Source organism: Nostoc sp. (assembly GCF_036916985.1).
GTDB lineage: Bacteria > Cyanobacteriota > Cyanobacteriia > Cyanobacteriales > Nostocaceae > Nostoc.
In genome coordinates this window covers 1-115343 of the sequence record NZ_JBALFD010000035.1, presented here as the reverse complement: position 1 = coordinate 115343, position 115343 = coordinate 1, and the positions used below count along the sequence as shown (strand labels likewise).

At 41.9% G+C, this 115343-nt stretch carries 90 protein-coding genes and 1 pseudogene (1 of these 91 running past the window's edge); 31 read left to right on the top strand and 60 right to left on the bottom strand.

Annotated elements, in window-relative coordinates; genetic code table 11:
* On the bottom strand, positions 1 to 251 hold the 5' portion of the coding sequence (locus tag V7L07_RS13230; RefSeq protein WP_335058437.1) for a YidH family protein. It extends 229 nt beyond the left edge of the window; the window shows 251 of its 480 coding nt (coding positions 1-251); the start codon lies at positions 249 to 251; its stop codon lies off the left edge, out of view.
* A gap of 181 nt (positions 252 to 432) precedes the next feature.
* Here V7L07_RS13230 and msrA point away from each other — a divergent pair, with 181 nt between their 5' ends.
* A complete protein-coding gene (gene msrA / locus V7L07_RS13225) occupies positions 433 to 1101 on the top strand; it encodes a peptide-methionine (S)-S-oxide reductase MsrA (protein WP_335058434.1) in 669 nt (222 codons plus the stop codon).
* A gap of 382 nt (positions 1102 to 1483) precedes the next feature.
* Here msrA and V7L07_RS13220 read toward each other — a convergent pair whose 3' ends face one another.
* From V7L07_RS13220 to V7L07_RS13195, 6 genes are all read right to left on the bottom strand, one after another.
* On the bottom strand, positions 1484 to 2110 hold the full coding sequence (locus V7L07_RS13220; RefSeq protein WP_335058433.1) for a type I restriction enzyme HsdR N-terminal domain-containing protein: 627 nt from the start codon (positions 2108 to 2110) through the stop codon (positions 1484 to 1486).
* A 63-nt stretch (positions 2111 to 2173) separates the two neighbouring features.
* Positions 2174 to 3367 (bottom strand): serine/threonine protein kinase, encoded by a 1194-nt coding sequence (locus V7L07_RS13215; RefSeq protein WP_335058431.1) that lies wholly within the window; start codon positions 3365 to 3367, stop codon positions 2174 to 2176.
* Positions 3368 to 3672: 305 nt separating this feature from the next.
* Positions 3673 to 4734: a dTDP-glucose 4,6-dehydratase gene (gene rfbB, locus V7L07_RS13210; protein ID WP_335058429.1), complete on the bottom strand. Its 1062-nt coding sequence runs from the start codon at positions 4732 to 4734 to the stop codon at positions 3673 to 3675.
* 49 nt (positions 4735 to 4783) lie between these two features.
* Positions 4784 to 5782, bottom strand: coding sequence for a glycosyltransferase (locus V7L07_RS13205; protein ID WP_335058427.1), 999 nt, complete (start codon positions 5780 to 5782; stop codon positions 4784 to 4786).
* A gap of 98 nt (positions 5783 to 5880) precedes the next feature.
* Positions 5881 to 6582, bottom strand: coding sequence for a DUF6391 domain-containing protein (locus V7L07_RS13200; protein ID WP_335058424.1), 702 nt, complete (start codon positions 6580 to 6582; stop codon positions 5881 to 5883).
* Between the two features lie 424 nt (positions 6583 to 7006).
* Positions 7007 to 7270 carry a helix-turn-helix domain-containing protein gene (locus V7L07_RS13195; RefSeq protein ID WP_069073632.1) on the bottom strand — a complete coding sequence of 88 codons (264 nt, stop codon included), beginning with the start codon at positions 7268 to 7270 and terminating at the stop codon, positions 7007 to 7009.
* Between the two features lie 361 nt (positions 7271 to 7631).
* Here V7L07_RS13195 and V7L07_RS13190 point away from each other — a divergent pair, with 361 nt between their 5' ends.
* On the top strand, positions 7632 to 8609 hold the full coding sequence (locus V7L07_RS13190) for a carbohydrate kinase family protein (RefSeq protein WP_335058422.1): 978 nt from the start codon (positions 7632 to 7634) through the stop codon (positions 8607 to 8609).
* 306 nt (positions 8610 to 8915) lie between these two features.
* Complete coding sequence (locus tag V7L07_RS13185; RefSeq protein WP_335058420.1) at positions 8916 to 9347, top strand: DUF6006 family protein; 432 nt, start codon at positions 8916 to 8918, stop codon at positions 9345 to 9347.
* 220 nt (positions 9348 to 9567) lie between these two features.
* Here V7L07_RS13185 and V7L07_RS13180 read toward each other — a convergent pair whose 3' ends face one another.
* Positions 9568 to 10248: a polysaccharide deacetylase family protein gene (locus V7L07_RS13180; RefSeq protein WP_335058510.1), complete on the bottom strand. Its 681-nt coding sequence runs from the start codon at positions 10246 to 10248 to the stop codon at positions 9568 to 9570.
* A gap of 95 nt (positions 10249 to 10343) precedes the next feature.
* Positions 10344 to 10805, bottom strand: a complete 462-nt coding sequence (locus V7L07_RS13175) for a hypothetical protein (protein ID WP_335058418.1) — start codon at positions 10803 to 10805, stop codon at positions 10344 to 10346.
* Between the two features lie 163 nt (positions 10806 to 10968).
* Between V7L07_RS13175 and V7L07_RS13170 the strand changes: the two genes are divergently transcribed.
* Together V7L07_RS13170 and V7L07_RS13165 are read left to right on the top strand one after the other, a co-directional pair.
* Complete coding sequence (locus V7L07_RS13170; protein ID WP_335058416.1) at positions 10969 to 11796, top strand: RnfABCDGE type electron transport complex subunit D; 828 nt, start codon at positions 10969 to 10971, stop codon at positions 11794 to 11796.
* Between the two features lie 64 nt (positions 11797 to 11860).
* Positions 11861 to 13243, top strand: a complete 1383-nt coding sequence (locus V7L07_RS13165) for a DUF2330 domain-containing protein (protein ID WP_335058414.1) — start codon at positions 11861 to 11863, stop codon at positions 13241 to 13243.
* A 194-nt stretch (positions 13244 to 13437) separates the two neighbouring features.
* On the opposite strand, the gene V7L07_RS13160 is transcribed toward V7L07_RS13165, so the two are convergent.
* Complete coding sequence (locus tag V7L07_RS13160; protein ID WP_335058412.1) at positions 13438 to 13989, bottom strand: Uma2 family endonuclease; 552 nt, start codon at positions 13987 to 13989, stop codon at positions 13438 to 13440.
* A 171-nt stretch (positions 13990 to 14160) separates the two neighbouring features.
* On the opposite strand from V7L07_RS13160, the gene V7L07_RS13155 reads away from it, so the two are divergent.
* Positions 14161 to 14727, top strand: a complete 567-nt coding sequence (locus V7L07_RS13155; RefSeq protein ID WP_335058411.1) for a hypothetical protein — start codon at positions 14161 to 14163, stop codon at positions 14725 to 14727.
* Between the two features lie 16 nt (positions 14728 to 14743).
* On the opposite strand, the gene V7L07_RS13150 is transcribed toward V7L07_RS13155, so the two are convergent.
* From V7L07_RS13150 to rimI, 8 genes and pseudogenes are all read right to left on the bottom strand, one after another.
* Complete coding sequence (locus tag V7L07_RS13150; RefSeq protein ID WP_335058508.1) at positions 14744 to 15661, bottom strand: 3'-5' exonuclease; 918 nt, start codon at positions 15659 to 15661, stop codon at positions 14744 to 14746.
* An 87-nt stretch (positions 15662 to 15748) separates the two neighbouring features.
* A pseudogene (locus V7L07_RS13145) lies at positions 15749 to 16948 on the bottom strand (UvrD-helicase domain-containing protein); the annotation flags it as partial.
* Between the two features lie 27 nt (positions 16949 to 16975).
* A complete protein-coding gene (locus V7L07_RS13140; protein ID WP_335058410.1) occupies positions 16976 to 17701 on the bottom strand; it encodes a hypothetical protein in 726 nt (241 codons plus the stop codon).
* A 250-nt stretch (positions 17702 to 17951) separates the two neighbouring features.
* Positions 17952 to 18158 (bottom strand): hypothetical protein, encoded by a 207-nt coding sequence (locus V7L07_RS13135; protein WP_335058409.1) that lies wholly within the window; start codon positions 18156 to 18158, stop codon positions 17952 to 17954.
* Between the two features lie 203 nt (positions 18159 to 18361).
* The gene (locus V7L07_RS13130; RefSeq protein ID WP_335058407.1) at positions 18362 to 18583 is read right to left on the bottom strand and encodes a type II toxin-antitoxin system RelE/ParE family toxin; all 222 of its coding nucleotides are present in this window, start codon (positions 18581 to 18583) and stop codon (positions 18362 to 18364) included.
* Positions 18584 to 18586: 3 nt separating this feature from the next.
* Positions 18587 to 18820 (bottom strand): type II toxin-antitoxin system ParD family antitoxin, encoded by a 234-nt coding sequence (locus V7L07_RS13125; protein ID WP_229549494.1) that lies wholly within the window; start codon positions 18818 to 18820, stop codon positions 18587 to 18589.
* A 208-nt stretch (positions 18821 to 19028) separates the two neighbouring features.
* Positions 19029 to 21497 (bottom strand): ATP-dependent Clp protease ATP-binding subunit, encoded by a 2469-nt coding sequence (locus V7L07_RS13120; protein ID WP_196511734.1) that lies wholly within the window; start codon positions 21495 to 21497, stop codon positions 19029 to 19031.
* A 422-nt stretch (positions 21498 to 21919) separates the two neighbouring features.
* Positions 21920 to 22471, bottom strand: coding sequence for a ribosomal protein S18-alanine N-acetyltransferase (gene rimI, locus V7L07_RS13115; RefSeq protein WP_335058405.1), 552 nt, complete (start codon positions 22469 to 22471; stop codon positions 21920 to 21922).
* 92 nt (positions 22472 to 22563) lie between these two features.
* On the opposite strand from rimI, the gene lysA reads away from it, so the two are divergent.
* From lysA to V7L07_RS13100, 3 genes are all read left to right on the top strand, one after another.
* Entirely contained in the window at positions 22564 to 24033 is a 1470-nt protein-coding gene (lysA, locus tag V7L07_RS13110) for a diaminopimelate decarboxylase (RefSeq protein ID WP_335058403.1), read from the top strand.
* A 146-nt stretch (positions 24034 to 24179) separates the two neighbouring features.
* Positions 24180 to 25103 (top strand): diadenylate cyclase CdaA, encoded by a 924-nt coding sequence (gene cdaA / locus V7L07_RS13105; protein WP_335058401.1) that lies wholly within the window; start codon positions 24180 to 24182, stop codon positions 25101 to 25103.
* Positions 25100 to 25849, top strand: coding sequence for an isoprenyl transferase (locus tag V7L07_RS13100; RefSeq protein ID WP_335058399.1), 750 nt, complete (start codon positions 25100 to 25102; stop codon positions 25847 to 25849). The genes cdaA and V7L07_RS13100 overlap by 4 nt, the downstream gene beginning before the upstream one ends.
* A gap of 262 nt (positions 25850 to 26111) precedes the next feature.
* Here the strand turns inward: V7L07_RS13100 and V7L07_RS13095 are convergent, their stop codons facing one another.
* The 4 genes from V7L07_RS13095 to V7L07_RS13080 all read right to left on the bottom strand — a co-directional run bounded on the left by V7L07_RS13095 (position 26112) and on the right by V7L07_RS13080 (position 31195).
* A complete protein-coding gene (locus V7L07_RS13095; protein ID WP_335058397.1) occupies positions 26112 to 26564 on the bottom strand; it encodes a hypothetical protein in 453 nt (150 codons plus the stop codon).
* A gap of 5 nt (positions 26565 to 26569) precedes the next feature.
* The gene (locus tag V7L07_RS13090; protein WP_335058395.1) at positions 26570 to 30232 is read right to left on the bottom strand and encodes a hypothetical protein; all 3663 of its coding nucleotides are present in this window, start codon (positions 30230 to 30232) and stop codon (positions 26570 to 26572) included.
* A 139-nt stretch (positions 30233 to 30371) separates the two neighbouring features.
* A complete protein-coding gene (locus V7L07_RS13085; RefSeq protein ID WP_179063775.1) occupies positions 30372 to 30644 on the bottom strand; it encodes a DUF3143 domain-containing protein in 273 nt (90 codons plus the stop codon).
* 35 nt (positions 30645 to 30679) lie between these two features.
* Positions 30680 to 31195 carry a J domain-containing protein gene (locus V7L07_RS13080; protein ID WP_335058506.1) on the bottom strand — a complete coding sequence of 172 codons (516 nt, stop codon included), beginning with the start codon at positions 31193 to 31195 and terminating at the stop codon, positions 30680 to 30682.
* A 139-nt stretch (positions 31196 to 31334) separates the two neighbouring features.
* On the opposite strand from V7L07_RS13080, the gene V7L07_RS13075 reads away from it, so the two are divergent.
* Positions 31335 to 31589 carry a type II toxin-antitoxin system prevent-host-death family antitoxin gene (locus V7L07_RS13075; RefSeq protein WP_335058393.1) on the top strand — a complete coding sequence of 85 codons (255 nt, stop codon included), beginning with the start codon at positions 31335 to 31337 and terminating at the stop codon, positions 31587 to 31589.
* On the opposite strand, the gene V7L07_RS13070 is transcribed toward V7L07_RS13075, so the two are convergent.
* From V7L07_RS13070 to dnaK, 4 genes are all read right to left on the bottom strand, one after another.
* A complete protein-coding gene (locus V7L07_RS13070) occupies positions 31556 to 32554 on the bottom strand; it encodes a response regulator (RefSeq protein WP_335058391.1) in 999 nt (332 codons plus the stop codon). The genes V7L07_RS13075 and V7L07_RS13070 overlap by 34 nt on opposite strands.
* Positions 32547 to 38546: a PAS domain S-box protein gene (locus tag V7L07_RS13065; RefSeq protein ID WP_335058389.1), complete on the bottom strand. Its 6000-nt coding sequence runs from the start codon at positions 38544 to 38546 to the stop codon at positions 32547 to 32549. The genes V7L07_RS13070 and V7L07_RS13065 overlap by 8 nt, the downstream gene beginning before the upstream one ends.
* Positions 38547 to 39106: 560 nt before the next feature.
* On the bottom strand, positions 39107 to 40102 hold the full coding sequence (locus V7L07_RS13060) for a J domain-containing protein (RefSeq protein WP_335058387.1): 996 nt from the start codon (positions 40100 to 40102) through the stop codon (positions 39107 to 39109).
* Positions 40103 to 40216: 114 nt separating this feature from the next.
* Entirely contained in the window at positions 40217 to 42298 is a 2082-nt protein-coding gene (gene dnaK / locus V7L07_RS13055; RefSeq protein WP_335058385.1) for a molecular chaperone DnaK, read from the bottom strand.
* A 319-nt stretch (positions 42299 to 42617) separates the two neighbouring features.
* On the opposite strand from dnaK, the gene V7L07_RS13050 reads away from it, so the two are divergent.
* A complete protein-coding gene (locus V7L07_RS13050) occupies positions 42618 to 43466 on the top strand; it encodes a M28 family peptidase (RefSeq protein WP_335058383.1) in 849 nt (282 codons plus the stop codon).
* A gap of 67 nt (positions 43467 to 43533) precedes the next feature.
* Here V7L07_RS13050 and V7L07_RS13045 read toward each other — a convergent pair whose 3' ends face one another.
* Positions 43534 to 44460: a bestrophin family protein gene (locus tag V7L07_RS13045; RefSeq protein WP_335058381.1), complete on the bottom strand. Its 927-nt coding sequence runs from the start codon at positions 44458 to 44460 to the stop codon at positions 43534 to 43536.
* A gap of 478 nt (positions 44461 to 44938) precedes the next feature.
* A complete protein-coding gene (locus V7L07_RS13040) occupies positions 44939 to 45337 on the bottom strand; it encodes a VOC family protein (protein WP_335058379.1) in 399 nt (132 codons plus the stop codon).
* Positions 45338 to 46245: 908 nt separating this feature from the next.
* Between V7L07_RS13040 and V7L07_RS13035 the strand changes: the two genes are divergently transcribed.
* Complete coding sequence (locus V7L07_RS13035) at positions 46246 to 46566, top strand: helix-turn-helix domain-containing protein (protein WP_335058377.1); 321 nt, start codon at positions 46246 to 46248, stop codon at positions 46564 to 46566.
* A gap of 4 nt (positions 46567 to 46570) precedes the next feature.
* Positions 46571 to 50284 (top strand): PAS domain S-box protein, encoded by a 3714-nt coding sequence (locus V7L07_RS13030; RefSeq protein ID WP_335058376.1) that lies wholly within the window; start codon positions 46571 to 46573, stop codon positions 50282 to 50284.
* Between the two features lie 54 nt (positions 50285 to 50338).
* On the opposite strand, the gene arsC is transcribed toward V7L07_RS13030, so the two are convergent.
* From arsC to arsB, 3 genes are read right to left on the bottom strand one after another with little or no spacing between them, the layout of a single operon-like run.
* Positions 50339 to 50734, bottom strand: a complete 396-nt coding sequence (arsC, locus tag V7L07_RS13025) for an arsenate reductase, glutathione/glutaredoxin type (protein WP_335058374.1) — start codon at positions 50732 to 50734, stop codon at positions 50339 to 50341.
* Between the two features lie 56 nt (positions 50735 to 50790).
* Positions 50791 to 51225 carry an ArsI/CadI family heavy metal resistance metalloenzyme gene (locus V7L07_RS13020; protein WP_335058372.1) on the bottom strand — a complete coding sequence of 145 codons (435 nt, stop codon included), beginning with the start codon at positions 51223 to 51225 and terminating at the stop codon, positions 50791 to 50793.
* A gap of 31 nt (positions 51226 to 51256) precedes the next feature.
* Entirely contained in the window at positions 51257 to 52321 is a 1065-nt protein-coding gene (gene arsB / locus V7L07_RS13015; RefSeq protein ID WP_335058370.1) for an ACR3 family arsenite efflux transporter, read from the bottom strand.
* Between the two features lie 363 nt (positions 52322 to 52684).
* Between arsB and V7L07_RS13010 the strand changes: the two genes are divergently transcribed.
* Complete coding sequence (locus V7L07_RS13010; RefSeq protein ID WP_335058368.1) at positions 52685 to 52828, top strand: hypothetical protein; 144 nt, start codon at positions 52685 to 52687, stop codon at positions 52826 to 52828.
* A gap of 26 nt (positions 52829 to 52854) precedes the next feature.
* Here V7L07_RS13010 and V7L07_RS13005 read toward each other — a convergent pair whose 3' ends face one another.
* The 4 genes from V7L07_RS13005 to V7L07_RS12990 all read right to left on the bottom strand — a co-directional run bounded on the left by V7L07_RS13005 (position 52855) and on the right by V7L07_RS12990 (position 57505).
* Positions 52855 to 52992: a hypothetical protein gene (locus V7L07_RS13005; RefSeq protein WP_335058366.1), complete on the bottom strand. Its 138-nt coding sequence runs from the start codon at positions 52990 to 52992 to the stop codon at positions 52855 to 52857.
* A gap of 40 nt (positions 52993 to 53032) precedes the next feature.
* The gene (locus V7L07_RS13000) at positions 53033 to 53359 is read right to left on the bottom strand and encodes an ArsR/SmtB family transcription factor (RefSeq protein ID WP_335058364.1); all 327 of its coding nucleotides are present in this window, start codon (positions 53357 to 53359) and stop codon (positions 53033 to 53035) included.
* Positions 53360 to 53758: 399 nt separating this feature from the next.
* Complete coding sequence (locus V7L07_RS12995) at positions 53759 to 55558, bottom strand: ABC transporter ATP-binding protein (protein ID WP_335058362.1); 1800 nt, start codon at positions 55556 to 55558, stop codon at positions 53759 to 53761.
* A gap of 168 nt (positions 55559 to 55726) precedes the next feature.
* Positions 55727 to 57505: an ABC transporter ATP-binding protein gene (locus V7L07_RS12990; protein WP_335058360.1), complete on the bottom strand. Its 1779-nt coding sequence runs from the start codon at positions 57503 to 57505 to the stop codon at positions 55727 to 55729.
* 550 nt (positions 57506 to 58055) lie between these two features.
* Here V7L07_RS12990 and V7L07_RS12985 point away from each other — a divergent pair.
* Positions 58056 to 59117, top strand: coding sequence for an L-histidine N(alpha)-methyltransferase (locus V7L07_RS12985; protein ID WP_335058358.1), 1062 nt, complete (start codon positions 58056 to 58058; stop codon positions 59115 to 59117).
* 254 nt (positions 59118 to 59371) lie between these two features.
* On the opposite strand, the gene V7L07_RS12980 is transcribed toward V7L07_RS12985, so the two are convergent.
* Together V7L07_RS12980 and V7L07_RS12975 are read right to left on the bottom strand one after the other, a co-directional pair.
* Positions 59372 to 59584 (bottom strand): type II toxin-antitoxin system HicB family antitoxin, encoded by a 213-nt coding sequence (locus tag V7L07_RS12980; RefSeq protein WP_335058356.1) that lies wholly within the window; start codon positions 59582 to 59584, stop codon positions 59372 to 59374.
* Positions 59584 to 59835, bottom strand: coding sequence for a type II toxin-antitoxin system HicA family toxin (locus V7L07_RS12975; RefSeq protein WP_335058354.1), 252 nt, complete (start codon positions 59833 to 59835; stop codon positions 59584 to 59586). The genes V7L07_RS12980 and V7L07_RS12975 overlap by 1 nt, the downstream gene beginning before the upstream one ends.
* A 471-nt stretch (positions 59836 to 60306) precedes the next feature.
* On the opposite strand from V7L07_RS12975, the gene V7L07_RS12970 reads away from it, so the two are divergent.
* Positions 60307 to 62835: a mannose-1-phosphate guanyltransferase gene (locus tag V7L07_RS12970; protein WP_335058353.1), complete on the top strand. Its 2529-nt coding sequence runs from the start codon at positions 60307 to 60309 to the stop codon at positions 62833 to 62835.
* 214 nt (positions 62836 to 63049) lie between these two features.
* Here the strand turns inward: V7L07_RS12970 and V7L07_RS12965 are convergent, their stop codons facing one another.
* The 3 genes from V7L07_RS12965 to V7L07_RS12955 all read right to left on the bottom strand — a co-directional run bounded on the left by V7L07_RS12965 (position 63050) and on the right by V7L07_RS12955 (position 68206).
* Positions 63050 to 63997: an NAD-dependent epimerase/dehydratase family protein gene (locus V7L07_RS12965; protein ID WP_335058351.1), complete on the bottom strand. Its 948-nt coding sequence runs from the start codon at positions 63995 to 63997 to the stop codon at positions 63050 to 63052.
* A gap of 432 nt (positions 63998 to 64429) precedes the next feature.
* The gene (locus V7L07_RS12960; RefSeq protein ID WP_335058349.1) at positions 64430 to 67183 is read right to left on the bottom strand and encodes a GAF domain-containing sensor histidine kinase; all 2754 of its coding nucleotides are present in this window, start codon (positions 67181 to 67183) and stop codon (positions 64430 to 64432) included.
* 552 nt (positions 67184 to 67735) lie between these two features.
* Positions 67736 to 68206 carry an NADAR family protein gene (locus V7L07_RS12955; protein WP_179065750.1) on the bottom strand — a complete coding sequence of 157 codons (471 nt, stop codon included), beginning with the start codon at positions 68204 to 68206 and terminating at the stop codon, positions 67736 to 67738.
* Positions 68207 to 68434: 228 nt separating this feature from the next.
* Between V7L07_RS12955 and V7L07_RS12950 the strand changes: the two genes are divergently transcribed.
* Positions 68435 to 70732, top strand: a complete 2298-nt coding sequence (locus V7L07_RS12950; protein WP_335058346.1) for a response regulator — start codon at positions 68435 to 68437, stop codon at positions 70730 to 70732.
* A gap of 223 nt (positions 70733 to 70955) precedes the next feature.
* Here the strand turns inward: V7L07_RS12950 and V7L07_RS12945 are convergent, their stop codons facing one another.
* The 5 genes from V7L07_RS12945 to V7L07_RS12925 form a co-directional block, all read right to left on the bottom strand.
* Positions 70956 to 72158, bottom strand: coding sequence for an AAA family ATPase (locus tag V7L07_RS12945; RefSeq protein ID WP_335058344.1), 1203 nt, complete (start codon positions 72156 to 72158; stop codon positions 70956 to 70958).
* A gap of 863 nt (positions 72159 to 73021) precedes the next feature.
* Complete coding sequence (argJ, locus tag V7L07_RS12940; protein ID WP_335058342.1) at positions 73022 to 74185, bottom strand: bifunctional glutamate N-acetyltransferase/amino-acid acetyltransferase ArgJ; 1164 nt, start codon at positions 74183 to 74185, stop codon at positions 73022 to 73024.
* 75 nt (positions 74186 to 74260) lie between these two features.
* Positions 74261 to 75775: a hybrid sensor histidine kinase/response regulator gene (locus V7L07_RS12935; protein WP_335058341.1), complete on the bottom strand. Its 1515-nt coding sequence runs from the start codon at positions 75773 to 75775 to the stop codon at positions 74261 to 74263.
* A gap of 18 nt (positions 75776 to 75793) precedes the next feature.
* On the bottom strand, positions 75794 to 77749 hold the full coding sequence (locus V7L07_RS12930) for a PAS domain-containing sensor histidine kinase (protein WP_335058339.1): 1956 nt from the start codon (positions 77747 to 77749) through the stop codon (positions 75794 to 75796).
* 280 nt (positions 77750 to 78029) lie between these two features.
* Positions 78030 to 78179: a hypothetical protein gene (locus V7L07_RS12925; protein WP_335058337.1), complete on the bottom strand. Its 150-nt coding sequence runs from the start codon at positions 78177 to 78179 to the stop codon at positions 78030 to 78032.
* A gap of 143 nt (positions 78180 to 78322) precedes the next feature.
* Between V7L07_RS12925 and V7L07_RS12920 the strand changes: the two genes are divergently transcribed.
* Positions 78323 to 78679 carry a hypothetical protein gene (locus V7L07_RS12920; protein WP_335058335.1) on the top strand — a complete coding sequence of 119 codons (357 nt, stop codon included), beginning with the start codon at positions 78323 to 78325 and terminating at the stop codon, positions 78677 to 78679.
* 157 nt (positions 78680 to 78836) lie between these two features.
* On the opposite strand, the gene V7L07_RS12915 is transcribed toward V7L07_RS12920, so the two are convergent.
* The 3 genes from V7L07_RS12915 to V7L07_RS12905 all read right to left on the bottom strand — a co-directional run bounded on the left by V7L07_RS12915 (position 78837) and on the right by V7L07_RS12905 (position 82593).
* On the bottom strand, positions 78837 to 79184 hold the full coding sequence (locus tag V7L07_RS12915; RefSeq protein ID WP_335058333.1) for a cupin domain-containing protein: 348 nt from the start codon (positions 79182 to 79184) through the stop codon (positions 78837 to 78839).
* Positions 79181 to 82063, bottom strand: coding sequence for a glycerol-3-phosphate acyltransferase (locus V7L07_RS12910; RefSeq protein ID WP_335058330.1), 2883 nt, complete (start codon positions 82061 to 82063; stop codon positions 79181 to 79183). The genes V7L07_RS12915 and V7L07_RS12910 overlap by 4 nt, the downstream gene beginning before the upstream one ends.
* 353 nt (positions 82064 to 82416) lie before the next feature.
* Positions 82417 to 82593, bottom strand: a complete 177-nt coding sequence (locus tag V7L07_RS12905; protein ID WP_179063510.1) for a hypothetical protein — start codon at positions 82591 to 82593, stop codon at positions 82417 to 82419.
* Positions 82594 to 82658: 65 nt separating this feature from the next.
* Here V7L07_RS12905 and V7L07_RS12900 point away from each other — a divergent pair, with 65 nt between their 5' ends.
* Positions 82659 to 83030 (top strand): hypothetical protein, encoded by a 372-nt coding sequence (locus V7L07_RS12900; RefSeq protein ID WP_335058328.1) that lies wholly within the window; start codon positions 82659 to 82661, stop codon positions 83028 to 83030.
* Complete coding sequence (locus V7L07_RS12895; RefSeq protein ID WP_335058326.1) at positions 83031 to 83990, top strand: SGNH/GDSL hydrolase family protein; 960 nt, start codon at positions 83031 to 83033, stop codon at positions 83988 to 83990.
* A gap of 238 nt (positions 83991 to 84228) precedes the next feature.
* Here V7L07_RS12895 and V7L07_RS12890 read toward each other — a convergent pair whose 3' ends face one another.
* The gene (locus V7L07_RS12890; RefSeq protein ID WP_335058324.1) at positions 84229 to 84807 is read right to left on the bottom strand and encodes a PEP-CTERM sorting domain-containing protein; all 579 of its coding nucleotides are present in this window, start codon (positions 84805 to 84807) and stop codon (positions 84229 to 84231) included.
* Positions 84808 to 85090: 283 nt separating this feature from the next.
* On the opposite strand from V7L07_RS12890, the gene glyS reads away from it, so the two are divergent.
* Together glyS and murD are read left to right on the top strand one after the other, a co-directional pair.
* The gene (gene glyS / locus V7L07_RS12885; RefSeq protein WP_335058322.1) at positions 85091 to 87244 is read left to right on the top strand and encodes a glycine--tRNA ligase subunit beta; all 2154 of its coding nucleotides are present in this window, start codon (positions 85091 to 85093) and stop codon (positions 87242 to 87244) included.
* A gap of 84 nt (positions 87245 to 87328) precedes the next feature.
* Entirely contained in the window at positions 87329 to 88834 is a 1506-nt protein-coding gene (gene murD, locus V7L07_RS12880; RefSeq protein ID WP_335058320.1) for a UDP-N-acetylmuramoyl-L-alanine--D-glutamate ligase, read from the top strand.
* 140 nt (positions 88835 to 88974) lie between these two features.
* Here the strand turns inward: murD and V7L07_RS12875 are convergent, their stop codons facing one another.
* From V7L07_RS12875 to V7L07_RS12860, 4 genes are all read right to left on the bottom strand, one after another.
* Complete coding sequence (locus tag V7L07_RS12875; protein WP_335055362.1) at positions 88975 to 89199, bottom strand: type II toxin-antitoxin system HicB family antitoxin; 225 nt, start codon at positions 89197 to 89199, stop codon at positions 88975 to 88977.
* On the bottom strand, positions 89199 to 89390 hold the full coding sequence (locus tag V7L07_RS12870) for a type II toxin-antitoxin system HicA family toxin (RefSeq protein ID WP_335058318.1): 192 nt from the start codon (positions 89388 to 89390) through the stop codon (positions 89199 to 89201). Before V7L07_RS12870 ends, V7L07_RS12875 begins: the two co-directional genes overlap by 1 nt.
* A gap of 125 nt (positions 89391 to 89515) precedes the next feature.
* Positions 89516 to 90124: a hypothetical protein gene (locus tag V7L07_RS12865; protein WP_335058316.1), complete on the bottom strand. Its 609-nt coding sequence runs from the start codon at positions 90122 to 90124 to the stop codon at positions 89516 to 89518.
* A gap of 170 nt (positions 90125 to 90294) precedes the next feature.
* Entirely contained in the window at positions 90295 to 90882 is a 588-nt protein-coding gene (locus tag V7L07_RS12860) for a thylakoid membrane photosystem I accumulation factor (protein ID WP_335058314.1), read from the bottom strand.
* Between the two features lie 410 nt (positions 90883 to 91292).
* On the opposite strand from V7L07_RS12860, the gene V7L07_RS12855 reads away from it, so the two are divergent.
* The 8 genes from V7L07_RS12855 (at position 91293) to V7L07_RS12820 (ending at position 101005) form a co-directional block, all read left to right on the top strand.
* Positions 91293 to 92630, top strand: coding sequence for a Mur ligase family protein (locus V7L07_RS12855; protein ID WP_335058312.1), 1338 nt, complete (start codon positions 91293 to 91295; stop codon positions 92628 to 92630).
* Between the two features lie 104 nt (positions 92631 to 92734).
* Positions 92735 to 93553, top strand: a complete 819-nt coding sequence (locus tag V7L07_RS12850; RefSeq protein WP_335058310.1) for a type 1 glutamine amidotransferase — start codon at positions 92735 to 92737, stop codon at positions 93551 to 93553.
* A 59-nt stretch (positions 93554 to 93612) separates the two neighbouring features.
* A complete protein-coding gene (locus V7L07_RS12845; protein ID WP_335058308.1) occupies positions 93613 to 94533 on the top strand; it encodes a histone deacetylase family protein in 921 nt (306 codons plus the stop codon).
* 798 nt (positions 94534 to 95331) lie between these two features.
* Complete coding sequence (locus V7L07_RS12840; RefSeq protein ID WP_335058306.1) at positions 95332 to 96270, top strand: formylglycine-generating enzyme family protein; 939 nt, start codon at positions 95332 to 95334, stop codon at positions 96268 to 96270.
* 191 nt (positions 96271 to 96461) lie between these two features.
* Entirely contained in the window at positions 96462 to 98867 is a 2406-nt protein-coding gene (locus tag V7L07_RS12835) for a sulfatase-like hydrolase/transferase (protein WP_335058304.1), read from the top strand.
* A 95-nt stretch (positions 98868 to 98962) separates the two neighbouring features.
* The gene (locus V7L07_RS12830; RefSeq protein ID WP_335058302.1) at positions 98963 to 99856 is read left to right on the top strand and encodes a bile acid:sodium symporter family protein; all 894 of its coding nucleotides are present in this window, start codon (positions 98963 to 98965) and stop codon (positions 99854 to 99856) included.
* A gap of 385 nt (positions 99857 to 100241) precedes the next feature.
* A complete protein-coding gene (locus tag V7L07_RS12825; protein WP_179064901.1) occupies positions 100242 to 100379 on the top strand; it encodes a hypothetical protein in 138 nt (45 codons plus the stop codon).
* A 179-nt stretch (positions 100380 to 100558) separates the two neighbouring features.
* The gene (locus V7L07_RS12820) at positions 100559 to 101005 is read left to right on the top strand and encodes a tellurite resistance TerB family protein (RefSeq protein WP_335058299.1); all 447 of its coding nucleotides are present in this window, start codon (positions 100559 to 100561) and stop codon (positions 101003 to 101005) included.
* 465 nt (positions 101006 to 101470) lie between these two features.
* On the opposite strand, the gene V7L07_RS12815 is transcribed toward V7L07_RS12820, so the two are convergent.
* The 3 genes from V7L07_RS12815 to V7L07_RS12805 form a co-directional block, all read right to left on the bottom strand.
* Positions 101471 to 103690, bottom strand: a complete 2220-nt coding sequence (locus V7L07_RS12815; RefSeq protein WP_335058297.1) for an O-linked N-acetylglucosamine transferase, SPINDLY family protein — start codon at positions 103688 to 103690, stop codon at positions 101471 to 101473.
* Between the two features lie 186 nt (positions 103691 to 103876).
* On the bottom strand, positions 103877 to 104425 hold the full coding sequence (locus V7L07_RS12810) for a type IV pilin-like G/H family protein (protein WP_335058294.1): 549 nt from the start codon (positions 104423 to 104425) through the stop codon (positions 103877 to 103879).
* A gap of 563 nt (positions 104426 to 104988) precedes the next feature.
* Positions 104989 to 107085 (bottom strand): TonB-dependent receptor plug domain-containing protein, encoded by a 2097-nt coding sequence (locus tag V7L07_RS12805; protein ID WP_335058292.1) that lies wholly within the window; start codon positions 107083 to 107085, stop codon positions 104989 to 104991.
* A 183-nt stretch (positions 107086 to 107268) separates the two neighbouring features.
* Here V7L07_RS12805 and hisC point away from each other — a divergent pair, with 183 nt between their 5' ends.
* Positions 107269 to 108330: a histidinol-phosphate transaminase gene (gene hisC / locus V7L07_RS12800; RefSeq protein ID WP_335058290.1), complete on the top strand. Its 1062-nt coding sequence runs from the start codon at positions 107269 to 107271 to the stop codon at positions 108328 to 108330.
* A 154-nt stretch (positions 108331 to 108484) separates the two neighbouring features.
* On the opposite strand, the gene V7L07_RS12795 is transcribed toward hisC, so the two are convergent.
* From V7L07_RS12795 to V7L07_RS12780, 4 genes are all read right to left on the bottom strand, one after another.
* Positions 108485 to 109048 carry a GNAT family N-acetyltransferase gene (locus tag V7L07_RS12795; protein ID WP_335058288.1) on the bottom strand — a complete coding sequence of 188 codons (564 nt, stop codon included), beginning with the start codon at positions 109046 to 109048 and terminating at the stop codon, positions 108485 to 108487.
* A gap of 85 nt (positions 109049 to 109133) precedes the next feature.
* On the bottom strand, positions 109134 to 109709 hold the full coding sequence (locus tag V7L07_RS12790; protein ID WP_334694805.1) for a TIGR04376 family protein: 576 nt from the start codon (positions 109707 to 109709) through the stop codon (positions 109134 to 109136).
* A 220-nt stretch (positions 109710 to 109929) separates the two neighbouring features.
* The gene (locus tag V7L07_RS12785; protein ID WP_335058286.1) at positions 109930 to 111999 is read right to left on the bottom strand and encodes a prolyl oligopeptidase family serine peptidase; all 2070 of its coding nucleotides are present in this window, start codon (positions 111997 to 111999) and stop codon (positions 109930 to 109932) included.
* Between the two features lie 375 nt (positions 112000 to 112374).
* The coding region (locus tag V7L07_RS12780; RefSeq protein WP_335058284.1) for a hybrid sensor histidine kinase/response regulator at positions 112375 to 115343 on the bottom strand (2969 nt) is incomplete at its 5' end.

The window sequence follows — 115343 nt, the reverse complement described above, 5'->3', positions numbered from 1 at the left end:
CACGCAGCTAAGGCAATAGTCGAAATTCCAAAAATTACCAAAGCAACACCCAAATTTTCTGAGTTGGATAATGGATTTACCGGAGGTTCTTGTTGAGTAATTGCAACATTCAACTGGCGCAAAAATATACCAAATCTGGCAATAGCAAAACCAAAGCCAATCAATGCAATAGAAGTGCGTAGCCAAGCCAGAAAAGTACGTTCATTCGCTTGATGCTCCCTTTGACGGTCAATTTTCGGTATTTTATCCATGAGTAGCTTCTGATGCCAAGTCCCCCTTTGATGAATAGCATTAACCAGTGAAAGAGGAAACACCCAGACACATCTGTAATGATTAACACAGTCTAATGATGACTCTGAGAAGACCCCAAGCGATCGCCAGAATCTTTACAATAGTAAATAAGGTAAAGATATATATTCAGAGTCAAAATCAATGGCACTATTCGGATTTGGCAAAAAGTCAGTTATGCCCACACCTGAAGAAGCTTTGTCAGGAAGGGCACAATCTATGTCAGTACCCGCAGCTCATTATGTCAACAAGAATCCCTTAAAACCTCCTTATCCCGATGGGTTAGAGAAAGCAATTTTTGGCTTGGGCTGTTTTTGGGGTGCAGAACGCAAATTTTGGCAACTTAAAGGAGTTTACACCACCGCAGTTGGTTACGCTGCTGGGTTAACACCCAACCCCACTTATGAAGAGGTATGTAGTGGGCGAACCGGTCACAATGAAGTGGTGTTGGTTGTGTTTGATCCCAAAGTGATTAGTTATGCCGAACTGCTCAAAGTCTTTTGGGAAAGCCACAATCCTACCCAAGGGATGCGTCAAGGTAATGATACTGGCACTCAATACCGTTCAGGAATTTATGTATATTCCGAAAATCAAAAACAGCTAGCAGAAGCATCGCGGGAAGCTTATCAGGAAGCTCTCAACGGTGCAGGTTATGGCAAGATTACCACAGAAATCTTGGATGCTCCTGAGTTCTATTATGCCGAAGCTTACCACCAGCAATACCTGGCTAAAAATCCTAACGGGTATTGTGGTTTAGGAGGGACAAATGTATCTTGTCCTGTGGGTGTAGTTGAATCGCAAGTTAGTAGTTAGAAATGGAGTTGGTGGGGTAGTCAACTTAAGGTGAGTTCGACAAACCTCTGCCTGCCTTGAACTCAAGTTCAAGCCTTTCCCTCTCCGAGTCGGAGAGGGACAGGTTTTGTGTAGTTAAGAATATTTGTAGGTTGGGTGGAGCAGAGCGCAACCCAACATATATCAATACGGTTCAGTTAAGGCTTTACTCTTTGTCAAAGTGATTTTTTTTAACGTAGACGCGGAGCGGCTTGCCGGAGACTACCGCAAAGTACGCAAAGAAAGAGAAGGAAGACAAGCTTAACTGAACTGTATTGCAACATATATGATGTTGGGTTGCGCTCCGCTCCACCCAACCTACAATTTTTTTGCAATATTTTAGCCTTGACACGCCACTACAAAATTACGAATTACGAATTAAATGAGCTACGCGTTTTAAAACTTTGACAACAGTATGTAAGTCATCCCCACGATTCAGTGACAGCGTGTACGATAATGCATATCTCGGTGTACCCTGCTTCGTCAACTTAATAAATCTAAATTCATTACCATTGGTGATAAAGCCAAAAACAGGTTTAGCTGAAGTTGCATCTGCCAACATATAAGCCAATGCTTGGGGAATTGCTGGCACTAATGAATATTCTGCTCGTTTTGCCTCAATAACGAGAACCCAAAATGGAGGATGCAACACCAATATGTCAATACGTCCTCTGATAATCGTGCCTTCGTCTTCAGAAGAGATTTTTACCTCTTGTTCTGAGGCAATGTAGAAAGGCGGTTGATAAAAACCTGCTAGACGCAATAGTGGAGATAGCACTACCATTTTGACTACAGGTTCCAAAATAGGATATTTCGATAGATGTAAATATTCTGTCTTGACTTCGTTGAGAGATTGCTTTTCTAAGTCACTCAACTCAGGTAAATCATGCCGCCATTCTGAAAAAAAATCTTCGTCGTCTGCAAGTTGTAGACCAAATTCATCAATCAGTTGGGCTAGGGTGATATCTTTTCCTTGAAGAATTTGAACCATTTGTTGAACCCTTAATTTATCTGCCTAAAAAATCCTCACTTGAAATTTATCCAAAAGACTGCCTTAAAATACAGATTTCAGCAAAGCGATCGCTCTAACCCACAACATAATACTAATCGGCGCTCCAAGTACAATGCCAGCGATCGCCCAGCCTCTCTGATGCGCTTTGAATTGCTCAATACTGCGCCACCGTCTACTTTTCCAAGCCCATTCATTGCCTTTTGCCCCAAGGGCGATCGGCATTACCAAACCAATGTAGGGTACAAAACAGAACACCCCATACCCCACTTTATTCGGCCACATCCACAACCAAGGCATCAGAAACGCGCCCCAATTCCAACCGAGAATTTCCTCTGGGACTGTTTCTATAGTATTAAATACACCGCATCCAGAATTGTTGATTATTTCTTTTAGCGGCAAAAGCTGATTCTTGTTTGCAGATTTGACAGTCAAGCCAGATTTTAGTGCATTTATCGCTTGGTTAGCACTAGTAAATCTTTGCTCGGGAGCCGGTTCTATCAACTTTTGTAGCCAACTGACAAAACTGGGACTGAGGTTAACTCGGTCTGTAAATTGCAGTCGCAAATCCTGTTGGGGTAAATCAGAAGGAGAAGTTCCAGTTAACAAATGAATCAAAGTTGCTCCCAGTGCATAGAGGTCTGAAGCTGGAACCGCTCGACCACCAAATTGTTCCATTGGGGCATAACCATAAGTACCCACAACGGTGAAAGTAACGCCCTCTCTTGCCGCTTTATCTTGAACTGCGCCAAAATCAACTAAATAAATCCGATTATCTTCGCCCCAGATTAAATTACTTGGTTTAATATCTCTATGCAACACTCCCGGATTCAATTCATGTAGATAGGTGAGAATATTTAAAACCTCAACAGCAATTTTTCTCGCTCGCTTTTCACTAAACCTTTTGCCAACAGCAAGTTTATCCTTGAGCGACTCACCAGGGATATATTCTTGGATTAAGGTAAACCAGAGAGTGCGATCGTCGATACAAAAATAATCTATATATCGAGGAATGCAGGGATGATTTAGCTGTTTAAGAATTTGTGCTTCCCTCTCAAAAAGTTTCAAGTCATCCCACTGCACAGTACCGCCAAAGGCCAAAAGTTTGACCACAACGATAGAATTTTCGCCATCAGAGGCTTGTAAATCCAATGCTTGCCAAGTTTGGCGAATTCCATTGTTACCGAGTTGGCGTTGAATTTGATAACGTTCTTGTAATATCTGTTCTGGTTGCAGCATCTTACACCTGCTGGCAGTTTACGCTGATTTCATTCCCTTATATTCAAGGATAGTCATTATCTAGAGAAACTGTCGGAGCCAGATAATTTATTGAAAAAGGAGTATCTCAGCCGTGAGAAAATTTAGAACAGTTGATGAATTTGAAGAAGAGTACTTCCGCAAGCACCCGGAAGAAATTGACGATTATTTGACCGAGATATTTCAGGAATATTCACAATACAAAGATTCCGGCGCGTTGTTGGCATCCTTGCGCGTCGTTGCTGCTGTGCGGGAAATTAGTGAGACTATTGGGTGCAGAATGTGGGTTATAGATAATTTTTGCGATAGTAAGCTTGATATTCCGCAGACAGCAGAGGTTCCCACCAATCACGATGATTGAGATACCATTCAACAGTTAAACGTAAACCCTCAGCAATTGTTACTGAAGGTGTCCAACCAAGCTGAGTTTTAATTTTGTTCGCATTAATTGCATATCTCCTGTCGTGTCCCTGTCTATCTTTGACAAAAGTAATCAACTGCTTTGCTGGACGCACTGGTAAATCAGGTGCTAATTCATCCATCATTTGACACAAAAGTTGCACGAGGTTGATATTTTCCACCTCATTATTGCCACCAATATTATATGTTTCTCCTGGTTTACCCTGATTAATTACCACATCTAAAGCATGGCAATGATCGCCCACATAAAGCCAATCGCGGACATTTTTACCATCGCCATAGACAGGTAATGGTTTCCCGATCAAAGTGTTGATACACATCAGGGGAATTAGCTTTTCGGGAAACTGATAAGGGCCGTAATTATTAGAGCAATTTGTGATAATGGTTGGCAGTTGATAAGTATGATAATAAGCACGCACTAAATGATCGCTACCCGCTTTTGAAGCTGAATAGGGACTATTGGGAGCGTAGGGTGTAGTTTCAGAAAAAGCCGCATCATCTGCGCCCAGACTACCGTAGACTTCATCAGTAGAAACGTGTAGGAAACGATAATCAGATGCCTGTGCCTTTGCCTGCCAATATTGCCGAAAAGCTTCTAGTAGGGTAAAAGTTCCTACCACATTAGTTTGTACAAAAGCCGCGGGCCCAAGAATCGAACGATCAACATGAGATTCAGCGGCAAAATGGGCGATGGTATCAATATTTTCCGTTGATAATAGGTTGTCTATGATGGTGCGATCGCAAATATCCCCCCGCACAAACCGGAAATTCTCTCTTCCCTCAACCAGCGCCAAATTCAGGCGATTCCCCGCGTAGGTAAGAGCATCTAACACCACCACGCGATCATCAGGATAAACCTGACACCAGTGATGTACAAAATTTGCCCCAATAAACCCTGCACCCCCGGTAACTAATAACCGCCGACTCATTCAATTTCCTCTCTTCTCTCTGTGATCTGTGCGCCTCTGCGGTTTGTTTCTATAACTTAAAATATTTCTTCCTCAGCTTCCCATATATCCTCTGAGCGAGTAATTTCGCCATCCGTATTTTCGTGAAATTCTTAATATTAGATGGCTGCTGGATCTTGTGATCAAAAAACTCATTTAACTCATCCAGAATAACTTGGAAACGCTGAATAATATTTTCAGTCCGATGTTCAACCAAAAATTCTTCAGATAAACTAATTGCTCCCGAAGATTCAATTACCTTCAGAATACGTTGCACATCATATTCTTGAGAATATCCAGCAATTTTATAGCAATTAAATCCCGGATCTAAGTAATCAGCCAATCCACCGTTAACACTAGAAAATACTTGACAGCCACAGGCAAGAGCTTCCATTGGTTGCAAACCAAATCCTTCACTAACGCGCTGTTGTGCCCAGTACTCAGCAGAATCATAAAGGTAAACCTTAGCTCGGTTGAATAGTCCAGGCAAATCCTCTATGTATGAATCCACAACCAATACTTTACAACGTTTTTGCAACGCTGGAATCAATTCTTTAATTAAATACTCAGAAGACTTCCGAGCTTGAACTAAAACATCAATATCTCGTTCCAGACCTAAATTTTGAAACTCATCAGAAATTTGATTGGGCAAATAATAAATCAGAGAATTGGGTGATTTTTCTCCCCAATATCCCATCGTATAGCGGCTAACGGTCATGATCGGAATACTTGCAGGTAGTCTAAATGGATAACCTGCGCTATGTGCGTGGTAAACGACATTGTATTGCTTAAGTTTAGCCACAAGTTGAGCTATATCAAATCCCCAACTGATGACAAAAATTACATCATTTAAATTTTTCTCTTCTAGCAAATCATCGAGAAAAAGCTGATCTTTTTCTCGTTGACGGTAAGTTACAACATCAGCACTACAAATATGCTGAACTAGATTAAGTGCTTTTAGTTCTGCCCAAAGACCACCACAGGCAAATTTGCCATCTGTACCGGGGAGTAAGAAGTAAAGTTTTCTCATAATTTCTTTAAGGGAGTAGGAAATGGGGAGTAGAGAATTGGGAGTAGGGGGAGATGAGGGAGTAATATTTTCTTTAATCCCCCTCATCCCCCTCATCCCTACTCTTGCCAGCCCACTTTAACAAAATGTGCCTCACGTCCCCAAACGTCCCGTGTACGGGTAATATTTTCAATTGCTAGGTTAAAAGGAATGGCAGTTGTTAGGTAACGCTGTGCCATAGAACCTAAATTAGGCGCGAGTTCTGCGGCTGTCGTTGCTGCTAACCCCAAACCTATAAGTTGCTCGATTGGTCGAAATGGTAGCAACAGATGCACACCCACAGCTAGGCCAGCTGTTAAGAGCATTGCTACTGATAAATTTGTGCCACAACGGGGATGTACAGCCAAATCCCATTCTCCGCTGGTGATGCGATGTCGAGCAAGTGTGACTGCACGCCGCAAATCACTAATATTTACCTCACCATAGAGGTAGAATCCATGCTCAGTAGACAAACCACCTAATAGCTCATTATCTAGTTGAACATTAGTGGATTCTCCTCTAGCTGGATAGGCACTTTTTGATTCGCTAAGAACCCAAATAGTAGCGTGTTCTAGGGCATGAACCTGCCGCAACATCAAAATTTCTTTCAACCCTGGAATAAACGATAGCTGTCTGAGTAAGTCGGCGTCTTGTGTGGGTTGCGGAAACTCTAAAAATTGGTCTTCAAGACTCGGAACTTTCTCAGATACAGGTGTCGTAAAATCAAAGTTAAAAAATTCAAAGGGAGACGAGCTACCCTGAAAAGAAGCGGAAGTATTCATTGGAACACTACTCCCAAAGCCGATGGGGCAACATAGATTTCTTTCAAATGTAACGCTTGCACCACTGAATTGTTGCTAATTTTTGTAGATGATTTTTAGTTAGGGAATGGGGCATTGAAAAGAGGCAGAGGGGCGGGGTGCGGGGGGGAAAACTCTTCTCTCTTGCTCCCTGCTCCCTGCCCCCTTGCTTCTTCCCCAGTCCCACATCTGTTTTACTGAGTAAGAAATTCTGATCTTTATAGTTTCCGAGTCCGAGGGTCAGCTGGCTCCACTAACATAAACTCCGGCTGAGTGAAGGACTCGGAACTTTTGGTAGAGTGTTCACACTGAAAACTTAGGCGTGAAGATGGGAAAATCAGTAAAACTAAAAATTGGCTTGTAACTATACCAGACCAAAGCAATTACGTTGCTACTAGTAAATTGCTTATTCGATCTGGTTAGGCAAAGTACAGCAATTGACATCGTTCAAACAGACTTTGCCCCACTGTAAAGCCCAGCGGACAAGGGCTACTCGATTTTCTGTCTCGGTCTTGGTGAGAATATTACTGATATGGTTATCAACTGTACGCTTGCTAATCTCCAGTTTTCCTGCAATCTCTTGGTTAGTTAAGCCAGCGGCTACTAAGTCGATAATTTGCAGTTCTCTGTCTGACAGACTAACGGGGGTCTCAGACTTGCCACCAGCCATGACTATTTCTATCCTCCCTTGGTATATGTACTCAATCGCTCTTTCTAATTCTAGAAGATTCTTTTCTTGGTAGGGGTTTCGAGTGTTAGCAGTAATAAGATTGTCAATATTTTCTTTGGATTTCAAGTTGGTATAAATGTAACATACGCGGTAATCAAAGTAATAAATATAGCTCATTATGGCGAATGTATTGTCTAAGCACTGAGATAAAAAATGAGCATTAGAAGCATATATATAGTAGATGAGTAATAAAAATTGCTATTTAATTCTATGAAGGACTGGCGACAGATTAGCAAAAATTATTGTAGATTTTATACTGTAAATTCCTAATCCCAAATCTAAATCTAAAATTTAAAATGAGATGAGCAATCCCCGTGTTTTGTGCCTTGGTGAAATTTTGTTTGATTGTTTAGCCGATCAATTGGGGCTAAAGCTGGAAGAAGTGAAATCTTGGACTCCCTATCCAGGAGGGGCACCTGCTAATGTCGCCTGTGCTTTAGTCAAGTTGGGGACATCAGCGGGATTTATTGGAGCTGTTGGCGAAGATGAACCAGGGAATGCATTGGTCAAGCTATTACAAGATGTAGGTGTAGAAACGACGGGGGTACAACGCCATCCCACAGCGCCAACGCGGCAAGTTTATGTTACACGGGATCTGGCTGGCGATCGCACCTTTGCCGGATTTGGTCAGTATGATACTTCTGAATTTGCCGATACTCGCCTGCAAGCTAAACAATTGCCAAATTCACTGTTTCAAGAGGCAGATTTTCTGGTTTTGGGTACTTTGGAATTAGCCTATCCTGAAAGTGAAGAGGCAATTCACCGCGCTTTAGAGTTAGCAGAACATTATGACTTGAAAATTGTGCTGGATGTCAACTGGCGTCCTGTATTTTGGGATGAACCAAACATCGCTCATCAAAAAATTCCAGAATTATTTAAGCGAGTTGATTTCCTGAAACTCTCTAAAGAAGAAGCTGAATGGCTATTTGAAACCGCAGATCCCGGAGCCATCACTTACCGTCTAGCTTCAATTGAGGGGGTACTGGTGACAGATGGGGAAAACGGTTGCACCTATTGTCTGGGTGAGAACGAAGGCAAATTACCCTCGTTTTCCATTCCTGTAGTTGATACAACTGGTGCTGGAGATAGCTTTTTGGCAGGATTTATCCATCAGTTGAGTCAGTATGGTATCCACAGCTTGCGGGATGCAGAAATCGCAAAACGCATTGTCACTTATGCCAGTGCTGTTGGAGCGCTGACTACCATTAAAGCAGGTGCGATCGCTTCTCAACCAACAAGCGCTGAAGTCGAAGCTTTTCTAGCTACCCATCAACTTTAGAAATTAGCACAAGCCACTGGAGTATCAGCCACCAAAGGCTGATATTCTCAATAGTCTGTCAATAAATAATTGATAGATAAATTCACTGTAGAGACGGCGATTTATCGCGTCTCTTATTTATCGCTTCTCTCTAACCGTCAAAATGAATTTAACAGACTAGTAGTTGGACTCTACAAAACGCATCAAAAGTCTTGAACATGAAAAAAATATTAAATCTTAATGCTTTAATTATCTGCATAAACAGCAATCCTGATACATATAAGTGAATAGAAAGTAAAAATTAGCTTAAGGTATTGGGAAAGCATTATGAAAAACATTACAAAATGGCTTCTGGGTTTGGCGATTGTTCCTGCAAGTTTAGTATTAGTATCTAGTCATGCTAAAGCCAGTCAGATAGCTGGTGAGTGGTTCTTTGGTCTCTGGGATTGTAATATTGACGGTAGACCAGCCAAAATGCAGTGGAAAGTAGTAGATGACCCACAAACTACTTGTAGTGGTGATGTTTGCTCTACGACTTCTGGTGTCCGTCTCGTCGGACGGTTCAGTGATAATGGTAGTGCCTGGGTTCCTCTAGGAAAACGTTTTTCCAGCACAAAAAGACAGGATTTAGGTATTCGTTATTTAGGTGCAGAACAAGATAACTGGTATCTCAAATACAACACTCGTACTAAAATCGCAGATGGTTGGACGACATGGCGGGGTAAGCGTTACCCACTGCAATGTCGTAATCGCAGATAAACTTTAATGTCGAACACGCTAAGAGGTTGTTTGAAAAGTATTTAGTTGTGATTTGGGGCACTTGTTGATCCCCCCTAACCCCCCTTAAGAAGGGGGGAACCGGAGTCAAAGTCCCCCTTTTTAAGGGGGATTTAGGGGGATCTGAACGTTTTGCTACTGGGAAGTAGACTTTTCAAACAACCTCTAACACCACATTTTGATTTAACTTGACAGGCTAATACTAAAGTATGGTCTTAACTTGCTGCCACAGATTATCAATGCTCACAAACTCATAACCTTGTTGTAGTAGTTGCGGAATGAGAATTTGAATTGTGGCAGCAACATCTTGTCCACCGCAAGCACCATCATGCAAAACAATTATTGAACCATTTTTAACCTGCTGCATAATTCGCTCGATCACAGTGGTTACACCTGGACGTACCCAGTCTTCGGGTACAACGCTCCACATCACTGGGCGGTAATTCCACTGAAAGAACAATTTTAAAGTAGCAGGTGTAAATAAACCATTGGGAGGGCGGACATCTCGCACTTGTTCGGGTTGCAGATTGCAGGCGTTGTAGATAGCAGCTTGGGTTTTTTCTAAAGTTTCCTTTAAGTCATTTGGGGAAAGTAGGGGAAAAGAGCGATGATCGTAGCCATGTAATCCGATCCAGTGTCCGCGATCGCTAACGGCTTTTGCAATGGCTGGTGAACGGTTGACACAAACACCCAACCAAAAAAAACTCGCTGTAATCTTGTAACGATCTAATACAGCCAAGACTTCAGGTGTGTATTGAGGATGTGGTCCATCATCGAATGTGAGTGCGATCGCTTTAGTCTGAGAATTTCCACGCCAAAGACAGTTGGGAAAACTCGGCTGGAGAATGCGGTAGAAAATTGGGAAGAGGGGAGCTAGTTGCATTTTGCGTTTATCTGCTGCTGACAACTTTTTGTAGGTGTTGCTTACGAAACTGCGTAGGCGTAGCCCGTCGTAGACATCGCACCGCATACAATGCCTCAATATTCTAGCCAAATTGGATGCCTTGGTAAGCGATTGCCACAGGAGGGGCAAGGAAGCACAGGATATCTTTCAGCAGTTTTCATAAGAGTGAAATGATCTTGATTGATCCCATCTCCAAAATATGGATCGATAAGCATAGGATTAGCTGTTTTTCCCCGCCAATTACAAGAATTACAGGTTAATGTTTCCAAGTGGACTCTTTGGAAGTTTGCTTCTATTTCCACAAAAATATATGGCATCCATATCTTCTCTCTCATCGATAATTTTCCAAGTCCCAAGTGAAGCTCAGGGTATTTTTGAGTAAACTCAAGCCCTGACCAAAGCAAATCTAAAACAGCCAGTGGCATCTCATCAATCAAGGGGTTTAATCGCAAAGTTTCCCAGTCTTCTTGGCTGGGGAATAAGATTTCTTGACCGTCAATACAAGTGTGTTTGATGCTGGGTTGATTTGAGTTCATGAGCTTGATGACATACTTTTATACTAAACCTCTCTCCCTTTTACCAAGAAGATGGGGAGAGTGGGGATGCTTTGTAACAAAATCTGTAACAGCAATACTATTTAAGCTAGCACTCGTCTAAATTGATGAGAAATCTACGGGTAATCCCGGAATTTACAGATTAATGTTGCTCAAAGATATACGAGATTATCAAATTCTATTTCTCGGCTTGTTCCTAGTCTTGGGAATCGGGACACGAGATTGGACGCTGCGGCCAGAATTGATTGGGGTAGTGATCGCCACTTGTCTAGCAACCCAATGGATCTTGTCATGGTTCGCAGGGAAAGAACAAGTAACGAATCTTCGCAGTGCTTTAATCACCTCACTGGGACTCAGTTTACTGTTGCGAGCTGATCATTGGACGACAATGGCGATCGCGGCAGCAATGGCGATCACCAGCAAATTTATTTTCCAAGTCGGCGATAAGCATTTCTTCAATCCCGCCAATTTTGGCATCATATCTGCCTTGATTCTCACCCCCGATGCTTGGGTTTCGCCGGGACAATGGGGTGAAGAGTGGTGGTATGGGCTATTATTTTTCGGCACTGGTGGCATGATTTTGCAGCGCGTTGGTCGTTGGGACACCACAGCAGCTTTTTTAGGTTCCTACTCTTTGCTAGAAGCCATTCGCAACCTCTGGCTGGGTTGGACTTGGGATGTTTACTGGCATCGATTGATGAGCGGATCTTTGCTGCTGTTCGCCCTATTTATGATTACAGATCCGCGATCGATCCCTAATTCTCGAATTGGGCGTGTCGTTTGGGCAATCTGCATCGCCGGATTAACCTTTATCCTGCGAAATTATTTCTTTGTTTCCACAGCAGTTTTCTGGGCGCTGTTTGCCCTTGCACCGTTGAGCATCTTGCTAGATGTTCTCTGGTTAGCGCCGAGGTTTGCTTGGCAAGAAAAAGATGAAGAAGTAGGGGAAAAACTGCTTACTCAGCACTCCTAACTCTTGTACAGAGGCGATTCATCGCGTCTCTAGTCTCTGGCATTAAAAATTAGAGGTATAAAAAATGAAGTTTTTTCGACTTTTAACACCATTATTGTTAGCAATTGTAGCTGTTTTGTGCTTTGCACCAGCAGCTTGGGCATTTTGTGGATTTTATGTAGCCAAAGCTGATACAAAACTGTATAACAAAGCTTCTCAGGTAGTGATAGCGCGAGATGGCGATCGCACTATCCTAACAATGGCAAACGACTTTCAAGGCGAAGTCAAAGATTTTGCAATAGTAATACCAGTGCCAACGGTGCTGCAAAAAGAACAAGTTCACGTCACTGAACCCAAGATTATCGAGCGCCTAGATGCTTTTAGTGCGCCGCGATTAGTAGAATATTTCGACTCAGATCCCTGTGCCCCAATAGGTAATTACGATCGGATGGATGCAGTACCAGCGCCAGCTGCCGCCAGAAGTGAGGCTGGGAATGCAAGGGGCGATGCTAGTTTAGGCGTAACAGTCGAAGCTCGTTTCAATGTTGGCGAATATGACATTGTGATCCTCAGTGCAAAAGAATCTGGCGGACTCGAAACTTGGCTCAAACGCAATGGCTACAAAATTCCCAGAGGTGCGAAACAGTTACTTCAGCCTTATATTCGCTCCTCAATGAAATTCTTTGTTGCCAAAGTTAACTTAGATAAATTTGAGCAGTCTGGCTACCAGTTCCTCCGTCCGCTACAAATTTCCTACCAATCGCCTAAATTCATGCTGCCAATTCGTTTAGGTATGATCAATGCCACAAAAGAGCAGGATTTGATTGTCTACATTCTCTCACCTCAAGGACAGGCAGAAATCACCAACTACCGGACTGTGAAAATTCCCTCCAACGAGAATATTCCCTTGTTTGTCAAAGAAGAATTTGGAGAATTCTACAAATCCATGTTTCAAACTGCCTACACCAAAGAAGATAGGAAAGTTGGTTTTTTAGAATACGCTTGGGATATGAGTAGTTGCGATCCTTGTTCTGCTGAACCCCTAACCCCAGAGGAACTCAAGCAAGCAGGCGTGTTTTGGCTAGATGATAATTCTGCAAGCGATGTGCCAGTCAGCCCCGGTTTTCGTCGTCCCTTTCCCAGAAGCAATAATGTCTTCATTTCTCGACTGCATGTCCGCTACACCCGCGACAAATTCCCTGAAGACTTGATATTTCAACAAACTGCCAACAGAGAATCTTTCCAAGGGCGTTATGTTTTGCAACATCCGTTCCAAGGGGAACTAAAATGTCAGGCGGGTAGAGAATATAAACGGTCTTTGCCCAAGCGTTTTGAGCAAGAAGCGCAAACTTTAGCTAAACTAACCAACTGGAAAATCCAAGACATTCGTAACAAAATGAACCTAAGTGTCGGTAATTTGAGATATTCTTGGTGGGAAAATTTATTATCTTGGGTAGGATTGTATTAAAAACAATGGCTACGGTATAGGGACAAGTCCTAAATAATCCTTGCTTGGTAAGATACAAACCTTAGTAGGCAAGGATTTAGATTGAGTAAAATTATCAACAAATATGAACCCCATACCACAATACAGTTCAGAATGAGCAACAAAATACTTGTAGAGACGGCGATTTATCGCGTCTCGAAAGGCTGTAAATTCTCTTAGCTGTTAATAATTTGTTCCACAGCAACAAAAACATTTGGGAATACAAGCGGTTGAATTGTTCCCCCAGCTAATGTCAGTTTTGTTGCGTATTCTCCATCTAAGATTTCTCGAAACACTATCAGATGTAACTTTTTTAGATTAACAACCCAATATTCTAAAATACCGGCTTCTGCATATATTTTGCTTTTTGTCTCTAAATCTTTTTCTAAACTAGAGTTAGAATACTCAATCAACCAGAAAATGTTTTCTGGATATGGATGATGCTGTCGATACTCGCGGCCTAAAGGTTGAACAATGGCAATATCTGGTTCTGGTTCCGAGTCGTTGGGTAGTGTAATTGGTTTAGCATGACGAATTTTAGCTCGTCCAGCCAATAACTTTGCTAGATAGTCACCAGCTTCACCACTACTATAAGCGTGAGGTTCTCCTTCCGGCGACATTTCGACAATTTCTCCTTTAAGTAGTTCAACTTTGCGATCGCTCAAAATGCCAGCGTCAATCATGCGGTGATATTCGTCAATCGTCCACTTAGCAACTATCACACTCATGACGATTGATTCCTCCCAATGATTCTTGATACTCTTTTATTTTAAAGGCACTTCAGGTCTGATTCAGAATCAGTCAATTGAAGCTAAAGACATACCAGAAAGCATGTGATAAAACTGATACACAGACTGAGATGAGAGCTTAGTAACTATAAAATAGTCGAGTATGCAATTATGTTAAGAGAAACTTCGTTAGCGTTAGTGCAGATCGCCATAGGCATCGCTACTTTTGTTATTCCCTTGACTAGCTACACCCATAGTCAAGTAAACGCTACCACCACTAACTATCAAATTTCTCAGAATACGAATAATCAATCAACAGGAATAACTATTGAACGTCTAGGAATAGGTGGAGTGAAACTTTCTATGTCCGAGACGCAAGTCAGAAAAATTTTAGGTAAACCTGTAAAAATAGAAAATGGCTTTATAGCTGCTATTGGTAAAGTTCGTACTCTGAAATATGCAGGCATTACAGTTGATTTAGATGAAGGTGCTAAACCAGGTAACTTTACTGTTTATCAAATCAAAGCAACTAGTTCTAAATATTCCACAATAGATGGAGTAAAAGTAGGTGACAGACAATCAAAAGTAATTAGAACCTATGGAAAAACTGAAATATCCCAAGATGGTAAAGTTACCAATTTAAATTACATAGTTGAACAACCCAGCCCTGGAGGTTTAAATTTTTCTTTTGAAAAAGGTAAAATAACAGAAATTTTCTGTTTTTATCTGATGAATTAAGCTAAAATTTTATTTCTCAATTGGCTTCAGGAATGTTGTTAATGATGGGAGTACATTCCCCTTGCTCAACAATATACTTTGCCAGCATATTCTCTAAATCATCATAAAACCGCACCTCGATTCCAGAAGCGTGAGAAATCCACTGAGCGTTATCGAAATATTGTTCTATTGAAAAATCCTGTGCAGGATAGGTACAACACCAAGCTGACCATTCAATTGTCCTCCAGGTATAGCCTTCAGCGTTAAGTAAATGTTTGATTGCGTAAGTGCCATTTCTACCTTTTCTAGCCTGATTACCAACTTTAACAGTAATGCACTGTATGCTTCCAACAAAAGGCGGATAATCTAACCAATCAAGTAAGTTAATTCTTTTCCTACTTTTTAATTCTTCAAGGAAAGGAGAAAAATTTTTAGTTTCTGTAATAATAAATAAATGCTCTACTGCACGAGTTAAAGCAACATAAAAAAGGCGACGCTCCTCGTCAACTACTTGCTCAATGCTATCACCGAAAACACGGCTAAACATCAAATCAGGGTGTATTAATGGGTAACAACGAGGGACAGCATCAAGTATTATAACTACATCATTCTGAAGACCTTTATACTTGTGAGCGGTTGATATGCTTACAGCTTTCCTTGAGTCTTCAGGAAGATAGGAGCGTACCAAGTTTAAGAACTTGTCGAGTACGCCATCTTTTGATTTACCTTTACCATAATTCACATACCAAGGTAAACTATTCTTGCGGCTGAGTAAAACTACATTTTTTCTATCCTTGATAGCTTTGTCTACTAAGCGCAATATAGCAGGCGTTATACTGTCCCCTGGATGTTCCTCTTGCTCTTTGGGAGTTGGATTAAATTGTCCTATATCAGCAATTTCAACTGTTCCAAATATGGTTTTGTGGGCGCGTGCAGGAGTACCCAATCCATGCATCAATGTATTACCTATATCGACAATTGAAGTAGCAGAACGGTAATTAGTAGCTATATTTAATTTTTGCGAAGGCTGAAAAAACTGTGCGAAATTCTGGTAAAAGCGAAGATCAGAACCAGCAAAACCATTAATTGCTTGCCAGTCATCACCAACACAGAAAAATTGTGCTTGAAGATTTTGTTGTCGAATTGCTTCTATTAAATGGTGGAAAAGTTCTGAGAAATCTTGATATTCATCAATGAGAATGTATCGAAGACACTTTAAATTGCCAATACCAGATTTGCGACGAAATACGGTTTGTCCTGATGCAACAGTTGTCGCAGCTTTTTGCATTAGTCCATCAAAATCATCCTCGCCTGTTGTCTGAAGCTGTTCTAAATAGGACTGATAAAACTTTTGTGCAAGCTCCAAAAAACGCTGCTCGACATCACTAGCACACTTATGATTATCAACGAGAGAGGCTAATTTTTCTGAAGTGAGGGAGAGTTTGCGACAACGCTGGATAAATCCTTCTACTACTTTGGTAAAACGGTCTATAACTCTAAGTCTAATTTTTGTCCAAATCTCGTCTTCAGTCAAGCGATCGCACCTAACACCATAACTTTCAAGACATCGCTTAAGTAAAGCACAAAAATCTTCTACTCCTTCAAATCTGAGGGTTGTCGGGGATAATTCCACAAAATCCCAGTTAGGATGATTTCGCCAATATTCTCGCTTTTGTTCTGATAAAATATCGTAATCTGGATCGCCTTCTAGTCCAAAATATTCAATAACTATCCCTTGATTTTCTCCAATCGTAAAGTCAGGACGATAATTAATGCCATCCCACCAAAAGTTACGCTCGTATTTATATGTAATGTTGTGTTCTAATAAAAAATTAGCAATTACTTTCTCACCAAAAGACTTGTAGTAGTGTCCATCAAGCCCTTCTCTTGGCAATGAGCGACGGTAACGCAACATTTCTTCAGGACTTTTATCATAACCATCCCAAGCCATGCGCTCCCAGTCTTCACGAAACTTCGCCATCATCAAAACGCGAATTTTTTCATAAACATCTGGCTTGCGGTGATACTCATAAATTACAGTCTGTAAAGCTTGGGCTTTGTTCTGTTGTCCATCTGGTTCATTGAAAAGAATGCTTTTTTCTGGATGAACTAAAGCATAAGCTAATGCATGAAAAGTCATTACATGAGGAATAGAGCTTTGTAATTGTAGAGTAAGGCGCTCTCGTATTTCTTCCGCAGCCTTGCGATTGAAAGCTAAAAGTAATATTTCATGAGGTGCAACACCGCAATGTTTTTGTAAAAATAAAGCTCAATTTACCAAAGTTGAAGTTTTGCCACTTCCAGCCCGTGCTACTACTTGTATATGACCTTCCACAGCACCAATTGCTGCTGCTTGCTCAAGGTCAGGTGAGGTATTTAAGTTAGCTTTTACCCAAAATTGCACATAATTTAACTTTTCAGCTTGGTACTCTTGAAATGATATGTATTCCCTACATTGGGCTTGATAAAATTTGTCAGTGTTGAGAAAATTTTCCTCAAATTGATTTTTTAAGCTATGAAGTAAAGCCTCTTTTTCTGCCTTTCTTTTTTCTGCCTCTTGCTTTCGTCTTTCTATCTCTCGTATTTCTGCTTCTCGTCTTTCTATTTCTCGTCGTTGCGCCTCTTGCCTTTCTAAGTCTAATCTCCTCTCTTCTTGCTTTCTTTGTGCTAATTCAATAATTTCCTCACGATAAAGAGGTGGAATAATCTTATTAAATTGTTTAACAAATGCTTCTCTTTTATATCTAACTTTAAATCTATTACCATAATCTATTCTAATTAATACTTCTGATGTTTTTTGATTCAGAATTGTATCAACTTTTCCTTGTGTAAAATATTTTATTCCTTCTATTTGTTTTTTTAAGTTTTTATACTTAACTTTTTCTTGAATGCGGCTAACTTTTCGTCCAATAAGGAGCCTCCAGAGATTATCATCATTATCCCCTATTATTTCTACAAAACTTTGAATATTGTCAATCTGTGAACTGTTATCCATCTCTGCTTTACTCTTACTCAACTGCTTGTAGCGACTTAAACGCCTATTCTTAGTTTTCCCACAGACAGAGCATAATTAACAGCGAAGCAGAAATTATAGAAGGTATTAAGGTTAGATTCATCTGCTGTTTGTGTTTTTGTGATATTGGTAGACAACAAAAAAACGGCAGATAAGTTTTGTCTTCTACCGTTTTTTGAATATTGATTTTTATCTACTCATTTAAATGAAGAACTGAAACTTACTTTTAACATTACTCTTCTATAAGTTGTCTCAGTTCATCCATATTCGAGGAAAATTTTAGTTCACTATTTTGCTGTTCTACTTGCGCCGCCTGAAAATTTTGATAAATCCCTTCATGCCTTTCTTCTCGTAGATATTGCTGCAATAACAGTTGAATTTCTAACTTTTCTTCGCTGGAAAGACTTTTAATTGCTTCAACTACATCACTGAAGGTCATAACTTGGAATACCTTTTAGTGTTTATTCGCTCAATCTAATATGCCAACGATAAAGCTAAAATTTTAAATACTATTCAACCCCTTGGGGTAATAATTCTCATGTTAAGGAATAGGTTGTCTTTGGGTTAGTCTTCGTTGAAATAAGACTCCACATCCATACGATCATGCAAAATACGAATAATATCGATAGTTTTATTGGTTTCCTAATAAAAGATCAAATGTCGTCCGATGTGGTACTTGCGATATCCTGAGCGAATATCATCACAAGTACGTCCCCTGTGTGGCTCTCGTGCCAAGAGATGAAAGCAATCGTCCAAGATAGCAAGATAACGGTTTCTCTGCTCAGTTCCCCACGTTTTTTGGGTGTAGCGACCGATTGATAGCAAGTCTTGAGTGGCTAATTCAGTAAGGCGAAATGCTGACATGCGCTATTCACGATCAAGCTCTGCAAGCAATCCTGAGAGAGAATAGTCAGCAAATCCGCTGTTCTCCCCGTCTGTCAATGCTCGTTGCAAAGCGGCAAGTTTTATTTCTCGCTCTTCTAAAAGGCGCAGTCCCGCTCGAATCGCTTCACTGGCGCTGGCAAAACGACCGCTGTCAACTTGATTGGCGATAAACGCTTCAAAATGCTCACCCAAGGTAACACTTGTATTTTTTTGCATACAATTTCCTCCTATATAATACCAATATATAATATTTGTTGGTATTACTCCACATGAAAGCTGAAAACAGCTAGATTCCAAAATTACGAGCAAAATCAAAACATAGCGATCGCAAACCCAGATATTTTCCCACAAAAAAACGGTAGAGCAATAAATACTCTACCGTTTTCTAATTTTTTATTTGAGATTTAATCCCAAATCCTAAATCTTACTCAACACCTTGGGGTAACAATTCCCGACGCTGTTGAGAACTAACTTGGACAACGCCATTTTCATCCACATCAACAAGGGCTGTATCGCCATCTTTGATACGACCAGACAGAATTTCTTCTGCTAGGCTATCTTCTAACAGGCGCATAATTGCCCGACGTAATGGCCTTGCGCCGTAGCTGGGACTGTAACCCTCTTGGATCAATCGATCCTTGAAGCGGTCTGTGACTTCTAAGGTGATACCCTTTTCAGTTAGACGACCAAATACTTCCTTGAGCATAATTTCGGCGATTTGGGTCACTTCCGGCTTGTTCAACTGACGGAAGACGATGATTTCATCGAGTCGGTTGAGGAACTCTGGACGGAAGTACTGTTTGAGTTCTTCGTTGACCAAAGAGCGAATCCGGTTGTAAGTTGACTCGCTGGCATCTTCGGAGAATTCAAAGCCGATACCGCTACCGCCTTTTTCAATTACCTTAGAACCAATATTGGAAGTTAAAATCAGCAAGGTGTTCTTGAAGTCTACCGTGCGACCTTTAGCATCAGTTAACCGTCCGTCTTCCAAAATTTGCAGCAGCATATTGAAAACATCGGGGTGGGCTTTTTCGATTTCATCGAACAACACCACGGTGTAAGGACGCCGCCGCACGGCTTCGGTTAGCTGACCACCTTCGTTATAGCCAACATAACCTGGAGGGGAACCAATCAGCTTGCTGACGGTGTGACGCTCCATGTATTCGGACATATCTAAGCGAATCATCGCTTCTTCGGAACCGAAGAAGTAAGCAGCTAAGGATTTCGCCAACTCGGTTTTACCTACACCAGTAGGCCCAGAGAAGACAAAGCTAGCTATGGGTCGGTTGGGATTTTTCAAACCGACACGAGCGCGACGAATTGCCCGTGAAACTGCTTTCACAGCTTCATCTTGACCAATTAAACGCTGATGCAAGGTATCTTCCATGTGCAGCAGCTTTTCAGATTCAGATTCGGTGAGTTTGTTCACCGGTACCCCAGTCCAGGAAGCGACAATATGGGCAATGTCTTCTTCTGTAACTACAGGTTCTTCACCTTCTGTGCCTGTTGCATTGGTCTTGCTTTGAGCGATCGCGCGGATTTCGGCTTTGATTTCCATTTCGCGATCGCGCAATTCTCCAGCTTTGTCAAAGTCTTGGGAGCGCACTGCGTCATCTTTTTCTTTTAATATCTGACGCAGTTCTTTGTCTAACTCTTTGGCTGCGGGTGGCAGTTGGGAGTTAATCAAGCGCACTCTAGAACCAGCTTCATCAACTAAGTCGATGGCTTTATCTGGGAGGAAGCGATCGCTAATGTAACGATCTGATAACTTCGCCGCCGCTACTAATGCTTCGTCGGAGATTTTCAGTTTATGGTGTTGCTCGTAGCGTTCGCGCAGACCATATAAAATTTCAATTGTTTCATCAACTGTCGGTTCGCCAACCATCACTGGCTGGAAACGCCGCTCCAGGGCTGCATCTCGCTCGATGTGCTTCCGGTATTCATCTAGGGTTGTAGCACCGATGCACTGCAACTCACCCCTGGCCAAAGCTGGCTTGAGGATATTCGCTGCGTCAATAGCACCTTCGGCTGCACCCGCACCAATTAAGGTGTGTACCTCATCAATCACGAGAATGACATTACCCGCCGAGCGGATTTCATCCATGATTTTTTTCAAGCGTTCTTCAAATTCACCCCGGTACTTGGTTCCTGCTACGAGCAAACCAATATCCAAGGTGACGACGCGTTTATCTTCCAGGATGTCAGGGACATCTTTGGTGGCAATGCGTGAAGCTAAACCTTCAGCGATCGCCGTTTTACCAACCCCTGGTTCCCCAATTAGCACTGGGTTATTTTTAGTCCGGCGACCCAAAATTTGAATCACCCGCTCAATTTCCTTAGCGCGTCCCACCACTGGATCGAGCTTATTATCAATTGCCATCTGGGTCAGGTTTGAGCCAAATTCATCCAGAGTCGGGGTTTTTGTGCGCCCGGATGAGCCGCCTGGTGAAACTTCGGCAGTTTCTCCCAACATACGGATGACTTGGGTTCTGACCTTAGATAGATCCACACCGAGGTTTTCTAGCACCCTGGCTGCGACGCCTTCCCCTTCGCGGATTAGGCCCAACAGCAGATGCTCGGTGCCAATGTAGTTATGCCCCAGTTGGCGTGCTTCTTCCAAGGAGAGTTCTAAAACTCGCTTTGCCCGTGGCGTAAACGGAATTTCCACGGCAACAAAGCCTGATCCCCGTCCTATAATTTTTTCAACTTCGATTCGGGCATCTTTGAGATTGACGCCCATTGATTTCAGCACCTTCGCAGCCACTCCAGTGCCTTCGCCAATCAGACCCAGGAGGATCTGCTCGGTTCCGACAAAGTTGTGACCTAAACGGCGGGCCTCTTCTTGGGCCAGCATGATTACCTTAATGGCTTTTTCTGTGAAGCGCTCAAACATGGCTTTATCCCATCATCTGCGGTCGTGCCGGTATGCTGATTTTAGCACAGGCAAAGCTTTTGGATGCCTGTATAACAGATTATAGACATCCTGAAGCTATGACTTTAGTTGATGGGCTAATTGTTAACTATTGACTACTCTTATCTGGCTAGTGTACTGAGGAGCTTTAGTTCACCAGCTTTTTTGGGATTTATTACAAATAGCAGGCTGCTTAGAGTAAGGGTTTATTGATTTAATCCCAAACATTTATGTATAGCGTATATATTTCTTAATATCAAGCAAAAACAATTTATATGTTATATTCTTATAGAATATAAGTTTATTTATAATAAATTCAAATCTAAAATAGCTTAGTAAAGTTGCATTTTTTTGCTGAGGGCGATCATCGCAAACCCCAATGATTCAAAATTAATAATGGCCAACTACTTAAAAAGCAAGTGCCAAGAGGATTTGTCTAGGCGATCGCTGATTGTGGAATACCAGTGGTCTAAAGTTGCTTTAAATTTGGGGTGTTGTAAATCTGGGAGCCAAAGAATCAGCGCGTCCTCATCGTTATCTTGGTAGTAATGCCGCCGCCGCCCTGCTGTTTTGAAGCCAAATTTTTGATATAAAGATATAGCCCCCAAGTTGGAAGCTCGCACTTCGAGGGTAGCTCGCTCCATTTTGCGATCGCAAGCTGTCTTAATAAGTGAATATAATAAAGCCTGTCCCATTCCTTGACGGTGATATTCGGGATGAACCGCCAAAATTGTAATGTGGGCTTCCTCTAAAATTGACCAAAAGCAACCCATTCCCAATAATCTCGAATTAGAGGCAGGCGAAAACAAACCCAGCAAATCGCTATTGGGACTGTCCAACTCTCTTTGGTAGCCTTCCATTGTCCATAGACCGCCAAAACAAGCTTGATCCAGTTCCAACAATGCACTGAGATGCTTTGGAGTCAGTAATTTAATTTCTAAGTCTAATAAGATCACATTTATTGAATAAGATTACAAACCCTTTGTAAACTGGGAATCGGGAGACGAACTCAAAGCCCGTAATTTGAACAAGGAAAACTTTTATATTTATGGTATCGACTCACCCCACAGGGGTTCAACATTCTGGAAGTCAATATTTACCTCAAAGGCACGACACCAGCACAAATCCATCGCCTAATCAACAACTTTTACCCTTGACTGCCAGAGTTCATCATCATGACCTCCTGGAAATTGGTGGGTGTGATGTCACAACCCTAGTTGAGCAGTTTGGTTCACCTTTATATATTTTAGATGAAGAAACCCTGCGTTCAGCTTGTCAGCAATACCGAGATGCTTTCAAGCAATACTATAAGGGCGAATCTCAAGTATTGTATGCCTCAAAAGCTTGGAATTGTTTAGCCGTTTGTGCGATCGCAGCGTCAGAGGGACTGGGAATCGATGTCGTTTCTGGGGGCGAACTTTACACCGCCTTACGAGCGGGTGTTAGTCCCGATAAAATTTATCTTCACGGCAATAATAAATCTCGTGAAGAATTAATTTTAGCGATCGCATCTGGTGTCACCATTGTGGCGGATAACTGGTATGAATTACATACCCTTGTGGAAATAGCAGGGGAGCAGGGGAGCAGGGGAGCAGGGGAAATAAATTCCTCCTCATCCTCCCAATCCCCTCTGCCTATTCGCATCATGCTACGACTAACTCCCGGTATTGAGTGTCACACGCATGAGTACATTCGCACGGGACACTTAGATAGCAAATTTGGCTTTGATCCCAACGATTTAGATGAAGTTTTTACTTTTGTCGGTCAACAATCTGCCCTGAATTGCGTAGGAGTACACGCTCATATTGGTTCCCAAATTTTTGAGCGCCAACCGCACCAAGATTTAGCTGCTGTGATGGTGCAGTGGCTACGAGATGCTGCGAAGTTTGGTTTAAATATTACAGAGTTAAATGTTGGTGGCGGTTTAGGGATTAAGTATACAGAATCAGACGATCCCCCCAGTATTGAAGAGTGGGTAAAGGCAATTTGTCAAGTAATCCAAGAAGCTTGTGCAGCCGAAAATCTACCTTTGCCGAAATTACTGAGTGAACCGGGGCGATCGCTAATTGCGACAGCTTGTGTTACTGCCTATACTGTTGGTTCATCAAAAGTTATCCCAGAAATTCGCACTTACGTAGCAATTGATGGAGGAATGTCTGACAATCCCCGTCCGATTACTTACCAATCAGTTTATCGGGCAGTTGTTGCCAATAAAATGTCTTTTCCTTTAACTGAAACAGTCACAATTGCTGGTAAACATTGCGAATCAGGAGATATTCTGATTAAAAACGCACTACTTCCAAAGACTGAATCAGGGGATATTCTCGTAGTTATGGGAACTGGTGCGTACAATTACAGTATGGCATCTAACTACAACCGCTTGCCCCGACCGGCAGCAGTCGTAGTGGCGAATAGCGAAGCAAATTTAATTTTGCAACGTGAAACTTATGAAGATTTAATTCGACAAGATCGCCTACCAGAAAGACTGAAAAATCAAGAGTTAGGAGTTAAGAGTTAGAAGTTAGGAGTTGTGAACTTGAAGTTATGAGTTGTCAATTAAAGTTTTTTTCATAATTCCTAACTCATAACTCATAATTCCTAACTCATAACTCATAACTCATAACTCCTAATTGTAATTAGAGGCAAAAGTGTAATCCAGATGTCATGAGAGATTGGTGGAAGCAATGGCTGACAAACCTGGGGTGGTCACAGTCCTTGCTACTTGGGACTCTGGATATTGTGTTAGTGCTGGTGCTGACATATATGATACTAGTTATCATTAGTGAGCGCCGAACACTGTGGATGGTGCGGGGATTCATTCTTTTAATGCTAGCCTCAGCACTAAGTGGCAGATTAGGACTACCTCTGCTCAGTTTTGTATTGGAAAAGTTAGTGATTGGTTGTGCTGTGGCAATGGCAGTTGCTCTACAGTCAGAGTTTCGGCGATTTTTGGAGCAATTGGGGCGTGGCGAGTTTCGTCAGCTACTTCAACCCGACCGTCTGGCAATCCCCAAATCTGATAGTGTAATTGATGAAATTGTTGAGGCTGTTAAAGAATTGTCAAAAAACCGCATTGGAGCTTTACTAATTGTGGAAACCACAGGCCCAATTGATGAGCGAGATTTTTCTGTGCCAGGAGTAAAGCTAAATGCGGAGGTTTCTAAAGAATTGATCCAGACAATTTTTCAGCCGAAAACTTTGTTACACGATGGAGCGACATTGATTCGTGGCTCACGGATCGTGTCATCAGGTATAATTTTACCACTTTCGGGACGCACAGCCTCGCGCCAGTTGGGAACACGCCACCGGGCGGCAATGGGAATTACTGAGCGGGTCGAAAATTGCATTTGTGTCGTCGTATCTGAAGAAACGGGTTCTATTTCCTTAGCGGAAAGGGGAACCCTAAATAGACCGCTGACGATTAGGAAACTGAAAGAGTCATTAGAGGCTCTTTTGTCCCCAAACGTCGATCGGGAAGCAGTTGCTCCTGGTCTGTTGAGTTTTATTCGTCGGATAGGTGGGAAGACACTAGCACTGGTTTCACGTTTACTCGGATTACCATCGACCGCTTCTCGAGATAAAAAATGACAGCACAACAAACTAAACTGCAAGATTTGCCTACTGACTTAAAACGAGAACTATTGCCGCAGCACGTGGCGGTAATTATGGATGGTAATGGTCGATGGGCTAAACGTCAGGGTCTACCCCGAATTATGGGTCATAAGCGAGGGGTAGATGCTCTCAAGGATTTACTTCGCTGTTGTCAGGATTGGGGAATTCAAGCGCTGACAGCTTATGCTTTTTCAACGGAGAATTGGAAAAGACCCCAGGAAGAAGTGGATTTTTTGATGACTCTGTTTCAAAGAGTTTTGCGCCAAGAACTGCGGGAAATGGTCGAAGAGAATGTTCAAATTAAGTTTGTGGGGAATTTGCAAGACCTACCGCGATCGCTCCAACAAGAAATATCGCGTTCTATGGAAGAAACTAAGAATAATCGCGGTATCCGGTTTTCAGTAGCAACTAATTATGGTGGACGACAAGAGATTTTACAAGCTTGTCAGGCGATCGCCAAACAAGTGCAGCAAGGTCTATTACAACCTGATGAAATTAATGAACAGGTGTTTGAGAGCCACTTGTACACAGCCGGAGTTACTGACCCAGATTTATTAATCCGCACCAGTGGAGAAATGCGCCTCTCAAATTTCCTGCTCTGGCAAATGGCTTATGGAGAAATTTATATTACTGATGCCCTCTGGCCCGATTTTGACCGAGCAGAGTTTCACCGCGCTTTGTGTGCCTATCAGCAACGAGAACGGCGATTTGGGAAAGTGTAAGGAAGGGGCATTGAGCATTGAAAAGAGGCAGAGGGGCGGGGGCGGAGGGGAAAACTCTTCTCCCTTGCTTCTTCCCGGCTCCCTCACCTCCTCGTATTCTTAAGGTTCATGCTTTGTCTGAAACACCGTAGCGCGATGCCTGCGGCAGTAAACTACGCACCTCAAGTCAAACGATGAGCGATCTCGTGTAGTGCGATCGCTCATCCCTGGCTACACTTTAGAAACAGAATAAAGCTTATGCCACAGAAGCGACCTCACTGGTTCAAGAAGCGCCATAAAGCCTTTGTTCAATTTTTTTAGTGATTGCAACGAATTCTTTCCACCAGGGTTGTTCAACTATTGGGTTATTGAGTTTTTTCGCTTCAGAGATTAGTGTACGAAAGTAACGGAGCATAAGACGCTCAAAAGCTGGAATACTTACCTGAACTTCACCAAGAGGATTGTAGACTTCTACTCCTTCCAAGGGTTTTTCACCTGGATCTAGTTCATCAGTGGGATATCGAAAGCCAGTTCCGTCAACTCCAACACCTTGTTGATCTCCCACACCAGAGGCAATATACAACAGATCGCTCCAACCAAAGAAGTTAAGTGAGCTTGTTAAAATCAGTAACTCTTTTGGTTCTGTAATTTGAACCATCAGTTTCAATAAATCTTCATCTTGAGATAGTTCAATAACAATACTATCTACTAATTTATCCTTTATAAGATTACTCATGAGACTTAAAAGTTGGGAAAGAAGGTGTCTACTTGATTTGGGCGGTAGAATCCACGAATTTTTATATTTTTTCCGGTTCCTTCAAAGGCTCCTCCAGATGCGGGAAAAGCTTTTCTCTTAATTGAATCATCAGCAGCAGCATTTCCAATTTCTTTCCATTTGTCTGGATTCCCAGCAAGATCCTTAATAACTGTTTTAAGTTTTGCTTTTCCAGTAGAAAGTGTTGGTGGCTGTTTGATTTTTCCTGCGGCATCTTTTTGATAAAGCTTGTATTCATAACGTATAACATCGGGGTTACTAGGATCTGGAATTTCTGAAACAACTTCACCTTTGCCATTCAATTCATTCAGGAAAGTGGCTTTATCATGGCAGCCTTTGATTTCCCCTTTAACAATTCCATCATTTTGTAAGAGGTGATTAATCGTGTCTTGGGTTACTCCCTTATAATCCTTAAAGAAGTCACTACCATAGTGTTTCAGCGCCTCGCCACCATACTTTTCGGTTAACAGTTTTAATTTCTCACTGCCAAGCTTGCTTACAAAATCTTGAATTTCACTTGGAGTCAAGTCTTTTAGTAATTTGTTGACTATATCAGGAGTTAAGTCTTCAACCAATTTGTTCGCGCGTTCTTCCCCTAATTCAGCAATGAGGCGTTCAGCATTAGCCTTACCTAGTTTTGTTTCTAATGGTTTAACTTCACCAGGTTTAACTTCACCGGGTTTAACCTCACCGGGTTTAACTTCCACTGGGACTTCACCAGGTTTACCACCCTTCAAAACTCTGCCCATGATGAACATGAGGGCAAGTGTGAGTACCCCTTCGGTGATTTTCTCTGCTCGCTGCTCTGGAGTAAGATTCAAATCTTGCCCTGTAAGAATACTTATATTAAGCGCTCCTTCAAGGATTGGTGAGATACCAACAGCATCTAAAAGGGACACAAACGGTATTGCAATACCAGCAGCAAGATAAATGTACCAGGGCGGATCGTCTACACCAGCGGCATGTAATGCCTTTGCAAATTCTTCACAGCGATTGATAAAGGAAGTGACAAAGCCATAGATTAGGAAGCCCAGACCAACGATCGCAGCAACTCCTGCAATCCCGATCGCTGCTACTATTTCTTCTGGAAGCAGAAGAATAACCACAACTACAACAGCGACAAAAATTGCCAATCCCACTAAAACTTTTAAGATTCCTTCCCCAATTCCCTTAAGAACCTGAAGCCATCCAGGATCAGCAGCTTTTTCGGCTGCTGACTGAGCTACTTGGGCAAAGTCACTTGGAGCTTTACTTTCTACATCTTTATTCGATTTAATACCTTCATCAACTTTGCTACGAATATCGTTATTAACTTTCTGCTGCTGTTGAACCCATCCCTGCTTGGCTTCATCAATTTTCTGCTGAATTCCTCCACCAAATTGACTAATCAACTGTTCGTTAGCGTTTTTATTAGTTGTGACTGATTGTTGTACTTGTTGTGCTGCCTGCTCTGGAACTTGAGCTAAACCAGTACTCAAAGAGTTTGTAGCCTTATCTGCTTCACCTGTCACTTTCTGCTGTAATCCATCCAAGTGAGCAGAGAAAGCACTTCCTAGCTGATTCAAACTATTATTAGCACCACTAATCTGGGAAGAAAGTGCTGTTTCCAACTGTAATCGCGTTTGTTGGAATGGTTCTTTTGTCTCTTGAATAAATTTATCAACTGCTTTTTTATTAATTTTCTTATTGTTAGAAACTTGATTCAGTTTTTCAACAACTTGATGTGCCCCTTTGTCAAGTTGGTTAAGACTAGCAACTTTAAATTGACTCACTTGATTTGCAGCAGTCTTCCCAGATATTTTGGCCGCTGCGGCGGCTGAATTACCAGCTTGCTTAATTCCTGAGATAGAACTTGACTTTAAATTTTCTAAAGATGCAAGGGCTTTTGTTTGCAACGTATCTATCTTTTGCAGTTGTTGAGTAATTTGGCTAATGAATTGAGAAGTTATAGTATTGGCATTATCTCGGATAGCTTTTTCAACTTGCGCGGTATTACTCCCCACACCAGCCGCTAATTTCTGCCCAGCCGCTCGAAATTCTTGTGCGGCTTTTTGTGCAGCTTCTCTGGCATCTTTGGCTAAAGATTGCCCGCGTGAGGTTAACTTGCCTACTACTTCCGCAGAAGCTTGTCCAGTACCTTGGCGTGCAGCAGTTTTTTCCTCTGGTTTACTGCCGTAGCGATCGCCCTGTTGTTTCGCAATTGCATTCACTGCCGTAGCCGATTCTGCTGTTGAAGTGGTAGCACGGGTAGCTTCAGTTTGTCCTGTCTGCTCCACCTGTTTCGCTTCATTCTCAGCTGTCGTGTTAGCCCCTTTGCGCTTAGTTTCTACTTCCTGCTGTAATGAATTCAACCCACGAGTAGTTTCAGCTTGGATATTTGTCTTGTGGTTCTCAATTTGCCCTTTCAGATTAGCCTTAGTTGTATTGAAGGTTTGTTGAACCTCAGCTTTCTTGGCGGCAATATCTGATGTAATGCCTTGAATTTTCCCTTGAGTTGCTGCCTGAATTGCTTCGATCTGTATCTCTGTTTGTTGTTGCAAAAAATTCTGTTGAGCTTCAATTTTTTGAGTCAGGGCAGCTTTTTCTATCTCCTTTGTTTGGATAATTTGTTGAGCAGCCTGAGCAAGCTCTGGCGATTCCGGCATAGTTGGCTGGGGAATCTCAGGCAATTCCTGTGGTTGTTCAGCCTCCGCGATCGCCATTGCTGAGGGGTCAATCGCTTTATCTAATTGGGGTAACTGTCCAACAGGATTAGGAAGAGATTGCTGCGATTCAGCCGCTTCAGTTTGCGGTGTATAGGTTTGAGGAGATACCACTTCATTGGCTATCCCTCCAGGCTGAGGAATGCTGGCAAGTTCCGCTGTCGCTGATTTGTCAAGGACTGCATTACCGCTTTTCTCTGGTATAGAGTTGCTAGGGTAAACCGCTTCTGAATTAGCCTGAGTAGTTGCAGGTAAACTTGGCTGAGTCGATAAGGCTTCTTGTTTAGTATCTACTGGAGAGATTGCCTTACTTCCAACATCCTCTGTTGGGTGATTATTAGTCAGTGCTGAATTTGCTCCATCAGGCTCTATGCCAGATTGATCCGTTTTTGGAGTAGTTACAGGTTGACCAAATTTCTGGGTTTGTGATTCATCATCAAATTTGTGTTGCACCATCCCCGTTTGCTGCACCAGTGGCGTGATGGTTTCTGCCAGTGGCTTCGTCTGGATCTCTTCTACTTCTTCCTTCGTTACCTGGCGCTGAAAGTTGGGGGTTGGGGGAGAAACCATCCGCATCACCTGATTTGCCACCCGATCCGCTTCTTGCTCGTATTTGTCGTCTGGTTCTCCCACCGTCAGTTTTGCCTGGGGACGACGCAACGCCATACGACTAATATCGTGACCAAAAGATTGTTGCTGAATGGCTTGTGATAATAAGGATTGCTCGTCAGCAGACTGCGCTTCTTGCAGGTTGGTTGATTCCTCTGTTGCTGTTTGGATTATATTATTCGTTGGTAAACCAAAGTCTCGCACCGGATTTGCCAGCGTCGGAGTTGTGGGTGAGACAAGGGACGGATTTGAAAAATTTGATGTACCTGCTTTCTTCCGCCCAAACGTGCGTAGTTTACCACCGTAGGTATCGCTCATCTCACCCTTCCTTCATTGATGGGTAAAGCTATGAATCCTGATGTCAGGCATTTTATACCAAACAAATTTTACAGTTTATCGAAATGCGATCGCCATCGACTTTCGTCTAAATTTACGATGAATTGTACTTCGCACTTTCTTATGGGCCTGAAAACACAGCTTGTTCTACATCATCCCGACTCAGAGAATACTTAAATGAGCGTTGGATATCTTGTCCATTTTCTCCAGATTGGACATATCGCACGACAATTTGCTCAACATCGAGCCATAATTCAGCTTGCCAACTAGGCCGCTGCACACGCCAGCAATGCCTCTGTGTTTCGTCTTGTTGACAGCCTTGGTCTTTTAGCCACTGCTCAATTTGTGGCAGGGGATGATTATATAGGGGGGTATCAGATGGAAGAAGAGGCATAGGAATTTTAGATTTTGGATTAGGGAATTTTTTGATTATTTCAGATGGGTAATTAGTTGCGAGATATAGGTAATCTGCTGTTGTATGGATACAAGTGATTGTAGCTGATGGGAATGGATCGCAGCCTCGCCACGAGTTAAGCCAATGGCAACTGCTAATAGTAGACAGCCTACAAATGTTAACACCAGTATAAATAAAGCAAAGATTTCGCCAGATGATAAGGGGCGATCGCTCGCATCGAGATAAGCTGATTTTGACCAGTTATATGAATGTGATACGGGATGATTTAAATCAGCGGGTGGTTGAATCACTCCAAAGCGGGAATAGCCAATTTTTAAATCGTAGCTTAAGCGCCGTTCTGGATGGCTAAGGGTGGCGTAGGCTTCGTTGATTTGCTGAAATTTAGGAGTGGCGATCGCAGTTGGCAAGTCTGTAGTATCAGGATGATAGAGTTTGCTCAGTTGCCGATAAGCGCGACGAATGTCAATTACCGATGCCCAGGGATGCAGTCCTAGCAGGGAGTAATAAGTTGGTTCGCTGCTTTGTGGCATTGCCCCGTTTTGATTCACGGCTGTTTGAGTCACTTTGCTCAAAGATATTTTTTATATTTTAAATCCTTTGTGAATTGGAGAAGACATAGCAGGTCTAGCATTTGATAAGATATCTTAATAAAGCATTTAATTAGATGCGATGCACATCAAAATTAATCTCGAAAATATTCAAACTCTTACCGACTTCAAGCGCAATGCCAAAGATTACGTAGAGAAGATCAAGGTAACAAAGTCCCCACTTGTACTAACGGTAAATGGGAAAGCTGAGGTTGTGGTGCATGAAGCACAAGCATTTCAGCAAATGATAGATGAACTCCAGCGCCTTGAGGAAGAACTGCAAAAACTCAAGTTAGAAGCGTTTCAAATTGAAGTGCGGAATGTGGGTTTAAAATAACAATGTGATTGCCTGGAAGCTAATTTTGCTTGTAGAAGAGCTTTTTCTGCTATGGTAATTACCTTATTTAGAGATAGTTCCAAGCTAGGAATAACACTTGTCACACCTATGCTGAAGTTGATAAAATCGTCGGTTTTGGAATTATCATTGGCTATGTTAATAAATTTTACAGCAGACAGAATATTGTCCGCAATCTGCAAAGCTTCTTCAGCTTGAGTATTTGGCAAAACTATAGCGAATTTGTCAACATCAAAACTGGCTATGAAATCCGCTCCCCGCCGCTTGGATTTACTTAGAGCGTCAGCAATTTGGCGCATATATCCATCTCTAGCTTGATACTCATCATTAGCCTTGGGAAAGTGAACACACATCAAAATCAAAGAAAGAGATAATTTATACTTTTGCAAGCGCTTCCATTCGCGTTGTAAATACTCATCAAAGTAGTAACGATTAGCAATTTGAGTTACGCTATCTACAGAAGTGAGGCGTTGCAAATCACGATTTGCAGCTTCTACCTGTGCTGTCAGCAAGCATTCTCTTTGAATCTTTTGTTGCAGTTCTGCTATCGCCCATCTTGATGTCAGCAAGCGATTGACTCGCTGACTAAGTAGACTCCAATCAATTGGTTTTGTGATGTAGTCTGTTGCACCTGCTTCAAAAGCTCGGTCAACAGATTCTTGATCGTCGAGAGAAGTAATCATTAAAATCGGAGGACAATTATCACCTAGAAGCGTTTGCATCTGGGCACAACAACTGAAGCCATCCAAGCCTGGCATCATCGCATCTAACAAAATTAAATCTGGCACTTGCTGTTGACAAATATCTAAACAATGTTGACCGTTACACGCTTCGGTAACTCGATATCCTTCTTTCTCCATAGCTCGATGCAGCACTAATCGCAAGCCTCTCTCATCATCGACAACAAGAACTGAAGGTGGGTTATTTTGAAAATCGTAATTAATCATTTTTCCTATTGGGATGTTGTAATACTAAAGCAGCTTTTACCCTTTGATACTCTGTTTCAAGTTCTGGAGCTAGAGTAAAAGCACTGAGTGTTGTACCAGTACGACCCATCGTTTCTAATTCTTGGCATAGTTCGGCAAAAGGCATAGCGCCGATAGTCACACTCAAAGATTTCAGGGAATGAGCAACACTACGAAGCTCAGTAGCATCTTTTTTGTCAATTGCGTTATGAATAGCCAATAACCTTTGTGGCGCATCTTCTAAATAGTTATCAATAAACTCTGCCAAAATTTCAGTATCACCTACCATATCTTTTAAAGCTTGAAAGGTTTCGGCATCGATCGCTGGAGCTAAGATTACTTGTTGTTCTATTTCAGATTGAGAATCTTGCTCATCTTTTTTAACAAAAACCTTTAAGTCTTGATTTTCATTAGCTGATGGCTGTAAAATTCGATAGTTTTTGAAAGCTTCGACGAGAGCTTCCATACGGATAGGTTTGCTAATGTAATCATTCATCCCGGCACTAAGGCATTCCTCTCTGTCGCCTTGCATAGCATGAGCGGTCATGGCAATAATCCAAGGTCGGCTGTTGTCTGGCCATTCCTGGCAAATTCTCCGAGTAGCTTCCAACCCGTCCATTTCTGGCATTTGCACATCCATGAAGACTAAATCATAGGATTGTTGGCGTAAAGCTAACAGCACTTCTAATCCATTATTCGCAGTGTCAGCACGATAGCCTATCCGCTCTAACATGAGTAGCGCTACCTTCTGATTTAAAGAAACATCTTCCACTAAGAGAATCCGTAATGGTAGCTTTTGACTCAACTCAGAATAAAATGCTGGTGGAAATGATTTCGTTGGTGATATAAAAATTTTTTCGTTGCATAAGGTATTGATGAATATGTTATAAAGCTGCGATCGCTTTATTGGTTTACTTAAGATAGTAACTAAGCCTAGTTTTTCTTCATGCTCTTTCTGGATTAATCTTTCAACGTCACTCAGCATTACTAAAGGCAGGTTTTGACAGCTTGCTAAGGAGCGAATATGTCCTGCCAGAGTTAAACCGTTCATCTCTGGCATCCGCATATCTAAAACGGCGATATCAAATTGTTCACCTGAATTAATCAATTCCAAAGCTGACAAACCTGACTCCAGTGAGTGAACCAACATTCCCCAATTAGCGGCTTGTAGGCTAATCAATTGTCGGTTAGTAGCATTGTCATCGACCACTAACAGGCGTTTTCCGATTAAATTTGGTTGAACAACCCCAAGGTCAATGTTTTCGCTACTAGAAGTTGAGTGAGCTAATAGTGTGAAATAAAATGTTGAGCCAACTCCTACAGAACTCTCAACCCACACGCTGCCACCCATCATTTCACATAAGCGCTTACTAATTGCTAAACCCAATCCAGTACCGCCATATTGGCGAGTCATTGAGGCATCGACTTGGCTAAAAGGCTTAAATAGTCGCTCCATCCGTTCTTGGGGTATGCCAATGCCTGTATCTTTAACAGCAAATTGAATTTCGTATTCGTCTTTGCTGATTACTTGTTTGACCGTTACAGAAATGACAATTTCCCCAAGTGCGGTGAATTTGATGGCATTACCGATCAAATTGACTAGAATTTGTCGGACTCGCGTCACATCTTTGATGATGGTGCTTGGGATTTGGGCATCAATTAGGTAAGCTAAATTTAGATTTTTAGCCGCAGCTTGAGAAGCTAATAAATCTAAAGCTTCTTCTATGCAATAGCGGAGGTTGAAAGGATGTTCCTCTAAATTTAATTTACCGGACTCAATCTTAGAGAAGTCCAAAATATCATTGATGATAGTCAGCAAGGAATCACTACTACTGCGGATAATTTCTACAAAATCGTGTTCTTCGGGAGCGAGTCCCATATCTAGCAGCAGCCCTGTCATCCCGATAATGGCATTCATTGGAGTACGAATTTCGTGGCTCATCATCGCCAAAAATTCACTTTTGGCCCGATTTGCAGCTTCTGCTTCCAGTTTTGCCTGCTTCAAGGCCCAGTTTTTCCAGGTGAGTTCTTCTAGTTGCATGGTTTCTTGCTCTAACAAGTATGCCTGTGCCAAGGCGATACCCACTTGCGCTGCAACTGCTTCCAATAATTCAATTTCTTCTAGAGTCCATTGGCGAAAATGGCTGCACTGTTGAATTCCGATGATTCCATTTGTTTTTCCTTGATAGGAGGTGCGGACTATTAACATGGACTTTAAGTCCAGGTTTCGACAAATTGTTTGCATCCCTTGGAGTAAAGGGTCGGCGTACACATCATTTGAAGCGATCGCCTCATCCTGTGCGATGATTTTCGTGGCATGAGGATTGCCAGCGATGGGAAGCTCAAATTTCAGCATGGAACTGTAACTAGGAACAACATACTCGGCCACTACGGGAATTCGCGGACTGGGGTCGCTAATGTAAGAGTGAATTAGACAGCGATCTACTTGAAATGCTTGTCCAATTTGAATGGCAGCTGTCTGAAAGATTTTTTTGGTGTCAAGACTTTGACGAATTTGCTGAGTGATTTGTTTGAGCAGAACGGTTTGTCGAAGCTGCTGTTTTAGCGCTTCTTGCGTCTGCTTGCGATCGGTGATATCTTTCATGAAGCAGTGTTGCCCAACAAATTGCTGCTGTTCATCGTAAGCAGAGATCATCACAACCTGCTTATAAAAAATAGTCCCGTCTTTTTTAACTCCTCTGGCTTCAGCTTCTACTCTGCCATCCCTGAGCATTTGATGATAGGCATCTATCATGTGTTCAATATCGTCAGGATAAACGGTTTGTTGCCACTGCATCCCTAACATCTCTTCAGGTTGATAGCCTGCAATGGTAGCGTAGACTTGGTTAACAGCGATGTAACGTCCCTGTGCATCAATTCTTGACATCCCTGCGACTGCGTTTTCCAGGGCAGTACTCATTTGCTGCAATTCCGCTTCGGCTCGTTTGCGATTGGTAATATCTTCAACTGTGTATGAAAGTCGTGGCTGTCCACCAGGGCGGCTTTCGATTGGACAAACGATCGCCGATAGCCACTTTTGACCGTTAGGAGTCGCGTGTGGATAATCAAATCTGACTGGCGCTTGGGTTTGAATTGCCTGGCGGTAGTAAGCAATCCAGAGGTTCAAGTGCGATGGCGTTACTCCCAAATCAGTCGCAAACTGATTCTGTAATGCCTCTGGGGTAGTCCCAAAAAACTGTGCAGAGGTGACATTATCTGAGAGATGTCGCACATCATTGTCATATAGCTCCACAATACCCATCATCATGGCGCCACTGTTGAAAAAGCTGCGGAGGATGGATTCACTCTGCAACAAAGACTCTTCTGACGCTTTGCGATCGCTAATATCATTTAAGACACAAATTGCACCTAATTGTCGCCCCTGAGCATCGATAATGGCTTGTCCACCTGCGATTAACGTCCGTGCTGACCCATACTTTGGAATCATCACCATTTCTAGATCGTGGACTCGCTCTCCTTGCAAAGCTCGAAATAGTGGACTATCCTCCTTTGGCATCGGAGTTTTACCATCAGCCAAATAAAGATCGTAGCGCTGCACCCATTCTTCTGCTGAGATGAGTTGTTCTGGTAAATTGTGCCACTCCTGTAAGGTTCGGTTAGAAAGCGTCAAAATGCCATCAGCATTACAAGCTACGATCCCTGCTCCCACATTGTCCAGAAGAACTTTCAGGAACTCTCGTTCCTTTTGTAATATCTCCTCTGCCTGCTGGCGCTCGATTTCGCTCCTAATCCACTGCGCCATTAGCTTGAGCAGTTCTTTATGACCAGATTTGAATTTTTCTGTACGAGGAGCATAGCTAGAGAAACTGAGGGTACTATAAACTTGATCTCCGACTAAAACTCGCGTTCCAATGTAAGACTCCATACCAAATGCAGTGTAGGCGGCATGGTTATGCCATCTAGAAGCTCCTGTATGTTCAATCGTCAGAGGTTCATTTGTATTTAAAACTTCAGAGCATAGAGTCTGTTTAATATCAAAAATATCGCCTTTCTTCAGGGTATTATTGGGCGATTGAGCAGCCATCACTTCATAGTGGCTATTTTCTACCCGCGCCAAAATGGCAAACTCCAGATTAAATACTTGGCATCCCATCGTGAGTAGCTTTTGAAGGCGCAACTCAAAATTAAGATAGTGGGCAGATGTAATTTCATGCAACGATCTGATGGCTGCTTCGCTTTCTTGCAGTTCCTCTTTTGCTTTTTCAATTGGGGTGATATCAAAACGGATTGTTAAATATTTGAAGGGTTTGCCACTATTCTCTAGGAAGGGCACAATCGTCGTATCAACCCAATAATAAGAACCGTCTTTTGCTAGGTTTTGAATTTCTCCTCGCCAAACTTTACCAGTAGCGATCGTTGACCAGAGTTGCTTAAAGAAAGCGGGTGGATGATAGTCAGATTTGATTAATCGATGGGTTTTTCCAATCAATTCCTCTCTCGTGTATTGGGAGAGTTCACAGAACTTATCATTGACGTAGGTAATGATTCCGCGATGATCTGTGACTGCAACGATCGCTGACTGATCGAGGGCAAATTTCTGAAATTCCAATTCACGTAGCGTGTTTTGTAGCGACTGTTCAGCTTGTTTACGTCTTGTGACGTTAGTGCCAATACCTAGAAATCCTGTCAGCTTACCTGTGCGGTCGTGCAGTGCAGTTAGCGACAATGATACTGGAAAGTGAGAACCATCTTTAGCAATGTATGTCCATTCTCGCTCATCAATTTGTCCCAGTTGTGCTTTCGCAACAAAAACCTCAAACCCTGGTGCAATTTGACGATTGAGTTCTTGTGATAGCTCTGCGGCTCGTTGCACAACTTCATCTGGTTTGTGAAAGATGGCAGGAGTTGTTTTGCCAATCACTTCAGCAGCAGTATATCCTAACCATTGTTCAGCCGCCGCATTAAAGGTGCAAATCGTGCCATTCGTGTCAGTGGAGATAATGGTGTAGTTGGCACTATCAAAGATGGCTTGCTGGAGTGTCATAGTTGACTGAAGATTAATCTCTGTTTGCTGAAGTTCAGATATTTTGAGATCGAGTTTCTGGTTGATCAACTCAATACGGCGACTACGCCGTTTAGCGGATTGAGCGAAATACAGAGCCAACGCTAAAGACCAAGCGATGAAAAGACCTCCAATCAGGACAAGTATGGGAAGTAGCGATCGCTTTTGTTGTAACCAAGCTGAACTAGGGATAATCTGAACTTGCCAATTAATGCCATGCAGATTAATAGTTACTTTCTGTGCCCAAGTCGAAGTTGCTAGAGACGCAGATCCATGCCTGTAGATAAGTTCATCCTCATCAAAAATTGTAATCTCATAATTTTGGGTAACTTGTTTTGGTAGGATGCGATCAAGGAGTGATTGTATTTGGAAAACTCCAACAAGGTAGCCATCGAAACGTTCCCCAACATACAAAGGAACACATACCAAAAAGCCCTTGCTACCTTGTGTCAGTTCTAGGGTGCGAGTCAAGGTTGTTTGCCTTAAATTGCGAGCGGTTAAGAGTGCAGTTCGTGGTTGGGCACTCTGGCTCAAGTCTAGATTGAGCGCCGATTCATTCCCTTTTAGAGGAGCAATCCAACGGATATGAGCAGTAGAATCAACCCACTCGATCGCCTGATATCCTTTAATATCCTTCAAATAAGTGGCTGCATCAATTTCCCATACTGGCCGAAGAGTACCTCCACTGGCTTCCCACCGCTTCGCCATCCGTTCTAAGGCGAGAATGCGGCCGTCAAGTCGGTTGCTTAACCCAGTTTTGACAGCTGTCGCCTCCTGAGCAATTAAATGGGTAATCTCAGTGTGCTGATATATTAGTAAATTCTGCCAGAGCAACAAAACTACAATTGAAATGATAATGCCAATCGCAACGGGGAGCGATCGCCCAATACTCTGTTGACAAAAACGGCTCTGTCTAGCTTGTGGAAAAATGAATCTAAAAGGTTTAAACAAACGATATCAGTAGCGTTTTGTCACTACCGTTTTGTTACACTGTGGTTTAGAGTTCCCTAAAAAGCTGATTAAAGCGTCACTGTAGTTGAAGAAGAATTCAGAAGTCAGAATTCAGGAGTCAGAATGGGCTAAACGCCCCGCTACCGCTAACAGAATGAATTTTGTACGAGTGGGTGATAGCAGAGCGTAAAGCCTTCTCTACGAGAGGCTCTGCCAACGGCATGGCAACTCTTAGAGATGCTACCGCATAGAGAGTCCCTGTAGGGGTACGTCCCGCTACGCGCTTTCGCCCCTAGTGGGCGAAAAAATTAAAATATTCTCGCCTTAAAACTATATCTCTTTATGGGTAGAGTATTCAGAATTCAGCATGAATTCTGTACGACTGGGTAATGAATATTGGTTTAAAACCGTACTTCGTCTCGCTACGCTAACGCCCCTTGTGGGCGAAACTAGTATTAAATTTTTTCACTCATTTAAAACTCTATCTCTTTATGGGTAGAAAATTCAGAATTCAGAATTCAGAATTCTGACTCCTTTTTATTAAGATTCATACTTTATCCCTAACGGATTAAATCAGCACGGGGTTTAAAGGTTTCAACTTGCCGTAACTTTTCGTAAAGTTCTCGTTCTTCTTGACTAATATTTTTCGGTGTAACTATTTGGATTTCTACTAATTGATCGCCACGTTTACCGTCATCACTGGGATAGCCCTTATTACCTAATCGAAATTTTTGACCAGACCTAACTCCGGGAGGGGTAGTCATTTTCACAGGCCCATCAAGAGTTGGTGCTTCTACCTGTCCGCCTAAAACTGCCTCGCTGGGAGTAACTGGAACTTGGCAGAGAATATTTGAACCTTCTAGCTTAAATAATGGATGAGGCTCAACGGTAATTTTTAAGTATAAGTCGCCACCACCAACGCCTTGGTTTCGTAAACGGATGGTTTGACCTGATACCATCCCTGGAGGCATATTAACTTCTAGCGATCGCCCATCTTCCAAACGAATACGCTCATTACCACCTTGATAAGCCTTTTCTAATGGTAGAGTCAATCTGGCTTCTATATCCCGCCGGGTTGTGCGAGGTTGGGGATTAACTGTGTAGGCAACTTTTGTTCTAGGAGAACGAAACGGATCGCTAGTATTGCCATTACTGGAGTTATTTGCCGCACTCTTATTTTTAACGCCGATAACTTGATTAATAAAGCTTTCAAAGTCGGAGAATTGGCTGGGATCTACGTCCTGATTGCCGTTGCGATCGCTAGCACTACTTTGCCAAGTTTTCGCCTTTGGCGCTTGTTTGTTGCCTGCAAAGCCTTTTTGCTTCCAGTAGCGGCTAAACTGGTCGTACTGCGATCGCTTGGCTGGATCTGAAAGAACTTCATAAGCCTCGCCGATATCCTTAAATTTTTCCTCAGATTCTTTATTACCCGGATTGAGATCGGGGTGATATTGCCTGGCTAACCGCCGATAAACCTTTTTAATTTCCTCACCTGAGGCATCTTTAGATACTCCTAAAATCTCGTAGTAATCGCGAAAGTTCGGCAAATTTTGCATAGTTAGTTGTTTAAATTTTAGATTATTTATGAGTTAGGAGTTAAGAGTTAAGAGTTAGGAGTTATGAGTTGATGATTTAATTTTTAACTCCTCACTCCTAACTCCTAACTTTTCTTACAACCAATCATTGTCTTCTTCGTCATCCCAGTTATCTTGGTAGCTAGGACGAGATTTGCGTGGAGGACGGCTTTCATAAGAGGAAGAACGATTATCCCGGTTATAATCTCTGCCATAGTCTTTACCGTAATCTTTGCCATAGCCTTGGTTGTATGAGTCGCGTTCTCGGTATGTATCTCTGGGAGATTCGCGTTCTTTATCCTTATCGCCGCCAGTAAAGATGTCGCGGATAGTACCAAACAAGTCGTCATCTTCATCTTCAGCATAAGTCTCCCGGACTTCCCGATTTAGCTCATAGAGAGCATCTTGCAAGTCAGCGTAGGCTTGATCGATACCGCGATCGCTATTTTCCTTTAGACTCTCTTTTAGTTGTCGGCAAATATTATCAATTCTTTGGCGGCGGTTTCGGGCAAACTGCATACCAAATTCCAGCGCTACTTCTCGAAGTTGTCTTTCTGCTTGGAAAATCAACGCCTCAGAACGAGTCCGCTTTTCTACTCTTTCTTTACGTTCGCGATCGACATCAGCATATTTTTGCGCGTCTTGAATCATCCGATTCACTTCCGACTCGTTCAATGTGGAAGCGCCTTGAATGGTGATACTCTGTTCTCGCCCAGTGGTTCTATCTAAGGCTGTTACCTGTAAAATCCCGTTAGCATCGATATCAAATGACACCTGAACTTGAGGAATTCCTCGTGGCGCTGGCGGGATACCATACAGCTTGAACCGTCCTAATGACTTGTTGTTTGCCGCCATTTCCCGTTCGCCCTGAACTACGTGAATTTCCACAGTATTCTGGTTATTTTCAGACGTGGAAAAAATGTCAGAACGGCGAACTGGGATGGTGGTATTGCGGGGAATGAGTTTTTTCATCACGCCGCCGATAGTTTCCAATCCCATAGAAAGGGGTGTAACATCCAAAAGCAGCACATCTTTAAGTTCACCTGCGAGAATTCCGGCTTGAATTGCTGCACCTACTCCCACGACTTCATCGGGGTTGACATTTTCGTTGGGTTCTGTGCCAATCAAGTCTCGTACCAGCTGCTTCACCATTGGCATTCGTGTAGAACCGCCAACTAACACAACTTCTTCAATGTCTCTAGGTGAAAGTCCGGCATCTTTGAGGGCGCGTTTTACTGGTGTCCGTAATCGTCCTACCAAATCACCACACAAACCTTCAAACTGGGAACGAGTGAGACTAGTTTCCAGATGTTTGGGGCCATCTTCTGTAGCGGTAATGAAGGGTAAGTTAATATCGGTGACGCTGACAGCAGAAAGCTCAATTTTGGCCTTTTCCGCCGCTTCCATCAGACGTTGCAAAGCTTGGCGATCGCGTCTTAAGTCTACCTCTTCTGTTTCCAGAAATTGCTCTGCTAACCAATCTACGATTATTTTGTCAAAGTCATTACCGCCAAGTTGTGTATCTCCACTGGTAGCTTTGACTTCAAATATCCCATCGCCTACTTCTAAAATCGACACGTCAAAAGTGCCACCACCCAAGTCAAAGACTAAGATAGTTTCCGTGTCACCCCGATCTAATCCATAAGCCAAAGATGCCGCCGTCGGTTCATTCAGAATCCGCAGCACCTCTAAACCGGCAATTCTGCCAGCATCGCGGGTTGCCTGCCGTTGAGAGTCATTAAAATAGGCGGGTACTGTAATCACTGCCCCGGTAACTGGTTCACCCAAATAGCGACTAGCATCGTCTGCCAATTTCTTCAGCACCATTGCCGAAATTTCTTCTGGAGCGAAATCTTTATTCATCCGAGGACAGGCAATTTTAATATTACCTACTTCGTCTTTGCGGATAGTGTAGGGCACACGCTTAGAATCTGCATTCAGTTCACCATACTTCCGCCCAATGAAGCGTTTAACTGCAAAAAAGGTATTTTGAGGATTGAGGACGGTTTGTCGCCGTGCCATTTGCCCAACTACTCTTTCACCTTCTTTGCTGAAGCCAACTACGGAGGGGGTTGTTCGCATTCCTTCTGCATTGGCAATCACCACCGGCTTGCCACCCTCCATAACGGCGACTACTGAGTTGGTTGTACCCAAGTCGATGCCGACTACCTTGCCCATGCGTTACTCTTCTCCTAAAGTGTCTTATATATTTATTATGATTGGGCGGAACTACTTCTAGCTTTGTGCTACAAGATGAAAACACCTCAATGGTATGATAGTCATCATTAAAGCAGTAAGCTAAGATGTGCAGCTAGAGGAGATAGTTGCAAGACTAGAATAGCATTGAGATGGTTGGTGTGCCCAAGCAGCCTCAATTCTTGTTATCCGCCTACTTCTATTTACGATATCCGCAAGTTGGTAAATTCACCTTAATAATGCTTGCTCTGCTTTCTTGAGTACCTGAAAACTCTCATATTATTGCCACTATCTGAAAAATTTGAATTTAACAGAGCGATTACAAACTTCCCTGAGTGCGATCGCGCGAGAACGCGATCCTTATATGGCAACGGCTGGACATTTTTTTGTCCAAGAATACATCCGCCAGCAATTTTCCCAATGGGGGAGTGTGGAAATCCACACCTTTGAAGTCCGAGGCAAAGCTTGTAATAACTTGATATTAAATTTACCCTCCCAAACTAGAGGGCAAAAAAAGGATTTACCACCTATTTTAATTGGCGCTCATTATGATGGCGTTCCGGGAACAGTTGCAGCTGATGATAATGCTACTGGTGTGGCGGTGTTGCTGGAACTTGCGAGAAAGTTTGCTGCCCAAGCTGTCAGATATCCTTTAAGGCTGGTTGCTTTCGATATGGAAGAATACGGCTTACTGGGTAGTGCTGAGTATGCAGCGCTGTTGCATCAACAAAAGCAACAACTACGCTTAATGATCTCCCTAGAAATGCTGGGCTATAAGGATTCTACACCTGGTTCCCAAAATTATCCCCGTCCTCTGGAACGCTTCTACCCAAATACAGGTGATTTTATTGCTTTAATTGGCAATTTGCGGATATTGCCCGACTTAATTGGGATGAGCCGTAATATTCGCAAAGCTGGCGTATCTAGTCAATGGCTACCCGTGCCAAATCGAGGTTTAATAGTTCCCCAAACCAGACTTAGCGATCATGCACCTTTCTGGGATTTGGGTTATCCGGCGATGATGGTGACAGATACAGCATTCTTGCGGAATCCGCATTATCACAAAGCTAGTGATGCGATCGCTACTTTGGATTTAGATTTCCTGACTCGTGTCTGTGAAGGGTTAGAAATTGCAATTCGGCGGTTGTGAAAAGATATTAGGAGAGATTTATAGTTCACCTAACCGCACCTATTTTAAAGAAAGATTTGGGTGTATGTCAGTTGCTTGGGATATTCTGTATGCTGCTATCTTGATGCGATCGCGTATTTGGAGTCAAAGTAATTAAATCATCAATATTGCGTTTCATTGTCTCGCAAATTGCATCTAATGGTAAATCATTAGCATCGTAGCCAAAGGGGTTTTCGATCTCTAAGCCGATGGCTTCAATGCCAAATACTGTAAAACCAACTAAGGCAGAAATTAAACCTGTCCACCAACCGAGACTTTCTACTATTTGAAATGGTAGCAGAAAACAATATAGTATCAGCAATTGCTTCAGATGAATAGCATAAGCAAGGGGCATAGGCGTTTTTAAAATGCGTTCGCAAGCACCTAAATTATCTACCAGATTATTCAATAATTCTTGCATAGATGTTAGCTGGTAACTGTTAAGGCAATTACGATTGTACTGTTGCTGTAAATAATCTCCTATCCAAAAGGCAACCTCTATGGGGGGATTATTCATAATCTTCAGTTTTCTGTACTTAGTAGACGGCATTAAGTCTTCTAACTCGCGATTGACAGCTTCTCCACGCAAATGTAATTTCGTTGTCACAGCAAAAGCTGCCAATAAGTTTAATGCCGTAATTTTATTTTCTTTATCTTCTGGTGAAATTTCATCAACTGATACCCAAATTTGTCGCGCTAGATTTCGGACGTTATTTACTATAGAACCCCAGCATTTTCTCCCTTCCCAAAATCGCTCATAAGCAGTATTGGTACGAAAGACAAGTAACAACCCTAAAACAATACTAGGAATCACACTTCCTAAAATAGGTTGGGATACAGGTTTGTCAAAATGGTAAAGTAGAGAAATCAAAAATCCGAAAGCTCCACACCATAAGATATGTCTGTAAATTGATTTCATTACCGAACCCTTAAGTTGTAGTATTGCGCCTAGCCATCTGAGTGTTTTGGCTTTCATGCATTTACCGGAAAAATATTTAGTAAACCGAATACATTAAATATCATAGAGGCTAAAAGTAATAATTATAGGAATAGCACAACTGGCAAAGAAGCTACTTTGAAAATCATTCTGTTCAAGAAGCATTATATCCTGGTGGCAAAGATTGTATTCTAACTTGTGTTATACAATATCGAGTCCGGTTAAATACCTATCATTAGGACTGATACAAAGAATTTTTATCAGTAATTAGGTGTACTTTATTTAAAAGCCAAGAGTAATTCCCACGATTTTGCAACAATTGTGAATAAATGTAAAACTTTCCTGGTGGCTGCATAAATCCCGCATCCCACCTTGATAAATCTATAGAAGAAAAGGTACATATTTATTGATGATGTCCATACAGCATTATTCGATATCATGTACCCCAGTAAATCAAAAAGTTCTAATCTGTAAAATCCTGCCCTGTAGATTAAACGCTTAGGCATAACTAAATAAGTTATGTCTTTTTTTTGTCGTTAGTCTCGAAACGTTGAATTTCAATCAAATAACCATCGGGATCGCGGAAAAAACAGTGGTAAATATTGTACTTTTTGTTTAGTGTTGGCGGCTTTTCAAAATCGACGCCACGTTCTTTGAGATATTCAAACCATTCATCCACCTGCTGTGTTACCAGAGTAAAAATGACAATTGATTGTTTGTTAGTTGCAGGAGTTGATTTTTCGCTGGCTTCACATAATCCCAAGTACGCAGAGCCATTAACAGTATAAATTCGACAGGTTCCTTGGTCAAGCCATAACTCCAAACCTAGCTTTTGTTCGTAGAATTCTGTAGATACATTGAGGTTATGGGTAGAAAAGAAGGTAATTTGCTGTTCGATTTGCGGATGAGTAGACATAAATACATTTGAGTATATACCCTAACGACATTGGGCGATCGCAGATGTAAGAATTGATTCATGTTAGAAACCTGTTACTGCTCCAGAATGCCTTAAGCGCATCTGGAGTTTCTTTTTGGAAAAAGCGATGTCTACGACGGGCTGCGCCTACAAAATTTTCCCAATTATCCTGATATGCCAAAAGGTGGCTGAATAAGGATGCATACTGAATTATTTATATCTAACACAGGGCATCACTTATTGATGTACCCTTTCTGCCAAACAACTCTTGCAAAACAGCCTCAGTTTATCTGGGGCTGTTTTGCATTACTTCCAATCTAGAAGGTTTCCTATTCCCTATTCCCTTTCATCTACATTTGAGTGTATACCCTGATGACGTAGGATTTTCTCAGGGTGAAAATTTGGTATAGGTAAATGCGTATCTTTCCTGACTCCAGATTTGTTACAAACATTTCTGGAGTTTTTTCATTATCGAACAGAATTCAGGAATCAGAATTCTTCTTCAAGAAGGGTGAACTATAGCTTTCTAGTTTTTTCGTTGGCATCTAACCATAGAAGTAAAGTAACAACAGATTTTAAAATCTATGTTCAGATATAGTTGCCAAAATAGCAATGATTTGGAAAATTTCATCAGACGAAAAGTATTAACTAGAACTTATATATAGATAACCTATATATAAAATTAGCTTTGGTATAAATCATGAAAATATTACATACCACAAAGTTTTTGGTTGTGTGCAATCGCCGAGAATTATTAGTTAAATTGCCTTTTATCATACTATTATCAATCGCTTATTAGAGAAAATTTAATGTTTATTTTATATATAGCTTCTACAGTGAACAGTAATCAGTGAAAACTGATTACTGAATATTGGTATTTCGCCAAAAGATGAAATTGATAACAACTGATGATTCTTGAAATTCTTCCTCAAGCTGGAGACAAATGGCGAGACACCTGTCCTACTCTTCCTACTATGGAACTAGGAAAGCCACTCAAAATTTCAGATTTAATCCGTGAACTTCGGCAGCAACTCGCTCTCTCTCAAGAAAAGTTTGCAGCCAAGTTGGGAGTTTCCCTGCGAACAGTGAACCGTTGGGAGAACGGATCTACAGTGCCTTCGCCAATGGCACTAAAGCTAATTGAAGAAATGTTAGAAAAGATGGGTGAAGTAGGCAAAAGACTGATAACCGAGTATCTCCCAAAATCGGAGCAACGGGAGGACTCTTAAGATCATGGTGAAAGTACCTGAAAAAATTTTGATGATGCGTTCTCGGTTGATAGCCGATGGTGTGATGATTTTGACAGTTATAGCGGCACTACTGTTGACAAAACTGTTACTGCCAGTTTTTGAACCGAGCGTATTTACATTATTTTATGCAGCTGTAGCAGTGAGCGCCTGGTATGGCGGTATGAGATTGGGAGTGTTAGCGATCACTTTCTCGGTTGCCATTTCGCTCTATTTTTTGATGGAGCCAGTCTACTCCTTCCATTTCCTCAGCCTGAAAATCTTGGTACGACTAACCACATTCTCACTCGTATCTTTTTTAATTACCGCCCTCTCTTCAGAGTTACGAACTGCCAGACGCAAGGCAGAGACAAGCCTAAATTTGTTGCAAAATAGCGAAATGCGATTTAGCCGACTGGCAGAATCCAACATCGTTGGGGTAATCGTCAGTGATATGAATAATGGCTTGATCGTGGAAGCCAATGATGCTTTTCTGAATATAATTGGCTATACGCGAGAAGATTTGTCTACTAATCAAATGAATTGGCGCGAGATTACCCCGCCTGAGTATCTGATTTTAAGTGAGCGTTCAGTGACAGAACTGAAAACTACCGGAGTATGTAAGCCCTTTGAGAAAGAATACATTCGTAAAGATGGCGATCGCATTCCGGTTCTGATCGGTTCTGTGATGTTGGGAGACACTCAAGAAACCGTCATTGGCTTTGTTGTTGATTTGAGTGTACGCAAACAAACAGAAATAGCATTAAAGCAAGCTAACGAGCGGTTTGAGTTAGCCGCCTCTGCGGTTAATTGTCTCATCTATGATTGGAATCTAGAACAGGATACCGTTGAAAGAACCGAGGGGTTAACCCGAATTTTGGGCTATTCCCTCGCAGAAGCTCAACCAACGGGTAATTGGTGGTGTGAACTTGTCCATCCCGAAGATTTGCAACGCGTACAAGAGGAGATGGTAGTTGCTTTGGCAAATAGCGATCGCTATACTGCTGAGTATCGAATTCGCCACCAGAATAATCAGTATATATATGTATTGGATCAGGGGGTAGTGGTACAACGGGATGCTGATGGAAACCCGATACGCTTAGTTGGTAGCACTACAGATATTAGCCCTCGCAAGCAGGCAGAGAAGGCTATCCAAGCAAGCGAGGAGCGGCTCAGGAGTTTTGTCAAAGCGAATGTCGTTGGTATTATTTTTGGTGATGTTAATGGTAGCATCACGGAAGCCAACGACGAGTTTTTGCGAATTGTCGGCTATACCCAAGATGATATTCAAGCAGGTAAATTACGGTGGGCTGATATCACCCCCTCTGAGTATCTTTATTTAGATGAACTAGCTATTGCCGAGGCTACAGCGAAGGGAAGCTGCACTCCTTATGAAAAAGAATGTATTCGCAAAGATGGTTCCATTGTCCCGGTTGTTGTTGGCTATTCCCTTTTAGGAGAATCTCGTCAGAAATCAGTCGCATTAATTCTGGATATTAGCGATCTCAAACAAGCAAAAAAAGCGCTGAGTCAGAGTCAAGAGCAATTTCAAGCTTTTATGGATAATATTCCCACCGCCGCCTGGATTACGAATGCAGAGGGGCGTGTACTTTACCTCAGTCCAACTTATTTGAGGACATTCAGTTTAGCAAAAAATAAGGCGATTAATAAAAACATTGTTGACCTCTACCCAGTCCAAATTGCTCAACCCCTCCTCGATAACATTAGAATAGTTGCCGAGACTAATCAGGTTATTCAAACCATCGAGTCTGCTCCACGCACAGATGGCACTCTTGGCGAATTTTTGATCTATAAGTTTCCCATCGCCGATGCATCTGGGCAACGCCTAGTAGGGGGAGTTGCGATTGATATCACCGAACGCGAACGCGCCCTTCGCGAACGTCAGCTTGCAGAACAAGCCTTACAAGAGCGTAGTGAACGACTTAAACTCCTCTCAGAAACAACCAGTGATTTGCTTTCAACCGAGCGCCCCTTGGATCTCATGAACAGCTTGTTTAGCAAACTATCAGCGCAGATGGATTTGCATTTTTACTTTCACTATCTAATTGATACACACGAAAACAAGCAGAAACTTCGATTAGTAGGTTGGAACGGGATTACTGATGAAGTATTTCAAGCAATTGAATATCTGGAATTGAATGAGGGGATGTGCGGACTAGTGGTGCAAGAACGCCGTCAAATCGTCGTCAATAATGTGCCGCACTCTACCCATCCAAATGCTCACATTCTCCGTGCTCTAGAAATTACAGCTTACGCAGGTCAACCATTAATTGCTCAGGGAAAGCTGCTTGGTGTCCTTTCCTTTGCCAGTCGCACCCGTACTCACTTTACTTCTGGGGAAATTGCTCTATTACAAGCAACCTCCGATCAGGTGGCGGTTGCTCTGGAACGCGCTCAGTTAATGGCTTCGTTACAGCAACGGAAAGAAGAATTGATCCAAGCTAACCGAATCAAAGATGAATTTTTGGCGGTTCTTTCCCACGAACTTCGCACGCCGCTAAACCCGATCCTGGGATGGTCGAAGTTACTCCAAATGAAAAAGTATGATGAAGCAACCACCACTCGCGCTCTGGAAACCATTGAGCGCAATGCCAAGTTGCAAACTCAATTAATCGAAGATTTGTTAGATGTATCTCGCATTCTGCAAGGTAAACTGAGTCTGAATATTGCTCCTGTGAATCTGGAAACTGCGATCGCCGCAGCCATAGAAACTGTACGTCTAGCCGCTGAAGCCAAATCTATTAATTTGCAATTTACAATTTTAGATTTTGAATTAGAAAATTCTGATAGAAATTTAGAATCAATCGATTTTAATCAGCAACCAGACAATCTCAAATCCCAAGTTCAAATTGTGCTAGAAGCGCCCCAAAGTTGCAAATCCAAATTTTTAGTAAGAGGTGATTCCGGTCGCTTGCAACAAGTTATCTGGAATTTACTTTCCAATGCGATTAAGTTTACACCCCAAGGTGGACAGGTAGAAATCAGTTTACAGTCTATTGGTTCTCAAGTTCAGCTTCAAGTGCGTGATACAGGTAAGGGGATTAGCCCTGACTTTTTACCTTATGTCTTTGACTACTTTCGACAAGCTGATGGCGCAACCACCAGAAAATTCGGCGGACTGGGATTAGGATTAGCTATTGTTCGTCATATTGTCGAGTTACATGGCGGCACAGTTAAGGCAGAAAGTTTCGGTGAAGAACAGGGAGCAACCTTTACAGTCATGTTACCGCTGATCGAGATCGATCTAAATAGTCACCAAGTTGTCTCTCGACCTGATGATTTGCCCGATTTAAATGGGTTGAAAGTTCTGCTTGTAGATGATGAGCGTGATACACGAGAATTAATTGCTTTCATTTTAGAGCAATCTGGCGCGGTAGTAATCCAAACTGCATCGGCGATGGAAGCATTAGGAATTATGCCTCAGTTTCAGCCAAATCTGCTGTTAAGCGACATTGGAATGCCGGAAGTAGACGGCTATATGCTGATTCGTCAAATTAGAGCAATGTCACTAGAAGAAGGAGGGAGAATTCCGGCGATCGCCCTGACAGCTTATGCTGGTGAGGCTGATTATCAACAGGTAATTGCCGCCGGATTTGAGCGTCATATCACCAAGCCTGTGGAGCCAGCTAAATTACTTCGAGCGATCGCTAACCTAATTTATAAGAAGAATTCAGAACTCAGGAGTCAGAATTCAGTATGAATTCTGTATGATGTATTCTGTATTCTGACTCCTGTTTTATAGTCGTAGCAATTGTTAATTGAGAGACTCAATCAATTTTACAACTCGTTCCTTAACTTCATCTCGAACGCGGCGAAAAGTTTCAATTGATTGCCCTGCGGGATCATCAAGTTGCCAATCTTCAAACACATCTCTTAACACCCACTCTTCGGGTAAATTAACACCACAGCCACATAATGAAATCACAGCATTATAATCATCAGCATTGAAATCACTTAAAGGCTTAGAAGTTTGATTGCTAATATCAATCCCAATTTCCGCCATTACTTCAACAGTGACGGGATCTACTTCACTTGCTGCCAAACCTGAACTAGCAACAGCAACTTTACCTTCTCCTAATATTCGCGTAAACCCCTCTGCCATTTGCGATCGGCGCGAATTATGCTTACAAACAAACATTACCTTCTTCATCAATTCTTACCTTTGCGTCCTTGGCGTCTTGGCGGTTCGTTTTCTTTTCTTTCTCATTACCCACAACACGACTTATTAACAGCCGGTCCCACCACCAAATTTTGTTCTGGCGTTGTATCTCCCACCTTCACCACAAAGACTTCCCAGCGATTCCCATCTGGATCTGTTACCCAAACCTTATCTTGCAAAGCGTAGCAGCAATCAGTATTATCCTCAGTAAATAATGCTAATCCAGCCTCCGTAAACCTTTGGATAGCCGATCGCACTTCTTCTGTACTTTCAACTTGTACGCCCAAGTGAGACAATGCACCACCAGCCTGAATACTAGATGCTAAATTTAGTGTGAGATTTAATGCTGGGCTAGAAATATCAAACTTGGCGTAGTCATGCTTATATTTTATAGGTTCCACGCCAAACATTGCCCGATAAAATGTTACAGACTTTTCAATATTAGTAACATTCAAAGCCACATGAGTTTTCAGCAGTGCCATAATTTTGCTCCTTGTCGGATTTTTCAAATATTTAAAAGGTTCTTGACTCAGATGTTGTAAAATAACGTTTTTCAAACCATAAAGCAACATTAACCAGACCAATCAACACAGGCACTTCCACCAAAGGCCCAACAACAGCAGCAAATGCCACACCCGAATTAATGCCAAACACTGCGATCGCCACTGCGATCGCCAGTTCAAAATTATTTCCGGCGGCTGTAAACGCAACACTGGCGGCTCTAGAGTAGTCTGTCTTAATCCGCCAAGCCATATAAAAGCTGACCAGAAACATGATGACGAAGTAGATGATCAGCGGAATTGCAATCTTCACCACATCCAAGGGTATTTGAACGATCAAATTGCCTTTCAAGCTGAACATAACCACGATTGTAAATAGCAGAGCAATCAGCGTGATCGGGCTAATTTTAGGCACAAATTCCTCGTGATACCACTGCTTGTTTTTCACTTTCACTAAAAAGAAACGAGTGAAAAATCCAGTTAAAAATGGAATACCAAGATAGATAAATACACTTTTGGCAATCTCGGCAATGCTGACATTAACAACATTGCCTTTTAACCCAAATAGTGGCGGTAGTACAGTGATGAAAAACCAGGCATAAGGACTATAAAAGATGACTTGAAAAATACTATTGAAGGCAACCAATCCAGCCGTATACTCTGTATTACCTCGTGCCAAATCACTCCAAACAACTACCATTGCAATACAACGGGCTAATCCAATCAGAATCAATCCCGTCATATATTCTGGATAACCGTGTAAGAAGATTGCCGCCAAGGCAAACATCAAAATTGGCCCAATAATCCAATTCTGAAGTAATGACACACCAAGAATTTTTCCGTTGCGAAATACATCCCCTAACTCTTCGTATCGCACCTTAGCTAGGGGCGGGTACATCATCAGAATTAACCCAATGGCAATTGGGATATTGGTTGTTCCTACTTGAAACTGGTTGATAAACGCTTCTACTCCGGGAAAAAAATAGCCAATACCAACACCGATCGCCATTGCTAAAAAAATCCACAAGGTCAGGAAGCGGTCAATAAATGAGAGGCGTTTTGAAGTTTTTTTGTTCATTATAGAGTTCATATAACTTACATTATTCAAAGTTTCATAATGAACAAGTTGGTCGATTTGGATGATTGTCCATGCCTAAAACTATCTTTTATAACCTTTGGCGATCGCTGAGTTTCAGTTGATGAATTGGGTATAGCTGTGTAACTGCTCGCAAAAGTCAACACTCCAAATAAGAGAGCTAATTTTTTGCCATTGCGTTCATTGACTTCACCGTTATCGGTAATTTTGAAAGTATGTTTATATCATTTCAAAAAAACTTGATGTGTCAATACCAAGCATAGCACTATACAGAAAAATTCATCAAAAAAAGTTGATGTATAGCAATTGGGGCAATAGTTTGTATGGATGCACAGATGTACATTGATGTCCAATACGGTTCGGTTAAGGTTTTTTGATGAAAATTTTAGATCGCTAAAAGATGCGATAAATCATCACAAAGACGCGATAAATCGCCGTCAAGACAAAAGACTGATTATTGTAGAGACGGCGATTCATCGCGTCTCTTGACTTAACCGAACAATATTGCATTGGTGTCAGCTTACAGCTATTTTCAGGCTCTCTGCTCCTGGCGGTTCTGCCGCCAGCAAAGGAGGCGGAGCCTTTAGGATGGCATTCCCAGTCGGAGACTGGGAACGAGACAATACGCTATCACCCACTCGTACAGAACTCATACTGAATTCTGACTCCTGAATTCTTTTTATAAACTTATTCTTAATCGCAGCAGGGACGCGCAGATGAAATTACCTGATTCTGGGTAAAATCTGCCAAATATTTCTCTAAAATACTGAATTGGGGCAAATTCAAACTGTAATAAATCCAACGTCCTTCCTGACGGGAGTTAACTAAGCCAGCTTCTTTGAGGGTTTTGAGGTGAAAAGATAGTTTCGACTGGCTTACTCCCAAGACTTCGCACAAATCACATACACATAATTCTCGCTGGCGCAGCAATTCCAGTACACTAATCCTGAGTGGTTCGGAAAGAGCATGAAAACCAGCAGCAATTAAATGTGGAATAGTAGTAGCTGAAGAAGTTAGCATCAATGATATTGATATTATAAGGATATGTTATCTCTATTTTGAACTAAAAACTATAGCTTAGGTGCGTAGACGTGCGGCGGCTTGTTGCCAGACATCGTGGTTTAACAGGACTATTTTTACCAATAAAGAGCGTAAAATTAACGTGAGTTCGATGAACCTCTCCCTCTCCGAAACGGAAAGAAAGGAGCAACGAAAAATTAAGCTTTTTGCTCCCCTCTCCGTGTCGGAGAGGGGCTAGGGGAGAGGTCAAATAAGACTTGTCGAACTCACGTTAATTTTACCCAAGTCTATTTTTTGGCGATCGCACTCATCAATAAAACAAAACACTTGTAGAGACGGCGATTTATCGCGTCTCAAAAACTTTGTACCTCATGCAAAAGAAAATCATCGTATAATATTTTACTTTTGAGTTGGAAGAACCATTGTTTCTGCTGCACCCAGTTGCAGAGCATAGAGGTTGGCATAGACACCTTGCTGATTGACGAGTTCGTTGTGAGTACCCTGCTCGACAATTTGTCCCTGCTGAATGACTAATACCTGATCTGCCTGAGTAACTGTACTGAGACGGTGAGCAATTACGAAACTGGTGCGACCTTGGAGCAAACGAGCGATCGCACTTTGCACTAGAGCTTCTGTGCGGGTATCGATGCTGCTAGTGGCTTCATCCAGAATCAGAATTCGGGGATTAATTAATACCGCACGAGCAATACTGATGAGTTGTCGCTGTCCTTGACTCAGAGGTGCGCCCCGTTCACCCAATTGAGTTGTATAACCCTGTGGTAGCGAGGTAACGAACTCATGTACATTTGCTAGTTGTGCAGCTGCTTCGATATCAGCTTGAGTGGCGTAAGGAACGCCAAAAGCTATATTTTCGGCAACGGTGCCGGTAAACAAAATATTATCTTGGAGAACGATGCCAATTTGACGGCGCAGACTTGCTTGAGTGACACTACGCACATCAATATCATCAATTTTCACTGCACCGCCAGAAACATCATAGAAGCGCAAAATCAAATTAATAATTGTACTTTTTCCCGAACCGGTTTGCCCTACTAACGCAACCATCTGCCCTGGATAGGCGTGCAAATTCACTCCTTTGAGAACCAGCTGATCTGGGTTGTAGCCAAACTTGACATTCTCAAATGTCACCTCACCTTGAATAGGCGGCATTTCTGTGGCATTGGCTGCATCTTTGAGTTCTGACGGTTCATCTAATAATAGAAAAATTCGCTCTAGTCCGGCGAAGGCAGATTGGGCTTGAGTATAAAACTGGCTGAGAATTTGAATCGGGCGGAAGAACTGCTGGACGTAAAGTAAAAAGGATGTTACTACACCGACAGTTGCAGCTCCCGTTACCGCCAGATAACCACCATAAGCTAAAACGCCTGCGGTTGCTAGTGTGTTGAGAAAATCGATGGAGGGCAAAAAGGCCGAAGTAATTGCCACAGCCTCAACGTTGGCATCTCGATTGGCGGCGTTAAGGATGTCGAATTCTTCGATATTCATCTGTACGCGATTAAATGCTTGTGCTTCTCGCACACTGCCAATATCTTCTTCTAACTTGGCGGAAAGTTCCCCAATAGTTTGTCGAGTGACGCGAAATCTGGCTCTTGCCCAACGTGCAAATAAGCTTGTGGTAAAAATCATCAGTGGCACAACCAAATTACTCAACAAACCGAGTTGCAGGTTGATTGAGAGCATTGCAATCACAATGCCAACTAAACTGAAAGTGTTGCCTAACATTTGAGCAACTGTCAACCCAAATGCCTGATTTACCGTGTTGACATCATTTAGCAAGCGGCTCATTAAATCGCCTGCTTCGCTGCGGTCAAAAAAGCTGAGTGGTAGACTTTGGATTTTCAGGAAAATATCTTGCCTCAGTTGAGCCAGCAATCGCTGCATAATCCAGCCGACTCGAACAATTTGACCCCGGACTGCTAAGACACCAAGTCCATAATTCAGCCCTAATAGCCCTAATAATTGCAGTAGTCCCTGCAAATTACCTTGTGCAATCAGATGATCGATCGACCAGCCGAGAAAGAATGGCCCAATTGCCTGGGTTATGGCACCAACTAATACTAATATTATGGCGATGGGAATTTCTTTGCGATAGAGTAGCACATATTCCAAAAAGCGCCGCAGGGTGGAAAGTTTCTGGCTCGTCTGCTCAGATGCAACAACAGGAATATTGCCTCTCATAAAAATTTTGGATTTTGGATTTTGGATTTTGGATTAAAAGTCTTTATCAAAACAGAATTCAGTTGTGTCTTCTGTATGAATGGGAGATTTCAATGTGAGCGCTGAGTCGAATTCTGAATTCTTCTTCAATACAAGGCTGTGAGCAAAATTAATGATGCTAATTGCGGATCATTTTTTCTCCTTTGGTTTTACCTGAGATTCCAAAATCACACCGTAGAGTGGGCTAGTTTGCATCAATTCTTCGTGAGTGCCTTGTGCTACCAATCGTCCTTTATCCATGAGAAAAATGCGATCGGCATTCTGGACGGTGCTAATGCGTTGAGCCACGACAAAGGTTGTACAAGCTTTTTGGTGCATTAAGCGATCTAGTTCGGCTTGAATTTGGGCAGCAGTTCTGGCATCCACAGCCGAGGTGCTATCGTCCAAAATCAGAATGCTGTAATCGGTTAACAAGGTACGAGCGATCGCAATTCGTTGTTTTTGTCCACCAGATAAGCCTACACCTCGTTCACCCACAATCGTCTCGTAGCCATCGGGTAGACCGCTAATAAAATCGTGCATTTGGGCAGTTTTTGCAACTTCAATCACCTGTTCTAAAGTTGCATCGGGTTGGGCGTAGGCAATATTTTCGCGGATTGTGCCAGAGAAGAGGGTGGTTTCTTGAAATACAATCCCAATACGCGATCTGAGGCTTTTGAGTGTGAAACTTGTTACATCTCGTCCGTCAATGCGAACTGCTCCCTTTGTGACATCGTAAAAGCGGGGAATCAAGTTCATAATTGTGCTTTTTCCCGAACCAGTCATGCCTAAAACGGCGATTAGCTCGTTGGGCTTGGTTTCAAAGGAAACTTCTTTGAGAGTTTCGCTTGTCGCTCCTGGATAGCGAAAGGAAACATTTTCAAAGGTAATTCTACCACCGCAAGTCTCAAAGGGGACAGCGCCCGGGCGATCGCGAATTTCTACTTCTGCATCTACAACTTCGTAGACACGTTCGGCGGAAGCCGCGGCTTGAGCAATCGCAGGTGCGGCAAATCCAATCAACAAAATCGGTTGGAGAATCAATGCTAGGTAGGAGTTAAACGCCACTAGTTCGCCAATGGAAAATCTACCCCCAATTACCTGCGCTCCCCCGTAGCCGAAAACTGCCAGTGTCACCACATTACTCAGCAAAAAGATCAACGGGAAGGTATCACGGATGGCGCTAATAGTCTTCATGTTCGCCTTGACTAGTCCATCATTCAGGCTTGTGTAACGCGTCCTTTCGGTTGACTCCCGCACAAAGGCTTTCACTACCCGGATGCCTAGTAAGTTCTCTTGTAATACAGCATTCAGGTTGCTCAGTTGCTCTTGTACTTGCCGAAAAAGTTTGTTATTTCCGTTGATGAATCGCGCCATTAACCATGCGGCGATGGGTACTACTGTCAGGGTAATTAGTGCTAATTGCCAGTTCATCACCAACAAAAGCACCGAAATACTTACCAATGTCACAATTGAACCGATAACCTGAATTAGGCTAGTACCAATAAAGGTACGAATCTGCTCAATATCACTGGTGACACGGGTTAGGAGTTGGGAAGTCTGCGCCTGGTCATGAAAACTGAAGCTGAGATTTTGAATTTTGCTGAAAATCTTGTTTCGCAGGTCATAGGCGACACCTTGAGATACTGCTTCTGCTAGATAGCTTTGTCCAAAGTTAAATACACCACGAGCGATCGCCGCAACTACCATCCAAGCGGCGCTGTATAGCACAATTTGGAGATTTTTTTGCGATATCCCCTCATCAATTCCCCAGCGAAATAGTTGTGGAGTGAGTGCGTTTGCGATCGTCAACAGCAACAGACTGACCAATGCTCCCAGTGAAGTCCATCGGTAAGTACTTAAACTTTTCAGCACGCGCTGGGTTGGCTGTATCAACGAAGTTTCGTGGAGTTCTGGTTGCTGAACCAATGGTATTCACCCCTATATCTTTGGAAAATTATCGTACTTTGATTGTAAAAAAACAATTGACCATTATGTAGAGTAGCGAATGGGGGATTATAGATTAACGTAAGTTCGATGAACCTCTCCCTACCTTGAACTAAAGTTTAAGTCTGTCCCTCTCCGACTCGGAGCTACGGTGTACACACATCTTTGTATAAAACCAAAATCGTTGAAGATCCCCCTAAATCCCCCTTAAAAAGGGGGACTTTGACTCTGGTTCCCCCTTTTTTAAGGGGGGTTAGGGGGGATCTAAACGCTGTGAGGCAACTCTCAAAGACTTGTGTGTACACCGTAGCCGACTCGGAGAGGGACGGTTTTGCGTAGTAAAACCTTCTTAGAGGTTTTTTGATTGAGCAAATTGGGTAGATATTATATGAGCAATCGAATTCACGTTAGATTAACCTTCTATTTTTGGTGGAAATTCTGAGTTTTGAGACAGTGGTATGGGAGAATACCTGTTTGGCAAGCATTGCGGCTCATCCATTTCCAGACCGAAGAAAACCAAAGAACAAAAATAATGGCTCAAAATTTTCATAGCAATTCCCAACTTCCCTCAGATATCTCAACTACCATCAGTCGCACAGCCAAGCCAAGTTCTGAGTTCTACTCTCTTTTTTCTGAAGCAGAAGTTTTAGGAATCATTGACGCATTAGAAGTTAGACGAGAAATACCTCTCAAGTATTCTTATAAAGGTAGAGGTGCAAAAATTTGGGACGATTTTTATCTAAAATATGTTATTCCTAAATGGTATGGAAGAGCAAATGTAGAAATTGATCTTTTAAAGAGTAATTTTAAATATCTGAATAGCAATATCAAAACTGGCGAGAGAGTCAATATTGTAGACGTTGGTGCCGGAAATTCCTATCCTGTTAAAAAATTTATCCGGAGACTCAATAAATTAGGGAAAGTTAATAAATATATTGCCTTAGATATTAGTGATGAATTGCTTCAGGTATCCAGAAATAATTTTGAAAAGTGGTTTCCACTAGTCAAATTTATTAGTTCTACAATTGACATAGAAAATAGTTGTGTACCTAAAACTTTGTTTCAAAATCAAACTAATCTTGAAATTGACGACACAGCAAAAATATTTTTACACTTAGGAGTTACTATTGGAAATCATCAAAATAGAGACGAGGTATTCAAAAATTTTAGAGATAGTATGGGAAAAAATGATTTTCTAGTGTTCACCAACGAAACTGGTTCTAACTCTACATGGGATGGAATATTTAGAGGCGGCTGTAAGTATCATGTAGAAGAAATATATGGATGGGTTAAAAATAAGATTGGGATTAAATCTGAAGATTGTGAACTAGTGAGAAAGTACGATCTAAAAACAGATAGTATAGTTGCTAATCTCAAACTCCGTCATAATCACACTATCAATTTTAGTCGGATAGGGATAGATAAAAAAATTGAAATCTCTGAAGGTGAAGAGATTACTATCTGGCGACACCACAAGTATGAAATGCCTAAACTTTTGCAAGAAATAGAACGTTCTGGACTACAACTTATTCACTATACTACTGACAAATACAAATCACATATCATGGTGATTTGTAAGATTGCCAGTGACTAAGCTTTTCAATTAGAATAGACCTTGGCTTCTCTGTGGCTTGTTAAAAAAATTGACTTCTACAACGAGAACCTACTAGTCTGTCCCATTAATTTTGTTGGGCTGCTAGATCCCCGACAACTTCTGCGAAGTCGGGGATCTGAACACCACGAAAACGAAAAGGATACAAGCCCCTAAATTTATTTATGGGAATCATTAATTTTGAATTTTGAATTTTGAATTCGGAGCAAAGCGACGCGACTTAGCTTGTGTATCAATCAAATATACATCAAACGCGGTCTAGGTTCAGGAACCGGACGCCCTAAATCTTTAGCCGTTTCTATCCATTCCTGCACAACCAATTCTACATTATGCAGGGCTTCTTGATAGGAATTCCCGTCAGCAGCACAGCCTGATAATTCTGGGACTTCAGCAATAAAAGCTTGATCTAATTCACTCCAATAGAGAATAATTTCATACCGAAACATCATTATTTAGTTCCTAGCTTATACTTAATAATCACTGCCCGGACTTGTTTAATTTGATAGCTTTTGGCTTTTCCTTTTTTGTGTTGTAGGTTCAATATTTCCTCAACATCGGCTTTGATAAAAATACGATGATCGCCACGAATGCGTTCCTCAAAGCCTAATGTATATAAAAGTTGCCACAGTTGGGCAAAAGGGATGTCTGTATCAGAAGTCCCAGAGAGAATTTTTTCTAAGATTTTGTCTTGCTGACTCACGTTTTTCTGACTGTCTTAATGTTTCTATAGTCTCATATTTATTTAAAATCAGGGTATACAAAAGCAAATCTATTATGGTTCTTCAGTAGGTGTTATGCTGAAATTTTAATTAAACCCCAAAATTTCCCTTTAAAATCAAGACTTACAGGCGATTATAAACTCAATTTCAGAACTAAGACTCAAATGGTAATCCTAATGCCTGTTATTATTGTCCAATAGGGGTTTAAAACTTACGCCTTATGTGAGTTAAGCCACAGGATGTTGTTCAAAAGTCAGCACATCAAGACCAAAACGTACACACCCTACATTAAAATTCCTTAACATAGCTGGAAATATTAGCACCGACTTACTTAGATGCCTCTTATGGAAGTTCCTCAAATATCAATATCCATAGGAGACTAAAGAAGGAAGAATAAAAAATATCTCATAAGTCTTGCAGCAGCGAAGGCTGTAATTAGTTAAGGAGAATTTATGCGTGCAGTACTGATGGCAGGGGGTTCGGGAACGCGGCTTCGCCCATTAACTTGCGATCTGCCGAAACCGATGGTGCCGATTCTAAATCGACCAATTGCCGAACATATTATCAATCTCCTCAAACGGCATGACATTACAGAAGTAATTGCGACATTGCATTATTTACCTGATGTCTTGCGAGACTATTTTCAAGATGGCAGCGATTTTGGCGTCCAGATGACTTATGCGGTTGAAGAAGATCAGCCTTTGGGTACAGCTGGCTGTGTGAAAAACATTGCCGAACTTCTTGATGAAACTTTTTTAGTCATTAGCGGTGATAGCATAACAGATTTCGACCTCACAGCTGCGATCGCATTTCACAAACAAAAGAAGTCAAAAGCTACTTTGATTTTAACCAGGGTTCCCAACCCGATTGAGTTTGGAGTGGTGATTACCGATGAGGAAGCACGGATTCGGCGATTTTTAGAAAAACCCTCTAGTAGTGAAATTTTTTCCGATACCGTCAATACTGGTACTTACATTCTCGAACCCGAAGTTTTGGAATATCTGCCAGCAAACATTGAATGTGACTTTTCCAAAGACTTATTTCCCTTACTACTAGCAAAAGATGAGCCAATGTATGGTTACATTGCTCAAGGTTACTGGTGTGATGTTGGTCACTTAGATGCTTATCGTGAGGCTCAGTATGACGCTCTAGATCGGAAAGTAAATCTCGATTTCGCCTACAAAGAAGTTTCTCATGAATTATGGGTAGGTCAAAATACTTACATTGACCAGACGGCTGTGATTGAAACCCCAGCAGTGATTGGTGATAATTGCCGCATCGGTGCAAGAGTCCAAATTGAGGCAGGAACCGTCATTGGAGATAATGTCACTATTGGCGCTGATGCGAATCTCAAACGTCCCATAGTGTGGAATGGGGCATTTATTGGCGAAGAAGCGCATCTTTCAGCCTGTGTGATTTCCCGTGGCACTCGTGTAGACCGCCGCGCCCATGTATTAGAAGCTGCTGTTGTGGGTTCCCTTTCCACGGTAGGAGAAGAAGCCCAAATTAGCCCTGGTGTGCGTGTTTGGCCTAGTAAAAAAATTGAGTCAGGGGCAGTTTTAAACATTAACTTGATTTGGGGAAACACCGCCCAACGAAATTTATTTGGGCAACGTGGTGTCCAAGGATTAGCTAATATTGACATCACCCCAGAATTCGCTGTGAAATTGGGATCTGCTTACGGTTCTACATTGAAACCCGGTTCTAAAGTAACCGTTTCCCGCGACCAGCGTAATATTTCTCGGATGGTGACGCGATCGCTCATTGCTGGTTTAATGTCAGTAGGTATTGATATTCAAAATCTCGATGCCACAGCTATTCCCATTGCCCGTACAGTTATACCCACAATGTCGGTAGCTGGTGGTATCCATGTGCGGGTACACCCCGATCGCCCTGATTATATTTTGATTGAATTCATGGATGCCAAAGGCATTAATATCTCCAAAGCCCTAGAAAAGAAAATTGAAGGGGCCTACTTTAAGGAAGATATGCGGCGGGCGCTAATTCATGAAATTGGTGATGTATCTTATCCTAGCCAAGTCATGGATCGCTACTGCACTGCTTTTGAAAAATTGTTGCATGTTCATACACTCCGCAACAGTCGGGCAAAAGTGGTGATTGATTATGTCTATGCAGTATCGGGGGCAGTTTTACCCCAAATGTTGGATAAATTTGGCGCTGATGCAGTGGTGTTGAATGCCAGTGTCAATAAAACGGCGATGTCAATCACTGACCGCGAAGGATTGCTGACTCAGTTAGGTCATGTAGTGGAAGCATTAAAAGCTAACTTTGGCGTGCAAGTATCCGCGAATGGGGAACAACTAATTTTAGTTGATGAATCAGGCTACCCAATTCGTGGAGAAACTTTAACAGCACTGATGGTAGACATGATTCTGACGGCTAACCCCAGAGGAACAGTAGTAGTACCAGTTCATGCTTCCAGTGCCATTGAACAAGTCGCCCGTCGCCATGATGGCAGAGTGATTCGCACCAAAGCCAACCCGACAGCTTTAATGGAGGCTTGTCAGAAAAACCCAAATGTGGTCTTGGGAGGTAGTGGAGAGACTGGTTTTATTTTCCCGCAACTGCATCCGGGGTTTGATTCCATGTTCTGCATTGCCAAGATCATTGAGATGTTAACTATACAAGAGCGATCGCTTGCGGCGGCGCGATCGGAATTGCCCCGTGTAATTCACAAAACTTATACAGTCCGTTGCCCGTGGACAGCTAAGGGTGCTTTGATGCGTTACTTAGTGGAAACTCACCCAGCCCAAAACCTAGAGTTAATCGATGGAGTAAAAATTTGTCAACCTTATGATGACAGTTGGCTGTTAGTTTTACCAGATGCCAGCGAACCACTGGTGCATTTGTATGCAAATAGCAACGATCGCGAATGGGTAGATGAGACTGTGAGAAACTACCGCGCCCGTGTCCAGTCGTTTGTGGAAAGACAGCAAGAATATCAACCCGCCGAAGTGTAATTACGCAATGTCATTAATTTTAGACATCTCCAGAAATTAAATATGCGTTACCCAGAACCCTTGTAGAGACGTAGCACTGCTACATCTCTACGTTCTTTTTTGGAGATGTCTTTTGTTTCTCTACTTAATGTCTAACTTTTGCTGAAACGACCCAACACAAAAGCCTGCTTGACTGTTAGATAAAACCTAAAATCCAATCCCTACTTGTCTAGAGTCAATACAACGACTTAATCCACTCCCATTCCCGTGTCAAACCCTCTCTCAGGCAAACTTGTGGCTGATATCCCAGGAGTTTCTGCGCTTTAGATACATCAGCAGCCGTGTGGCGGGCATCTCCTATCGCCTTTTCTATGTGGTTTCTTTTAATTGGTTTCCCGACAATTTCTTCAATCGTATCCAAAACTTCTGCTAAAATTACTCTGCTACCACCACCGATATTAAAGATTTCTCCCACTGCTTCGGGTGCGGTGGCGGCCGCTAAATTAGCGGCAATGATATCACTAACAAAGGTAAACTCCCGCGTTTGCTGTCCATCGCCGTAAATAGGAATCGCTTCATCTTGCAAAATGGATTTAAAAAACTTATTAAATGCCATATCTGGGCGCTGTTTAGGGCCATAAACTGTGAAATAACGCAATGCCACACAGGGTACGCCAAAGTTTTTATGATACACTTCACATAAAAACTCCGCTGCTAACTTCGTAATGCCGTAAGGAGAAACTGGTTGAGGACAAATTCTCTCATGGGTAGGTAATGTTTCCGCATCACCATATACACTTGATGAAGAAGCAAACACTAACCTTTTCAGTTGTTTAGCATCCTTAGCTGCTTCTAGCAAAATTTGTGTAGCATTAATATTTCGTTCTGTATAACCTCGAAAAGATTTACCCCAACTTGCTCTAACACCTGCTTGGGCGGCTTGATGGTAAACTACATCAACATCTTTTAGGAGCTGCTGCCAATCTAAAAACTGCATATCTCCTTCAATTAAAGTAAAGCCAGGTGACTGATGTAAGTGTGCAATATTTTTAAACTTTAACATCGGATCGTAGTAATCATTGAATTCATCAATCCCGATCACTTCTTCTCCTTGTTGCAGCAATGTTTCTGTAAGATGAGAGCCAATAAAGCCAGCGGCTCCAGTAATAATAATTTTAGCCATGTTGCTTATTTTTTGATATTTTCATTAATCTGCATATTCACAGGTTAATACTTGTAATCAATGATCGTCATTACCTGAAGATGATTTTTTACTCAATTATTTCAACTCCTCCCCGCTCCGGTACTGGGGACTGGGTATTGGGTACTAGGTACTGGGTACTAGTTACTAGTTACTGGGTACTGGGTATCAGGAATTGTTTTTTAACGTGAGTTCGACAGACCTCTCCCTGCCTTGAACTAAAGTTCAAGTCTGTCCCTCTCCGACTCGGAGAGGGACAGGTTTTGCGTAGTAAAACCTTCTTAGAGGTCTTTTGGGTGGACATGATATAACCAGTCGAACTTACATTTTTTTAAAATTTGGTGGTGGGTAAGAGCAAGCACCATAATTTTTCGATTTTACACCCAGTCCCCAATCCCTAATCCCCAGTCCCTTTTAATTAACTATTTTGGCTGGAGGCTTAATGGGAATCTCAATCCAGAACTCTGTACCTTTGCCTGGTTCTGAAATGCACTCCATTATTCCCCCATGTTTTTCGACAATAATCTGATAGCTAATTGACAGTCCCAAACCTGTACCCTTGCCCACGGGTTTGGTAGTGTAAAACGGGTCAAAAATTCGCTTTTTCACCTCTTCAGTCATTCCAGGCCCATTGTCACTAATACGAATCAACAGACGAGAGTTGTCTGCTGAGGCTTTAGTAGCAATCTGAATAGTTGGAATTGGGCATGAGTTATTCTCCTTATCTCCCTCATCCCTATTCCCTGCTTCCCACTTCCGACTCGCCACTCCCAAAGCATCTATAGCATTGCTGAAAATATTCATGAATACCTGATTCATTTGACCGGCATAGCATTCTACCCGTGGAATGTTGCCATAGTCTTTGATTATCTCAATGCGTGGAGATCCAACATTTCCTTTTAGCCGATGTTGCAAAATTAATAAGGTGTTGTCAAGACCTTCATGAATGTCTACGCGCTTGTTTTCAGCCTCATCTAAGCGAGAAAAATTGCGTAACGACAACACTATTGAACGGATGCGATCGCTTCCTACTTGCATTGATGTCAGGATTTTGGGGAGGTCTTCTAGCAAAAATTCAAAATCGATCGCTTCGATCGCGGCGCTAATTTCAGGATGGGGATGGGGATAGTGTAGTCGGTAGAGACGTAAAATTTCTAGGAGTTGTTCGGTGTAGTCACTGGCGTGGCAGAGATTACCGTAAATAAAGTTAACGGGGTTATTGATTTCGTGAGCGATACCTGCTATCAACTGTCCTAAGCCAGACATTTTTTCGGTCTGAACCAATCTTGTCTGTGCTTCTTGGAGTTCACGTAGGGTATGCTCTACCTGAACAGCTTGATTTCTGGCTGCAATTTCAGCCTCACAGGTTTGTTTGTAGAGTTGTGCTTGTTGAATAGCAAGCCCAGCCTGATCTCCTAACTGTTGCAATAAATCAATTTCTGCATCTTGCCAATTTCTGGGAGCCTCACATTCATGGGCAATTAGTAAACCCCATAGTTCAATACCTATATTAATCGGAACTATTAAGTTTGCTTGCACTTGCAGACTCTCCAAAAACTCTCGATGACAATCACTTAAAGAAGCCGCTGCAACGTTGTTAATTGCCCGTACCCGTCCCTGAAAGTATAGACGGGTATACTCATCAGGAAAGCATTCTAGTGGTGCATTCACTCCTATAACTGACTGCCAATCGCCATTAATCTCTTCCACAATTACCGATTTACTCTTCAGTTCAAAAATCAGCACTCGGTCGGAATTTAGTATGGGACGGACTTCCCGGACGATAGTTTGCAGGGTTGTCTGTAAGTCTAATGTACGGCGAATATGCTCTGTAACTTGCTTGATGACTTTGGTAAACAATAATGATTTTTCGAGTTCAGCAGTTTGCTCTTGCACTCGCTGTTCTAGGTTAGTATTCAGGGCTTGTACCTGTTTATACATTTGCTGTTGCTCAATTGCCATTGAGAAATGCTCATATAAGGCTTGCGCCAATAAGATGTCTTTTGACTCCCACTCAGGTGATTGCCCCTTTTTTTGCTCTCGCCAAACATCAAAGGAAAGCTGGGGTAATAGTTGTCGCCGACTTTGATCGCATCGTCCCGCCCATAAGATTTCTGTTTCAAATTCAGAGCGAAAAATACTTAATACACCGATAAATTTTTCACGGTAATATAGAGGAATTACCATGAGTCCGCGAATTTGAGTAGAACGAAACGCTAAAGCCAAAATTCGCAAACGTGGTTCTTTGTAGAGGTCAGGGGTTGACCAAATATCACCTTGTTTACACTCAGTCATCCAGTTTTGCCACATAGGATGCTGTTCAAGAATACTATTATCTAATTCGTAAGGGAGTGTCGGTTGGTCGCCCCAAGTATATAGTTCCCCAGTCTGTTCAATGTAAAGTCTGCCACCGACTCCACTAAAGGCAGCAATAACTTCTTCTAGCGCTCCCTGTAATTGGATTGTCGGCAGTTTATGTAATAGTGTGGTCATTCGATTAATAGTAGCTTCTCGCTCTTGCTTGGCACGGGCTATGGTGAGTAGATTACTTTGAGCGATCGCGATCATTACCTGGTCAGCAACTTGCTGCAATACTGTCAGTTCCCGCTTCAAAATTTCTCGCGGTTCACTGTGGTGAGATACCAACAATCCCCACAATTTCGGCTTTGCTGATTGTTCTTGTGGATCATAATCTAAAATTGGCACTACCAACGAAGACTGTACCCCCATTGCCTTTAAGTATTGAATATGGCATGGGTCGACTTGCCGATAGTAGATATTAGTTTGTAGACGCTTACCAGTTTCTTTTGACTGTAGAGGCGATAGCCCAATCTTCTCATTTGCCACATCCACAATTGAACGTTGCCCAACTAACAAAAACATCTCTCTGGCGGCTTCTGGAATATCATCAACTGGAAAGCGTAACCCCAATAAAGACGGCAGACGTTGCTCATAAATAGATTCAGCAATGACTTCACCACTACCATCAGCACCAAAGCGATATACCTTTACCCGATCTACACCCAAAAATAAACGCACTTCGCTCACAGTAGTCGTTAATATCTCTTGAAGATCGAGCGATCGCCTGATCTGTTTTGTCATCCGGTGCAGTAAACTTTCTTGGTCTAAACTTTGCTGCAACCCGTTTGGTTTCTCGCTAAGTGTCATTGCTGATATACACCATGACTTAAGTATAATTTTTTATATAATTGTCCCTGATAATAATTTCTAACTTACAATGCTTTGATTTTCACCATCTTTCCAGAAATTTCTACTACAAATGTATTACTAGAGGCGTACATTTATTGTAAATACTTTTGGAAATGGATCAGAGGATATTTGAAAAGCATCAGATATTTTGCTTGAACCCCGTAGCCCTTCTAAAGTGGATTTAGAGAGATATCAAAATGCTGTATCATTAAAGACTTTTAAGTATCATCTCAAATCTAAAGTTCAGAAAAGTTTAATCATTGACACTTATTAATTTTATCTTCTCAGCCATTAAACTATTCCAGTAATTTCACTTAAATTAGTGCCTAAAAAATTTAGTGAAATTAAAAATATTTTTTTATCATTTTTGCCCATAAGTTCAATTAATTAAGATTTTTTATAATCACTTACTAAATTATTGGTAAATTTTTCAAATATTTTTGACTGGGGAATTTCTATATTCCCCGTTTAATTGCCGACTTTATATTGAATGTAACTATTTTGATTAAATTATTCGTAAATTACCGTTAAAGATAGTAAATTACGAATTTCTTCACGCACACTCATGAGAGTTTTACCGAGATAGTTTTGACCGGCTTGATTAGCACCACAGCCCCAAAAAGAATCGGTTGGAGAGTTTTCCACCAAAATCTCATCACCTGTCTTCAAGAGAACTTCTCTAATATCAGTATGAGTAAGAAACTTTTTGAGTACAGCCTCTCGCATAATTTGAGTTTTGACCAAATTCCAGTCTTGACGGAGTTGGCGAGTGCTACATCTTCCCAAAATGGCAGCTTCTTCTGGGGTGGCAGCGGCATGGATGAGGGGTATAATTGCTGCATCTGTACTGCCGACAAACTTTTGTGCTTGATAGTAATGCTCAACCGTTGGCCAGTAAGTACCCTCAATGTGGATTCCGTGGGGAGAAAAGTTAGAAAAACAGCCATAAGGCTGCCAAACCTTATAAAAGTAAATGGTCATTTGAAAATTGCTCTTTTATATATCAATTTCAGGGTAACTGAAAGTTTAGAGTTCAAAACCGTTCCTTTGGATGAAGGGTTTTAACATTAGGTTAAGGGAATTATTTTACACAACTTTACACAATTCCTAGAACCAGCTAACTTCTGATATTTTTTTCTTGTAGAAAAATAACCACCTACTGTACTATTTTTTTGGGTGAAGTAGCAAATTAAATTTTGGACGGGTGAGATGAGAATCTTGCTAATCGAAGATGAAGAGGTTTTAGCAAGTGTCTTGTTGAAGTCGCTTACTAAACAACATTATGTTGTTGATGTAGTACAAGACGGACAAATGGGTTGGGAATACACGCAAAGTACTAACTACGACTTGCTCCTAATAGATGTTGGACTTCCGAAACTAGACGGTATTACATTGTGTCAGCGATTGCGTTCTGGTGGTTGTTTCACTCCCATTTTGCTGATGACGGCGAAAGATGGTAATAGAGAGCGGATTCAGGGACTTGATGCAGGTGCAGACGATTATCTGATCAAACCTTTAGATTTGGAAGAACTGCAAGCACGGATACGGGCACTAATCCGTCGGGGCGATCGCCCCCGTACCCCAATACTGGAAGTAGGCGCACTACGACTAGACCCCAGTAGTTGCGAGGTTAAATATAACAACAAATTGCTGGAATTAACAGCCAAAGAATACAGCTTACTAGAGCTATTTCTACGGAATCCATCGCGTGTTTTTAGTCGGGGGGATATCATTGAACACCTGTGGACTTTTGACGATCCACCCCAAGAGGAGACTGTAAAATCACACATTAAATACTTACGGCAAAAGTTGAAAGCAGCCGGAGCAGTAGACTGGATTGAAAATGTTTATGGTTTGGGATATCGGCTGAATCCTGGAAGAGGAGAGGCAGCAGGGGGCAGGGAGCAGGGGGAAAAAGAAAAACCTCAAATCCCTAATCGTGATGTTGAACAGCAGTTTAAGCAAGCAATGGGCGGCTTGTGGCAGCAATATCAGGGGTTGATGGTGCAGCGGTTGACGGTGTTGCAAGAATTAGCAGCCGCTTTGTCTCGTAAAACGCTGACTAAGGAATTACGGCAATCGGCAGAACGAGAGGCGCACAAACTAGCTGGTGTCTTGGGAATGTTTGAGCAAGACAATGGCACTCAAATAGCACGGAAGATTGAACAGATTTTAGGTAAAGATGGTGATTTTGCCGCAGGTGAAAAGCGGCAATTGCTGTCACTGATTGAAGATTTGGGTAGCTTAATCAAGCTGATGGGGCAAAATGCCGATAATCAGATTTCGGGTGCGATCGCAACCCAAATTAGTACCCGATTGATATTAATTGACCCCAATCCGCAACTAGGTGATCAGTTGCAACAACTGGTTGAGGGCTGGCAGCAAATCTCCAACTTAGAAGAGGCAAAAAACTTTCTACAAACCACATCACCCGATTTAGTAGTCTTAAATGTCGATGATGCCGGGTGGCGCAAAGAAAGCTTGGCATTACTTTCGGACTTAGCAACACGTACCCCACCCGTACCCGTTCTCGTGCTGGCTGCCACTGATGAGTTAGTAGAACGGGTAACTTTTGCTCAGTACGGGGCGCGGGGTTTTCTGGTTAAGCCTGTAACAGCTGCTCAGGTTTGGGATGTTTCGTCTCAACTATTACAACGTACTCGCTCTTTACGGGTAAATATACTAGCAGTAGATGACGACCCGCTAATTTTAGCAACACTGCGCCCAATGTTAGAACCTTGGGGTATACGAATGACCGGATTAGAGAATCCGCTACGTTTCTGGGAAGTACTGCAATCCACTACACCAGATTTGTTGATTTTGGATGTAGAAATGCCTCATGTAACTGGTATCGAACTTTGCCGAGCAGTTCGTACCGATCCCCGATGGCAGGAATTACCAATTGTGTTTCTGACTGCTCACCGAGAGATGGAAACTGTGCAGCAAGTGTTTGCTGTTGGGGCCGATGATTATGTGGTTAAACCTGTTGTTGGGGCAGAATTATTGACACGCATTACCCATCGTTTAGAACGCAGCCGTTTACTACAGTCCCTTTCTACCAAAGATTCTTTAACCGGATTAGCAAATCAGTTTCAGTCTAACCGCGACTTGCAGCATCTAATTGCTCAAGCCGAGAAAAATCAGCAATCTGTTTGCTTGGCAATCTTAAGCGTGACTGATTTTCGGCAAATTAATATTAAATATGGTCATCAGGCTGGAAACCAGGTATTACAAAGATGGAGTCGTTTATTTCAATTGGGATTTTGCAGTGGTGAAGTGCTGGGTTATTGGGGTAATGGTGAATTTGTTATGGGAGTTTCTGGGTTAACCAAAACAGAAATCAGCGATCGCCTTAACGACATTTTAACTACCCTCCGCCAGCAAATATTTACAGCCTTCGATGGCGATCGCTTTCAGGTAACATGTAATTTTGCTGTAGTTGAATACCCTAGTGATGGACTAACGATCCAATCACTATACCAAGTTGCCGCTGGGCGTAATTTTTAATTGTTATCAAGAAAGGCACTCCCGATGAAACAAGTTTCACAGCCTTGAATGAAAATGACTGGGGACTGGGGACTAGTACAAGAAGGCAAAAGTAAAAAGGCAAAAGTAAAAAGAAAGAATGCTTATTTTGTAAGCTTTCTGGCTATTTAAAATGGGTGGTTTATTTACGCCGTATTGTACTAGGAACTGGTATTTTTACTCAGCACTCAGTCCTCCTGTCTCCTCATACAAATAGTTGCGTAAACTCATATATTAAATCCACCCTACCCTTACGTAACATGGCTGGATCTAATCTTTCAGTAGTGTTGCAAGTCATCAAGATAACTAACCGTTGCTGCATTTGAATACCAGAGTCATCAATTACACTCTGATACAAAGTGCCGTCTAGCAAGCTGAGAATGTGTTCGGTTTTATTATTGTATTGGGCTACTTCCGAAGCACGATTTTGCGCTAGATTATCAGCTTCGTTAATCACTATACAAATACGCTCTATGTAAGTCGGTGGGACAAAGTTAGCGATCGCATCATGATCTAAAATAAAAATTACATACCCCAAAGGTACAAGAATTTCTTTTGCTACAGCCTGTGTCCAGACTGTTTTACCAGTACCCGGCTCCCCATGTACAACAACCGCTAACTGGTTTTGATTCAGAATCGCTTGCTGTACAGAATCAGTAAAGTCTTGGATATCTGCGGGAAATGTCCGAATCGCAAATTGACTATGAACTTTGCCTACACGACTTTGATATCCACTCAGCATCACCGCTAAATCGTAAGTTGCTTTGTTAATGAGTGGCGCGAGATTTCTCGCCATTAAAGTATATTGTCGTCGCCCGCGATCGTAGGGATCAATTTGCAACCAAATATCATATTTAGACCAGTAAGCATAAACAGTATTGATAACGTCTAAGCGTTCCCAGCTAACAAATTTATCTATAGGTAAATAAAAATCTCTTTCTGAATAATACTGAGTAATGATGTCGGGATTACCCAACACACCTAAAACTCGCAGTACAGTAATTTCTTGCAGTCGGTTAAGAACGTAATCAATAGGAATACTACTACGATTTACAAATTGAACAATGGGTGTTTCGGTACTCAAAACATCTTTGTAGCGATGATCTGGTGATTCTGGATCTGGCGTGATGTAATTCCAAAACTTTTCAACTTCGTAGCGGGTATTATCAGATACAATACTTAATAAATTAGCCCACCAAGCATAATTATTTCTTCCTAAAATATCAGCGACATTACTCGCTAAATTCAAACTTTTTTGACTTAATTCGCGCGAGTCACTGTGCAATAGTTGCCACAAAAAACCCCAATCTAATTCTCGGTTAAATGGTCGCCAACCACAAGCCAGCAAGCTTTGCCTGGTATTATTTGTAGGAGTGCTTTCATTGCTTCTAAAATAATCAAAATCCATATTTATTAGTTATGCAGCGTTAATCGAATTATTTGGTGTTAGGTAGGATATTTGGAAAAATTTTTATCGAACAGAATTCAGTAGTCAGAATGGGCTAAACCTTAGCCATCCGCTAACAGAATGCATTTTAATATGACTGGCGGTGCTTCGTAGCGGTAGCGAGTATTTTCGAGTCATGTCTTGATTCTGACTTCTTCAATGTGATCTCAACTAATTACGTAAAAATGGCAATTTTATTTCCACCATGCTGTACTGGCTAGGAAGTCTTTTTAATTTAACTCATTCTCTATGTATTATACTATAATACATAATGATTACCTGTGTCAACTTTTTTGACAGAGCAATTGGTGAGTGGGAGTTTACTTTTAACTATTGATATACCGACACCACTTATGCATTTTTACATCAGGACTAGTATCAATCTCCGTATAATTTCTCGTAAGATAAAACACCGAACCCGATTTTGGCTGACGTCAAAGTTCTTCTTTTTGCTGGCTGGGTTTGTAGTAAAAGCTTTAATTCTTAAAATAGAACTGAAGAAAGCCTTTACTACAAACTTTAATTATTCACGCTTAGAAACGTGGATTAAATAAACGTGAGTTCGACAGACCTCTCCCTACCTTGAAATTTAGTTCAAGTCTATCCCTCTCTGACTCGGAGAGGGACAGGTTTTGCGTAGTAAAACCAGGCAGAGGTCTTTTGGGTGGACATGATATGACCAGTCGGACTCACGTTAAATAAGATGCAAAACTTCATCCTGTTTCTAGCTTCCCTCTTCTTTATAAGGAAAGGAATTGAGGGTGAGGTAAACCAGAGACATAAAAAATTGTATGTTATTTAATTCTTATTCCTTACCGACTTAATCAAGTCGAGTATTTGCCATTAATTTCTATGTAGCCTTCTGAAAGATCGCAACCCCATACAGTTGCAGAGGCTTTGCCAATATTGAGGCTAACATGAATATCTACTTTAGCTTTTGACATAATTTGCCGCAACTGCTCCAGATTTTCATTAGTTAAGCTATTAGGATAAACTTTCACATTATCAAAACTGATAACAACTAACTCTGGATTTATCTGCTGTTCGTCTTCACATTTGCCTATAGCCATAGCAACTCTTCCCCAATTTGGATCTGCTCCATAGACGGCGGTTTTTACTAATGGTGAATTCACAATTGCTTTAGCTACTTTTTTAGCTTGTGCATAGTTAATCGCCGAATCGACAGTTACCTCAATAATTTTGGTAGCACCTTCTGCATCTCGTGCAATTTTCAGTACTAATTCTTGTGCAACTTCTTGTAATGCAATGGCAAAATCTGATTCTGAAACTTTACCAGCTAAACCGTTAGCTAGAATCACGGCAGAGTCACTAGTAGAAGTGTCAGTGTCTATACTCAGACAGTTAAAGGTTTTATCTATAGTAGAGCGAAAAATAGAACGAAGACTATTTGCAGGAATTGCCGCATCAGTAAAAAAGAAAGTTAAAAGGGTAGCCATATTCGGCTCAATCATGCCGACACCTTTGGCAATTCCTACCAGCTTGGCGTTTCCTATTTGCCGTGTAACTAGTTTCGCTACTGTATCGGTGGTCATAATACCACGGGCTGCGGCATTAAAATCAGCATCAGTTAATTTTTTTCCGAATCCTAATAAACCTGCTCTGATTTTTTCAATTGGGTAACGTCTGCCAATTACACCTGTAGAAGCGATCGCAATATTATGTGCAGCAATTCCAGTTTCAGTTGCAACTAATTGTAGAACTTCTTGAGCATCAGCGATGCCAACAGCACCATTAGCGACATTTGCATTCTTAGATATAACGACAACTGCTTGTGCTTGTGAATCTTTTAAGTTATCGCGGCTAACAGTAACACTTGGACCAGCAAAAAGACTTTGAGTGAAAACTCCATCAGCAACACAGGGAACAGATGATTTAATAAATACAAAATCATCTGTTGTATCTCGGATTCCCAAATTAGTAATAAATGCACTAAAACCTTGAGGTGTGGAAGATATATTTGATGACATTTTTCTGGATTTAATAATTTGCTTTAATTATCTCATATCCCCACCCTCACCCAACAATTTTGGATTATTTGAGTACTATAAATCAATTAATGTGAGGGTAAATATTGTCCATCCATTGCCACTTTCTACTTGAATATTTCCTTGCAATTGTTCGATTAATTTCTGTACTATAGGTAAACCTAACCCTGAACCACCTTGATTCCAGATATCTGCATTGGGGACGCGATAAAATTTCTCAAAGATTCGTGGTAACTCTGTTCCCGATATTTCTGCTGAATTACTAATAGTAATAATAGTTTTTGCAGGCAGTTCTAAGGAGTTGTGACTTACATTTAGGATAATTTCACCACCCGCAGGTGTGTATTTACACGCATTATTGATCAACTCTACTAAGATTCGTTCCAAGCTAATACCATCTGAAAATAGCGGTGGGAGATTTTCAGGGAGATTTAACTGTAGAGTTTGCTGATGTTCTTGAACACGGATTTGAAATGGCTCAATCACCCAATTTAACCACTGTTGTAGGAGTAAGGCATCAGGTACAATAACTCGATAGGATGAGCTTTCTAGCCGTTGTAAGTCTAATAGATCGTTTATTAATTCTAGCTCGCGATCGCACTCACTTTCCATCAGTTCGAGATAACGTTGAGCTTCCTCAGTACTTGTAGATACTTGTATCATTTGAATCATCAATTTTATGTTACTCAGAGGCGATCGCAATTCGTGGGTAACTAAATTCAAAAAGTCATTTTTGAGTTGATTTATCTCTTCCCATTGCACCACAAGTTGCTCTTGCTCAATTTGCTTTTGACGTGCCTCAATCGCTTGTTTACGCTCAGTAATATCTCGAAAGACTAACACCGCGCCTGTAATATTATCTTTGTCATCTTTAATTGGTGCAACACTGTCATCAATTGGTATTTCTATACCGTCTTTAGTAATCAATATAGTTTCTGCGGGAATACCGACAATAATACCATCTTGTAGAACTTTGATAATCGGACTTTCAATCGGGTTATGAGTTTCTCCATTGGCTATATTAAATACTTCTGATGAATTTCTACCAAAAGCTTCTTCCTGTTTCCATCCAGTCAGGTTTTCAGCAACCGGATTCATAAAAGTTATCAATTCTTGTAGATCGCTAGCAATTACACCATCGCTGATACTTCTTAAAAGTGCATCTAGCCATTTTTGATTAACTTTTAATTGCCTTTCTAGACCATGTTTAATCAGAGTTATTTCAATATTTATTTGTAGTTCTTTTTCTTTAAAGGGTTTGATTAGATAGCCAAATGGCTCAGTTATCTTGGCTCGCGCTAATGTGTTATCATCTGCATAAGCAGTCAAATAAATTACTGGAATATCCAAATGCTTATAGATTTCTTGAGCAGCTTCTATTCCGTCCATTGAACCTTTAAGCTTAATATCCATCAGCACTAAATCTGGTGAGATTTCTACTGCTTTATTAATTGCTTCTTCTCCTGAAGAAGCGATCGCAGGAACTATATAACCAAATTTTATCAGTCGATATTGTAAATCCTTAGCAACAATTGCTTCATCTTCCACGACTAATATTTTTGCGTTTGTCATCTTCTTAGTTATTTTATTTTATATTAATGTAAATGTCAGAGAACACTCCACTCCCATAGCACCTTGGATATTGATATTTCCTGATAATTGATTGCTTAAAGCATCTATTAGCAGCCAACCTAAAGATGCTAGATTTTTGAAATTAAAGTTTAATGGTAAACCAATTCCATCATCACTAACTACAAGTGTTACCTGATTTTTGTGGTCTTTTTTAAGACTGATAGAAATCGTACCATTTCTACCTGTTGGAAATGCATATTTTAATGAGTTGGATACAAGCTCATGAATAATTAAACTACAAGGTATTGCTGTATCCAAGCCGAAAAATACGCGATCATCGATATTTGTTTTCAGAGCGATCGCATCTTCATTTACTTCATAAGCAGTAAATAAACTTGCTACCAAATCTCGAATATATTCACCAAAATTAATCTTTGCTAGGTCTTGAGATTGATACAACTTTTCGTGAACTAGAGCCATTGATTCAATCCGCTGCTGGCTTTGTTGGAATATTACCAAATCGTGTTCGTCTTTAATATAAGCAGATTGCAAGTTTAGCAGACTGGAAATAACCTGTAAATTATTTTTGACACGATGGTAAATTTCTTTTAATAACACCTCTTTTTCTAAAAGTGATGCTTGAATTTGCTCCTCCCACTTTTGCCGTTCGCTAATATCTTCAATCACAGAAATAAAATACTTTGGCTCTCCAGAAAGTTCACGCATTAAAGACACAGTGACATTAACCCAAACAATCGAACTATCTTTGCGGAAATAGCGCTTTTCTATCGAATAAGTTGGAATATTATCTGCTAAAATCTGGTCAAAATATTTTAGGTCAGCGTTAAGATCATCAGGGTGAGTAATATCTTGGAAAGTTAGCAACTGTAGTTCTTCGGGTGTATAACCAAGAATATTACAAAGCCTCTGGTTAACTAACAACCAGCTTCCATCTATTGCTACATGGGCAATGCCAACAGCAGCTTGATGGAATGTAGCACGAAATCGCTGTTCGCTCTCTCGCAATGCTTGTTCTATTCGCTGGCGTTCAGTAATTTCTGCCTGTAGTGATTTGTTAATCCTAGTTAACTCTGCTGTCCGTTCCTCAACCTTGCTTTCTAATTGCTCCAGCAGGCTGCTTAGTGCCTCCTCTGCTTGTTTCCGCTCAGTGATATCTTTTTGTGTACCTGTCATCCGTAGTACGTTACCATCTTCATCCCACAGTGCTTGGCCCCGATCTAAAATCCATTTATAAGTGCTATCTTTACATTTGACTCGATACTCGGCAACATAAAATGACTTTTTCTGAGCAAAATGATCTTGAACTGCTTGTGTCACCCATTCAACATCATCTGGATGCACTCGTGTTACCCATTCATCTAAATGGTTAGAAATATCGTGTTCTTCGTAACCAAGCATTTCTTTCCAACGAGGTGAGAAAAAAACTTTATTGGTTTTAACATTCCAGTCCCAAATTCCATCATTATTGCCGCGTAAAGCTAATTGCCAGCGTTGTTCACTTTCCCTCAACACCTCTTCAGTTCGTATGCGTTCAGCAATTTCTTTTGCTAGTTGGCAGTTTGCAACCTCTAATTGGGCAGGACTCGGTAGAGCTAGTATTTGGGGCATTAATAGCACAAGCTCTACAGCTGTCAATACGGAGACAAAAGCGGTGATAGCTTTGAATAACCCTGATAGCCAATAAGTAGGATACCAAAGCGTCCATACATCCATTAAATGGGTTGTGCCACAAGCAACGATGAATATGCCAAACATTAGGAATATCGAGCTGAAAGGCACATCTCGCCGTTTACGGACAAAATAAACCAACATTACTGGAATTGAATAATAAGCAAGTCCAGTTAACACATCTGAAACCAGATGCAGCCATACCAATTCTGGTTTCCAGAGGTAGCAATGACCGTGAGGAATAAACTGGCTAGTAGAGAAAAAATTACTTAAAAATTCCATCATCAAAACCTATACATTGCACAAGTCTTCACCAAAGCCTGAAGTGCGAAGCAAGAGGTTTTTAGCCTAAGGGACTGATAAGAAATAAATTAGACCTCTTGTGGGCTGGGCATCCTGCCATTGGTATGAAAGGGAGTAGGGAATAGGGAATAGGGAGTAGGGAATGCATTCCCTATCGGAGACTGGGAACGAGATAATACCTAAAAGCTGTCCGTCAGAGTTTTCCCGTAGTAGCTATATGCTAGGATCGAGTAGCGGCTAGGGCTTCTACATCCTTTGCCTGTCATACGTTCTGAGTCTTATAACCTGATAATATAAGATTTATTGAACTTAAAGTACCGCGATCGCTTTGGTTATTGTTACCGTATATTTTCTGAAATGAGCCATCGACATATATAAAAATCTTCACAAACCACGGTAATATTTCGCTCATATAACGTAATTATCATTTAGTTTAATACGTGTATTTACGCATTAAGCCACTTTTAGAAATGTTTGCTACTCCCTTGATGTTTACTTACGCGTAGGATTTAATCGAATAGTCTGAGCGATCGCAATTGTTTTCTAAAGAAACTAATGAACAAATTCATCTTGAGTTTGCTTTCTTCTCCTGTACTGATTAGCTCTATTCTTTCTATGGGAGTAATGCTCAATCAAGCACAAGCTACGGAGCCACAATCAGAAGCCAAAACCACAGACCGTTTATCTTGTATACGCAATAAACATAAAGTAGGTTTAGTGTGTGCCAGGGCTTCTGTATTGGCTCAAATTCCTAAATATCAGCCAGAAATAGAGTTTTCTCAAGAAGATGCTCCGATGCTAGAATTCAATGACCAAGAAAGCGATATGGCAATCAACTTATTTGGTTGCGACTGTGCTGCCTGTATAAATTCTTTACGTCAAATGCGCGGTGCGACACCTTTGGTATATTAGGGACTTCCAACTAAAAAAATATCCTATCGCTGTGTAGGCAGGGGGCAGGGAGCAGGGGGAGAAAGAAAAATATTATTATCTGAGTAAATTGGATAATTTATTTTTGAATTTTGAATTGTTAATTTCTGGAAGTACCTTAACCCAAGTTGCTTGATGATTAGTTGGATTTTTCGACTCGCAAACCAAAGTATGTCAAAACAAGCTCAGTTGAGCCACTATTGACAACTTCGTGTACTTCTCCCGGCTCTATCGCTACGCAGTTTCCCGGAAGCAGGGGGTATTCTTTACCATCAATGTGAATTACTCCCGGACCGGCTTCCACAAAGAATACTTCACACATATCTTGATGCGCGTGTGCTGGTGCGGTTTGTCCAGGAGCAAAACGTGCTTGAGAAAAGTTAGTGAGGTGAGGTAAATCGCCGAAGCGTAGCATCACCTTTTTCTTGATTGCGGCATTGTGAGAAACAGACTCTTCAGGTAAGTCTTGGAGAGAAGTGGTAATCATTCTGGTCTTAAATCGTTAGATAATTCCACAATACCCCTAGACCCATCAATCCTGACTCGTTGACCATCTTGCAGAATCCATGTAGCACCGTGAACATCCATCACTGCGGGAATTCCGTACTCACGAGCAACGATCGCACCATGAGAAAGTCTTCCACCAGCTTCGGCAATTAATCCGCCAGCCTTTAATAACAATGGTGCCCAGCCGGAATCTGTGTAAGGTACTACCAGAATTGTATCCCGATTAATCTCCGGTACGTCTTGTAAATTTCGCAACACCTTCACTCTGCCTTCAGCTTGCCCATGACTGGCTCCAATACCTTGTAAAATTTGGTCAGAGTAAACCTCAGAGGGGGCTAAGGGGTGAGGAGGTGTATTGCCGTAGACTAAAAGAGGTACTTGAATAATCTCACTATCTTGCAGAAATTGCGATCGCCTAAATTCCACTAACTCATCTAAGTTGGAATCTTCACCTACAACTAAACGCCGCACTTCATCAAACTCTAGAAAAAAGATATCGCCTGTTTTTCTGAGTAAACCAGACTCTAACCAAATTTTCTCTAAAGCCAGAAAACTCCAACGCAATTCAGCTAAAAGCCGCGAATAAACTTCGGTGACTCGTCCTTTAATATCTACACGCCGTTGGACAAATCCACGTTTGCGTTTACTGGCAAAGATACTATTAATTGCGTCTTTCGCGCCTGCTTGTGGTTCGTTCCCCTGCATTAACTGGACAAACATCTGCTGAATCATCTGGGGATTCTCCCGCCAAGTGGGAACGGAGATATCTGTTCCCACTTCACTTAGGTAGCCGTAATCCTGAAGCAATTCGTTAAATTCTTGGAGGACTTTTTCTCCCTCTGGGGTTTGCTTTAATTGCTCAAATACCTGCTGTGGTTCAAACTCAGCTAATATCTGCTTGGCATCGGTGGCGATCGCACTGAGCGTTCGTAATGCTGCAATCTCTGGTGTGACGCTATAATCCATTTGGCTATCTTTCACCCGGAAAATCGCCTGTCTCAGAGCAGCACTCAAGGGAGCTAAAATGCTGTAATATGTTCCTCGGTGCAGCAACTCTAGAATAAAGTCAATTCTTGCTAACAGCTTGGAACCATCCAAATTATCTACGCTTTCTAGTGCCAACTGCGACAACCCAGGAATAAACAGTTTATAATAATCCTCCTTGAAGTCCTTTTCTAAACTTAATTCCCGCTTCAGCAACTTCCCTAGTCCTGGCAAATTTTCCCAGGTTGACTGCAAAGATGGTTTACTTAATTTAGCTCCTCTGGTTAAAAATTCCAGACTTTCCGGTGGCAATCCCATACGGAGAAAAATATCTCCTAAGAGGGAGGCATTAAAGTAGGCTCTGGAATAGTGCAGACTTGCTGTTTCGGTGAAATCTAACCCCAAGGCGCGATCGCCCAAAACTAAGGTGAAAAATTCTCCCCAAACTCCACAAGTTAAGGGACGATTAATCGACCATGTTAAGGGGTGAATGACTCCAGGAATCACTTCGGCGGCGATTTTGCGTGTCCAGATGGGCAACAGAGTAGTGATTGGTCGAGATTGCAATACCCAAAGCGTTTGACCATCATAACTCCACTCAATATCTTGGGGAGTGCCATGATAACGTTTTTCCAGTCGGTAGGCTAAGTATGCAACTTGTTTGATTAATGCTTGTGGAATTCGTCCTTGACCCTCTAATTGTACAGAGTAAGAATTTTCTGTTTCAACAACAAAAGCGCGATATTGTTCTGGTGTGACTTTTCCCGAAACCACTTGTGTCGGGCTACCTGGAAGGGCTTCAATGATAATTGCATCACCTTGCTGAGTAATGGGATCGCGGCTGAAAGCAACACCAGAAAATACACTCTGGACTTGTTGTTGAATCAACACAGCCATTGCTGTATCATTTGAGCCGCGATCGCGCCGATATTGGATAGCAGAGGGATGATTGTAGGAAGCTTGAACTTGAGCGATCGCTTGTTGTAATGCCTCTACACTAGTGACATTTAAGACTGTTTGATATTGTCCAGCAGCAGAAGCGCGTTCAGAATCTTCTCCAATCGCAGAGGAACGCACTACTAAAGGAGATAATTCTGATGGCTGGAGAAATTCTGTCAACAGTTCGGGATTATCGATTGGCGCGAGTACCCACCCCTTCGGTACTGGATAGCCCCAGCGCTTAATTTGTGATAACGTCGCCGCCTTTTCTCCGACAATGGCAGCATCCAACTCTTCATCTAAAGAAACCATTGTGCGGTCGCCGCGTAAAAATTCCAACATTGCTTGCGATTCTGTTTGTGCCTCTTGGGCTGGCAGTTTCATATCATCAGGAATTTTGCGATAAATCCACCCCATTAAACCCGCTAAGGCAACAGCGACAAGTATTCTGGGAATATCGCTAAAGTGCAGAATTGCCACAAACAGAGGGAAAAGAAGCAAAACCCCGAATTTGACTACCTTTTTTGATTGCAGAATTGTAAAACTAATACCTGCAAAGAAAGACACAAACATTGCCACTAGTGGATCGTGTACGACAAATCCCCAGACAACATTTGTCGTACCTGCCCCTCTACCGATCCAGTATCTACCAATTACTAGAGCAATCAGGGCAACCAATTCCCAAGACGATCCATCAGGAAAGAAAGCGCGGGTGAGTAAAACTGCCGCAACTCCTTTAAAAGCTTCTGAAAATACTGCCAAAATACCGACAAATTTGCCACCATGATAGAATGCAGCCGATACACTGATATTTCTTGTACCAACTTGTGATAATCGCTTCCGCTTGAGGGCGTAAGTAATCCATTCAATCAGGGGTAATCCGCCCAAGAGGGGGCAGATAATTACAATAACTAAGACACCCCAAGGTTCAAACATTCTGGATTTTGGATTTTAGATTTAAATTTTCCATCTAAAACCTCAAATCTAAAATCTAAAGTTTTTCTGAAATTTTTGATGGTTATTAGGGGGCTTTTTATAGAAAGAATTCAGGAGTCAGGAGTCAGAATTCAGAATGATAGCTAGGGCATGAACACAGGAGTTAAAAAACAATCCAAATTATAGATTTAGAGGTCTACAATCAGCTATTGGTTTGAATCCCCCAAGGAAAAGCATTCTGGATTCTGGATTCTGGATTCTGTATTCTTCTTCAATTACACTAGTTGCTAAATGGACACTTGGCTAAGACGGAAACCGTTTAAGACAAGTGTCCTTCTAGACTACTAATGGTTTTAGTTTAGCGCATAGGCCGCTTGCAGCGCCCAGATGATAAGAGCAGCGATCGATCCCAGAAGCAACACGGTAGAGATAGTGACTACTTTTGGGGAATCTGCACCCTCAAATTTCATAATTCCTCGATTTAAGTCGGACATAGCTTTGTAATCCTCTGTTTTTGGAGCATGAAACATTTGTCCGTTTTGATTGTAGTCCTTCTCTTTGCTGATGATGTTAAATTCATTCTAAGAATTTAGGAATGGGTATTGGGGACAGGGGACTGGGGACTGGGGGACTTGGGAATCGAGACTGGGGACGGGAACATCCCAATTTTGTAAATTTACCAAAATCGTTACTTGTCATTGCGTACTCCTTCGGAGAACCCGTAGGGTATGAAGCGGAGCGGAATAAAGCGATCGCAAACTACAGATGTTGTGATCGCTTTGCTTCACTGCGTTCCGCTCGCAATGACAAATGGGATGCTCCCCTGGGGACTGGGTACTGGGGGAGACAAGGGGACAAGGAAAATAACCATACCCAATCACCAATCACCAATCACCAGTCCCCAGTCCCCAATCCCCATTCCCCCAGTATCATTGAAAAGCAACTTGGTATAAGAGGGTGTGAGTAGGTGAAAATAGCACTGATCGTAATTTCGGCGGTGGTTGTGGGATTATTTGTGGTATTTGAGATCGGACTGCGATCGCTCTTCGGTTTTGGTAATCCCCTAATTTATATTGGTGATGAGCAGATTGGTTATTTATTAGCTCCTAACCAACGTACCCGCCGTTTTGGTAATCGCATTGAAATTAATGAATATTCTATGCGAGGTAGTCCGATCAAAAAGATACCTGCAACTTCTGGATTGCGAATTCTACTATTAGGTGATTCTATCGCTAATGGTGGCTGGTGGACAGATCAAACGAATACAATATCTAATTTGATAATGCGTTCTCTAGTATCATCCACTAATAGTAATTACCAGGAAGTAGAAGTGTTAAATGCTTCAGCTAACTCTTGGGGGCCAAGGAACGAATTAGCTTATTTAGAGAAGTTTGGCAATTTCAACGCGCAAGTAGTGGTGTTATTAATTAATACCGATGATTTGTTTGCTACTCCTCCTACTTCTTTGCCAGTAGGACGCGATCGCAACTATCCAGATCGTAAACCGCCTCTGGCGTTAGCGGAAGTGTGGCAGCGTTATATCCTTAAACAAAAGCCAATTCCCGAACTACAAGCCGTGCAAAATGAACCAGGCGATCGCGTGGGCATTAATTTGGAGGCGATCGCTAAAATTCAAGCCTTGACTCGCCAAAGCAACAGCCAACTTTTGTTAGTCATGACTCCCTTACTACGAGAAATTGGTGAACCTGGCCCCCGCGATTATGAAATTAAAGCACGTCAGCGCTTGAGCGATTTTACCAAAGCACAGCAAATTAACTATATAGACTTTTTACCAGCCTTCAATTCAACTACCAACCCGCAAGGTTTATTTCACGATCATATTCACCTCAACTTACAGGGCAATAAATTTGTCAGTGAAGTTATAGAGCGATCGCTTTTGAAAATACTAAATATCTCCAAAAATTAAAGCAGACTGTAGACAAAGCGGCATATCCCCAGGACACGGTTTATAACCGCCCGTTTCCCGTTAAGTTGACACAAATGAGCAGTGTGCCGCCCTTGTTTAGTACATAAATACTAGTTTATTTTTCTTCACTCAGCACTTCTGAAATGAGTTTGAATTATAGCCCACCAGTTCACTGAACTAGTGGGGCTAGAATAGAGATTCAGTAAATTTTGCAAGCCTGACTAGAAAGCCCTAATTTCTAGCAAGAGGCTTGCTTTTTCTTCAAAGACGAACCTACACCCAAGGCAGTAAACGCTAGCAAACCCAACATAGAAGCAGGTTCAGGGACTTTGGATACTTGAATAGAGCCAGAATTTTGATCTACTAGTGTTGATGTTCCCTGTTGATCGACATCTTTACGTAATTTCAAAGAGTCACCAACTGTTCCCTGGAAGAAATATTCTCCAATCACACCCGTCCCACCGGCAACATCCAAGGGGCCAAACAATGTGTGAGTAGAAGTATCAAAGTTGAAAGCAAAGAAGCTAGATTGTGAGACTCCACCAGTAACGGTGTTGTAAGTTCCTAGAAGATTGTTAGATGGGTCTAAGAAAGAGACATTCAAGGATTGTAAAAAGTTGGTTGCTCCACTACCACTTTCTGAAATAATTATAGGTGCTGTAGCCTCGTCGTAGCTAAATGAACCTATTGCTGAATAACCAGCATTACCTAGCCAGTTAAAGTTGAAATCAATAGCTTGGGCTGGGTTGTTAGCACCAGCGATCGCAACCGTCAAAGCAGCACTAGTAGTAGCGATTTTGGCGAAAATATTTCTCATGGTCATAACTCCAAAATTGATTGATATGATGCAGATATCAGGGCATTAAACAATACTAAGCTTACGATAGAAACATCTGTACGTAAATACCGCATAAAAATACGTATCAAATGTAATAAATTAATAAAGAAAAGCATTTTTTTCGTGAAGTTTTGCATAAAATGCCAAGTTTATCTAACAAACCTTCTGCCGCAAGCTAGAACTGCCCTCAGCTAAAAATCACGAGCGATCGCCTGAGAATAACTGATAAAGTTGAGCTACGCAAAGTTGAAAACAGTGTTATATGCCTGGGTTTCTATTAGAAGTTGGTACAGAAGAACTACCTGCAAGTTTTCTCAGTGATGCTTTAGTGCAATGGCAGGAACGCATTCCCCAAAGCTTGGAAGCAAACAGCCTCAAGGGCGCAAGTGTCCAGGTGTACGGTACTCCCCGGCGGCTGGCGGTATTGATTACAGGGCTACCATCCCAGCAACCAGACCGAGAAGAAGAAATTAAAGGACCCCCCGCCCAAGCTGCCTTTAAAGATGGTCAGCCGACAGCAGCAGCAGCAGGCTTTGCCAAAAAGCAAGGTGTGGAACTGGATGCACTATCTGTTCGCCCCACTGACAAAGGGGAATTTGTCTTTGTTCTGAAAAAAATTACCGGTCGTCCGGTGGCGGAAATTTTGACAGAACTTGTTCCTCAGTGGATTTGGGGTTTAGAGGGTAAGCGGTTAATGCGTTGGGGTAATGGGGATGCAAGGTTTTCCCGACCAATTCGTTGGCTGGTAGCTTTGTTAGATGAGACAGTGCTGCCTTTAGAATTAGTGAATGGTTCTAAGACTGTTCAGAGCGATCGCATTTCTCAAGGTCATCGCGTTTTACATCCTGAACCTGTGATAATTGCCCAGCCGACTGATTATGTTACCGCCCTCAAGTCTGCTTATGTCAACGTTGACCCAGAAGAACGGGCAAATCTGATCAAAGAGCAAGTAAATGCAGTAGCAGAAAATTTAGGTGGGTATACAGTAATTTACCCCGATTTGTTAGCAGAAGTAATCAACCTTGTAGAATATCCTTCCGCAGTTGTCGGGAAATTTGAACCAGAATTTTTAGAATTACCAACTGAAGTAATTACTGAAGTTATGGTTACTCATCAGCGTTATTTTCCTGTATTCAAACCAGGGAGTTTTGAGCAAGAATTATTGCCTAATTTCATCACCATTTCTAACGGCGACCCGAAAAAATCAGATATTGTTGCCGTCGGGAATGAAAGGGTAATTCGTGCCAGATTAGCTGATGGCAGATTTTTCTATGAAGCTGATTTAACTAAGCCAATAGATAACTTTTTACCCCAGTTGGAGAAAGTCACTTTCCAAGAAGAATTGGGTTCGGTGCGTACCAAGGTAGATAGAATAGTTAAAATTGCCGAGCAAATTAGCAGTCAATTAGAATTAGCGGAAGATCAAAGCCAAAGAATCCAACGTGCTGCTTTATTATGTAAAGCAGATTTGGTGACACAAATGGTGTATGAATTCCCCGAATTGCAAGGCATTATGGGAGAGAAATATGCCTTAGCTAGTGGTGAAGATGCCGAAGTAGCAAAAGCAATTTATCAACATTATTTGCCAAAGGGAGCCGGTGATATTTTACCTGGAACACTCACAGGTAAAATTGTCGGTTTGGCAGATAGATTAGATACTTTAGTGAGTATCTTTGGTTTAGGTTTAATTCCCTCTGGTTCCTCTGATCCCTTTGCCTTACGCCGTGCTGCGAATGCTGTAGTTAAAATTGTTTGGTTTGATAACTTGCCGATAAATTTAGATGATTTATTGAAGGAGATAGCAACAGATTTTGCAGCCAAATATCACAAAGAACAGACATCATTAACCACAGCATTACAAGAGTTTTTCTTGCAACGCATCCGCACTTTACTACAAGAAGAAAAGCAGATTGATTACGACTTAGTAAATGCAGTTTTGGGAGAAAATGACCCAGAATACACAGAACGGACGTTAAAAGATTTATTGGATGTACGCGATCGCGCCTTATACTTACAACAAATCCGCAACGACAGTACCTTAGATAACATCTACGAAACCGTTAACCGTTCCACACGATTAGCCGCCCAAGGTGATTTGGATACAAAACAACTAGAACCAACAACCGTAGTTCGTCAAGAATTATTCCAAAAACCCTCTGAGAGTGCTTTGTATAATGCGCTAATCGAATCAGTACCACAAACTCAAGCAGCACAGCAGACACGAAATTATCAACTGTTAGTAGCAGCACTCACAAAAATTGCTCCAGCAGTTAGTAACTTCTTTGATGGCCCAGATAGCGTTTTAGTTATGGACTCCGATCCAGAAATTAAGCGTAATCGCTTGCATCTGCTGGGATTAGTTCGCAATCATGCCCGTGTTTTAGCTGACTTTGGTGCGATCGTTAAAAATCTGTAGCGTAGGTTAACAAAAACTGGTGTAATTTTTGCCAATAAACGCTAGTATAGGGAGTGCTTAACCAGGGACACTCTGCTGCAATCTATGCCTAGAGCTACTGTTATTGGATTGGGAAAGTCCGGTGTTGCTGCGGCGAGATTGTTGAAACGGGAAGGTTGGGAGGTAGAGCTGAGTGATGGCAACACCTCCAAAACCCTCCTAGAACAACAACAACAACTCGCTGCCGAGCAAATAACCGTAAAACTCGGCCAATCTCTAGAATTAAATGGTGCTAATTTACCCCAATTAATAGTCGTTAGTCCTGGCGTGCCTTGGGATATTCCCGTCTTAGTTGAGGCACGCCAATTAGGTATTGAAACCATTGGCGAAATGGAACTCGCTTGGCGAAATTTACAATCGCTGCCTTGGGTAGGAATTACCGGCACTAATGGCAAAACTACTACCACAGCTTTAATTGCTGCCATTTTCCAAGCAGCAGAATTAAATGCACCAGCCTGCGGTAACATCGGCTATGCCGCCTGTGATGTTGCCCTATCCCAGGGAGCAGGGAGCAGGAAGCAGGGGGCAGGGGGAGCATTTGATAATTCCTCACTCCTAACTCCTAACTCTTCACTCGATTGGGTAATTGCGGAAATTAGCAGCTATCAAATAGAATCTTCGAGTTCTCTTGCTCCCCGGATCGGTGTTTGGACGACTTTTACACCGGATCATCTGAGTCGCCATCAGACTTTAGAGAACTATTACAACATCAAAGCTAAGTTATTACGTCAGTCGGAGTTGCAAGTATTCAATGGCGATGATGCCTACTTGAGCCAGCTAGGTTTAAGTGCTTGGCCTGATGCTTATTGGACAAGTGTCAGAGGCAAAGATTTTCTGATTAGCGAAAAAGGCTTTTACATTGAGGACGGCTGGGTTGTGGAAAAATTGACTGCAACCTCTGTACCAGAACCAATTGTGAAAGTATCTAGTTTGCGAATGGTGGGAGAACATAACCAGCAAAATCTGTTGATGGCAGTAGCAACAGCAAGATTAGCAGGAATTAATCATGATGCGATCGCACTTGCAATTCGAGAATTTCCTGGTGTTGCCCATCGTTTGGAGCATATCTGCACTTGGGAAGGTATCGATTTTATTAACGACAGCAAAGCTACTAACTACGATGCTGCTGAAGTTGGTTTAGCATCCGTTAACAGTCCAGCGATTTTAATTGCTGGTGGAGAAGCCAAAGCAGGAGATGATACTGGCTGGCTAGCAAAAATTCAAACCAAAACTGCTGCTGTGTTATTGATTGGTTCTGCTGCACCCGCATTTGCTAAACGTCTGCAAGAGGTAGGGTATCATAACTACCATATTGTGGAAACAATGGAAAGGGCAGTTCCCAAGTCAGCAGAATTAGCCAAGCAGTATCAAGCGCCTGTAGTATTGCTATCTCCGGCTTGTGCGAGTTTTGACCAGTACCCAAATTTTGAGGTGCGGGGCGATCGCTTCCGTCATCTATGCCTCGCTTGGGCGGGAGGTTGGAAACCCGCCAGAGTAGAACTTCCAGAACTTGAAAACTCTAGTCAACAGTCCATAGTTCAAAGTCGATAAGCATTGTTTGTCAACAAGTTCGTAGTAAGGACTAAAGTCCTTGTTTTCTAAGCACTAAAGTCCTTACTACAAATTCTTAAAACTAACTTTACAAAATATCTAGAAGTATTATTTAGTGCTAATTTAGTAGTTTTAAATTATTATATTTTGCTGTAGTTTGCAACTTCAACCTCATGAGCAATGCTTGTAGGTTTAGGAATAGGTAAACCATCTTCTAGTATTCCTTCTATATGAAATTCAATAGCTTCTGCAATCATCTGCTTGACTTCTTCTAAAGTTTCACCCACAGCGACACAACCTGGTAAATCAGGGACATAAGCGCCGTAGCTAGTTGCTCCCTTTTCAATCACAACTGTATAACGCATCAGTCTTCCTCCAATTGAGCTTGTCTCCAGATATTTTTCAGAGTACCAATTGGCACATCTACATTTGGCTTACCTGCTACTGTTACAGTACCAGGTTTATCAGGATGTTTGAACTGTCGATGACTACCTTTACTTCTAGCAAGATACCAACCATCAGCTTCCAGTCGTTTGATAACTTCGCGTACTTTCATGCTACTACTTATTTGTACAGTTAAAATTTCTGTTACAAATAGAGTGCCTTATTAAGAAAACAAAGTAAACGTAATTCTATCCGTCATTTTGTCGTGGTTTTCAGCATTACTACCCAACACATCAATCAACCAATAGGGCGATTTCCGGGATTGACTGCGTGAATATATTCACTACCCGATCGCGGTCTTCCTCGTTTATAATAAGCTTCTTCTGGTTTACCCCATCCTAGCTGCAAAATCATTTCCAAAAAGCTAGAATTTTCCCACTTGCATAAACTTGCCCATTCTGTTCTTTGAACAATTCTTTCTACATCAGATGTGATAATTTGTTGATGTTGTTTACTATTATTGAAACTTAAGTATAAGTCCATCCCGATAGTGACTTCATGCCAAAATTCTACGATGGAATTTTTAGCGGCTTTTAATATCTCTAAGTCACCATTGAGAGCAATTAACTCAGTATCTATTTCGGGATAGTGCAAGTTTTTTCCTTTAACTGTCAATTCCCGCCAAATAATACCAGAAACTCCATTTTCTTTCTGATACTCGTGAATTGCAGTTTTGAAATCTTGATAGGCAGTGAACTGTTGCAACCCATCAGTGCTGATAAACTGGTCAATTACCGGATTGCCAGAGATTTTTATTTCTAACTTTAAGCGTTTTCCTTTGAGGCAAGCTTGGCGTTCGGCTGCCAAAATTTGAATCAGTTCTTGGGTGGTGTAAACCTTTGACATTAGAATACACTCTATTTAGTCATTGGTCATTGGTCATTGGTCATTAGTCAGTTGTTACGGACTTATAGACTATAGATTAACTTTCTAATCATTATGCTTTGACATCGGCAGCAATGTAGTAACAGATATCACTAAAAATTAGGGCAGACCAATTTGGTCTACCCCATAAGTTATTTAGCTAACTCACTGCTAAACTCATTAAAGGCTCGCCGTTTTAGCTGTGCTGTTTCAGTGCGTGGTAATAAATCAAAGATTTTGCGAAATTGATCGTCTATCTCTTCAAAAGGTACTTGACCCTTTTTATTCAAAACTACCTCACCTGATTTATTTAACACCACGACTTGAGGAACACTCCCAGCATAGTAATATCCTGGTTCTGTTGGGTCGTAGGTCTCTTTAGGCGGGATAGTATCTACATTAATCGGCATAATCTCTGCTACCCGACCATAGAATTCCTGTACCCGTGAAATGGAAATGGCATATCTTTTGGAATCGCTACTATCATCCAGATAGAAAGCCAAAAATACGGGTTTATGTTCCGCTAAAGTCTGTGCGAGTGTCTGTCTGGGAGGAACCAATGAACCATTGCCAGCATAAACGACAAAGATGTTGCCATCATATAAATCATTATTAAGACCAGCAGATGCAGGCTGCATACTTATAATGAAAAGACTTACAAGCAACAACAGGCATTTGGACAACCACCTTCCACAGCCAGCAATTTGTTTATGTAAAAAAAGAAACTTTGTGCTATTCATCAAAAGGAACCTTGCAAGCTACTACTTGTCGTGAGTTTGTACTGAATTCGGCAAACTGGGTTGGATATGTAATTACGCCCACGCACTATTTTTTAAGATAACGCCTACTGAGATTATCTCTCGTAAGTGGTTGGTACTGCTATGCGGAAGTAAAAGGGACTTCCAACTAAAAAAATATCCCATCGTTTCGGTGAGCAGGGGAAGCAGGGGAGGAAGAATCTAACGATCAATCGTCTTCTGTCTCAAAATTGAATAATTTAATTTCTGGAAGTCCCAAAACAAAGGCGAAGTAGTGCAACAATCCAAAATTCAAAATTGGTATGGCTGGCTTTTTCAGCTAGGATTCGCTAAACTCACAAGATTAAATTTGCACTTTTAATTAGCAACTGCCAGAAGACTAGGGTACAGATGTGGGAAACAAAATACAATTCATAGATAGGCTGCGATTGGGTTTCGCGGTGTCCGTGGCAAAGAGTGTGACATTTATTGTGCGATCGCTCCGTCTCGGTGCTGCTAGTGTATTACCAGGCTCGATTGCTCGTCGCATTGAACCCAGACTCTTACAATTATTGAGTCAGCAAGTTAAAAACGGAGTGATTTTAATTGCTGGTACTAACGGCAAAACTACTACAGCGCTGCTTTTATGCACGATACTAGAACGCAAGGGTTTTCGTGTCACTCATAATTCTACAGGTGCAAATCTGGAAAATGGCTTGATGACGGCGCTGTTAGAAAGCACTAACTTACTAGGTACGCTAAATTCTGATTACGCCATTTTGGAAGTTGACGAAAATATTGTACCAAGAGTATTAGCGCCACTCCAGCCGCGAATCATTCTCTGTTTAAACTTGTTCCGCGACCAACTCGACAGGTACGGCGAAGTAGATACAATTAGTAAGCGTTGGACAAAAGTTATTTCTACCCTACCAGCAGAAACGGTAGTAATTCCCAATGCTGATGACCCAACTTTATCTAACCTTGGTCAGCAGCTACCCCAACGGGTGTTATTTTTTGGCTTGAATGAACCAGAACATTATCTCGAAGCAATTCCTCACGCTGTTGATTCTATTTATTGTCCAAAATGCGGACATTCTCTAGATTACAAGGGTGTTTATTTGTCTCATTTGGGAGATTTTACTTGTCCTAAGTGTGGTTTTACTAAAAGTAAACCAACTCTCGAAAGTAATGAATGGTCACAAATTCTAGTTGGTTTATACAACAAATATAATACTTTGGCAGCTGCCACTGCGGCTATCGAATTGGGAGTTGATGAAGTAACAATTAGAGATACTATTAATAAATTCCAAGCTGCTTTTGGTCGTGCGGAAGATTTAGTAATTAATGGCAAACGAGTGCGAATATTGTTATCAAAAAACCCTGTGGGAACGAATGAAACCATTCGCGTAGTTACTCAAAGCACAGATAAAACCACATTGCTAGTATTGAACGATCGCACACCCGATGGCACTGATGTATCCTGGATTTGGGACGTAGACACCGAGAAATTAGTTGAACGCGGCGGAACTATAGTAGTGAGTGGCGATCGCGTCTACGATATGGCACTACGTCTACGTTACAGCCAAAAGTCCACGGAGAGTAACTTAAATTTAATTGTCGAAGAAGATTTGCGACAAGCGATCGCAACTGCATTAGAGCATACACCAGAGAATGAAACTCTGCATATTCTACCAACCTACTCAGCCATGCTAGAAGTGCGAGAAGTTTTGACTGGTCGGAAAATTCTTTAAATTTGTCATAGGGCATTGGGTATTGGGCATTGGTTATTCTCCCCCAGTCCCCACCCAGTCCCCAGTCCCCAATCCCCAGTCCCCAATCCCCAATCCCCAAATTTATGACTTCTCAAAATTTAGAATTAACAATTGGTTGGCTTTATCCAACGCTGATGAGTACTTATGGCGATCGCGGTAATGTAATTACTATAGAACGTCGCGCTCAATGGCGGGGATACGATGTGAAAGTGTTACCCCTCGATCAAAATTCCACAGCCGCAGATATTAAAACTGTAGATGTAATCGTTGGTGGTGGCGCACAAGATCGTCAGCAAGAAATTGTCATGCGTGATTTGCAAGGTGCGAAAGCTGATGCAATGCGTGACAAAATCGAAAATGGCACACCAGGAGTATTTACTTGCGGTTCACCCCAATTACTGGGACATTATTATGAACCAGGCTTGGGACAACGAATTGATGGTTTGGGAATACTCGATTTAGTTTCTGTGCATCCTGGTGAAAATACTAAGCGCTGTATTGGAAACTTGGTAATTGAAGTGACAGCCTCACGTCTGGCGCGAGATTTAAAAGAGATGACAGGTAGCACACCTTATTTGGTAGGCTTTGAAAATCACGGCGGACGCACCAAGTTGGGAAAAGTGGAAGCTTTAGGGCGAGTGGTGTACGGTTTGGGAAATAATGGTGAAGATGGGACAGAAGGAGCATTTTATCAGAATGCGATCGCTACTTATTCTCACGGCCCTTTATTACCGAAAAATCCCTTTGTCGCCGATTGGTTAATTCAAACAGCACTGCGACTGAAGTATAACGAAGCGATCGCATTACAACCTTTAGATGATAATCTTGCTGTACAAGCACGAGAAGCAATGTTTAAGCGGTTGAAAGTGAGTTTACCAAGTGCTGCTGCGACGAAAGTTTAACGCATCTAACCTAAGTACCTTGTCCCCCTTGTCCCCCTGCTGCTAACCTTTTTCATTCTATGCTGCCAGTCATCTATTCTGACGAATTTTTAGATCACAAGACTGGAAAATACCATCCTGAAAAACCAGAACGCTTGATAGCGATCGCAAATGCCCTCAAAGAAGCTACATTTGCAGATCAAATTACCTGGCGATCGCCTACACCAGCATCCGAACAGCCTTTACTGATGTCTTCTTTGGTTAGAGCGCATAGCCCAGCCTACATCAAAAAACTTTGGCAAATCGCCTCTAGTGGCGGCGGCCCTTTGGATGGAGATACGCCAGTTTCCCCGCGCAGTTATGATGTGGCATTGTTAGCAGTCAGTGCATGGTTGGATGGAGTTGAGCTTGTGTTAAAGTCGGCTAATCCAGCTTTTGTACTAGCGCGCCCCCCAGGACATCACGCAGAAAGTGATGCGGGGATGGGCTTTTGCCTATTTTCCAATGCCGCGATCGCTGCTTTATTCGCCCTTGAACAACCCGAAGTTAACCGCGTCGCCATCCTCGATTGGGATGTACATCACGGTAATGGTACTCAGTCCATTGTAGAAATTTATCCCCAAATTGCTTATTGTTCGTTACATCAGTACCCTTGTTATCCCGGTACTGGGAGAGCTACAGAACGGGGCTTTCACAATAATGTCCTCAACTTGCCTGTAGCCCCAGGTAGCGATATTACAGTATATCAGCCACTATTTGAAAATAAGGTAGTACCGTTTTTAGCCAACTTTCAGCCGGATTTACTAATTGTCAGTGCTGGTTACGATGCCAATGCGGAAGATCCTTTGGCAAGTATAAATTTGCAGCCAGAAGACTACGCTTTATTTACTGATTATTGTCTAGGTGTAACTCGTAAAATTCTGTTTGGCTTAGAAGGTGGTTACGACTTTGATACTCTTTCTCAATCAGTTGTAGCAACGATTGAACGTTGTTTAGTCTAGGCTTTCTCGTCTTCGTGCTGAGTTTCGAGCCAGCGATCGCTCTTGGCCTCTCCCATTGGGAGAAGTTTTGATGATTGCGGCAAGCCTTCTAAGTAAGTCGGCGTAAATAATTATTGTTGGGATAAGGCAGGGGGCAGGGAGCAGGGAGCAGGGGGAGAGAGGGTTTGAGCCTTGTTTACTTTTCTTCACACAGTTTGGTTTTATTGTGCCGACTTACTTAGTACGGGATTCCTAACTTCTCGCTGAGTGGGGATTCTCAGTTATTACTCGGCAATGCTTCGGTCAGAAAAAGTTCTTGACTTATCTTTTGATAAGATGTAATTTATCAATATTAAGACATAACTACGGTAAATCAATAAATTCACAGTAGTTTTAATAAAAACAAGATTTTTTATATATCAATATAAGCAAACTTTCTATTGAAAAACTGAATAATCCCTTTTCACTTTCATGTCAAGAAATATAAATTTTAATTGGTAGAGTAATTATTACCAACTTCAGATAATAAAGCCTTATTTCAGAATATTTATAGTTGTTGTTGAAGTCAGTATCAGCTTTATGAAGGCTGGTGAAAATTTTACTATTCTGTTTATGAACTGCAACCGCCCAATCTAGTAAAAGACGGCGTAAATAAACCACTCATGACCAATCAATGAAACCTTTACGCTGTATTTATTTTTAATTTTTAATTTTTAATTTTTAATTCCGCCTTGCGGTACTAGGGGGTTAATTTCTACAATGTCAAAGCTAGGGAAAAATTGTTGTTTTCTGACTTTTTTAACGTTACTGTTTGTTCTCTTGATTAACTCAACTACATTTGCAGCCACGATTGACACCACACAAAGCAACTGTCCTCAAGAGATGGCGCTAATTCCCGAAGGTAGTTTCAAAATAGGGTCAGATAATTCTAGTTTTGTCGAAGAGCAATCGGCAGAGAATGTAACAGTCACTTCCTTCTGCATTGACAAGTACGAAGTCACAAACGCCCAATTTGCTCAGTTTGTCCAAGCAACTGGATATGTGACAGTTGCAGAACGTCCCTTATCTAAAGAAGAGTTTCCCGATCTACCTGATGAGCAGCGATCGCCAGGTTCCCTCGTATTCCAGATCGCAAAGCCAGGTGAGAGCTTTTTGAGTTGGTGGCATTGGACAACAGGAGCCAATTGGCGACATCCCTTTGGGCCCGACAGTGCAATCGCTACAAAAGAAAATCATCCAGTCGTTCACATTGCCTACGAAGATGCGATCGCTTACGCCAAATGGGCGGGAAAATCACTACCTACTGAAGCTCAGTGGGAATACGCTGCCCGTGGTGGATTAGACAACACAACCTACATTTGGGGCAATCAGTATTCTGAGAAAAAAGCTAACACCTGGCAAGGAATATTCCCTTTTTTCAACACTACAAGTGATGGTTATATGGGTACATCTCCAGTCGGCTCCTTTCCACCCAATGGTTATGGTCTTTATGACATAGCTGGTAACGTCTGGGAATTGACCCTTGACTGGTTTGCTTTAGGACATGACAGCAAAACTCATAGCATGAACCCCACAGGCCCAAAGCAGAGTTTTGACCCCAACAAACCCACAGAGATTGCCCTACACGTAATTAAAGGAGGCTCTTATTTGTGTGCGCCCAACTATTGCAGCCGCTACCGCCCAGCAGCACGCGAGTCTCAAGCCCCCGACACCGGAACAACGCATATCGGCTTTCGCTTGGTGAAGAACTTGAAGTAAGTCGAAGGGATTGGGTATTGGGGATTGGGGACTGGGGATTGGGCACAAAAGCCAGAAGGGCAAAGAGTAAAAACTTACTCCAACTTCCCATCTACTCCCCAGTCCCCAATCCCTATTCCCTATTCCCCAGTCCCCAGTCCCCAGTCCCCAATCCCTATTCCCCATGCCTAATGATTCAAAGGATTAAATACATGTCACGTTTACTTTGGCGATCGCTCGCCCTCTCTTTCCTCATCATCTTGTTTACATTCACTGGCCCTTCTGTCGCAGCCACATCAAAAATTCTGCCGATTCCTGAAGAGTCGTTCAAAGGCAAAATCGGCATTACCTACAAAGATTCAAAACCAGATTTTCCGTCATCAATTACCGCTCCGGCACAAGCTCCCAATGTGCTGCTAATACTGCTCGATGATGTGGGCTTTGGACAAGCAAGTACCTTTGGCGGCCCAGTCGAAACTCCTAATTTGACTCGCTTGGCCGAAAGAGGATTACGCTATAACCAATTCCACACTACAGCCCTCTGTTCACCGACACGGGCAGCATTGTTAACTGGGCGCAATCATCACTCAGTAAGTACAGGTGTAGTCACAGAGTTAGCTACAGGTTATCCAGGTTACACGGCGATTTTGCCTCAGAGTGCTGCCACTGTGGCAGAAGTGCTGCGTCAAAATGGCTATAACACGGCTGCTTTCGGCAAATGGCACAACACGCCAGACTATGAAACCAGTGCCGCCGGCCCTTTTGATCGCTGGCCGACAAGGTTAGGGTTTGAGTATTTTTACGGTTTCTTAGGTGGTGATACTAACCAATGGTCTCCGGCTTTGGTAGAAAATACCAAACGGGTGGACAAACCTAGCGATAACCCAGATTATCACTTGACCCCAGATTTAGTAGACCATGCGATCGCCTGGATTCGCTCTCAACAATCTATTGCTCCTGACAAACCTTTCTTTACTTATCTTGCTACTGGTGCTACCCACGCACCCCACCACGCGCCCAAAGCCTGGATTGACAAATATCAAGGCAAGTTTAACCAAGGGTGGGATAAATTGCGGGAAGAAACCTTTGCTCGTCAGAAACAACTGGGTGTGATTCCAGAAAATGCCCAGCTAACTCCCCGTCCCAAAGAACTACCGGCTTGGGATTCCCTATCGGCAGAACAGCAGAAACTCTATAGCCACATGGTAGAAGTGTTTGCCGGATTTTTGGCACATACAGACTATGAAGTGGGACGGTTGATTGATGGCATAGATCAACTTGGCGAACTAGATAACACCTTAGTAATTTACATAGTCGGGGACAACGGTGCTAGTGCCGAAGGTGGTTTAACAGGCAGTGTCAATGAGTTAAAAGTCTTCAATGGCGTACCCGAAAACCCAGAACAACTACTAGCCTCAATTGATGAATTGGGAAGTCCTAAGACATTCAATCATTTTCCTGCGGGTTGGGCATGGGCGGTGAATACTCCTTTCCAATGGACAAAACAAATCGCCTCTCACTTTGGCGGGACTCGGAATCCCTTAGTAATTTCTTGGGGCGATGCCTCCGGCGGGCTTCGCCAACGCATCAAAGATCGAGGAGGACTCCGCAGCCAATTCCATCATGTAATTGATATTGCGCCCACCATTTTAGAAGCTACAGGAATTACTGCCCCGACTCAAGTCAATGGAGTCAAACAACAACCGATTGAAGGTACTAGCCTTGCCTACACCTTTGATGATGCCGATGCTGCTTCCCATCGGAAAACTCAGTATTTCGAGATGCTTGGTAATCGAGCCATTTACGATCAAGGCTGGATTGCGGCGGCTCGTCATCCTCGTTTGCCTTGGCAAGCTACTATCAAAGCTGACTTTGATCGAGATCCGTGGGAACTATACAATATTGAGAAAGATTTTAGTGAAGCGAACAATTTAGCCGATCAAAATCCCGAAAAGCTGCAAAAACTCCAGAAATTGTTTTTGTCTGAAGCCAAGAAATACCAAGTATTACCATTAGACGATCGCGCTTTTGAACGGTTTGATATCCAACTCCGCCCCAGCTTACTTACAGGACGCACCAGCTTTACTTACTATCCAGGCACATTCGGAATTCCAGAAGGTAGTGCCCCCAACATCAAAAATCGCTCCTTCAGCATCACTGCAAATGTGGATATTCCTGAAAGCGGTGCAGAGGGCATTCTATTGACACAAGGCGGACGCTTTTCTGGTTGGAGTTTCTTCCTTGAGGATGGCAAGCCGACTTATGCTTACAATTTCGTCAATGCTGAACGCTACATTATTCAATCTACAGAAACAGTACCCACAGGTAAATCTACACTGCGATTTGATTTTGACTACGACGGTGGCACTCTTGGGACTGGTGGAACTGGCAAACTATTCATCAACGACAAACAGGTAGCCGAGGGTCGAATTGCCAAAACTATCGCTTTTCGTTGGGCCCTTGACGAAACCTTTGATGTTGGTCGCGATACAGGTACACCTGTAGTTGAAACCTACAAAGTCCCCTTTGCATTCACAGGAAACTTACAGCAAGTCACTCTTGATATCAAGTCAGAACAACCTCAAATAGAACAAAACGTAGGGATTTCCAAGAAATAATCTTGTGGGGTGGGCATCTTGCCCGCCCAGTAACCAAAGGCGCTCATATAGCTCACCCCACAATAAATAATTGGATATTTTTTTAATCAAAAATTATGAGCGATATCTTTTCACTAATTGACATCTTTCCACTAATCGACAAGCTAGCATTTCTCACATTTATTGTTGCCACCATGCTGGGTACTGGTTTACGTCTAACCGTACAGCAGATTTGGGAACCACTCCGCAATATTCGTTTAATCGTCTTATCTTTGGTAGCAAATTTTGTTTTGGTACCACTTTTTGTGTATTTGCTGTTGCAAATAGTGCCTCTGAGTGAACCAATCAAAGATGGTTTCATCATTATGGCAATAGCAGCAGGCCCCCCAGCTTTACCCAAACTTGCTCAAATAGTCAAAGGTAATGTGGCTTTCTCTACAGGATTAATGATGTTGCTGATGTTTGGCACAATTATATATATGCCTATCGCACTGCCCTTAGTTTTGCAAGGAGTACAAGTTAACTCTTGGGACATTGCCAAACCCTTGCTGTTTTTGATGTTAAGCCCATTAGCCATAGGGTTATTTATCAAAGCCAAGTTTGCTACGATCGCCTCTAGCTTCCAGCCGATTGTGTCGAAAATATCTAGTGCTGGATTATTTTTAGGTCTAGCAGTGAGGCTTGCTGTACACTTTTACGAAATTATCACTTTACTGCAAACAGGTGCAATCTTAGTTTGTGCGGTTTTCATTGTATTTTCCTTTTCTGTAGGTTATCTTTTGGGCGGCCCTGGTATCGATACCCAACGAGTACTAGGAGTAGGAACCGCTCAACGCAATTTTGCCGCAGCATTATTAGTGGGTACGAGCAATTTCGACGATCCCAACGTCGTGAGCATCATTATGGTGACGAGTTTACTAATGTTGGTCATAGTTCTCATCGCCGGACAAAAGTTTACAGAAATTCAAGAAGAAAAGATTCTAGAAATAGACCAGGTAAAAGTTTCGTAAATTGGGGACTGGGGACTAGGGACTAGGGAAAGTATGGGGGCTAGAGGGGAAGTTGGAGTAAGTCTTTCCCCTGCACTCCTCCGGCTCTTGTGCCCAGTCCCTAATCCCCAATACTTCGGCTAACTTTCCTACGGGACGCTACCGTAGCTTGCTTCCCCAGAGGGGTACGATTGCGCTCAGGGTCAGTCCCCAGTCCCCAGTCCCCAATCCCCAGTCCCCAATCCCCTACTTCATCAAATCTTCAGAAAGAAAAATTTTAAGCAGTGTTCTGAAAGAGCTAAAGTTTTGTTAAGATGCAATTGCTAGCAGTTTCTCAGCGAAATACACCTATCAGGGTGTGGAGAAATAAAAAGTACTAGCAGCACAAAGTTCAAAAGGTGAAGCAATGACCACCTATATTTTTTTCGATGAAGCCCTGCGGATACTGACAAATGCCTATTTGATATCAATAGTGCTGTTAATAGCAGCTTCTAGTATAGGTTTGGCGGTAATTGAGACAATAGAAAAGACAGGAGAACGCTAAAGTTTACAAACGGCAATGTAGTTCCTGCCAAAAAACCATTGGGTGCAAGTGTTCGCCTTGAATGAATCCTGGGAACACTAAGATATGAAAGTCTCATAGCGTTATAGTCTTACCTGTAAATCTACCAAACACACAGGTAGCTATAACGCTATTGGGACTCTAACCAAGGAGCTACTACAATGGGTCTATTCGACGCTGTGTTGGGCACAGAAAGCCAAACCCAAGCAGCACTCAATCCAGCGGAAGCTTTTGCTGTCATTATATTGACGGCAACAGCTTCAGACGGTTATCTTTCTGTTGAGCAAGCAAATTCTATCATTTCTGTGTTGTCTCGGATGAAACTTTTTAAAAGTTATCCCCACGAAATGATGGACAGGCTGTTTGACAAAATCTTGGGCATTCTCCAGGGTGATGGCTTTAATGCTTTGTTTAATGCAGCAAAAGATTCTTTATCTCAAGACTTGCGAGAAGCAGCCTTTGCAGTAGTGACCGATTTAGTCCTAGCTGAAGGTATTGTACTTGAAGAAGAAAAAAACTTTTTAAATGATCTATATCAAGCTTTAGGGGTTTCTAGTGAGATAGCAATACAAATTGTGCAAGTAATCTTGATTAAAAATCGCGCATAGGGTGTGGAACATAACCTGTTATACCTACCTGATTAAATTGTATGAGTAGCTTATAAACAAAGCATGGCAAGGAAGTTCAGCTTCTTTGCCACTATTTTTTGCTATTCAAAATTATTTATCAAGAAGAACTTAGAAGCCAAGTCGCTTGTCTACGAGACACTGCGCGTAGCTTGCTTCTTTGGGAAACATCCCAATTTTGTAAATTTACCAAAATCGTTACTTGTCATTGCGAATGAAGCGTACCCCTACCGGGATCTTGCTCCAAGAGTTGCAAAATAAAGCAATCGCAAACTACAGATGTTGCGATTGCTTTGCTTCACTGCGTTCCACTCGCAATGACAAATTATGTTTTACACATTTGGGATGCTCCCGCTTTTCTGTAAGGGCACATGGATAGAGTATTCTGAATTCTGTTAGCGCAGCGGGGCGTAGCCCATTCTGAATTCTGACTCTTGAACTACGAGCTTATTTTTTCTCAATATAACTCTGCCACATTTGCTGATAAGCCTTCTCCATCTCACGAGTAAACTGCTTACCATTCCAAAGGGGTGCTGTTTGTCGAGATGCTTTCAGTTTCAAAACCACCTGCTGGCGTAAAGCTTCATCTTTACCCAAGCGCACACCCCATTCTATATACTCTTCATCTGTCCAGGCAATGCCTTCTGTAATACCCGCATTCATCATCATAGTGTAGCTGTTACGTGCTGCAAATTGTTGTCCAACTCTGGTTACTAAAGGGATACCCATCCAGAGGGTTTCTAGGGTTGTCGTAGCTCCGTTGTAGGGAAAAGTATCTAATACGATATCAGCAATGCCTAAATTAGCACGATGAACTGCCTCTGAATGAACTTGTGGTAAAAATCGTAACCGAGAACAATCTACACCCTCTTCTTCGGCAATTTGGTAAAAGAAGCGTTTAATTGTTTCCTCCTCAGCAAGTCCTTTAATCAAAAAGTAGCTGTTAGGTACTTGTTTAATAATTTGCATTTGCCATTTTGTCGTTTCTGGATGGCGTTTATATCCTCTTTGAGCGCTGAGATAGACAACGGCATCCATAGGAATATCCAAGTCATCGCGGCGGAGAGTTGGGACACCAACTTCAAAACCATCTACTGCTATATAAGTTTGGGGTAATCGCCATATTTTTTCTGTATAGTAATCTTGTGCATCATTTGGTAGTACATAAGGATCTGCAATAAAGTAATCAATTGCAGGTATGCCTGATGCATCCCATCCCAGCCAAGTAACTTGAATTGGTGCTGGCTTGAGTGCCATCACTTCACTGGTAATATCTAGAGTGATACTGTCAAGGTCAATTAAAATATCAATTTCATCTTGATATATCTGGTCAGCAATTTCTAGACCATTCATACCTAATTGACGAGGTTTGCCTGCCTGACCTAGATACCACTCTTGGAGATAGTCATTTACTAATGTGTAGTTAACAAAATAAGTATGAATATCAAATTTATCTCGGTCATGATGTTGAAATAACCAGCGAGCTAACCAACCAACAGAATGATTCCTTAAAGCGTAAGATACATAACCAATTTTTAACTTCTTAGCAGGGAAAGATAAATCTCTATTATTGATATTTTTGTGACAATAAATTTTTCCTTCTGATTGGGCAATAGCTTTAATATAAAAGTTAAAAACTTCAGCTAATTCATTATGAATAGCTCGGAAATCCGCAGGAGTATCTTTAATGTGAGGTATCGCAAAAGATGGCGTAAGCAACCGTAAGATTCTTCCTTCTTCTAAAGGAATTCGTTCAGCTTTAATAAACTGTTGAAACACAGTTTCCAATTCTTGACAAGTTGTACATATCTCTTGCCAATATCCCCCTGCTGACATTAAACCCCTTAACAGCAAATGGAGGGCAAAAATTTTATCAGCCAATCCTGTTGATAAGGAATAACACAATCTAGCTGTCTCTATACCTTGAGAATAATTACGAGCATCTTGATAAAAAGTCGCCAAGTGCCGCAAAATTTCTACATTATCTGGCTCCAATCGTAAGTGCAATTCCAGCAGAGATGCTGCTAGTAAAGGCTGCCGCAAAGTATGGCCAATTTGGATAGCAGCAGGAAGCAGTAGAGAGAAGCATTGATGAGTTTCAGTGAAATAAGGAAGACTAGCTTCTATTAAACTTATATTAATTGGATGTAATGGGAGAGTATTTAAAAATTCTTTTAAAAATTGGATTAATAATTCGGTATTGATTTCTATATTTTCTTTTGCATTTAACGTTTCAATTAATCCCCAATCATTCAAATTATCAATTTCTTCAAATTCTTCTAATTTGATAGAAAGTATAAGGATTTGAAGCAAATTATTTATATTAATAGGATTAATTTCCCGTATATGCTGGCGAATTAGCCAAGCTAGAGAATATTCTGCCAGTATCTCGCGTCTTTCAGCTTCTATTTGTAAAAATTGAAATAGTTCATTTATCCAAATTGGTAACTGATCTTCATTTGCCTCTGTTATTGGCACCATCCAAGTCATTTGAGCTTCTGTTTCTTGCCCTTGTAATAGCAGTAGTAACCCTAAATGCCAATAATAAGAGATAGTATTTGGCTCTATTTCTATTGCTTGTTCGTATAACTCTGCTGCTTGCGAATATTTTTCTTGAATGAAGTATTGTTCAGCTTGATTTTGCCAATTACATATATCAGTAATCATTTTGATTCTCTTAGAAAAAATATGAGCAGTCTGATTGTAAATAAATCACAAAGCTGAAATAAAGTGGATAGAAGAATCTACCCACTTGGGAAAATACGTAATTTAGCTTAATAAAAGTCGTGATGGCAACTTAAGTTTTATATCAAGTGTTGCCAATGAGTAATTTTTATCTACTAACTCACATGTCTACTTAGATAAGCTGCTAAAGTTGGTGGGGCAAGTAACCAAACCACTGATTGTCGTTACATCTGCACCACTGTTAACTTTTGCTTTATCAGCTTCACACAAAGTAGCTATAGTAGTAGCTTCACCCGTACCAGTTTGAGTTACTACACCCACGCCGCCGATATAACTTTTGAGAGGTGCGAGAGGAACGACTGTTGCTGCTTGGTTGGTTACTAGGGTACTACTAGCACCACCACCAGCAATTGAGTATGTGTAATTTGTGGTTTGTGTTGCAATACCAAGACCTAAGTTACCAATATCAGCTTGACCCGCAAATGCGTTTTTTTCTAAGTAAAATGCTTGTTGGGCGCGGTTCATGGAACCTATATAAGTTTTAGCTTCTGACTGCTTGGCTTTGTTAGCTTGGTTCAAGAAAGAAGGTAGAGCGATCGCAGACAAAATACCGATGATGATAATTACTACCAATAATTCAATAAGTGTAAAACCCTCATTTTCTTTCTTTTTGTCGAGGATGTGGTGAAGAAACTTGGCTTTTAATTCGGTTTTCATAAGTGTTTTCCCTGGTCTAGGAAGTGGTTGTGTGTTCTAGATGTAACTTACCCACTTGCGATCGCTTTCCTATCACCTTCAGAAAAAAAGTTTGGTTAAATGGGGTTACATAATCCAAAATCCCTGTATTTCAAAGTCCCTAGCCTACACCAAGGCGATCGCAGGTTTCTTGTTTCCAAGTCGTCCTCTTCTATATACGCTAAGATAAACCCTGCGCCAGAAGCAGAGATTTTGTCATTGCACAATCTTTGACAGCTATTTTCAGGTAAATAGACCATGCGGTAGGGTCACAGCATTGCCTATTGGTGTCAACTTAAGCTGGAAATAGCTTATCTGTTGGCTTCCATACCCGCCCGGAAATAAATTTTCGGGCTAATAGCTTAAGTCTACTGAAGTAGACTGGAGATTTTTGGCGATATTTAGTCATCTTCAGATGACTTTAGCTATGAGGCGGGAATTTCAATTCCCGACGGACGAGCGGTTTCACGTTAAGTTGACACCAATGAGCATTGCTTTGCCCTTACGACAGATGTGGTTTAAATACATCAAAACTGCTGTAATATCTAAAAATTGGCGCTTAAACCCACACGGAAAGTAAATCCAGGGCTATATATGCGATTAACTCGCTCATATTGCTCACCAAGTAGATTTTCTAAGTAAACTGTCAGTCCTAAATTGCTAGTTAGAGGTATACGACCGCTCAAATCTAAATTCACGAAAGACGGTGCAAAATCTGTAGGCTTGTCACTGGGGTTAGCGAAGATGGATCTACGAGCGCCACTATTGTAGGTAACATACAAATTAGCCTGCCAACCTGAATTTTGATAACCCACGCCAGTTTGCAGTACAGAGTAGGGAATCAAACCTAACTGCAAACCTCCCTCTGTTCCTGTTTTGATTTGAGCATCTGTATAAGTATAGTTGAGGAAAGTTGACCAGCTATTTGCAATTTTTAATTGCAATGCAGCCTCTAAACCATTGGTATCTACTAGTCCAATGTTTGCCCATTTTCCGGCGATGACTCCCAAGCGATCGCCTATACTACTACCAAAGTAAGTAAACTGTCCAATCAGATTTTGAGAAAAATTAACATCCACTCCCGCAGTCCAAGTAGAACCCGTTTCCGGTCTTAAATCAGGATTAGGTTCCCAACCATGAACTGTATCATAAACATACAACTGATCTAACCCAGGATTGCGTTGCCCTCCCGCCCAACTTCCATGCACTGCTACTATTGGTGTGACGGCATAACGCAACCCTACACTAGGGTTAAGATAATTTCCAAATTGGCTGTCAAAGCTTTGCCTTAAGCCTAAATCTATCAAAAAATTATCGCTAATATTCCAAGTATTGACAGCAAATAAAGCTGTATTGAACAAACTCCGATCTTCAGTTTCATTTTTGGCAATACTACTAGGATTTGTACTCAAAACATCACCGATTAAGTCGGTGTTTTTCAAGTCTAATCCCCAACGCAATTTATTATTGGCAGTAATTTTCCACTCATGATCTACCCTAGCTGTGAGTTGTTGTGTATCTAAAGCTCCTGTACGGTAAAATGCTCCGGTAGGGCCATAAGTGCTGAAATAATCTTGGTTATAACCAATTGAAGTTGTCAAATTAGAGCTTTCGCCATTACCTAGTCGAGTTTTCCAAGATAGGCCAAGGTTTAAACCATCGTGGTCTAATCTATCTCTTTGGAGAGGAAAACCAAAATAAATTAAACCGCGACGACTGCTGAGTTTAGTAACATCTAAATTCAATGAGTTTTTCTGATCTAAATCTACTCCAATACTACCAAAGTAAGTACTTGTCGCTGTGTCTGCATTTGATAAAAACCCCTGACTATCACGATTAGCTGCACCTACAGGGACGCGGTAACGGTTATCTGTAAAGAATCTTTGAAAGCTAAAGTTGTACTTGACTTTATCAGATGAACCACCATAAGTCACTTGTTGATTATTTAAACTCAATGAGCCAAATTCTGCACTCCCACTCAATTTAGGTTTGCCATAACCTTCTTTGGTGATGATATTCACAACTCCCCCAAAGGCTGAGGAACCAAATAAAGCGGAGGCTGTACCGCTATATAATTCCACTCGTTCAATTGCCTCTACAGGAATACTATTTAAATCAGTTCCGCCATGATAAGTGTTGACATTATTGTTAATTGGTCTGCCATTAATCAGAAATACAGACTGATTAATAGAGGCTCCCCGATAGTATGTACCTGTGTGAATATCTGCACCATGACCGACATCATTGATTGCAAAACCAGGCATTCTTTTCAAAATATCGGCTAAATTTGTAGCGCCCTGTTTTTGAATTTCTTCTCGATCAATTACATAAGTTGGAGTAGATTGAGGTAGATTATCTGGTTCTGCGATCGCTTCTATAGAAATGTCTGCATCATCGCTGGGAGTTTGCTCTGTTTCTGGCTGAGTTTCTTCTGGATTAACTTGAATCGGTACAGATTGTTGAGATAATAATTCGGCATTAGTAACGGGTAGCTCAATTTCACTCAAACTCGGAATATCTGAAATGACTTCGGTCGATTTATGATTATTTCTCTGCTCAATTTCACTCTCAGCAGCATAACTAGGAAACACTATCAGTAAACTCGGTAAAGCAACTGTTAGCAACAAAAAATCCTTTTTCACGTTCTCTTTCACACCAAGTAAAAACAGTTACTACGTAGCATTGTCACTGTAATAGTAAAATCGTGTCAAAAGACATGCTGTCATATTTCTAGGGTTCAGATGAAACTGTTAGTTAATTCGTAATTCGTAATTCGTAATTTATAATTCAATACGCAATGCCCAATGCCCAATGCCTTATGACTTATGACTAAATACTTTCGCTCCAATGTTGATGCAATGGCTAGCTACGTTCCCGGTGAGCAGCCTCAACGCGGTACACAGATTATTAAACTTAACAGCAATGAGAACCCCTATCCTCCTTCTCCTGCCGCATTAGCTGTGCTACGGAATATTGATGGTGAGTGGTTACGGCGGTATCCAGAACCTTTCGGTGGAGAGTTCCGACAAGCTGCAAGTAAAGTTTTAGAAGTTCCTAGTGATTGGATTATTGTCGGAAATGGTAGTGATGAATTATTGAGCGTAATCATTCGAGCCTGTGTAGAACCTGGGAATAAGGTTGTTTACCCGATGCCAACTTACGTGCTATATCGCACATTAACAGAAATGCAAGCGGCGAAAATTATTGAGATTCCTTACAGTGATGACTACAGCTTACCTTTAGAAGAACTGGTTGCCGCCAATGGTTCTGTGACATTTATTGCGTCGCCCAATAGTCCATCGGGGCATGTGGTGGCAACAGATGACTTGCGAAAATTAGCTAGCCAGTTATCTGGGATTTTGGTAATTGATGAAGCTTATGTAGATTTTACCGAAGAGAATGCCTTGGCTTTGGTAAAGGAATACGAAAACGTCATCGTGATTCGGACACTTTCTAAGGGGTACTCGTTGGCAGGATTACGGCTGGGTTTTGGGGTGGCAAATCCCCAACTGTTGCAGGGATTGTTTAAGGTGAAAGATAGCTATAACATTGATGCGATCGCCTGTGCAATTGGTACAGCTGCTATTACCGACCAAGCTTATAAAAATGCTTGTGTAGCAAAGATTAAGGCATCACGGACTAAGTTAGCAAGAGACTTGAAGCAATTAGGTTTTCATATTTGGGATTCCCAAACTAACTTTTTGTTGGCACAGCCAAGAGAAGGCAACGCAGAATATCTTTATCACAAACTGAAGGAAGGGGGAATTTTAATCCGCTACTTTAAGCAACCTGGACTAGATGATAAATTACGTATTACTGTTGGCACTGATGAACAAAATCAGGCTTTAGTGGAGGCACTAATTGATTTATTAAAGACTTTCAAATAACAAAATATCCAATTAACTCTTGTAGGGTGGGCGACACGAAAGCCCAGTTTATATAGTGGCGCTCATGTTGCCCACCCCACAATATTGGATAATTTATTTCTTGGAGTTCCCTTGGAGACAAGAAAGATGGGGAAAAGAGAATCTAAAAACTCGGCTACACCTGTAATTTTGACTTCTCTACTTCTAAAAAATTGCTTGTTGCAAAAAATTTACTTTCTGAGCATTGCACAGCATATATATAGTGCGGTATGTCACGCCAGAGTGTTTCCTGAACGACCTTGAGGCCATTCTTCTCAGCTACACGCCGAGACGGGATGTTCTCTGGGCGAATCAGGGAAATGACGCGATGATCGCAACCCAGTACGTTAAAGGCATAGTCCTGGCAAGCAGATGCAGCTTCAGTTGCGTAACCCTGCATTTGTTGGTCACGGCGGACATGATAACCAATTTCGAGTTCTTGGTGTCCTTCTACCTCCTGCCAAACCAGTCCACAGTCGCCGATTACCTCACCTGTCGCCTTGAGAACCATCGCCCATAAGCCAAGTCCGTGCTGTGCGTAGTTGCGGCAATGCCGATCAATCCAATTTTGCACCATCTCGCGGTCAAAGGGCTTTGGGTAGTAGCGCATCGATTCTGCATCGCCGAGGACAAGTAGTAGCGGGTCGAGGTCAGAAGGCGTCATTTCCCGCAAGAATAGGCGTTGAGTTTCCAATATCATTAGTGAATCCTCATTTAGCCATTGTCTAGTTTATCTTGATTTTTTCTATCAAGCGATCGCAACCTGAGACTGAAAGTAAAATATTTTACTTTTGCAGATTCCGCTTCATTTGTTCTAGTTCATCCTGAGTTTCCCAGCTACGAAACTTATCTTCTAAGTCATCAAAACCACTAGAATAACTGCTAGTTTGATTCGACCAGCCAACGGTTTCAAAACGCTGCTGGGTTTGTGCTTTAGCACGGGCTGTCTGTGCTTCGGCGGCTTTAGCTTGCACCTCTTGTCGCCGCTGCTGAATTTTTTGCAGTAGTTCCTGAGATTGCTGAATGCGTTCTTTCAGCCCTTGCATCTGTCCCCAACGCTGATTTCCTTCGCGCAACAAGGCTGCTTCTCGCTCACCCGCCGCCGCCGCCAAATCTTCTCTACCAGCGTTTTTAGCTTTTTGAATACGGATATGCCAACGCTGAATTTCTTGAGCGGTGGACAGAATTTCTTCTTGCGATCGCTTTTCTTGTACTTGTAAATCTGCGATCAGCTTTAATGTGTCTTCTTCTTGCTCACGCAGCTGTTCTAGCAGCGCCTCTAACTCCAAATGTGGATTGCTACGCAAGAATTCTTCTAAACGGTTTTCTAGAAACCGACTCAAATCATCAAATAAGCCCACTGCTAAAACTCCAGAAATCGGGTGCGTGACTATTTTATTGTATTGACTACTCGCACATTGTCGGGACAATATCAATATATTGAAGAAGAATTCTGAATTCTGAATGGGCTAAACGCCCCGCTACCGCTAACAGGAGTCAGAATAAATAAGTGGTGGATTCAGATCCGCCACTGATTATTATGCTTTTGGTGTCTCCTTTTGGGAGAAGACCACAAAATTGCTAAAATTTCACATCTAAAGTACGCACCAAAAAAGCCCATTTGTCTGCGGCTTCTTCGATAATTTTAGCTGTGGGTTTACCCGCACCATGTCCGGCTTTAGTTTCAATTCTAATTAAGGTTGGTGTATTACCTGTGTGAGCCGCTTGCAAAGCTGCGGCAAATTTGAAACTATGAGCAGGGACAACGCGATCGTCATGATCGGCTGTGGTAATCAAGGTTGCTGGGTAAGCTGTATTTGGTTTGATGTTGTGTAATGGCGAATAAGCATACAGCGCTGGAAACTCTTCGGGATTATCTGCTGAACCATATTCGGAAGTCCAAGCCCAACCGATGGTAAATTTGTGGAACCGCAACATATCCATGACGCCGACTGCGGGTAAAGCTGCACCAAACAAATCAGGACGTTGGGTTATGCAAGCACCCACTAATAAACCGCCGTTACTACCACCTGCGATCGCTAACTTCTCAGTCTTAGTATACTTGTTAGCAATCAACCACTCAGCAGCGCCAATAAAGTCATCAAAGACATTCTGCTTTTTATCTTTTATTCCTGCTTGATGCCATTCTTCGCCATATTCTCCACCGCCACGGATATTAGCCATAGCATAGATACCACCTATCTCCATCCACACCAACAGACTCACAGAAAAACTAGGTGTCATTGAGGCATTGAAACCGCCATAAGCATAGAGATAAGTAGGGTTATTGCCATCTAATTTAATACCCTTTTTGTGGGTAATAAACATTGGCACTCTAGTACCATCTTTGCTCTGATAAAAGACTTGTTTTGTCTCATAATCATCAGGATTAAAATCTACCTGTGGTTGGCGGAAAACCTCGCTTTTTCCTGTCACCAAGTTGTAGCGATAAATAGTGCCTGGTATAGTAAAGCTGGTAAAACTATAAAAAGTTTCAGTATCATAACGCTTACCACCAAATCCTCCGGCTGAACCAAGTCCGGGTAGTTCTACCTCTCGAATAAACTCACCTTTGAGGTCAAAAATTTTGATTTGGCTGTGAGCATCTTTGAGGTAATCAGCAACAAATTGATTATTAAGTATACCGACACTTTCCAAAGTCTCCGCAGATTGGGGAATGATTTCTCGCCAATTTTCTGACGCAGAGTTTTTCGTGTCAATGGCAATCACTCTTCCCCGTGGCGCATTTAAATCTGTGCGGAAATAAAAGACGCTATCATCATTGTCAATAAAGCTGTAATCTGCCTCAAACTGATTAATTAGTTCTACAACTTCCGCATTAGGGGTAGTTAAATCTTTAGAGAAAACTAAATTTTTGGAGTCAGTACCCAGCCAAATTGAAATTATTAGATAGCGTCCATCCTCAGTCACTTCACCACTAAAACCCCATTCCTTTTGGTCAGGACGATCGTAAATTAAAATGTCTTCTGATTGGGGTTGACCTAATTGATGATAGTAGAGCTTTTGATAATAGTTAACATCTTCTAATTGAGTTTTTTCATTTGGTTCATCGTAGCGACTGTAGAAAAAACCTTGATGATCGTGTGTCCAAGATGCACCAGAAAATTTAATCCACTTTAAATGGTCTTGGAGGTCTTCACCAGTTTCAACATCGCGTACTTTCCACTCTTGCCAATCAGAACCAGAAGATGATAGACCATAAGCTAAAAGTCTACCATCCTCACTAATAGATAATCCCGAAAGAGCAACAGTGCCGTCTTCTGAGAGTTTATTTGGGTCGAGTAAAACTTTGGGTTGCTCGTCGAGGGTTTTCAGAGTGTAAAGGACACTTTGATTTTGCAGCCCATCATTTTTAAAATAAAAGTAGCGTTCGCCTTCTTTAAAAGGGATACCGTATTTTTCATAATCCCAAAGTTTGGTAAGGCGTTGTTTAATTTTTTCCCTAGCAGGAATTTCACTCAGGTAGCCAAAAGTAACTTGATTTTGTGCCTCAATCCAAGTCTTTGTTTCTTCAGAGTCAGGATCTTCTAACCAACGGTAAGGATCTGCGACTAAAGTACCGTGGTAATCATCGACTTGATTACTTTTGTGGCTGGATGGGTAGGTGAGCGGTTTTTCAGAATCAGGCATAGTCTTAGGTCAAAAGTGCTTCTTTATATACTACAAAGATAGACCCAAGACGTGGAGTATAGAAACAGAGAGAGGTGTCACCGAAACAGCACTCCTAAACTCGTTCCCAGCCTGGAGGCTGGGAACGTATTCTGAGAGACTCTGACTCTCGTCAAGCCAAACACTTGTAGAGACGGCGATTCATCGCGTCTCTACAATAATCCAATACAGTTCAGTTAAGGCTAAAACTCTGTTACCAAAGTCAATTTTTGAACGAACCGCCAACGCGCGGAGAACGCAGAGAGAAGAAAGAAATGCTTAACCCAAGCGTATTGTACAATAATGAGTCTTTCGCCTTGACAGCACCCCTACAAGGTGTTTCTCAATTTTGAGAAACTAAGCATTACTTGTAGTGGTAATAAGTTTCTCCCCTTTCAGCATTCGCGCTGCGGCTTCGAGAAGAGCTTCTTCGAGATAAGGCTTGGTAAAGTAGCCACTAGCACCGAGTTGAGACGCAATTTGTCTGTGCTTGTCTGCACCCCGCGAGGTGAGCATGGCGATCGGTAAGTGATTGAGGTTAGGGTCTTTCTGAATGCGAGAGAGTAACTCCAGTCCATCGCAACGGGGCATTTCGATGTCGCAAAATACGATATCGCAAGGTAGACCCGAGCGGAGTTTATCCCAAGCTTCCTGACCGTCACGCGCCTGTTCTACGCGATAACCTGCCTTATTAAAGGTTAGGGATAGCAACTCTCGGACTGTAATCGAGTCATCGACAATTAGCACTGTCGGATCAATCTTCGCTGGAGAGGTATCTTGGGGAGTAGCTTTTTGTTGCCAAGAATTGCCACCAGTTTGTGTAGAAATCCGTCCTTGGAAGATGTCAATTATTTCCAGCACGTCAGCAATGGGCATAATCCGACCATCACCCAAGACTGTAGCACCAGCTACACCAATGGGTTTAGGGGCTGGCCCTTCAAATTGCTTAATTACAATTTCTTGTTCGCTCAACACCAGGTCAATCTGTAGAGCAATCAGGGTATTTGCCGATCGCACCACAACCACAGAAACCATATCATCATCTCTGGTACCGCCATAGACATTACCGCGACTGATTTGGCGATTGAAGGTTAAAAGTTCCTTCAGAGGTCGGAATGGCAGCACTGTATCACGCCAAGAAATAAATGATTGCCCATTGGCATCATGTTGAATATTTTTGACTGGTATATCTAGCGTATCTTCTACACCATCCATCGGGAAGGCAATTCTGGCTCGATCGGAGACGCAGCAGAGAGCTTTACAAATACTTAGAGTCAATGGTAAACGAATAGTGAAGGTAGTTCCCTTGCCAATAGCAGAATCGGTGTTCACTGTTCCCCGAATTTCGCTAATTTCGGAGCGCACTACGTCCATACCCACACCACGACCGGAAATTTCATCCGCTTGGTCTTTAATTGTAAAACCAGACTGGAACAGCAGATCGTAGACTTCTAGGCGAGACATGGCTTTTGCCTGTGCTTCTGTAAGCATACCAATCTTCACCGCCTTAGCCTTAACTCGTGCAGAGTCGATACCTGCGCCATCATCACCTACAGAAATGATCGTTTGGTTGCCTTGGTGGAAGGCGCGGATAGTAATGATTCCTACGGGTGGTTTACCAGCAGCTTGCCTCTCTTCTGGGGTTTCAATACCGTGAGCGATCGCATTATTCAGCATGTGAGTCAGCGGATCGGTCAGATGATCCAAAATCATCTTGTCAATTAAGGTATCGCCACCTTCGATCACCAACTCTACTTGTTTGCCACACTTAATAGCATTGTCGCGCACTCCTCGTCGCCAGCGATCGATTGTTTGGGCAAAAGGTACCATTCGCGCTCTAGTTAATCCCTCTTGTAACTGTGTGGTTACTTGGCGGAACTGCCTTGCGACTCGCTCGGTTTCTTCGGTAACAAAATCAATGTCACTAGCCGACTCACGCACTCGCACAATGCGCTCAATCATCTGTTGTGAGAGTGTATGGAAGGGAGTAAAACGATCCATTTCTAACTCGCTAAAACCCCTTTCGGCGTTGGAATCTGGCGCTTGAAAGCCTGGGTCTTTCTTTTTGCGTCCAGCTAACAGAGAGGCTTCTAGGAGCGATCGCTCGTATAACTCCTGCATCCTTGCGCCGACATCTGAGAGTTGTTGTACCTGAATCAGCAAGTTATCTAATGACTGCCGCAGCCGTTCATGATCTTGCTCTAAGGTATTGCGGTTTACCACCAACTCCCCAACCAAATTACTCATATCGTCCAGTTGTTTCACTGGAACCTTCATCGTTTCTTCAAATCTCGCAGCCCGACGAGTAGAGGGGCGGGTAGATTTGTTGGTGTTAGATTTGACTACAGGAGAATGGGATATTGTTTGATCTGCTTCTGCCAACAACTTCTCCAAATCACCAAATTCATCTTTGATCGCTGGTGATGGAATGGGATTTTTCGCCAAGACTGGTTGAATGTCTTGGGGCTGGACGCGATCGCTATCTGTACCTAACAATTCTTCCAGGGCAGCAAAATCTACTTCTGGTATCTCCTTAGTTTTGGAGATGGGTGCTAATTCCTCTCCTAGTAATGCTTCTAAGTCTGCAAATTCATCTTCTGAAGCAATCTCTTCAATAGGTTCTGTAGTCGCCAATTCTTCAGTCGGGGCGATGATAGCATTTTCTCCCTCTGACACTGCTGCAACTTCAGATATCTCTCCTAAATTCCACAAATCGGTTGCTACATCTTCCTGAATAACCGTTTGTGTGAAGTCATTGATAGCTTCTGAGTCAATTCTTGTCGCATTTTCTCCTAATTCTTCCTGATTTACTGCTGCTATCAGAGTCGTTGCTGTTAACAATAAATCATTTTCAAAATCTGTATTTTCTGTGAATTCAAAGGTCGTGTCTAACTCTAAAACTTCTGAGCTTGTCTGGGCTGAATCTGAAGTTTCACCAAAACTAATAGTTTCTGATAGTTCATCCACAGATAATTCTGTGGGTTCCATCTGAATATAGGTGGAATCTGTGACTACATCTTCAAACAGCAGTAGCGAATTTTCATCAAAGGAGCCGAATAAATCATCTGGCTGTGCTTCGGCTGATGCTGAATCTGAAGTTTCGCCAAAACTAATAGTTTCTGATAGTTCATTCACAGATAATTCTGTGAGTTCCATCTGAATATAGGTGGAATCTGTGGCAACATCTTCAAACAGCAGTTGCGGATTTTCATCAAAGGAGCCGAATAAATTATCTGGCTGTGCTTCGGCTGATGCTGAATCTGAAGTTTCGCCAAAACTAATAGTTTCTGATAGTTCATTCACAGATAATTCTGTGAGTTCCATCT

What these genes read in the sequence shown, in the direction of transcription:
- rfbB (WP_335058429.1), bottom strand. Translation starts at nt 4,734, where the DNA reads ATGAGTCGGCGGTTATTAGTTACCGGGGGTGCAGGGTTTATTGGGGCA.
- V7L07_RS13175 (WP_335058418.1), bottom strand. Translation starts at nt 10,805, where the DNA reads ATGAACTCAAATCAACCCAGCATCAAACACACTTGTATTGACGGTCAA.
- V7L07_RS12910 (WP_335058330.1), bottom strand. Translation starts at nt 82,063, where the DNA reads ATGTTTGAACCTTGGGGTGTCTTAGTTATTGTAATTATCTGCCCCCTC.
- V7L07_RS12905 (WP_179063510.1), bottom strand. Translation starts at nt 82,593, where the DNA reads ATGTTTCATGCTCCAAAAACAGAGGATTACAAAGCTATGTCCGACTTA.
- V7L07_RS12985 (WP_335058358.1), top strand. Translation starts at nt 58,056, where the DNA reads ATGGCTCAAAATTTTCATAGCAATTCCCAACTTCCCTCAGATATCTCA.
- V7L07_RS13160 (WP_335058412.1), bottom strand. Translation starts at nt 13,989, where the DNA reads ATGAGTGTGATAGTTGCTAAGTGGACGATTGACGAATATCACCGCATG.
- arsB (WP_335058370.1), bottom strand. Translation starts at nt 52,321, where the DNA reads ATGAACAAAAAAACTTCAAAACGCCTCTCATTTATTGACCGCTTCCTG.
- msrA (WP_335058434.1), top strand. Translation starts at nt 433, where the DNA reads ATGGCACTATTCGGATTTGGCAAAAAGTCAGTTATGCCCACACCTGAA.
- argJ (WP_335058342.1), bottom strand. Translation starts at nt 74,185, where the DNA reads ATGTCATCAAATATATCTTCCACACCTCAAGGTTTTAGTGCATTTATT.
- V7L07_RS13010 (WP_335058368.1), top strand. Translation starts at nt 52,685, where the DNA reads ATGTCCAATACGGTTCGGTTAAGGTTTTTTGATGAAAATTTTAGATCG.
- V7L07_RS13120 (WP_196511734.1), bottom strand. Translation starts at nt 21,497, where the DNA reads ATGTTTGAGCGCTTCACAGAAAAAGCCATTAAGGTAATCATGCTGGCC.
- V7L07_RS13070 (WP_335058391.1), bottom strand. Translation starts at nt 32,554, where the DNA reads ATGATTAATTACGATTTTCAAAATAACCCACCTTCAGTTCTTGTTGTC.
- V7L07_RS12865 (WP_335058316.1), bottom strand. Translation starts at nt 90,124, where the DNA reads ATGTCAAAGGTTTACACCACCCAAGAACTGATTCAAATTTTGGCAGCC.
- V7L07_RS13090 (WP_335058395.1), bottom strand. Translation starts at nt 30,232, where the DNA reads ATGAGCGATACCTACGGTGGTAAACTACGCACGTTTGGGCGGAAGAAA.
- V7L07_RS13215 (WP_335058431.1), bottom strand. Translation starts at nt 3,367, where the DNA reads ATGCTGCAACCAGAACAGATATTACAAGAACGTTATCAAATTCAACGC.
- V7L07_RS12875 (WP_335055362.1), bottom strand. Translation starts at nt 89,199, where the DNA reads ATGCGTTATACAGTTGTGATTGAAAAGGGAGCAACTAGCTACGGCGCT.
- V7L07_RS12930 (WP_335058339.1), bottom strand. Translation starts at nt 77,749, where the DNA reads ATGATGGAATTTTTAAGTAATTTTTTCTCTACTAGCCAGTTTATTCCT.
- V7L07_RS13060 (WP_335058387.1), bottom strand. Translation starts at nt 40,102, where the DNA reads ATGCAAAATTTGCCGAACTTTCGCGATTACTACGAGATTTTAGGAGTA.
- cdaA (WP_335058401.1), top strand. Translation starts at nt 24,180, where the DNA reads ATGAGAGATTGGTGGAAGCAATGGCTGACAAACCTGGGGTGGTCACAG.
- V7L07_RS12815 (WP_335058297.1), bottom strand. Translation starts at nt 103,690, where the DNA reads ATGATTACTGATATATGTAATTGGCAAAATCAAGCTGAACAATACTTC.
- V7L07_RS13075 (WP_335058393.1), top strand. Translation starts at nt 31,335, where the DNA reads ATGCACATCAAAATTAATCTCGAAAATATTCAAACTCTTACCGACTTC.
- V7L07_RS13180 (WP_335058510.1), bottom strand. Translation starts at nt 10,248, where the DNA reads ATGCAACTAGCTCCCCTCTTCCCAATTTTCTACCGCATTCTCCAGCCG.
- V7L07_RS13020 (WP_335058372.1), bottom strand. Translation starts at nt 51,225, where the DNA reads ATGGCACTGCTGAAAACTCATGTGGCTTTGAATGTTACTAATATTGAA.
- V7L07_RS13125 (WP_229549494.1), bottom strand. Translation starts at nt 18,820, where the DNA reads ATGCAAAAAAATACAAGTGTTACCTTGGGTGAGCATTTTGAAGCGTTT.
- V7L07_RS12785 (WP_335058286.1), bottom strand. Translation starts at nt 111,999, where the DNA reads ATGCCTGATTCTGAAAAACCGCTCACCTACCCATCCAGCCACAAAAGT.
- V7L07_RS12825 (WP_179064901.1), top strand. Translation starts at nt 100,242, where the DNA reads ATGACCACCTATATTTTTTTCGATGAAGCCCTGCGGATACTGACAAAT.
- V7L07_RS12965 (WP_335058351.1), bottom strand. Translation starts at nt 63,997, where the DNA reads ATGGCTAAAATTATTATTACTGGAGCCGCTGGCTTTATTGGCTCTCAT.
- V7L07_RS12915 (WP_335058333.1), bottom strand. Translation starts at nt 79,184, where the DNA reads ATGATTACCACTTCTCTCCAAGACTTACCTGAAGAGTCTGTTTCTCAC.
- V7L07_RS12950 (WP_335058346.1), top strand. Translation starts at nt 68,435, where the DNA reads ATGAGAATCTTGCTAATCGAAGATGAAGAGGTTTTAGCAAGTGTCTTG.
- V7L07_RS13030 (WP_335058376.1), top strand. Translation starts at nt 46,571, where the DNA reads ATGGTGAAAGTACCTGAAAAAATTTTGATGATGCGTTCTCGGTTGATA.
- V7L07_RS13140 (WP_335058410.1), bottom strand. Translation starts at nt 17,701, where the DNA reads ATGGATAACAGTTCACAGATTGACAATATTCAAAGTTTTGTAGAAATA.
- V7L07_RS12900 (WP_335058328.1), top strand. Translation starts at nt 82,659, where the DNA reads ATGGGTATTGGGGACAGGGGACTGGGGACTGGGGGACTTGGGAATCGA.
- V7L07_RS12835 (WP_335058304.1), top strand. Translation starts at nt 96,462, where the DNA reads ATGTCACGTTTACTTTGGCGATCGCTCGCCCTCTCTTTCCTCATCATC.
- V7L07_RS12820 (WP_335058299.1), top strand. Translation starts at nt 100,559, where the DNA reads ATGGGTCTATTCGACGCTGTGTTGGGCACAGAAAGCCAAACCCAAGCA.
- V7L07_RS12845 (WP_335058308.1), top strand. Translation starts at nt 93,613, where the DNA reads ATGCTGCCAGTCATCTATTCTGACGAATTTTTAGATCACAAGACTGGA.
- V7L07_RS12795 (WP_335058288.1), bottom strand. Translation starts at nt 109,048, where the DNA reads ATGATATTGGAAACTCAACGCCTATTCTTGCGGGAAATGACGCCTTCT.
- murD (WP_335058320.1), top strand. Translation starts at nt 87,329, where the DNA reads ATGCCTAGAGCTACTGTTATTGGATTGGGAAAGTCCGGTGTTGCTGCG.
- V7L07_RS13005 (WP_335058366.1), bottom strand. Translation starts at nt 52,992, where the DNA reads ATGAGTTCTGTACGAGTGGGTGATAGCGTATTGTCTCGTTCCCAGTCT.
- V7L07_RS12870 (WP_335058318.1), bottom strand. Translation starts at nt 89,390, where the DNA reads ATGAAAGTACGCGAAGTTATCAAACGACTGGAAGCTGATGGTTGGTAT.
- V7L07_RS13165 (WP_335058414.1), top strand. Translation starts at nt 11,861, where the DNA reads ATGAAGTTTTTTCGACTTTTAACACCATTATTGTTAGCAATTGTAGCT.
- V7L07_RS12955 (WP_179065750.1), bottom strand. Translation starts at nt 68,206, where the DNA reads ATGACCATTTACTTTTATAAGGTTTGGCAGCCTTATGGCTGTTTTTCT.
- V7L07_RS12960 (WP_335058349.1), bottom strand. Translation starts at nt 67,183, where the DNA reads ATGACACTTAGCGAGAAACCAAACGGGTTGCAGCAAAGTTTAGACCAA.
- V7L07_RS13150 (WP_335058508.1), bottom strand. Translation starts at nt 15,661, where the DNA reads ATGCATGGATTGGGTACTCCTGCACGCGCCCACAAAACCATATTTGGA.
- V7L07_RS12860 (WP_335058314.1), bottom strand. Translation starts at nt 90,882, where the DNA reads ATGAATAGCACAAAGTTTCTTTTTTTACATAAACAAATTGCTGGCTGT.
- V7L07_RS13155 (WP_335058411.1), top strand. Translation starts at nt 14,161, where the DNA reads ATGTTAAGAGAAACTTCGTTAGCGTTAGTGCAGATCGCCATAGGCATC.
- V7L07_RS12945 (WP_335058344.1), bottom strand. Translation starts at nt 72,158, where the DNA reads ATGGATTTTGATTATTTTAGAAGCAATGAAAGCACTCCTACAAATAAT.
- V7L07_RS12925 (WP_335058337.1), bottom strand. Translation starts at nt 78,179, where the DNA reads ATGAGCGAAATATTACCGTGGTTTGTGAAGATTTTTATATATGTCGAT.
- V7L07_RS12920 (WP_335058335.1), top strand. Translation starts at nt 78,323, where the DNA reads ATGAACAAATTCATCTTGAGTTTGCTTTCTTCTCCTGTACTGATTAGC.
- glyS (WP_335058322.1), top strand. Translation starts at nt 85,091, where the DNA reads ATGCCTGGGTTTCTATTAGAAGTTGGTACAGAAGAACTACCTGCAAGT.
- V7L07_RS13190 (WP_335058422.1), top strand. Translation starts at nt 7,632, where the DNA reads ATGAGCAATCCCCGTGTTTTGTGCCTTGGTGAAATTTTGTTTGATTGT.
- V7L07_RS13195 (WP_069073632.1), bottom strand. Translation starts at nt 7,270, where the DNA reads ATGGCTGGTGGCAAGTCTGAGACCCCCGTTAGTCTGTCAGACAGAGAA.
- V7L07_RS13085 (WP_179063775.1), bottom strand. Translation starts at nt 30,644, where the DNA reads ATGCCTCTTCTTCCATCTGATACCCCCCTATATAATCATCCCCTGCCA.
- V7L07_RS13045 (WP_335058381.1), bottom strand. Translation starts at nt 44,460, where the DNA reads ATGAAAGCCAAAACACTCAGATGGCTAGGCGCAATACTACAACTTAAG.
- V7L07_RS13170 (WP_335058416.1), top strand. Translation starts at nt 10,969, where the DNA reads ATGTTGCTCAAAGATATACGAGATTATCAAATTCTATTTCTCGGCTTG.
- lysA (WP_335058403.1), top strand. Translation starts at nt 22,564, where the DNA reads ATGGTATCGACTCACCCCACAGGGGTTCAACATTCTGGAAGTCAATAT.
- hisC (WP_335058290.1), top strand. Translation starts at nt 107,269, where the DNA reads ATGACTAAATACTTTCGCTCCAATGTTGATGCAATGGCTAGCTACGTT.
- V7L07_RS13095 (WP_335058397.1), bottom strand. Translation starts at nt 26,564, where the DNA reads ATGAGTAATCTTATAAAGGATAAATTAGTAGATAGTATTGTTATTGAA.
- dnaK (WP_335058385.1), bottom strand. Translation starts at nt 42,298, where the DNA reads ATGGGCAAGGTAGTCGGCATCGACTTGGGTACAACCAACTCAGTAGTC.
- V7L07_RS13135 (WP_335058409.1), bottom strand. Translation starts at nt 18,158, where the DNA reads ATGACCTTCAGTGATGTAGTTGAAGCAATTAAAAGTCTTTCCAGCGAA.
- V7L07_RS13130 (WP_335058407.1), bottom strand. Translation starts at nt 18,583, where the DNA reads ATGTCAGCATTTCGCCTTACTGAATTAGCCACTCAAGACTTGCTATCA.
- V7L07_RS13205 (WP_335058427.1), bottom strand. Translation starts at nt 5,782, where the DNA reads ATGAGAAAACTTTACTTCTTACTCCCCGGTACAGATGGCAAATTTGCC.
- V7L07_RS13185 (WP_335058420.1), top strand. Translation starts at nt 8,916, where the DNA reads ATGAAAAACATTACAAAATGGCTTCTGGGTTTGGCGATTGTTCCTGCA.
- V7L07_RS13220 (WP_335058433.1), bottom strand. Translation starts at nt 2,110, where the DNA reads ATGGTTCAAATTCTTCAAGGAAAAGATATCACCCTAGCCCAACTGATT.
- V7L07_RS13040 (WP_335058379.1), bottom strand. Translation starts at nt 45,337, where the DNA reads ATGTCTACTCATCCGCAAATCGAACAGCAAATTACCTTCTTTTCTACC.
- V7L07_RS12890 (WP_335058324.1), bottom strand. Translation starts at nt 84,807, where the DNA reads ATGAGAAATATTTTCGCCAAAATCGCTACTACTAGTGCTGCTTTGACG.
- V7L07_RS13000 (WP_335058364.1), bottom strand. Translation starts at nt 53,359, where the DNA reads ATGCTAACTTCTTCAGCTACTACTATTCCACATTTAATTGCTGCTGGT.
- V7L07_RS12935 (WP_335058341.1), bottom strand. Translation starts at nt 75,775, where the DNA reads ATGACAAACGCAAAAATATTAGTCGTGGAAGATGAAGCAATTGTTGCT.
- V7L07_RS12830 (WP_335058302.1), top strand. Translation starts at nt 98,963, where the DNA reads ATGAGCGATATCTTTTCACTAATTGACATCTTTCCACTAATCGACAAG.
- V7L07_RS13100 (WP_335058399.1), top strand. Translation starts at nt 25,100, where the DNA reads ATGACAGCACAACAAACTAAACTGCAAGATTTGCCTACTGACTTAAAA.
- V7L07_RS13080 (WP_335058506.1), bottom strand. Translation starts at nt 31,195, where the DNA reads ATGCCACAAAGCAGCGAACCAACTTATTACTCCCTGCTAGGACTGCAT.
- V7L07_RS12850 (WP_335058310.1), top strand. Translation starts at nt 92,735, where the DNA reads ATGACTTCTCAAAATTTAGAATTAACAATTGGTTGGCTTTATCCAACG.
- V7L07_RS12810 (WP_335058294.1), bottom strand. Translation starts at nt 104,425, where the DNA reads ATGAAAACCGAATTAAAAGCCAAGTTTCTTCACCACATCCTCGACAAA.
- V7L07_RS13035 (WP_335058377.1), top strand. Translation starts at nt 46,246, where the DNA reads ATGATTCTTGAAATTCTTCCTCAAGCTGGAGACAAATGGCGAGACACC.
- V7L07_RS12995 (WP_335058362.1), bottom strand. Translation starts at nt 55,558, where the DNA reads ATGAGAGGCAATATTCCTGTTGTTGCATCTGAGCAGACGAGCCAGAAA.
- V7L07_RS12970 (WP_335058353.1), top strand. Translation starts at nt 60,307, where the DNA reads ATGCGTGCAGTACTGATGGCAGGGGGTTCGGGAACGCGGCTTCGCCCA.
- V7L07_RS12980 (WP_335058356.1), bottom strand. Translation starts at nt 59,584, where the DNA reads ATGATGTTTCGGTATGAAATTATTCTCTATTGGAGTGAATTAGATCAA.
- V7L07_RS13200 (WP_335058424.1), bottom strand. Translation starts at nt 6,582, where the DNA reads ATGAATACTTCCGCTTCTTTTCAGGGTAGCTCGTCTCCCTTTGAATTT.
- arsC (WP_335058374.1), bottom strand. Translation starts at nt 50,734, where the DNA reads ATGAAGAAGGTAATGTTTGTTTGTAAGCATAATTCGCGCCGATCGCAA.